The sequence below is a fragment of the Ralstonia sp. RRA genome (assembly GCF_037023145.1).
In the GTDB taxonomy this organism is placed as follows: domain Bacteria; phylum Pseudomonadota; class Gammaproteobacteria; order Burkholderiales; family Burkholderiaceae; genus Ralstonia.
Genome location: NZ_CP146091.1, coordinates 3,237,980 through 3,351,492, shown reverse-complemented (window position 1 = coordinate 3,351,492; position 113,513 = coordinate 3,237,980). Strand labels below are relative to the sequence as shown.

At 63.8% G+C, this 113,513-nt stretch carries 104 protein-coding genes, 1 tRNA gene and 1 pseudogene (1 of these 106 cut by a window edge); 44 read left to right on the top strand and 62 right to left on the bottom strand.

What is annotated here, in order from left to right; translation table 11 throughout:
* The first annotated feature begins 99 nt into the window (after positions 1–99).
* Positions 100–1,539 carry an exodeoxyribonuclease I gene (gene sbcB, locus V6657_RS16110; RefSeq protein WP_048933437.1) on the top strand — a complete coding sequence of 480 codons (1,440 nt, stop codon included), beginning with the start codon at positions 100–102 and terminating at the stop codon, positions 1,537–1,539.
* A gap of 69 nt (positions 1,540–1,608) precedes the next feature.
* Here sbcB and V6657_RS16105 read toward each other — a convergent pair whose 3' ends face one another.
* Entirely contained in the window at positions 1,609–5,169 is a 3,561-nt protein-coding gene (locus V6657_RS16105; RefSeq protein ID WP_048933436.1) for an indolepyruvate ferredoxin oxidoreductase family protein, read from the bottom strand.
* Between the two features lie 683 nt (positions 5,170–5,852).
* Here V6657_RS16105 and V6657_RS16100 point away from each other — a divergent pair.
* Together V6657_RS16100 and V6657_RS16095 are read left to right on the top strand one after the other, a co-directional pair.
* Entirely contained in the window at positions 5,853–6,719 is an 867-nt protein-coding gene (locus tag V6657_RS16100; RefSeq protein WP_048933435.1) for a hypothetical protein, read from the top strand.
* Positions 6,716–7,381: an N-acetyltransferase gene (locus V6657_RS16095; RefSeq protein ID WP_338754025.1), complete on the top strand. Its 666-nt coding sequence runs from the start codon at positions 6,716–6,718 to the stop codon at positions 7,379–7,381. The genes V6657_RS16100 and V6657_RS16095 overlap by 4 nt, the downstream gene beginning before the upstream one ends.
* Before the next feature lie 25 nt (positions 7,382–7,406).
* Here the strand turns inward: V6657_RS16095 and V6657_RS16090 are convergent, their stop codons facing one another.
* Positions 7,407–8,882: a PLP-dependent aminotransferase family protein gene (locus V6657_RS16090; RefSeq protein ID WP_048933434.1), complete on the bottom strand. Its 1,476-nt coding sequence runs from the start codon at positions 8,880–8,882 to the stop codon at positions 7,407–7,409.
* Positions 8,883–8,975: 93 nt separating this feature from the next.
* Between V6657_RS16090 and V6657_RS16085 the strand changes: the two genes are divergently transcribed.
* Both V6657_RS16085 and V6657_RS16080 read left to right on the top strand, forming a co-directional pair.
* A complete protein-coding gene (locus V6657_RS16085) occupies positions 8,976–9,656 on the top strand; it encodes a pyridoxamine 5'-phosphate oxidase family protein (protein WP_048933433.1) in 681 nt (226 codons plus the stop codon).
* Positions 9,653–10,564, top strand: coding sequence for a DMT family transporter (locus tag V6657_RS16080; RefSeq protein ID WP_048933432.1), 912 nt, complete (start codon positions 9,653–9,655; stop codon positions 10,562–10,564). The genes V6657_RS16085 and V6657_RS16080 overlap by 4 nt, the downstream gene beginning before the upstream one ends.
* Positions 10,565–11,165: 601 nt before the next feature.
* On the opposite strand, the gene gspF is transcribed toward V6657_RS16080, so the two are convergent.
* The 11 genes from gspF to gspG all read right to left on the bottom strand — a co-directional run bounded on the left by gspF (position 11,166) and on the right by gspG (position 22,679).
* Positions 11,166–12,377 (bottom strand): type II secretion system inner membrane protein GspF, encoded by a 1,212-nt coding sequence (gene gspF / locus V6657_RS16075; RefSeq protein ID WP_048933431.1) that lies wholly within the window; start codon positions 12,375–12,377, stop codon positions 11,166–11,168.
* Positions 12,378–12,410: 33 nt separating this feature from the next.
* The gene (gene gspE / locus V6657_RS16070) at positions 12,411–13,970 is read right to left on the bottom strand and encodes a type II secretion system ATPase GspE (RefSeq protein WP_048933430.1); all 1,560 of its coding nucleotides are present in this window, start codon (positions 13,968–13,970) and stop codon (positions 12,411–12,413) included.
* A 21-nt stretch (positions 13,971–13,991) separates the two neighbouring features.
* Entirely contained in the window at positions 13,992–16,406 is a 2,415-nt protein-coding gene (gene gspD, locus V6657_RS16065; protein WP_048933429.1) for a type II secretion system secretin GspD, read from the bottom strand.
* A gap of 37 nt (positions 16,407–16,443) precedes the next feature.
* The gene (locus V6657_RS16060) at positions 16,444–17,295 is read right to left on the bottom strand and encodes a type II secretion system protein N (protein ID WP_048933428.1); all 852 of its coding nucleotides are present in this window, start codon (positions 17,293–17,295) and stop codon (positions 16,444–16,446) included.
* Positions 17,296–17,305: 10 nt separating this feature from the next.
* Positions 17,306–17,869, bottom strand: coding sequence for a type II secretion system protein GspM (gspM, locus tag V6657_RS16055; RefSeq protein ID WP_048933427.1), 564 nt, complete (start codon positions 17,867–17,869; stop codon positions 17,306–17,308).
* 10 nt (positions 17,870–17,879) lie between these two features.
* Entirely contained in the window at positions 17,880–19,307 is a 1,428-nt protein-coding gene (gene gspL / locus V6657_RS16050; protein WP_048933426.1) for a type II secretion system protein GspL, read from the bottom strand.
* Between the two features lie 164 nt (positions 19,308–19,471).
* Positions 19,472–20,545: a type II secretion system minor pseudopilin GspK gene (gspK, locus tag V6657_RS16045; protein ID WP_048933425.1), complete on the bottom strand. Its 1,074-nt coding sequence runs from the start codon at positions 20,543–20,545 to the stop codon at positions 19,472–19,474.
* Position 20,546: 1 nt separating this feature from the next.
* Positions 20,547–21,275, bottom strand: a complete 729-nt coding sequence (locus tag V6657_RS16040; protein ID WP_048933424.1) for a prepilin-type N-terminal cleavage/methylation domain-containing protein — start codon at positions 21,273–21,275, stop codon at positions 20,547–20,549.
* On the bottom strand, positions 21,256–21,672 hold the full coding sequence (gspI, locus tag V6657_RS16035) for a type II secretion system minor pseudopilin GspI (protein WP_048933423.1): 417 nt from the start codon (positions 21,670–21,672) through the stop codon (positions 21,256–21,258). Before gspI ends, V6657_RS16040 begins: the two co-directional genes overlap by 20 nt.
* Entirely contained in the window at positions 21,669–22,169 is a 501-nt protein-coding gene (locus tag V6657_RS16030) for a GspH/FimT family pseudopilin (protein ID WP_048933422.1), read from the bottom strand. The genes gspI and V6657_RS16030 overlap by 4 nt, the downstream gene beginning before the upstream one ends.
* Before the next feature lie 30 nt (positions 22,170–22,199).
* A complete protein-coding gene (gspG, locus tag V6657_RS16025) occupies positions 22,200–22,679 on the bottom strand; it encodes a type II secretion system major pseudopilin GspG (RefSeq protein ID WP_021197278.1) in 480 nt (159 codons plus the stop codon).
* Between the two features lie 175 nt (positions 22,680–22,854).
* On the opposite strand from gspG, the gene V6657_RS16020 reads away from it, so the two are divergent.
* On the top strand, positions 22,855–23,547 hold the full coding sequence (locus V6657_RS16020) for a type II secretion system protein N (protein ID WP_048933421.1): 693 nt from the start codon (positions 22,855–22,857) through the stop codon (positions 23,545–23,547).
* A 148-nt stretch (positions 23,548–23,695) separates the two neighbouring features.
* Positions 23,696–24,283: an EF-hand domain-containing protein gene (locus V6657_RS16015; protein ID WP_048933420.1), complete on the top strand. Its 588-nt coding sequence runs from the start codon at positions 23,696–23,698 to the stop codon at positions 24,281–24,283.
* 216 nt (positions 24,284–24,499) lie between these two features.
* On the opposite strand, the gene hppD is transcribed toward V6657_RS16015, so the two are convergent.
* Positions 24,500–25,606 (bottom strand): 4-hydroxyphenylpyruvate dioxygenase, encoded by a 1,107-nt coding sequence (gene hppD / locus V6657_RS16010; RefSeq protein WP_021197281.1) that lies wholly within the window; start codon positions 25,604–25,606, stop codon positions 24,500–24,502.
* 171 nt (positions 25,607–25,777) lie between these two features.
* Between hppD and V6657_RS16005 the strand changes: the two genes are divergently transcribed.
* Entirely contained in the window at positions 25,778–26,266 is a 489-nt protein-coding gene (locus tag V6657_RS16005) for an Lrp/AsnC family transcriptional regulator (RefSeq protein WP_021197282.1), read from the top strand.
* A 114-nt stretch (positions 26,267–26,380) separates the two neighbouring features.
* Here V6657_RS16005 and V6657_RS16000 read toward each other — a convergent pair whose 3' ends face one another.
* A complete protein-coding gene (locus tag V6657_RS16000) occupies positions 26,381–27,982 on the bottom strand; it encodes a DUF262 domain-containing protein (RefSeq protein ID WP_048933419.1) in 1,602 nt (533 codons plus the stop codon).
* 506 nt (positions 27,983–28,488) lie between these two features.
* Here V6657_RS16000 and V6657_RS15995 point away from each other — a divergent pair.
* Positions 28,489–28,758: a hypothetical protein gene (locus V6657_RS15995; protein WP_048933418.1), complete on the top strand. Its 270-nt coding sequence runs from the start codon at positions 28,489–28,491 to the stop codon at positions 28,756–28,758.
* Between the two features lie 54 nt (positions 28,759–28,812).
* Here the strand turns inward: V6657_RS15995 and V6657_RS15990 are convergent, their stop codons facing one another.
* The 6 genes from V6657_RS15990 to V6657_RS15965 all read right to left on the bottom strand — a co-directional run bounded on the left by V6657_RS15990 (position 28,813) and on the right by V6657_RS15965 (position 31,968).
* Positions 28,813–29,253, bottom strand: coding sequence for a hypothetical protein (locus V6657_RS15990; protein WP_048933417.1), 441 nt, complete (start codon positions 29,251–29,253; stop codon positions 28,813–28,815).
* A 13-nt stretch (positions 29,254–29,266) separates the two neighbouring features.
* Entirely contained in the window at positions 29,267–29,656 is a 390-nt protein-coding gene (locus tag V6657_RS15985; RefSeq protein ID WP_048933475.1) for an SgcJ/EcaC family oxidoreductase, read from the bottom strand.
* 37 nt (positions 29,657–29,693) lie between these two features.
* A complete protein-coding gene (locus V6657_RS15980) occupies positions 29,694–30,131 on the bottom strand; it encodes a hypothetical protein (protein WP_048933416.1) in 438 nt (145 codons plus the stop codon).
* 22 nt (positions 30,132–30,153) lie between these two features.
* A complete protein-coding gene (locus tag V6657_RS15975) occupies positions 30,154–30,567 on the bottom strand; it encodes a hypothetical protein (RefSeq protein WP_048933415.1) in 414 nt (137 codons plus the stop codon).
* Positions 30,558–31,325, bottom strand: coding sequence for a LysM peptidoglycan-binding domain-containing protein (locus V6657_RS15970; RefSeq protein WP_048933414.1), 768 nt, complete (start codon positions 31,323–31,325; stop codon positions 30,558–30,560). Before V6657_RS15970 ends, V6657_RS15975 begins: the two co-directional genes overlap by 10 nt.
* A gap of 151 nt (positions 31,326–31,476) precedes the next feature.
* Entirely contained in the window at positions 31,477–31,968 is a 492-nt protein-coding gene (locus V6657_RS15965) for a cupin domain-containing protein (protein ID WP_048933413.1), read from the bottom strand.
* 329 nt (positions 31,969–32,297) lie between these two features.
* Between V6657_RS15965 and V6657_RS15960 the strand changes: the two genes are divergently transcribed.
* Positions 32,298–32,816, top strand: a complete 519-nt coding sequence (locus V6657_RS15960) for a hypothetical protein (protein ID WP_048933412.1) — start codon at positions 32,298–32,300, stop codon at positions 32,814–32,816.
* Here the strand turns inward: V6657_RS15960 and V6657_RS15955 are convergent.
* The gene (locus tag V6657_RS15955; RefSeq protein WP_160315284.1) at positions 32,783–33,985 is read right to left on the bottom strand and encodes an IS1595 family transposase; all 1,203 of its coding nucleotides are present in this window, start codon (positions 33,983–33,985) and stop codon (positions 32,783–32,785) included. The two genes, V6657_RS15960 and V6657_RS15955, sit on opposite strands and share 34 nt — an antisense overlap.
* 209 nt (positions 33,986–34,194) lie before the next feature.
* Here V6657_RS15955 and V6657_RS15950 point away from each other — a divergent pair, with 209 nt between their 5' ends.
* The 6 genes from V6657_RS15950 to V6657_RS15925 all read left to right on the top strand — a co-directional run bounded on the left by V6657_RS15950 (position 34,195) and on the right by V6657_RS15925 (position 37,325).
* The gene (locus tag V6657_RS15950) at positions 34,195–34,410 is read left to right on the top strand and encodes a DUF6471 domain-containing protein (RefSeq protein ID WP_048933410.1); all 216 of its coding nucleotides are present in this window, start codon (positions 34,195–34,197) and stop codon (positions 34,408–34,410) included.
* Positions 34,411–34,853: 443 nt separating this feature from the next.
* A complete protein-coding gene (locus tag V6657_RS15945) occupies positions 34,854–35,162 on the top strand; it encodes a hypothetical protein (protein WP_082170163.1) in 309 nt (102 codons plus the stop codon).
* Positions 35,163–35,165: 3 nt separating this feature from the next.
* Positions 35,166–35,687, top strand: coding sequence for a hypothetical protein (locus tag V6657_RS15940; protein WP_048933409.1), 522 nt, complete (start codon positions 35,166–35,168; stop codon positions 35,685–35,687).
* Between the two features lie 49 nt (positions 35,688–35,736).
* Positions 35,737–36,078, top strand: coding sequence for a hypothetical protein (locus V6657_RS15935; protein ID WP_048933408.1), 342 nt, complete (start codon positions 35,737–35,739; stop codon positions 36,076–36,078).
* A gap of 206 nt (positions 36,079–36,284) precedes the next feature.
* Positions 36,285–36,791 carry a DUF1629 domain-containing protein gene (locus V6657_RS15930; protein ID WP_048933407.1) on the top strand — a complete coding sequence of 169 codons (507 nt, stop codon included), beginning with the start codon at positions 36,285–36,287 and terminating at the stop codon, positions 36,789–36,791.
* 114 nt (positions 36,792–36,905) lie between these two features.
* A complete protein-coding gene (locus V6657_RS15925; RefSeq protein ID WP_048933406.1) occupies positions 36,906–37,325 on the top strand; it encodes a hypothetical protein in 420 nt (139 codons plus the stop codon).
* 433 nt (positions 37,326–37,758) lie between these two features.
* On the opposite strand, the gene V6657_RS15920 is transcribed toward V6657_RS15925, so the two are convergent.
* Together V6657_RS15920 and V6657_RS15915 are read right to left on the bottom strand one after the other, a co-directional pair.
* Positions 37,759–38,454: a GNAT family N-acetyltransferase gene (locus V6657_RS15920; protein WP_048933405.1), complete on the bottom strand. Its 696-nt coding sequence runs from the start codon at positions 38,452–38,454 to the stop codon at positions 37,759–37,761.
* A gap of 162 nt (positions 38,455–38,616) precedes the next feature.
* Positions 38,617–38,772 (bottom strand): hypothetical protein, encoded by a 156-nt coding sequence (locus tag V6657_RS15915; protein ID WP_160315283.1) that lies wholly within the window; start codon positions 38,770–38,772, stop codon positions 38,617–38,619.
* Between the two features lie 81 nt (positions 38,773–38,853).
* Between V6657_RS15915 and V6657_RS15910 the strand changes: the two genes are divergently transcribed.
* A complete protein-coding gene (locus V6657_RS15910; RefSeq protein ID WP_048933404.1) occupies positions 38,854–39,429 on the top strand; it encodes an NAD(P)H-dependent oxidoreductase in 576 nt (191 codons plus the stop codon).
* A 30-nt stretch (positions 39,430–39,459) separates the two neighbouring features.
* On the top strand, positions 39,460–41,400 hold the full coding sequence (gene kefC, locus V6657_RS15905; protein WP_048933403.1) for a glutathione-regulated potassium-efflux system protein KefC: 1,941 nt from the start codon (positions 39,460–39,462) through the stop codon (positions 41,398–41,400).
* A 175-nt stretch (positions 41,401–41,575) separates the two neighbouring features.
* Here the strand turns inward: kefC and V6657_RS15900 are convergent, their stop codons facing one another.
* Entirely contained in the window at positions 41,576–42,370 is a 795-nt protein-coding gene (locus V6657_RS15900) for a DUF1835 domain-containing protein (protein WP_048933402.1), read from the bottom strand.
* A gap of 200 nt (positions 42,371–42,570) precedes the next feature.
* Here V6657_RS15900 and V6657_RS15895 point away from each other — a divergent pair, with 200 nt between their 5' ends.
* The gene (locus tag V6657_RS15895) at positions 42,571–43,881 is read left to right on the top strand and encodes a M20/M25/M40 family metallo-hydrolase (protein WP_048933401.1); all 1,311 of its coding nucleotides are present in this window, start codon (positions 42,571–42,573) and stop codon (positions 43,879–43,881) included.
* A 204-nt stretch (positions 43,882–44,085) separates the two neighbouring features.
* Here V6657_RS15895 and V6657_RS15890 read toward each other — a convergent pair whose 3' ends face one another.
* Entirely contained in the window at positions 44,086–44,370 is a 285-nt protein-coding gene (locus V6657_RS15890) for a hypothetical protein (protein ID WP_048933474.1), read from the bottom strand.
* A 499-nt stretch (positions 44,371–44,869) separates the two neighbouring features.
* On the opposite strand from V6657_RS15890, the gene V6657_RS15885 reads away from it, so the two are divergent.
* Positions 44,870–46,000 carry a porin gene (locus tag V6657_RS15885; protein WP_048933400.1) on the top strand — a complete coding sequence of 377 codons (1,131 nt, stop codon included), beginning with the start codon at positions 44,870–44,872 and terminating at the stop codon, positions 45,998–46,000.
* Between the two features lie 139 nt (positions 46,001–46,139).
* Positions 46,140–47,138 carry a tripartite tricarboxylate transporter substrate binding protein gene (locus V6657_RS15880; protein ID WP_048933473.1) on the top strand — a complete coding sequence of 333 codons (999 nt, stop codon included), beginning with the start codon at positions 46,140–46,142 and terminating at the stop codon, positions 47,136–47,138.
* A 3-nt stretch (positions 47,139–47,141) separates the two neighbouring features.
* Here the strand turns inward: V6657_RS15880 and kdpE are convergent, their stop codons facing one another.
* From kdpE to hisC, 3 genes are all read right to left on the bottom strand, one after another.
* Positions 47,142–47,846, bottom strand: a complete 705-nt coding sequence (gene kdpE, locus V6657_RS15875) for a two-component system response regulator KdpE (protein ID WP_021197297.1) — start codon at positions 47,844–47,846, stop codon at positions 47,142–47,144.
* Positions 47,847–47,921: 75 nt separating this feature from the next.
* Positions 47,922–48,233: a high-potential iron-sulfur protein gene (locus V6657_RS15870; protein ID WP_021197298.1), complete on the bottom strand. Its 312-nt coding sequence runs from the start codon at positions 48,231–48,233 to the stop codon at positions 47,922–47,924.
* A 347-nt stretch (positions 48,234–48,580) separates the two neighbouring features.
* Positions 48,581–49,648: a histidinol-phosphate transaminase gene (gene hisC / locus V6657_RS15865; RefSeq protein WP_048933399.1), complete on the bottom strand. Its 1,068-nt coding sequence runs from the start codon at positions 49,646–49,648 to the stop codon at positions 48,581–48,583.
* Between the two features lie 445 nt (positions 49,649–50,093).
* Between hisC and V6657_RS15860 the strand changes: the two genes are divergently transcribed.
* The gene (locus V6657_RS15860) at positions 50,094–50,360 is read left to right on the top strand and encodes a helix-turn-helix domain-containing protein (RefSeq protein ID WP_082170162.1); all 267 of its coding nucleotides are present in this window, start codon (positions 50,094–50,096) and stop codon (positions 50,358–50,360) included.
* 490 nt (positions 50,361–50,850) lie between these two features.
* Positions 50,851–52,191, top strand: a complete 1,341-nt coding sequence (locus tag V6657_RS15855; RefSeq protein ID WP_048933398.1) for a hypothetical protein — start codon at positions 50,851–50,853, stop codon at positions 52,189–52,191.
* A 349-nt stretch (positions 52,192–52,540) separates the two neighbouring features.
* Here the strand turns inward: V6657_RS15855 and V6657_RS15850 are convergent, their stop codons facing one another.
* Positions 52,541–53,701, bottom strand: a complete 1,161-nt coding sequence (locus tag V6657_RS15850) for a hypothetical protein (RefSeq protein ID WP_137884895.1) — start codon at positions 53,699–53,701, stop codon at positions 52,541–52,543.
* Positions 53,702–53,755: 54 nt separating this feature from the next.
* A complete protein-coding gene (locus V6657_RS15845) occupies positions 53,756–54,325 on the bottom strand; it encodes a recombinase family protein (protein WP_048933396.1) in 570 nt (189 codons plus the stop codon).
* 1,278 nt (positions 54,326–55,603) lie between these two features.
* On the opposite strand from V6657_RS15845, the gene V6657_RS15840 reads away from it, so the two are divergent.
* The 4 genes from V6657_RS15840 (at position 55,604) to V6657_RS15825 (ending at position 59,767) form a co-directional block, all read left to right on the top strand.
* Entirely contained in the window at positions 55,604–55,867 is a 264-nt protein-coding gene (locus V6657_RS15840) for a helix-turn-helix domain-containing protein (RefSeq protein WP_248694806.1), read from the top strand.
* Positions 55,868–56,209: 342 nt separating this feature from the next.
* Positions 56,210–56,815 (top strand): hypothetical protein, encoded by a 606-nt coding sequence (locus tag V6657_RS15835; RefSeq protein WP_248694805.1) that lies wholly within the window; start codon positions 56,210–56,212, stop codon positions 56,813–56,815.
* A 203-nt stretch (positions 56,816–57,018) separates the two neighbouring features.
* Positions 57,019–58,548, top strand: coding sequence for an AAA family ATPase (locus tag V6657_RS15830; protein ID WP_082170161.1), 1,530 nt, complete (start codon positions 57,019–57,021; stop codon positions 58,546–58,548).
* 1 nt (position 58,549) lies between these two features.
* On the top strand, positions 58,550–59,767 hold the full coding sequence (locus V6657_RS15825) for a hypothetical protein (protein WP_048933393.1): 1,218 nt from the start codon (positions 58,550–58,552) through the stop codon (positions 59,765–59,767).
* Here the strand turns inward: V6657_RS15825 and V6657_RS15820 are convergent.
* The 6 genes from V6657_RS15820 to V6657_RS15795 all read right to left on the bottom strand — a co-directional run bounded on the left by V6657_RS15820 (position 59,682) and on the right by V6657_RS15795 (position 65,703).
* Positions 59,682–61,055: a site-specific DNA-methyltransferase gene (locus V6657_RS15820; protein WP_200900879.1), complete on the bottom strand. Its 1,374-nt coding sequence runs from the start codon at positions 61,053–61,055 to the stop codon at positions 59,682–59,684. The two genes, V6657_RS15825 and V6657_RS15820, sit on opposite strands and share 86 nt — an antisense overlap.
* Positions 61,056–61,494: 439 nt before the next feature.
* Positions 61,495–62,124: a hypothetical protein gene (locus V6657_RS15815; protein ID WP_171017996.1), complete on the bottom strand. Its 630-nt coding sequence runs from the start codon at positions 62,122–62,124 to the stop codon at positions 61,495–61,497.
* Positions 62,125–62,320: 196 nt separating this feature from the next.
* Positions 62,321–62,824, bottom strand: a complete 504-nt coding sequence (locus V6657_RS15810; RefSeq protein WP_082170160.1) for a hypothetical protein — start codon at positions 62,822–62,824, stop codon at positions 62,321–62,323.
* A 74-nt stretch (positions 62,825–62,898) separates the two neighbouring features.
* Complete coding sequence (locus V6657_RS15805) at positions 62,899–63,177, bottom strand: hypothetical protein (RefSeq protein WP_248694804.1); 279 nt, start codon at positions 63,175–63,177, stop codon at positions 62,899–62,901.
* Between the two features lie 1,292 nt (positions 63,178–64,469).
* Positions 64,470–65,495 (bottom strand): site-specific integrase, encoded by a 1,026-nt coding sequence (locus tag V6657_RS15800; protein WP_048933390.1) that lies wholly within the window; start codon positions 65,493–65,495, stop codon positions 64,470–64,472.
* Positions 65,496–65,627: 132 nt separating this feature from the next.
* A tRNA-Arg gene (locus tag V6657_RS15795) sits at positions 65,628–65,703 on the bottom strand.
* A 366-nt stretch (positions 65,704–66,069) separates the two neighbouring features.
* Here V6657_RS15795 and V6657_RS15790 point away from each other — a divergent pair.
* Together V6657_RS15790 and V6657_RS15785 are read left to right on the top strand one after the other, a co-directional pair.
* Positions 66,070–66,960 (top strand): c-type cytochrome, encoded by an 891-nt coding sequence (locus V6657_RS15790; protein WP_048933389.1) that lies wholly within the window; start codon positions 66,070–66,072, stop codon positions 66,958–66,960.
* Between the two features lie 172 nt (positions 66,961–67,132).
* Entirely contained in the window at positions 67,133–67,555 is a 423-nt protein-coding gene (locus V6657_RS15785; RefSeq protein ID WP_048933472.1) for a surface-adhesin E family protein, read from the top strand.
* Positions 67,556–67,566: 11 nt separating this feature from the next.
* Here V6657_RS15785 and V6657_RS15780 read toward each other — a convergent pair whose 3' ends face one another.
* Both V6657_RS15780 and V6657_RS15775 read right to left on the bottom strand, forming a co-directional pair.
* The gene (locus tag V6657_RS15780) at positions 67,567–68,640 is read right to left on the bottom strand and encodes a hypothetical protein (RefSeq protein ID WP_048933388.1); all 1,074 of its coding nucleotides are present in this window, start codon (positions 68,638–68,640) and stop codon (positions 67,567–67,569) included.
* Positions 68,637–69,731, bottom strand: coding sequence for a hypothetical protein (locus tag V6657_RS15775; protein ID WP_048933387.1), 1,095 nt, complete (start codon positions 69,729–69,731; stop codon positions 68,637–68,639). The genes V6657_RS15780 and V6657_RS15775 overlap by 4 nt, the downstream gene beginning before the upstream one ends.
* A 447-nt stretch (positions 69,732–70,178) precedes the next feature.
* Here V6657_RS15775 and V6657_RS15770 point away from each other — a divergent pair, with 447 nt between their 5' ends.
* Positions 70,179–71,000: a MerR family transcriptional regulator gene (locus V6657_RS15770; protein WP_021197304.1), complete on the top strand. Its 822-nt coding sequence runs from the start codon at positions 70,179–70,181 to the stop codon at positions 70,998–71,000.
* Positions 71,001–71,091: 91 nt separating this feature from the next.
* Here the strand turns inward: V6657_RS15770 and V6657_RS15765 are convergent, their stop codons facing one another.
* The 6 genes from V6657_RS15765 to V6657_RS15740 all read right to left on the bottom strand — a co-directional run bounded on the left by V6657_RS15765 (position 71,092) and on the right by V6657_RS15740 (position 80,763).
* On the bottom strand, positions 71,092–71,988 hold the full coding sequence (locus V6657_RS15765) for a metal-dependent hydrolase (RefSeq protein ID WP_048933386.1): 897 nt from the start codon (positions 71,986–71,988) through the stop codon (positions 71,092–71,094).
* Positions 71,985–73,013 carry an alpha/beta hydrolase gene (locus V6657_RS15760; RefSeq protein ID WP_048933385.1) on the bottom strand — a complete coding sequence of 343 codons (1,029 nt, stop codon included), beginning with the start codon at positions 73,011–73,013 and terminating at the stop codon, positions 71,985–71,987. Before V6657_RS15760 ends, V6657_RS15765 begins: the two co-directional genes overlap by 4 nt.
* 10 nt (positions 73,014–73,023) lie before the next feature.
* Entirely contained in the window at positions 73,024–73,914 is an 891-nt protein-coding gene (locus V6657_RS15755; protein WP_048933384.1) for an SDR family NAD(P)-dependent oxidoreductase, read from the bottom strand.
* A gap of 30 nt (positions 73,915–73,944) precedes the next feature.
* Positions 73,945–75,570, bottom strand: coding sequence for an NAD(P)/FAD-dependent oxidoreductase (locus tag V6657_RS15750; RefSeq protein WP_182570841.1), 1,626 nt, complete (start codon positions 75,568–75,570; stop codon positions 73,945–73,947).
* A gap of 153 nt (positions 75,571–75,723) precedes the next feature.
* A complete protein-coding gene (locus V6657_RS15745) occupies positions 75,724–80,079 on the bottom strand; it encodes a transporter substrate-binding domain-containing protein (protein WP_248694803.1) in 4,356 nt (1,451 codons plus the stop codon).
* 15 nt (positions 80,080–80,094) lie between these two features.
* Positions 80,095–80,763 carry a response regulator transcription factor gene (locus tag V6657_RS15740; protein WP_048933382.1) on the bottom strand — a complete coding sequence of 223 codons (669 nt, stop codon included), beginning with the start codon at positions 80,761–80,763 and terminating at the stop codon, positions 80,095–80,097.
* A 228-nt stretch (positions 80,764–80,991) separates the two neighbouring features.
* Here V6657_RS15740 and V6657_RS15735 point away from each other — a divergent pair, with 228 nt between their 5' ends.
* Positions 80,992–82,137 carry a cation diffusion facilitator family transporter gene (locus V6657_RS15735; protein ID WP_048933381.1) on the top strand — a complete coding sequence of 382 codons (1,146 nt, stop codon included), beginning with the start codon at positions 80,992–80,994 and terminating at the stop codon, positions 82,135–82,137.
* Here the strand turns inward: V6657_RS15735 and V6657_RS15730 are convergent.
* A complete protein-coding gene (locus tag V6657_RS15730) occupies positions 82,134–83,351 on the bottom strand; it encodes a hypothetical protein (RefSeq protein WP_048933470.1) in 1,218 nt (405 codons plus the stop codon). The genes V6657_RS15735 and V6657_RS15730 overlap by 4 nt on opposite strands.
* Before the next feature lie 289 nt (positions 83,352–83,640).
* On the opposite strand from V6657_RS15730, the gene V6657_RS15725 reads away from it, so the two are divergent.
* The 4 genes from V6657_RS15725 to V6657_RS15710 all read left to right on the top strand — a co-directional run bounded on the left by V6657_RS15725 (position 83,641) and on the right by V6657_RS15710 (position 85,333).
* Positions 83,641–83,862 (top strand): hypothetical protein, encoded by a 222-nt coding sequence (locus V6657_RS15725; protein ID WP_031330115.1) that lies wholly within the window; start codon positions 83,641–83,643, stop codon positions 83,860–83,862.
* A gap of 58 nt (positions 83,863–83,920) precedes the next feature.
* Positions 83,921–84,148, top strand: coding sequence for a hypothetical protein (locus V6657_RS15720; RefSeq protein ID WP_048933380.1), 228 nt, complete (start codon positions 83,921–83,923; stop codon positions 84,146–84,148).
* 337 nt (positions 84,149–84,485) lie between these two features.
* Positions 84,486–84,908 (top strand): hypothetical protein, encoded by a 423-nt coding sequence (locus tag V6657_RS15715; RefSeq protein ID WP_048933469.1) that lies wholly within the window; start codon positions 84,486–84,488, stop codon positions 84,906–84,908.
* 38 nt (positions 84,909–84,946) lie between these two features.
* On the top strand, positions 84,947–85,333 hold the full coding sequence (locus V6657_RS15710; protein ID WP_048933379.1) for a hypothetical protein: 387 nt from the start codon (positions 84,947–84,949) through the stop codon (positions 85,331–85,333).
* Between the two features lie 41 nt (positions 85,334–85,374).
* Here V6657_RS15710 and V6657_RS15705 read toward each other — a convergent pair whose 3' ends face one another.
* Complete coding sequence (locus tag V6657_RS15705; RefSeq protein WP_048933378.1) at positions 85,375–86,091, bottom strand: glutathione S-transferase; 717 nt, start codon at positions 86,089–86,091, stop codon at positions 85,375–85,377.
* 112 nt (positions 86,092–86,203) lie between these two features.
* On the opposite strand from V6657_RS15705, the gene V6657_RS15700 reads away from it, so the two are divergent.
* Both V6657_RS15700 and V6657_RS15695 read left to right on the top strand, forming a co-directional pair.
* On the top strand, positions 86,204–87,484 hold the full coding sequence (locus V6657_RS15700; protein ID WP_048933468.1) for an MFS transporter: 1,281 nt from the start codon (positions 86,204–86,206) through the stop codon (positions 87,482–87,484).
* Positions 87,485–87,571: 87 nt separating this feature from the next.
* Positions 87,572–89,842, top strand: a complete 2,271-nt coding sequence (locus V6657_RS15695; protein ID WP_048933377.1) for a mechanosensitive ion channel family protein — start codon at positions 87,572–87,574, stop codon at positions 89,840–89,842.
* Positions 89,843–90,121: 279 nt separating this feature from the next.
* On the opposite strand, the gene V6657_RS15690 is transcribed toward V6657_RS15695, so the two are convergent.
* Entirely contained in the window at positions 90,122–91,177 is a 1,056-nt protein-coding gene (locus tag V6657_RS15690; RefSeq protein WP_048933376.1) for a porin, read from the bottom strand.
* Positions 91,178–91,462: 285 nt separating this feature from the next.
* On the opposite strand from V6657_RS15690, the gene V6657_RS15685 reads away from it, so the two are divergent.
* Entirely contained in the window at positions 91,463–92,326 is an 864-nt protein-coding gene (locus V6657_RS15685) for a MurR/RpiR family transcriptional regulator (protein WP_048933375.1), read from the top strand.
* A gap of 12 nt (positions 92,327–92,338) precedes the next feature.
* On the opposite strand, the gene V6657_RS15680 is transcribed toward V6657_RS15685, so the two are convergent.
* Both V6657_RS15680 and V6657_RS15675 read right to left on the bottom strand, forming a co-directional pair.
* On the bottom strand, positions 92,339–93,142 hold the full coding sequence (locus V6657_RS15680) for a PepSY-associated TM helix domain-containing protein (protein ID WP_048933467.1): 804 nt from the start codon (positions 93,140–93,142) through the stop codon (positions 92,339–92,341).
* A gap of 90 nt (positions 93,143–93,232) precedes the next feature.
* The gene (locus V6657_RS15675) at positions 93,233–94,168 is read right to left on the bottom strand and encodes a helix-turn-helix transcriptional regulator (RefSeq protein ID WP_137884897.1); all 936 of its coding nucleotides are present in this window, start codon (positions 94,166–94,168) and stop codon (positions 93,233–93,235) included.
* Between the two features lie 105 nt (positions 94,169–94,273).
* Between V6657_RS15675 and V6657_RS15670 the strand changes: the two genes are divergently transcribed.
* Positions 94,274–95,212 (top strand): alpha/beta fold hydrolase, encoded by a 939-nt coding sequence (locus V6657_RS15670; RefSeq protein ID WP_048933373.1) that lies wholly within the window; start codon positions 94,274–94,276, stop codon positions 95,210–95,212.
* A 12-nt stretch (positions 95,213–95,224) separates the two neighbouring features.
* Here V6657_RS15670 and V6657_RS15665 read toward each other — a convergent pair whose 3' ends face one another.
* Entirely contained in the window at positions 95,225–96,034 is an 810-nt protein-coding gene (locus tag V6657_RS15665; RefSeq protein WP_048933372.1) for a MipA/OmpV family protein, read from the bottom strand.
* Positions 96,035–96,238: 204 nt separating this feature from the next.
* Here V6657_RS15665 and V6657_RS15660 point away from each other — a divergent pair, with 204 nt between their 5' ends.
* Together V6657_RS15660 and V6657_RS15655 are read left to right on the top strand one after the other, a co-directional pair.
* Positions 96,239–96,970 carry a response regulator gene (locus V6657_RS15660; protein ID WP_048933466.1) on the top strand — a complete coding sequence of 244 codons (732 nt, stop codon included), beginning with the start codon at positions 96,239–96,241 and terminating at the stop codon, positions 96,968–96,970.
* A 3-nt stretch (positions 96,971–96,973) separates the two neighbouring features.
* On the top strand, positions 96,974–98,272 hold the full coding sequence (locus V6657_RS15655) for an ATP-binding protein (RefSeq protein WP_048933371.1): 1,299 nt from the start codon (positions 96,974–96,976) through the stop codon (positions 98,270–98,272).
* 50 nt (positions 98,273–98,322) lie between these two features.
* Here V6657_RS15655 and V6657_RS15650 read toward each other — a convergent pair whose 3' ends face one another.
* Positions 98,323–99,123: a helix-turn-helix transcriptional regulator gene (locus V6657_RS15650; RefSeq protein WP_048933370.1), complete on the bottom strand. Its 801-nt coding sequence runs from the start codon at positions 99,121–99,123 to the stop codon at positions 98,323–98,325.
* A 200-nt stretch (positions 99,124–99,323) separates the two neighbouring features.
* On the opposite strand from V6657_RS15650, the gene V6657_RS15645 reads away from it, so the two are divergent.
* Positions 99,324–100,511: an ABC transporter substrate-binding protein gene (locus tag V6657_RS15645; RefSeq protein WP_048933369.1), complete on the top strand. Its 1,188-nt coding sequence runs from the start codon at positions 99,324–99,326 to the stop codon at positions 100,509–100,511.
* Between the two features lie 6 nt (positions 100,512–100,517).
* On the opposite strand, the gene V6657_RS15640 is transcribed toward V6657_RS15645, so the two are convergent.
* The 3 genes and pseudogenes from V6657_RS15640 to V6657_RS15630 form a co-directional block, all read right to left on the bottom strand.
* Positions 100,518–101,321, bottom strand: a complete 804-nt coding sequence (locus V6657_RS15640; RefSeq protein ID WP_048933368.1) for a GNAT family N-acetyltransferase — start codon at positions 101,319–101,321, stop codon at positions 100,518–100,520.
* 7 nt (positions 101,322–101,328) lie between these two features.
* Positions 101,329–102,630, bottom strand: coding sequence for an MFS transporter (locus V6657_RS15635; protein WP_048933367.1), 1,302 nt, complete (start codon positions 102,628–102,630; stop codon positions 101,329–101,331).
* 8 nt (positions 102,631–102,638) lie between these two features.
* A pseudogene (locus V6657_RS15630) lies at positions 102,639–103,893 on the bottom strand (AGE family epimerase/isomerase).
* Between the two features lie 214 nt (positions 103,894–104,107).
* Here V6657_RS15630 and V6657_RS15625 point away from each other — a divergent pair.
* Complete coding sequence (locus V6657_RS15625) at positions 104,108–105,733, top strand: glucan biosynthesis protein D (protein WP_048933365.1); 1,626 nt, start codon at positions 104,108–104,110, stop codon at positions 105,731–105,733.
* A 278-nt stretch (positions 105,734–106,011) separates the two neighbouring features.
* Here the strand turns inward: V6657_RS15625 and V6657_RS15620 are convergent, their stop codons facing one another.
* Positions 106,012–106,638: a DUF1415 family protein gene (locus V6657_RS15620; RefSeq protein WP_048933465.1), complete on the bottom strand. Its 627-nt coding sequence runs from the start codon at positions 106,636–106,638 to the stop codon at positions 106,012–106,014.
* Between the two features lie 196 nt (positions 106,639–106,834).
* Here V6657_RS15620 and V6657_RS15615 point away from each other — a divergent pair, with 196 nt between their 5' ends.
* Positions 106,835–107,200, top strand: a complete 366-nt coding sequence (locus V6657_RS15615; protein ID WP_048933364.1) for a hypothetical protein — start codon at positions 106,835–106,837, stop codon at positions 107,198–107,200.
* Between the two features lie 67 nt (positions 107,201–107,267).
* On the opposite strand, the gene glpK is transcribed toward V6657_RS15615, so the two are convergent.
* The 6 genes from glpK to V6657_RS15585 all read right to left on the bottom strand — a co-directional run.
* Entirely contained in the window at positions 107,268–108,767 is a 1,500-nt protein-coding gene (gene glpK / locus V6657_RS15610) for a glycerol kinase GlpK (protein ID WP_048933363.1), read from the bottom strand.
* 114 nt (positions 108,768–108,881) lie between these two features.
* Entirely contained in the window at positions 108,882–110,618 is a 1,737-nt protein-coding gene (locus V6657_RS15605) for an ABC transporter substrate-binding protein (RefSeq protein ID WP_048933362.1), read from the bottom strand.
* A 155-nt stretch (positions 110,619–110,773) separates the two neighbouring features.
* Positions 110,774–111,055: a DUF2160 domain-containing protein gene (locus V6657_RS15600; protein WP_048933361.1), complete on the bottom strand. Its 282-nt coding sequence runs from the start codon at positions 111,053–111,055 to the stop codon at positions 110,774–110,776.
* A 28-nt stretch (positions 111,056–111,083) separates the two neighbouring features.
* The gene (locus tag V6657_RS15595; RefSeq protein ID WP_048933360.1) at positions 111,084–111,920 is read right to left on the bottom strand and encodes a carbohydrate ABC transporter permease; all 837 of its coding nucleotides are present in this window, start codon (positions 111,918–111,920) and stop codon (positions 111,084–111,086) included.
* Positions 111,913–112,803, bottom strand: coding sequence for a sugar ABC transporter permease (locus tag V6657_RS15590; protein WP_021197336.1), 891 nt, complete (start codon positions 112,801–112,803; stop codon positions 111,913–111,915). Before V6657_RS15590 ends, V6657_RS15595 begins: the two co-directional genes overlap by 8 nt.
* Positions 112,800–113,513, bottom strand: partial view of an ABC transporter ATP-binding protein gene (locus tag V6657_RS15585; RefSeq protein WP_048933359.1) — the 3' portion only. 396 nt of this gene lie beyond the right edge of the window; 714 of the gene's 1,110 nt are visible here — the last part of the coding sequence; its start codon lies off the right edge, out of view; its stop codon occupies positions 112,800–112,802. Before V6657_RS15585 ends, V6657_RS15590 begins: the two co-directional genes overlap by 4 nt.

Genomic DNA, 113,513 nt, shown 5'->3' with positions numbered 1-113,513 from the left:
ACGCCCGCCCCGTGTGGGTTGATGTGAGTCAACCGCCGGGTAGGCCTGCAAGGCTGTTAGCATGCCGGCATCTTCAGCCTTTTCCTGCGAGCAACCCCCTTGCCCGTCACCCCAACCTTCCTCTGGCACGACTACGAAACCTTTGGCGCCGTGCCGCGCCGCGACCGCCCGGCGCAGTTCGCGGGCATCCGCACCGATGCCGAACTCAATGAGATCGGCGAGCCGGTCGAATTGTTCTGCCAGCCCTCCAACGACTGGCTGCCGGACCCGGTGTCCTGCCTGATCACCGGCATCACGCCGCAGCAGTGCGCCAAGCAGGGCATTCCGGAGTACCGCTTCGCCCAGGCCATCGAGCGCGAACTGGGTACGCCCGGCACCATCGGCGTCGGCTACAACACGATCCGCTTTGATGACGAGGTCACCCGCCACCTGTTCTGGCGCAACCTGATCGACCCCTATGCGCGCGAGTGGCAGAACGACTGCGGGCGGTGGGATTTGCTCGACGTGGTGCGCACCACCTGGGCGCTGCGCCCCGAAGGCATCCAGTGGCCGAAGCACGAAGACGGCAAGCCGAGCTTCAAGCTGGAGCACCTCTCGCAAGCCAACGGCCTGGTGCATGAATCCGCGCACGATGCGGTGTCCGACGTGCGCGCAACCATTGCGCTGGCGCGCCTGATCCGCAACGCACAGCCGCGCCTGTTCGATTTCTGCCTGGCGCTGCGCAAGAAGGACCGCGTGCTTGCGGAGATTGGTGACGCATCGCGCCCGCTGCTGCATATCTCCGGTATGTACAGCGTGGAACGCGGCTGCATGGCCGTGGTGTGGCCGCTCGGCTGGCACCCGACCAACAAGAACGAACTGATCGTGTGGGACTTGGCGTTTGACCCGTCCGAACTGTTCCACATGGATGTCGCCACGATCCGCGAGCGCATGTTCACGCGGACGGCGGATCTGGCCGAAGGCACCACGCGCCTGCCCATCAAGTCGATTCACATCAACAAGTCGCCCATCGTCATCAGCAACATGAAGACGCTGCAGCCCGCGCAGGCCGAACGCTGGGGCATCGACTTCGCAACGATCGAACGCCATGCCGCCATTGCCCAGGGCGCGCCGGACATGCGCGAAACCTGGCGCCAGGTCTACGCCCGCGAGCTGGAGCCGATTGAAGACGTCGACCAGAACCTCTACGGCGGCTTCGTCAGCAATGACGACCGCCGCACGCTCAACGAACTGCGTACGCTGTCCGGCGAACAGCTCGCGCAACTGCACCCGGACTTCGCCGATGCGCGTCTGCCCGAGCTGCTGTTCCACTACCGCGCACGCAACTTCCCCGACACGCTCTCCGAAGAGGAATACGAGCAGTGGGAGCACTTGCGTGCCGAGCGTTTGTTCGAGGGCAGCGGCGGCTATCTGACCTTCGAGGCCTTTGGCGAGCGGCTCCAGCAGTTGGGGGCCGAAGCCGCTGAAAGTGGCGATGCGCGTGCGCAGAACATCCTGCAAGACCTGTACGACTACGCACAGCAGATCGTGCCAGGCTGACGCGCTGAACACGCTCAAAGAAAAACGGAGGCCGAAGCCTCCGTTTTTTTATGGCGATGCCGAACCGGATCAAGCCGCGCGTTGCGCCGCCGCCGGATCACGCAACTGCGCCAGCAGCTTGTTCCAGCGGATGCGTGTGGCAGCCAGGTTGGCCTCCTTCACATGGCCGAAGCCGCGGATGTCTTCCGGCAGGCGCGCCAGCTCCACCGCCTGCGCCAGCTTCTGCGCGTTCAGACCCTTCACCAGTTCATCGACCAGCGCACGGTATTCGCCGATCAGCGCGCGCTCGGTGCGACGCTCTTCGGTCTTGCCGAACACATCGAACGCCGTGCCGCGCAGGCCCTTGAGCTTGGCCAGCACCTTGAAGATGCGCATCGTGTTCGGGCCGAAGCGCTGCTTCACCAGATGACCCTTCTCGTCGCGCTTGGCCGTCATGGGCGGCGCGAGCCAGAAGTTGAGCTGGTAGTCGCGGCCGGGCTCGCCTTCGAACTGGGCGCGCAGTTTGTCGAGGAAGGCCGGATCGGTGTACAGGCGGGCGACTTCGTATTCGTCCTTGTACGCCATCAGCTTCGACAGATTGCGCACCACGGCTTCGGTCAGTGCCAGCGTTTGGCCGGCACCAACCACCGCCGTTTCCGCAGCACGCACACGCTCGACCACCGAGCGGAACTCGGCAGCGTACGCAGCGTTCTGGTACGCGGTCAGCAGATCAACACGACGGGCGATCAGCGTGTCCAGCGAGGGCAGGGCGATGACATCCGCCTTGGCACGCGGCGCGCCATCGGCCAGCTTGAGCACGGCATCGCGATCTTGCGCGAGGTGGCGGCCCCATTCGAATGCGGTCTTGTTCTTCTCGACCGCCACGCCATTGAGTTCGATCGCGCGGATGAGCGCGTCGTACGTCAGCGGAATCCAGCCCTTCTGCCACGCAAAGCCCAGCACCAGCGGGTTGGTGAAGATCGCGTCGCCCAGCAGGCGCACGGCCAGCGTGTTGGCGTCTTCAAACGCGCAGGCATCGCCCACGGCTGCGCGGATGTCCGCCTCGGCCGAGCTGCCCGGGAAGCGCCAGTTCGGGTTCTTGATGAAGTCGGCGGTGGGGGAGGCCGTGCTGTTGATGATGGCGCGCGTCTGGCCGTGCTGCACCTTCGACAGCACTTCATCCGACGCCGAGACGATCGCATCGCAGCCGATCACTAGGTCTGCCTCGCCCATGGCGATGCGCGTGGCGTGGATGCTGTCCGGACGCTCGCCGATCTGCACATGCGAGAGCACCGCGCCGCCCTTCTGCGCCAGGCCCGCCATGTCCAGCACAGTCACACCCTTGCCTTCGATGTGCGCAGCCATGCCGAGCAGGCCGCCGATGGTCACCACGCCCGTGCCGCCCACGCCGGTCACCAGTACGCCGTAGGCGCGCTGGATGGCAGGGAGTTCAGGGTGCGGCAGCAGCGGCAGGCTGTCCATGCCGATGCCACGCGATTCCGGCTTGCGCACCTGCGCGCCTTCGGCCGTCACAAAGCTCGGGCAGAAGCCGTTCACGCACGAGAAATCCTTGTTGCACGACGACTGGTTGATCTTGCGCTTGGTACCCAGCTCCGTTTCCAGCGGCTCGACGGATAAGCAATTCGACTTGACCGAGCAATCGCCGCAGCCTTCGCACACGGCGTCGTTGATGAACGCGCGGCGTGCCGGGTCGACCATCGTGCCGCGCTTGCGGCGGCGGCGTTTTTCCGTCGCGCAGGTCTGGTCGTAGATCAGCACGCTGGTGCCTTGCACCTCGCGCAGCTCGCGCTGAATCGCATCCAGGCGATCGCGGTGATGCACGGTCACGCCTTCGGGCAGCTTGATCGCCGCGTTGTACTTCTCCGGCTCGTCCGTGACGATCACGATGCGCGACGTGCCTTCGGCATGCACCTGCGCGGCAATCTGCGGCACCGACAGCGGGCCATCCACCGGTTGGCCGCCGGTCATGGCCACCGCATCGTTGTAGAGGATCTTGTAGGTGATGTTCACCTTGGCCGCGATGGAGGCGCGAATCGCCAGCAGGCCCGAGTGGTAGTACGTGCCGTCGCCCAGGTTGGCGAACACGTGCTGGTCGCCCGAGAACGGCATCTGGCCGATCCACGCCACGCCTTCGCCGCCCATCTGGCTGAAGGTGTCGGTGCGGCGGTCCATCCACACGGTCATGTAGTGGCAGCCGATGCCGGCCAGCGCGCGCGAGCCTTCCGGCACGTTGGTCGACGTGTTGTGCGGGCAGCCCGAGCAGAACCACGGCTTGCGTTCCGCAGTGATGCGCGGCTTTGCGAGGGCCTTCTCTTTGGCGTCGATGATGGCGATGCGCGAGGCAATGCGTGCGCGCACGTCCGACGGCAGCTCGAACTTCTCCAGCCGCGTGGCGATGGCGCGGGCGATCAGCGCGGGCGACAACTCGTAGTGCGCCGGCAGCAGCCAGTTGGCCATCGGCACCGACCATTCGCCGCCGGCGTTGTCGCGCTCGTCGAACTTGCCGTACACGCGCGGGCGCACGTCGTCGCGGTAGTTGTACAGCTCTTCCTTGAGTTGGTATTCGAGGATCTGGCGCTTCTCTTCCACCACCAGGATCTCTTGCAGCCCTTCGGCAAACGCGCGCGCGCCGTGCGCTTCGAGTGGCCACACGCAACCGACCTTGTACAGGCGGATGCCGATGCGGCGGCAGGTTTCCTCATCCAGCCCGAGGTCGACCAGCGCCTGGCGCACGTCCAGGTACGCCTTGCCGGCGGTCATGATGCCGAAGCGCGCCTGCGGCGAATCCATCACCACGCGGTCGAGCTTGTTGGCACGCACGTAAGACAGACCGGCGTACCACTTGTAATCGAGCAGACGCGCTTCCTGCACCAGCGGCGGATCAGGCCAGCGGATGTTCAGGCCACCCTGCGGCATGATGAAATCTTCCGGCAGGATGATCTCGGCGCGGTGCGGGTCGACATCGACCGAAGCCGACGATTCCACCACGTCCGTCACGCACTTCATCGATACCCACAGGCCGGAGTAGCGGCTCATCGCCCAGCCGTGCAGGCCGTAGTCGAGGTACTCCTGCACGTTGGACGGATACAGCACCGGAATGCCGGCCGCCTTGAAGACGTGCTCCGACTGGTGCGCCAGCGTCGAGGATTTGCAGGCATGGTCGTCACCGGCCAGTACCAGCACCCCGCCATGCGCCGACGAGCCGGCCGAGTTGGCATGCTTGAACACGTCGATCGTGCGGTCCACACCCGGACCCTTGCCGTACCACATGCCGAACACGCCACTGAACTTGGCGTTCGGATACAGATTCACCTGCTGCGAGCCCCAGACCGCCGTGGCGGCCAGGTCTTCATTGAGCCCCGCCTGGAAGACGATGTTGTGCCCGGCCAAGTGCTTCTTGGCCTTCCACAAGGCCTGGTCCAGCGCGCCCAGCGGCGAGCCGCGGTAGCCGGAAATGAAGCCTGCCGTATTGAGCCCAGCGGCGCGGTCGCGCTCCTGCTGCAGCATCGGCAGACGCACCAGTGCCTGCGTGCCGCTGATGTAGATGCGACCACGCTCGAGCGTGTATTTGTCGTCCAGGGAAACGGTTTCGAGCGCGCGGCGTAGCGCGTCGTTCAGAGGGGCATTCATGCGTGCTCCGTGTGGGTGTGCCGGGATCACCAGCAGCAGGTCTCTTTTGGTGCCGCCTGCGCCGCTTCTTGTGGAAGCTGGCAGACAGCTGTGGATCGCGGCATCGTAGCACCGCGTGACATTCCCAACACCGTGCAACGCAGCAAGAATGGGGCGGGGTTTTCCCGAGGTTGCGGCGCTTTCGGCACAGATGTGGCGTATTGGCTGGACCGGCGGCGCGGATGTTGCACTGCATGCAAAGTGGCGCGACGAAGCCGCAGCGTGCGACGCGAATCGGCAAACTTCAGTCAAGAAGTAGAGCGTGCGTCACCTTGTCTCTGGACTTTCCCTACCACCGCCGCCATCCTGCGCAGTTACGTCCTGAAAACCCCATTCCAGACCATGTCCCGCACCCAACCCACTCGCGCTCAGCGCCGGCAAGCACTGCCGGTGGCCTGCACGCGCGTGCGTTGTGGGGCGGCGCATGACCTCCCGCCCGCGCACGCTGCCCTCCGGCACTTCCTGCTCGCCCGGCTTTCGTAAGCCGTGCGGGGCGCCGCCCATCTGGCGCCTTTGCCCCGTACGGCCACTTCCGCTTTCTCCCCGTCTTTAACGCTGGTTCGACACCACACCTGTCGGCACCGGTTCGTCCGCCATTTGCCGGCTGATCGTTGATCGCCGGGGTGCCGGGCGCAGGAACTGCCATGGAACTCACACAGAACTTCATCAAGGCCAAGCAGCCTTGTGCAGCGGGCTACCGCTGGTACATCCGCGACCGCCACAACGGCACCGATTACCAACACCTGCTCGACAGCCTCGTGCGCGAAGGTCGCATCACCGATGCCATCTGGTTGCTCGACAACTTTGGCCCGACCGATGCCGTGCTCGACGCCGACGACATCGAGGCCGATGCGCTCATCTTTGCCGGCACGATCATCGTGCGCGGCGGCATCCACGTCGACGGTGTGTTGCGCGCGGGGCAGGCCATCCGTGCGGGCGGTGGTGTGCGCGCGGGCGAGTCCATCACCACGGGCGGCGATCTCGAAGCCAAGGCTGGCCTCTACTGCGACGGCACTGTGCATGTGGGCGGTGACCTCCGTGTCGGCTGGAGCGTGACGGCTGCCGGTGCGCTGCACTGTGGCGGCGTGGTGCGTGTGCACCGTGACTTGCATTGCGATGCTGATATCGACGTCGCGGACGACCTGCTGATCGGCGAGGCGCTGGCCGTACGCGGCAACGTGCGTGTGGGCAAGGGCTTGCGCGCTGGCGGGGAGGTGAGCAGCGAGGGCGGCATCGTCAGCGCGAACGGCATTCTCGCGGGCGCCGACTTACGCGCGCATACACACCTGGAGGCCGGCTGGGGCATCAAGGCCTGGGGCGATATCGAAGCCGGCGGCGCCATCCGCGCGGGCGATGGCGTTGAGGCCGGTGGCGTGATCGTTGCCGGGCCAGGCTATGGCATCCACGCGGGCCTGAACGTACGCATGGACGACTGGCCTGCCAGTGCCTGCATTCGCGCGGCTCAGCAACCGTCGCGGCTTATCAGCGGCTATTGGGCGGAGGCTGCATGAGTACCGTGCTGACCCTGCCCATGCCGCCACCGGTCTTGCCGACGTTGGCATCCATGGTGCAATCGTTGTGTCGGCGGCTGGCGCCGCTCGGCCTGCGCACCGACGTCGACTTCAACAACGAAGACATCGAGCGCGAACTCGACGCGCTGTATGAACGCATGCAAACGCCCGGCACGCCGCTGCATGGCATGACGTTGGACGACGACACCTTGCCGGGCTTCCGCATTCACACGCGCGAGGCCGACGGCGAAACCTATGTCTATGTCGAAGACGTTGCGGCGCGGCGCCTGGCGGGCTACACGGTCTTCAATCGCTTGATTGAGCTGGACAAGCGCGCGGATCGCTATCTGCGTGCGCCGCATTCGAAGTACGCGCTGGCGTACCAGCGGCGCGGGTTGGCCTCGACCGTCTTCCGGCGCGCGCTTGACGGTGGGATGTGTCTGATGAGCGGCGCGCGTCAGTCCGTGGGGGTGCATGGGGTGTACCAGTCGCTCGCCAGACACTACCCATCGGGGTATGTGGAGGTGCGCGACAAGCGCATGCGCTACCTGGGTGACCAAGTGGACGATGTCGTGCTGGAGGCCCTGCACACGCGGCGCGTGCTGCTGGGCGCGGGCTGGAGCCTGGACAAACTCGCCGCTGCCACAAGGATGGTCGTCTGACTGCGTGCCCGATGCGCAACAGATCCTATGCGGCGACCGCCTCAATCACGCGCTGCATCTGCAAGACCAGCCCGTCCATCGCTTCGGCCGGTACATTGCCGTAGCCGAGCACCAGGCCGTTGTATTGCGCGGTCAGCGTGCCCGGCAGGCAGAAGCGCGACAGCGGCCGCAGCACCATGCCCTGTGCGCGGGCGGCAACGCTCACATCCACGTCGCGCACCGGCGCATCGAGCCGCGTCGACAGGTGCATGCCACCGGCGCCGCCCGAGACGGTCACCACACCGTGCAGGTGCCGCTCAAGCGCCGCCTGCAATGCATCGCGACGTTCGCCGTACAGGCGCCGCATGCGCCGCAGGTGTCGTGTGAAGTGCCCCGCCTCAATGAACTCAGCCAGCGCCAACTGATCGGCCACGCGCCCGCGCAGCATCAGCGCGCCGGCGGTCGGGCGCAGCACTTTGGCCAGTGCCGGCGGCACGACCATGTAGCCGAGACGCAGCGCCGGAAACAGCATCTTGCTGAAGGTGCCCAGGTAGACCACGGGTGCATCGGCGGTCAGGCCCTGTACGGCAGACAGCGGTGCACCGCTATGGCGGAACTCGCTGTCGTAGTCGTCTTCGATGATCCACGCGCCCACGGCACGTGCGTGCTGGATCAGCGCCAGCCGCCGCTCCAGGCTCATCACCGAGCCCAGCGGGTACTGGTGCGACGGCGTGATGTAGATCAGCTTGGGCGGCGTGTCGCGCCAGTCTTCCGGGCGCGGGGCGAGGCCATCGGCATCGATGCCGATCGGCACCAGCCGCAGGTCCGCCGCCTGCATGGAGGCACGCGCACCGTAGTAGCCGGGGTTCTCGATCCAGGCGATGTCGCCGGCATCGGCCAGCGCGCGGGCGCACAGGTCCAGGCTGTTCTGCGTGCCATCGGTGATGAACACCTGCGCCGCCTCGCAGCGCACGCCGCGCGAGACACGCAGATATTCCGCCACGGCCTGACGCAGCGCCACGTTGCCCTCCACCTGGCCGTAGCCCATCTGTGCCGGCCCGACGCGGCGCCATGCCCGCTCCATGCAACGCCGCCATTGCGCGAGCGGAAACTCATCCAGCGCGGGTGTGCCCGGCAGGAAGGGCAGCAGATCGCTCATCTCACCGCTCGGGCGCTCCAGCCCGGCAACGCGGCGCGACAACGCAGGTGGCGCTTCCGGTGCTTGTGTCGGGGCCTGCTGCAGGCCCACGCGTGCGACCACCGTGCCTTGTCGGCGGCTGAGCACAAAGCCCTCCGCTGCCAGCTGTTCGTATGCATACAGCACCGAGTTGCGTGCCATGCCCAGCTCTTCGGCCAATGAGCGCGATGAAGCCAACCGCGTGCCTTCCTCAATCTGCCCGCTCAGGATGGCCGTGCGCAGGCACGCGTACAGCCGATGCTGCTGCGATGGCCGTGCTCCGCCCTCGGCTTTGCCGCGTGCGGCGGTCCTTTCGTAGTTCGACAGCAAGACGCCGTAGTCCATCCTGGCTCCAAGGTTCTGCGTTTCTGTGGGTCTACGCATGGTGCCACGGTTTTTCTATCGTCGACGGATTGATGATCTTTCCGGAGCCCTGCCATGACGACGACCTCTGCCACCCCGCCCACCGATCGCACGCGCGTGAACCGTGTCGCCCGCCGCGGCCACTACGATGCCGCCACGCTGCATGCCATCCTCGACGAGGCCTATGTCTGCCACATCGCCTTTGCCGACGAGCACGGCGTGCACTGCATCCCTACCGCGTGCTGGCGCGAAGGCGATCACCTTTACGTGCATGGCTCCAACGGCAGCCGCATGCTCAAGCTGGCGGCCAGCGGTGCACAGGTGTGCGTGACGGTCACGCATATCGACGGGCTGGTGCTGGCGCGCTCGGCGTTCAACCACTCGATGAACTATCGATCCGCTGTTATCTACGGCGCGTTTGAGGTTGTGCCCGATGCGCAGAAGCCCGCCACACTCGACGCCTTTATGGAGACCCTGGCCCCCGGGCGCTCGAAAGAGGCGCGTCCTGGCAATGCCAAGGAATTGGCGGCCACCACCGTGCTGCGCATTCCGCTGGACGAAGCCGCGTGCAAGATCCGCACGGGCGGCCCGAAGGACGATGAAGAAGACCTCGCGTTGCCCGTGTGGGCCGGTGTGCTGCCCATGGCGTTGCTGCCGCTCGCGCCGGTGGCGGATGGCGCACCGGCCGGTACACCGGACTATGTGCGCGAGTGGAAAGTCACCGCCCGTGTTCCCGCCGAGGAAGTGACGCCATGACTACCGCTGCCGGCACCGCAACGGTCGGACGCTCGGCTCGCTCCGCCTGGTTGCTGCTCGGCGTGGTCGCGCTGGCCTGGGGGATCAACTGGCCGGTTGGCAAGGCCATGCTCGCCTATCTGCCGCCGATCTGGGTGGTGGCGTTGCGGTCTGCTGTCGGCACGTTTGCGCTGCTGGTCATCTGTCTGCTGCGTGGGCGGTTGGTGATCCCGAAGCGCGGCGATATCCCGGTCATCCTGAGTGTTGGCGTGCTGCATATGACGGCGTTTTCTGCGCTGGTCAGTCTTGGGCTGCAGTTCGTGCCGGCGGGGCGCTCGGTGGTGCTGGCGTACACCACGCCGCTGTGGGTGGTGCCGGGTGCATGGCTGCTGCTCGGTGAGCCGCTGACTAGTCGGCGCCTGTTCGGTGTCGGGCTGGGGCTGTTGGGGTTGCTGCTGATCTTCAATCCGCTGACGTTTGATTGGCATGCGGGACGTGCCGTGTTCGGTAATGGCTTGGTGATGCTGGCGGCGCTCTGCTGGGCGGTGAGCATTCTGTACGTCCGCTCGCACAAGTGGGTGACGCCGCCGTTTGAGTTGGTGTTCTGGCAGGCCTTGCTGGCGACTGTGCTGTTGGTGCCGCTGGCGCTTTTGCAGGATGGTGTGCCGTCGATTGATTGGCAGCCTTCGCTGATCGGGTTGCTGCTTTACGGCGGTGTGTTTGGGATTGCGCTGGCGTATTGGGCGGTGACTACGGTCAATCGGGAGTTGCCGGCTACGACGACGTCGCTGGGGTTGTTGGGGGTGCCGGTGTTTGGGATTGTTTGTTCTGCTACTGCGCTTGGGGAGGCGGTCAGTGGTGCGCTGTTGGGGGCGATGGGGTTGATTCTGGGGGGGATATTGGTGGGGGCTTTGGGGAAGCGGTCTTAGGTTTGGTTTTGTATTGGCCGTGGTGGTGCATCCCTGTTTCGTACCCTGCCGGGCACGACTCACTTTTCTTTGTCTTGCCAAAGAAAAGTAAGCAAAAGAAAGGCGCGCCCGAGATGGCGACCCCTTCCTTGAATTTTCGTAACCGGGCGGAGACGGGAAAAACTCGCTTCGCTCAAACAGTTTCCCGTCTTTTTTCCGCCCGCTTACGAAAATTCAAGGCGCCATCAAGGGCAGGAACGTCAAAGGCCAAACCGATGGGGAACGAAGGCGAGCGTCAGGACTTGGTTGGTGCGTGGTGCGGAACGCGAGGCTAGCAGTTGGCAGCGCGTAGTTGGGAACACAAGACGGAGTGGAGCACTGGCAATCGACGGTGTGCTTTACCCCTGCCCTAGATGGCGCCTTGAATTTCTGTTGCAGGGAGGAAAAAGGAAGGGAAACTGTCTGAGCGAAGCGAGTTTTTCCCTTCCCCTCCCTGCGACATAAATTCAAGGAGTCTTTCGCCATCTCGGGCGCGCCTTTCTTTGCTTACTTTCTTTGGCAAGACAAAGAAAGTGAGTCAGCCCCGGCAGGGGATGAAACAAGGCGCACCACGAGCAAAAATTCAATGCACCAGCTGATTGATCTCAATAATCGGCATCAACACAGCCAAGACGATCAGCAGCACCACCACACCCATCGTCAAAATCAGCGCAGGCTCCAGCAGCCCAGTCAGGAACAGAGTGCGTCGCTCCAGTTCCTGCGCTTCACCCTGCGCAGCCCGCTCCAACATCGCAGGCAAATTCCCCGTGGCCTCGCCGGAGCGAATCAAGTGCACCAGCACAGGCGGAAACTGATTCTGCGCCGCTAACGCCCGCGCCAGCGACGTCCCTTCCCGCACGCGAGTAGACGCGTCTTCTACGTTGGTCTTCAACGCCACGTTGTTCAACGTCTCACCGGCGGCCTGCAGCCCCCGCAGAATCGGCACACCCGCACTGGTCAAAATCGCCAACGTGCTGGCAAACCGCGCCGTGTTGTAGCCCCGCACGAGCTTGCCGAATAGCGGCGCTGTCAGCAGCCACTTGTGCCACGATAACCGCAGCGCCGGTTGCTTGAGCAGATTGCGAATCAGCAGGCCGAGCACCACCAGCACGATCGCCGCCAGCCACCCCCAGTTCCGCACGAAATCCGAGAGCCACAGCATGATGATCGTGAGCGTCGGCAGCTTCTGCTTGGTGTTGGCAAATACGCTCACCACCTGCGGCACCACGTACGACAGCAGGAAGATCACGATGGCAAACGCCACCACCGTGACGATGGCCGGATAGGTGAACGCCAGCTTGATCTTCGAGGTGAGCGCGTTGCGGCTCTCGATGTAGTCGGCCAGCCGCGTGAGCACGAGGCCCAGGTTGCCCGAGTGTTCGCCCGCCGAAACGAGTGCGCGGTAGATGTCCGGAAAATCCTTCGGATGCTGCGCCAGCGCCACCGACAGCGAGCTGCCGCCCACCACTTCCGCGCGGATGGCGGCAAGCAGTTCGCCAACGTAGGCGCGTTCAGCCTGATCGGCCAGCGCGGCCAGTGCCTCGTCCAGCGGCAGACCGGCTACCAGCAGACTAGCGAGCTGGCGCGTGACCAGCGCGTTCTCCTGCGCGGAGAGCCGTTTACCGAAGCTCGAACCACCGCGCTTGGTGGCCTGCGCGCCAAGCGCGTCGACCACCAGCGGCGTCAGCCCGCGTGCGCGCAGTACAGTGCGCGCCTGGCGTGCGCTGTCGGCTTCGATGACGCCCTTGTCGGTCTTGCCGGCGGCGTCGGCGGCTTCGTAGCGGAAGGCTGGCATGCGCTATTCGTTCAATCGCGTCTGGGTCGCGGCTCAGTCACGCGTCACGCGCAACACTTCTTCCAGCGACGTGGCGCCCGTGTCGATCAAGCGCTGCGCATCGGCGCGCATGGTCTGCAGGCCCTGGCCGATGGCGAAGGCCTTGATCTCGGATTCGGCGGCCTGGCGGTGGATCATGGTCTGGATCTCGGGCGTGACGGTCAGCAGTTCGTACACACCGGTCCGGCCCTGGTAGCCCGAGTTGCCGCAGCGCTCGCAACCAACGTGGTGCCATACCGACTTGTGCGTGGGAGCGGCAGGCGCCACACCGTCCGCAACCGGCGTTCCGGCCACGGCTTCCAATTCAGCGGGCGTGAGTTCCAGCACTTCTTCACGGCGGCACTGCACGCACAGGCGGCGTACCAGCCGCTGCGCCAGCACCCCCAGCAATGACGACGACAGCAGGAACGGTTCGATCCCCATGTCGATCAGCCGCGTCACGGCGGAAGCCGAATCGTTCGTGTGCAGCGTCGCCAGCACCAAGTGGCCCGTCAGCGAGGCCTGCACGGCAATCTGCGCAGTTTCCAGGTCGCGGATTTCCCCGATCATCACCACGTCCGGGTCCTGGCGCAGGATGGCGCGCAGGGCCTTGGCGAAGGTCATGTCGATCTTCGGGTTGACCTGTGTCTGGCCGATGCCGTCGAGGTCGTATTCGATCGGGTCTTCCACCGTCATGATGTTGGTGGACGCCGCGTCGAGCCGCGACAGCGCCGCATACAGCGTGGTCGTCTTGCCCGAACCGGTGGGGCCGGTGACGAGCACGATGCCGTGCGGCTGATTGATCAGGTGATCGAAGCGCGCCAGCGTGCCGGCGCCCATGCCCAGCTTGCCGAGATCCAGCCGGCCAGCTTCCTTGTCGAGCAGACGCAGCACCGCACGCTCGCCGTGGCCAGTGGGCAGGGTGCTCACGCGCACGTCCACCGGGCGACCGCCCACACGCAGCGTGATGCGGCCATCCTGCGGCAGGCGTTTCTCGGCGATGTCGAGCTGCGCCATGATCTTGATGCGCGAGATCAGCGCGCCGTGCAGCGCCTTCTTCGGGCGCACCACGTCGCGCAGCGTGCCGTCCACACGGAAGCGCACCACTGACGAATTCTCGAACGGCTCGATATGGATATCCGAGGCACCCTCGCGTGCGGCCTGCGTGAGCAACGCGTTGATCATGCGGATGATCGGCGCGTCGTCTTCAGATTCGAGCAGGTCTTCCACGGCGGGAATGTCCTGCATCAGGCGCGACAGATCGACTTCGCCTTCCACCTCGCCGACCACCTGGGCGGCGCTGCCGTCCTGGGCGTTGTAGGCCGTTTGCGTGGCGGTGGAGAGTGCAGCGGTATCGAGCGTGACCAGGTGCAGCGCGCCGAACACGCGGCCGAGCTCGGCCAGCGCGGTGCGCGAGGTTTCCGGGCAGACCCAGACTTCCAGCGTGTCGACGTCCTGCCGAGCGACGAGCAACTTGGCGTCACGCGCGAACGCGTACGGTACCAGGCGCACCGCCGATTGCGAAGGCGGCTCCAGCGTCTGGACGTCGGTGGTCAGGGCTTGCGTCGTTGCCATGATGTGTTGTCCTCGGCGCCTTTAGCCGCCGTTCCTCGGCGCGTTGCCGTCATAGCCGCCCGAGGTGGGCGCCGCGAAGTTCTGCAGACGCGGCTCACTGCGCGTGGTGCCTTGCGGCATCGGCAGCGGTGCGCCCGGCGGCACCTGCGTGCCCGTGGGGCCCTTCGGCACGATCGACACGTCGCCGTAGTTGTCGGCCGGGCGCATGGATTCGGGCGTGGGCAGCACCGGCGTGTCCTTGTCGGACGTGGTCGGCAGCATGTTGGGCGAGACAAAGCCCTGCTGCGTGTCACGCATGTAGTTATAGCGGTTGTCCGACAGCGCGCCGGTGGCTTCAGCCGTGCGCAGAATGATCGGGCGCAGGAACACCAGCAGGTTGGTTTTCACGCGTGTCTTGTTCTCGGAGCGAAACAGTGCGCCCAGGATGGGGATGTCGCCCAGGCCCGGCACCTTCTGTTCGCCGTCCTGGTAGTTGTCTTCCAGCAGGCCGCCCAGCACGACGACCTGGCCGTCGTTGGCCAGCACGTTGGTCTCGATGGAGCGCACGTTGGTGGTCGGGCCTTGTTGCAAGGCTTGCGTACCCGGCACCACGGACGACGATTCCTGGAAGATCTGCATTTTCACCAGCCCGCCGTCCGTGATCTGCGGCTTGACGCGCAGCGTGATACCCACGTCCTTGCGATCGAAGGTCTGGAACGGTTGCGATGCCGTACCCGATTGCTGCGTGTACGAACCGGTCGTGATTGGCACGTTCTGGCCGATCAGGATCTTGGCTTCTTCGTTATCCAGCGTGATCAGGTTGGGCGTGGACAGCACGTTGACCGAGCCATCCGAACCCAGCGCGCTGAGGATGGCGCCCAGGCCGCTGCCCCGGTTGAACACCCCCACGTTGCCGCCGTTGAGCTGTCCGACGTTCAGGCTACCCAGTGCCGCTTGCGCTGCCGTGCTGCCGATGCCACCAGAGCCGATGGCGGCAATCGTGCCGGCCAGATTGAGCAGGTTGCCCGAGCCGGTACCGAAGTTGGTGCCGCCCCCGATAAACGTGCTGGGTCCGCCTCCGCCCACCAGCCACTGGATACCCAGTTGCGACGCCTTGGTGGCTGTCACTTCCACGATCATCGATTCGATGTAGACCTGTGCGCGGCGCGCATCCAGATCGTCGATCACGGCGCGCAGGTTGCGGTAGACCGGCTCGCTGGCGGTGATGATGAGGGCGTTGGTGGCGGCATCTGCCTGGATGATGCCGCCGGTGGTCGGCATGTTGTTCTGCCCGAACGAGGCACGGAACGACGAATTGCCGCTGCCGCCACCGCTGGAGCCGGAACCGCTGCCGTAGTTGGTGTTCTGCGTGTTCTGGTTGAACTGCGAGCCCGAGGCACCGCCAGTCGGCTGCGAGGTCGCGCCCTGTGCGGCGCTCTGCCCACCCGGGCCCGTGGATGCGGAGGCCGACAGCGTGGAGTCGGCCGCCACGATGGCACGCAGCGTGGCAGCCAGCTGCACCGCGTTCGCATTCTTGAGCGGCACCACCCAGATGTTGCCCGGGCGTGCATTGGGCAAGTCCAGCTTGGCGATCAGCTGTTTGGCCTGTGCCAACCGCGCGGCGCTGGAGGCGCGCACCATCACGCTGTTCGAGCGCGGCTCGGCCACCACCGAGGTGCGCAGGCTCGGGTCCGACAACGATGCGCCGGCACCGGCCGCGGCACCGCCACCGCCCGATGGGTCGAGCAGCTTCTGCAGCGTGGCGGCCACGTCGATGGCCACGGCGTTCTTCAGCTGGATCAGTTCGGTCTCGCCCGCTGCAGGGGTGTCGATTGACGCGATGATGCGGCCGATGCGGCGCAGGTTGTCGGCGTAATCGGTAATGACCAGCGTGTTGTTGGCCGGGTACGCGGTGATGGTGTTGTTGGGCGCGATCATCGGCCGCAACACCGGCACCAGGTTGTTGGCCGATTCATGCTGCAGGCGGAACACCTGCGTGACGACCTGCTCGCCGCCGCGCGCACCTGCGGCACCCACCGAGGTGGGCGAGCCCTGCAGCTTGGCATCGGCTTCCGGCACCACCTTGGTAAAGCCGTTGCCCTCGACAATCGCATACCCCTGCATGCGCAGGATCGAGCCCAGCGATTCCAGCGCCTGCGAGCGCGTCACTGGTTTTTCGGTGACGAGGTTGACCGTGCCCTTCACGCGCGGGTCGACAATGAAGTTCTTGCCGGTGGCCTGGCCCACAGCCTTCACCACCGATTCGAGATCGGCGTTGACGAAATTGAGCGAGACCTCATCGCCCGTGCTGCCGGGGTTACCGTTTTGGGAAGCCGGCGCAGTGGCGGGCGGCGCTGCAAAGACGGGCATCGAGCCGGCCACCATCGTTGCGCAGCACGCCAGGACGATGGCGCGGACGGTGAGTCGGGAAGAGGCGTTGTGCATGGTCTCGTTCATGGTTGTCGGCACACTGGCTCGCGCGCCGGCTTAAGAATCAAAAGCGTAGTCGATAGTGCGACCCGTCGCGCGGGCCCAGCAGGCTCAACAAGCCAATCAATTGCGGTTCCGACTCCGGCGTGGCACTGGCCACACCGTCAAAATGTGCGCCCTGTCCGAGCGTTCCCTGGCCCTGCAGCGACAGCGGTCCGGCCAGCGTCGACAGGGCCAGTTGCATGGGCCCGCCGGCAGCGCCGCCGAATGACAGCACGGCCTGGTAGCTGCCCAGCGGCCGTACCCGGCTGAGGCTGGATGATACCTGCTCAACCGTGACAGTCAGGGCGCCCTGGACCGTGTCCGGCTGGCCCTTATCTCGTCCGGATGCACGGCCAAATTGGCCCGACAGCGGCGTCCATTTCGCGCGTAGCCGGCCGTCCAGCTTGAGCGTGTTGAACGGCGCGCCAATACCCTCCAGCAGCGACGCCGGCAGTGTCATTGCCCCGGCTTCGGCTTGCCAGCCACCCGGCGAGACCGACACCACCACCGGCTGCTCCAGCGCGCGGTCGTGCGCCACATGCGCCCGCAGCGTGCCGGTCAGCAGCGGCAGCATGTCGACCGACCACGACAGCCGCCCCGGCAGCACGGTCGCATCGGCGCCGCCGTTGCCGGCTGTGAGCGCCAGCGTGGCGCTGCCATGCCAGATACTGCCTTGTGGATCGGCCAGCAGCACACGCTGCCCGGTGGCCGACGCCACCCGTTCAGCGGCCCACGCCGCCGGATACTGCGAGACGACCGTCGCCCCCACAGCCAGCAGCGCAACACCGCACCACAGCAGGCGCCAGCCCAGGCCGGTGCGTTCAGACGCGTCGCGGCGGCGCAGGCGCAGCGGCGGTAGCGATTCGATAGCCATCGGCGCTGCGTCAGCGGCTCGCGGCGGCGGGGCCTTGCAGCGTTGCCGTCACGTTAACCAGGGCGGTGGCGCCCACGTATTTGATGTTCGCGTCGATCACCTTCATGCGCTGCGCCTGTCGCACTTCCTGCAGCCATTCAGCGACGGCGCCAAAGGGCACCTTGTCCAGTTGCACCTGCACGCTCTCACCCGACAGTGCCATCCGCGTGGCCTTCAGGCCATGGTTGGTGAGGCTGGTGTTGAGTGCCTGCTGCAGTTCTGCGCCATGCGGCACCGGCGCGGCGGCAATGGCCGACAGCCCGCGGGCTTCCTGGCCGAGCGTTTCCATTTCCGCCAACTGGCTGCGCATCTGCGGCAGGGCCTTTTCGATGCGGCGCTGGCCCTCGAAGGCCGGCTCCCACAGCAACAGATAGAGGATGACCAGCACGAGGATCGCGCCACCGCCGGCGAGGATGCGGCGCTCGCGCGGCTCGCGCTGCATCCAGAAGGTCGTCGCCGCGTCGCGCACCGAGTCCGGCACGCCAATGCGTGGCAGGCGGCGCGAAGCGGAGGAGGAAGGGGAGGAAGTCGCCATGGAGGAAGCGTTATTGGGCGATGGAAACCGTCCAGCGCGAGCCAGGCACGGTGGCCTCGGCGCCGCGCGGGGCCTCGGCGGTGTCCATGTTCAGGCCGACATTGCGGGCGGCGGTGCGCAGCGCGTTGGTGTCGGTGCCGTCCTTGAGCGTGACCGTCAGCGCGCGGCCATGGTAGTCCAGTGCGAGCAGCGCGTCGGGCGCGAGGCTCGTGGCGGCCTGGGCAAAGCGATCGGCCAGCGGCAGGAAATCTTCCGGTGCGGATTTACCGGCGGCCAGGCGCAGCTGCTCAACTTGGCGGCGCATCTGCGCGGGCGGATCGAGGATCACCGGCGTATTCGGGAAGGCCGTCTGCAGTTGCGTGCGCATGGCAGCATCGAGACGCTTCTGCTCGGCGCGCAGCGTGAGCCAGCGTGCGTTCATGCCGATGAGCTGCACAACCACGAGCAGCACGGCCAGCGCGATCGGCAGGCGCCACATGGACCAGTCCACGCCGGCCATGCCGCCGTTGGCGAAGTCGAACTGGCAGAGGTCGGCCTCGCCCGTGGCGAGTGCATTGCGCGCGCCCGATGCCCATGCTGCCCAGTCCAGCGTGGCGGCGGCCGGATCCGTAGACAGGCTGGGCGCCAACTCGCGCAGGGCAGGCGACACCATCAGCCGGGCCGGCGTGGGTGCAATGGCCAGCCAGTTGGCGACGTTGGCCGGCAGCAGACGCAGGCCGTAGCCCTCGGCGGGGCCGGTGCGGACGGTGATGTCGACGGCCGCAGGCGCATCCGGATCGGATGGCGGTGCCGCATCCAGTGCAATCGTGGCCGGAGCGACTACCGCTGCGGCAGCGTCTGCTGTTTCCGCGGCGACGGGCTCAACCGGGGCTTCGAGCGACGGCTCGGCGCGCTCGGCGTCGTTGGCGGCTTCCGTCGACGGCGCAACGGAAGCAGGTGTTTCAAACGGCAGGCAAAGCTGCGCAGGCAGCAAGTGACACGTGCGGTGCTTGTGCGCGCCAAAGTTGTCGAGGATGAAGCGGACCCACGCGCGGTCGGCAATCATCAGCGTGCGCGACTGTGGCTCACGCGGGGCACGCCAGCCACGGACAGGGGCCGCGGAGAGGCGCGGGCCGAGGGCGATGTGGCATTGCTGCGCGTCCTGCACCAGGCGGTCTTCCACCAGGTTGGGCAGGGCCAGGCGCAGTTTCGGCATTGCCAGCGGCGGCACGCTGGCGGGTACCAGCAAGACGTCGGCGGCCGGCAATAGCAGGATCAGGCGGTCGGCGGCGGGCAGCTCGTCGGTACGCGAGGTGCCTTCACGCAGGATGCGCTGGGCGCCCTGTGCGCCTTCCTCGCGCACCAGCGCAAACGGCACGGACGCGAGCGCACCCGCTTGCCAGCGTTCGGGCGATTGAATGGGCCGGTGCGGCAGGCGCACGTACAGGGAGGTCGTCAAACCGCTCCTCTATTGAGAGTGTTGATGCGAGCTACCGGAATCACCGGGAATGCCCCCGGACTGCGCAAGACCCGCGATGCTGAACGATGCGGATGACAATACGGCGAAGGCTAGGGTCTGTCTACTGACGGCGTGTCCGCAGTTGGAGGGGTGTTGCTGCGCCGTCATGACGGAATTCCGTCGATGCGGCGGACCCAGACGATACGGGTCGCGTTATTGTTGACCGGATCGCCACGTGAAACAAGCGCCACCTGGCCAAGCTGCGCGCGCTCGTGGCGGGCCATGCCGTAGACCAGGAAGTAGTGCGTCTGCACGTCGAGCAGGTTGCTGATATTGCTGGTGTCCGCACCGGGCGCCAAGCCGCGCAGCTGGTTGGTGACGTCGCCGATGTTGCGGAAGTAGGCACGGTCGCGCGCCTGCACCAGTGCCCGTGCGCGGTCCAGGCTCAGGCTGGGGATGACAGCAGCCAGCACTTCGGCGCTGGCCGTGTTGGCGTTGATCTGCGTGCGCGTGGGCAGCACGATCACGTAGGGGCGCAGCTTGCGCACGGTGTCTGCCGTATAGCCGGGGATGGACAGTAGGCTATCCACATCATCGAGTGGGCGTGGGCCGTTGCCAGGGCTACCGCCACCGCCGCTGTCATCACCGCCGCCAGATTGCCCACCGGTAGCGCCCTCGACCGACTGGAAGCCGCCCAGCATCTGCGCCAGGGTCGTTGCCGTGAGGTTGGCCAGGCTCGGGTCGAGGTTCAGCGACTGCAACAGCTGGCCGTAAGCCTTGATGCCGTCCTTGTCGCGGCCGGTGACGATGGTGCGCGTGCCCAGCGTCTGCATCGTCAGCAGGTTCATCAGGTTGAAGCGCGCCTGGGCATCGAAGATGCGGCCCGAGAGGTACGACTCTTCGCCGGCGGTATCCGTGCGCAGCGAGCTGCCGAGGAAGTCCGACAGCTTGGTCTCCTGAATGGGCACGGCCCAGATCTCGCCCAGGTGGTCGACGGCGCCGGTGCGGCGCAGGTCGTCGCGCAGGATCAGGCGGGCCCAGTCGATGCCCGCCCGCGCGATCCACGTGGCCTGCGCCTTCAGGCGCTGGTTTTCCACCGCGCGAATCTCCACCTGCTGGCGCCACAGCATGCCCGAGACGATCACCACGGCCAGCGTGACCACCAGCAGCGCGGTGACGATGGCCGCGCCGCGCTGGCGCGCACCACGGTGCAGGGGCCTGGACGAGCATCGCGCCATGTCAAAGCCCCGTCATGCAGATGCGCGTGAAGCGCTGCGGCGCGCCCTGCGGCGTCATGCGCACGAGCAGCGCCAGTTCCACCGCGCGCACCGACGCGGCCGGTACCACCACGCCGGCGTTGGCAGACGGCGCCGATGCGCTGGGTGTGGAGGCCGACGGCAGCCCCGTCAGCGTGGTCGTATTGCTGCCGCCCGGAAACAGCGCCGCCGACAGCGCGCCGGTGCTGTCCAGCCAGCCGCCTGGTTCGATCCAGGCACGGGCGCTGATGCTGTCGATATTGGCGGCGAGTTGGTAGCGTGCGGCATTGCCGCCGCCCTGGCGCAGGTTGTCGAGCGCGTTGCGCAGGTCGCCGCGGTTGGTGATGGGCTGGCTTTGCAGACGTTCGAGCCGGCTGTCGACGATGCGGTAGAGCACCACCTGCCACGCGGGCGGCTGGCCGTCGTCGCGGCGGTCGCGCACCAGCAGCACGCGGTTGGCATCCACCTCGATTGGCGAGCGCGACAGAGTGTTCGGATCGGCCAGTTGCGTGCAATCAGCATCGAACTGGGCGTAGGCGGTCTTGAGGGCCTCGATGCGCTCATCACGCTGGGCCAGTGCCTCGTGCGTGCGCGTCATGCTGTCGAGCCCGCGCCAGGCCAGCACGGCCAGAATCGCCAGCAGCGTGATGGCCACCAGCAGCTCAAGCAGGGTGAAGCCGCGTGCGCGGTGTTTAGAAGACATTGCGCGCATCGTTGGGCAACAGGGTGACCAGCCAGGCCAGACGCACGGACTTGGCGGCGTCGGCGTACACCGACACCTCCACGCGGCGGAACACCGGGTTGGGCGTGGTGGCGACGGTCTCTTCGCACCACAGTTCGGTATCGCCCTGCGGGCACGAGAAGCCGCGCGAGCCGGGGTCGGGGAAGGCACGCGCCAGACGCAGGTTGGCGAGATCGTTCTCGGCGCTCCAGGTGGCGATCATGCGCGTCTGCAAGGATTCGCTGGCCGAAGTCATGCTGCCCATGGCGCGCATGGTGGCGGTGAGCGCCACGGCCACGATGGTCAGCGCCACCAGTACTTCCAGCAGGGTGAAGCCACGCGTACGCGCGCGGCCGAGGGGGCGCGAGGGTTTCACGGCGGGCGTCATTGTGTTTCGGTCAGTACGCGTGGGCCGCCGTCGGAGACGATGTCCACGCGCGCGCCCTGAGAGGCCAGCGCCACGCGCCACGGCAGGCCGATCGCCTCGCGGCCGAACACCAGCCGCTGCGGTGCACCGGGCGCCGTCGCGGCACCGCTGACGATCTGTACGCTGTCCATGCCTTGGCGCCAGTGGCCCGGCGCCAGTACATCACGCGTGAGCAGACGCCAGCCGTTGGGCGTCGATTCATAGAAGCGCCAGCCCTGCGCATCGCCTTCCCACGCCACGGGGCGCGAGGTCAGTTGCGCTTCTTCCTGGCCAAGTTCGATCAGGCGGGCCATCTTCTGCGCGTCGTCGTTCAGTTGCGAGCGCGGGTTGGGCGTGGCATTCACGGCCACCACGCCCAGCACGATGCCGATGATCACCACCACCACCAGCAGCTCCAGCAGCGTGAAGCCGCGAGCGTGCCGCAGGGCCTGCCGGTAAGGCAGCGGATGGCCGGTCATGGCGTTGAGAGCCGTGCTCAGGCTGGAGGATCAGTTGTCCCAGTTGCCGATGTCGGCGTCGTTGCCCGTGCCGCCCGGCTGGCCGTCGGCGCCAAAGCTGAAGATGTCCACTTCACCGCGCACGCCCGGGTTCAGGTACTGGTACGGATGGCCCCACGGATCCTTCGGCAGGCGCTCCAGATAGCCGCCGGCCTTCCAGTTGTTGGGGATGGGCTCGGTGGTCGGCTTGGCGACCAGTGCGCCAATCCCTTGCTCGGTGGTCGGGTAGCGGCCGTTGTCCAGGCGGTAGAGCTTGAGCGCCTGCGAAATGGAAGCAATGTCCTGCTTGGCGGCAATGATGCGGGCCTCGTCGGGGCGGCTCATGATCTTCGGCACCACAAGCGCGGCAAGGATGCCGAGGATCACCACCACCACCATGATTTCGATCAGGGTGAAGCCACGCGCCGCACGACGGGCCAGGGTGGCGCCTGCACGTTGGCGGAAAGAGGAGCGGAGTTGGCCTTGCATCATGGCGAGAGAGTTGGCAATAAGAGTGGGAACACAGTATATCCGTGAGATATGACCATAGATTGTGCGGCGGGGTCGCGCCGCGCCTACGTTTAGAACGGGCCCTCCAAGCTGTTCATCGAACCGGCACGAAGGGCGGATAGAATCAGCAAACTCTCACGGTGCACCACCACGTTTCATGAACGCTCAACAGTCGTCCCGCCTGCTCAGTCTTGTACTGTTTGCTGCCCTGTGTGCGCTGTTGACGCACTGGGTTCTGACACTGTCGTCGCTGCGCGCTCTGTCGGTGCCGCGCGAGGCCCGCGTGGCGCAGACCGACGCGCTGGAGACCGGCGCCTCGGTCACGCTTTTCGGCGGCGGCCCGCAGACCGGCCCGCGCGACGTGCAGGTGGCCGGCGTGGTGGCTGATCTGACCGACGGCACCGGCGCCGCCATCGTCTCGGTGGATGGCGGCCCGCCGCAGGCCGTGCGTGCCGGCAAGTCGCTGTCGTCCAACCTCAAGCTGGTCGAAATCAAGGCGCGCTCCGTGGTGATCGAGCGTAACGGCGCACGCCAGGAGATTCCGCTGCCGGCCAGCGCCGTGGTGGCCGGGGTCTCGCCCGCGAACCGCAACGCACCGTCTCAACCGCTGCCGCCATCGGGCGCCGCCGCTCCGATGGCAACGCCCATCGCACCGCCGCCACCGGCCGTACCCAACAATCCGGCCAACACCGCCATGCCGGGCGCCATGCTCCCCATCGCCCCGGCACAGATGAACACGGGCGATGAGGCCCCCCCTAACCAGGGCGGCATCACCGGCCCGCGCCATCGCGCTGCCGCTGCAGCGCGCAAGGGCGACGCCGCCCCTCAACAACCCGGCGCAGACCAGTAAGCCCACCGCCCCCCGGAACAGCGCCCGGCGTGACCGGGCGCGCATATTACAGCGCGTGTCATCGGGGTAACAGCGTGTAAAACCCGGCAACGTGATGGCATTGTCGGGTTCTAATCCGCTACACAGTCCATGTGAAAAGGAGCTGACCATGACCAACAAACGTGCTGTCCACGCCTTCCTCGCAACTTCGGCCCTGTTCCTGGCCATGTCGGGCATGAACGCCCGCGCCCAGGACGCCAGCGCGCCCGCCGCGCAGGCACCCGCAGCCGCCCAGGCACCGAGCACCACCGCCCGCGCCGCCAAGCCGGCCCACCACGGCGGCTTCAAGGCCATCGATACCAACGGCGACGGCCAGATCTCGCGCGACGAGGCCAAGGGTCACGCCTGGCTGGAAAAGAACTTCGACCAGATCGACACCAACCACGACGGCCAACTCAGCAAGGAAGAGCTGGCTGCCTGGCGCAAGGCCCACAAGGGCGAAGCACGCGCCAAGATGGAAGAGCGCTTCGACGCCAAGTTCAAGGCCGCCGACAAGGACAACGACGGCAGCCTGACCATGGACGAAATGCAGGCCGGCATGCCGCGCCTGGCCAAGAACTTCGACCAGATCGACGCCAACCACGACGGCAAGGTCACGGAAGACGAGATCCGCGCGTACATGCAGGCCCGTCACGACGCCCGCAAGGCGCAGAAGGCCGCCTCGGCAACGACGCCAGCTACCACGCAAACGCAATAACGCATCGTTCGATGCAGCCAATGGCGGCGCCTTCGGGCGCCGTTTTTCATGGCTGCGCGAACGCACATCATCTCATCGACCCGCGACTGAATTGAGGCGGCTTCGCGACAACGCGGTGTCAGCAGCGCACGCGCTTTTGCCGCGTCGCGCGCAAGAAAAAACACCCCGGTGGCGAACCAGCGGGGTGTGGAGGAAGCAAACCTGACGTGAGGATGTTCAGGCTGGCTGATCGTCGGCCTTGAGCACGCCGCGGCGCATCTGGTCGAGTTCAATCGACTCGAACAGCGCCTTGAAGTTGCCCTCGCCAAAACCTTGGTTGCCCTTGCGCTGGATGAACTCGAAGAAGATCGGGCCGAGTTGGTTTTCCGAGAAGATCTGCAGCAGCAGGTCGCCCGGGGCACCGTCGATCAGGATCTTGCGCTTCTTCAGTTCCGCCACGTCTTCGCCATGGCCGGGGATGCGCTTGTCGACCAGTTCGTAGTACGTGTCGATGGTGTCGAGCAGCTTGATGCCGTTGCCGCGCAGCGCGTCCACCGTGGCGGACAGATTGGTCGAACCCAGCGCGATGTGCTGGATGCCTTCACCGTGGTACATGTCCAGGTACTCCTGGATCTGGCCGGCCTTCTCCGTCCCTTCCTCGTTGATGGGGATGCGGATGTTGCCGCACGGGCTCGTCATCGCCTTGCTCTTCACGCCCGTGACCTGGCCTTCGATGTCGAAGTAGCGCACTTCACGGAAGTTGAAGAAGCGTTCGTAAAACTCGGCCCATTCCTTCATACGGCCACGGTAGACGTTGTGCGTCAGGTGGTCGATGTAGGTCAGGCCGTGCCCGGTGGGGTTCGGGTTGGCGCCAGCAATGGGCACGAAATCGACGTCGTAGATGCTGATGTTGCCGATGTCGCCCGGCTTGGCTTCGTTCTTGCCGGTCCAGCGGTCCACCAGGTAGATCAGCGAATCGCCGATGCCCTTGATGGCCGGGATGTTCAGTTCCATCGGGCCGCTGTGGGTGTCGAAACCCCAGGCGCCCAGTTCCAGCGCGCGCTTGTAAGCGAAGGCCGCGTCTTGCACGCGGAACGCGATGGCGCAGATCGACGGGCCGTGCAGGCGCGCAAAGCGCTGCGCGAACGAATCCGGCTCGGCGTTGATGATGAAGTTGATGTCGCCCTGGCGATACAGCGTCACGTTCTTGTGGCGGTGCTTCGCAATGGCGGTAAAGCCCATGTTCTCGAACAGCTTGCCCATGGCAACCGGGTCCGGCGCGGCGTATTCGATGAACTCGAAACCGGCGGTACCCATCGGGTTTTCCCAAGGCGTGAATTGCATGGCGATGTCTCCTGCAGGGGGCGGCGCACTCACTGCAGTGAGGAGGGCGCTCAGGGCTTTGACGATCCTCGCAGTGTAGAAGTGTCAACCAAAGCAAAAATTGCGAAGTTGTGCCCGGCTTGCTAAATTTGCGCAAGAAAATTGCCGAATAAATTGGTGCGGAGCAACAAAATGAGCAAGGTAGAACTCGACAAGATTGACCGCAAGATCCTGGAGGTCCTCCAGAACAACGGCCGCCTCACCAATCTGGAAGTCGCCGAGCGGGTGAACCTGTCACCCAGCCCGTGTTTGCGACGCATCCGTCGCCTGGAGGAGAGCGGCGTGATCCGCCAGTACGCCGCGCTGCTCGACCCGGGCAAGATCGGGCTGGGTTTGTCGGCGTACATCAACGTGCGGCTGGAGAAGCAGGGCGGAGCGCCCAAGGGCAAGGCGCCGGGCGATATCTTTCGCGCCGCCGTCGCCACGTGGCCCGAGGTGGTCACGTGCTACGCCATGACCGGCGAGATGGACTACCTGCTCAAGGTGTTCGTGGAAGACATGGACCACTTTGCGCGGTTCATCCGCGACCAACTGCTCGCCCACCCGGCGGTGATTGATGTGAAGAGCAGTTTTGCGCTGGAGCGGATTAAGGATACGACGGCGTTGCCGGTGGTGGTTTGAGGAAAAATGATGCTATATGCCCCGTTCCTAGACTAAGGAAAGGGGCTTGTTGTTACGCAATCGCTCGATGACTGTGGGCGCTAACTGCTCGACGAGCCGTTCTTCCCTAGCGCGTCATATCTCGCCATTACATAGCTGCTGCGCATACTCCGTAAGTATCGCGGCGCGTGCCAAGATGAAGTCTTGATAAGTGGCACTCGTGTAGTCAAAAAGCGATGGCAGAGGGAGCAGGTTGGATTCGAACACCGCTTCCGCTTTGCCCCCGTGATCGGTGACTATTGTTGGTAGATAGATGTTTGGAGCATCGTCACTAATTTTTAGGTTTGCAGCCGCACTCAGCATGCAAATGTTGGCCGCAAGGTTGTCGTCCAGTCGCTCTTTCTCTCGCTTCAGAAATGCTCTCGGATAAACGTGGTGGTACTGCTTCTTATTGAAGGACGATAGTGCTTCACTTGTATCTATCGCTGCACCGTTGAGCAGATTCTTCGGCCCTTTAAGAGCGAGTCCGAGCAAGAATGCTCTTGAACGAGATGCATTGCTACGGAACGAAATGCCAGCCCATTCGTTGGCATTTGGAGGCTCACCAAAATCAGAGTCTTTCCCTTCGCCTTTGATGACATAGTCAATAACGCGCGGCAGATCATTGGAAACAAAAGTTTCGCCACCGACCTTGTATCGCTCCGAGAACGACGCACGCCAGAACCATTTCTTAAGACGGTGTGTCTCGTCTGGGTCCAGTGCTTTTGTCTTCGAGAATAAGTGGCAAATGATGATAGTAATGGCTTGATAGGAAAGAAAGTCCCAGCTGTGAACTCTAAATTGAGTGCTTAGCAGGTCAACAGTGCGAAGCAGCGATTCTTTCGTGTTCTTTGTGAGAGTAGCTAAGGTTTCACCATCCAGTTCTCGTAATCCGCGCAGTGATGTCTCTTTAATGCTGCCGAGTTGTACTGCGGACATGCATTTGAGGACCGTTGTTTTGTCGATGTCATCAAAACCTTTCGGTTCCAACGCTGCAGAAATTTCTTCTACATTATCGTCAAGATCAAAATTGTGAGACCAGGTTGCGGCGACCATAAGGTCGTAGGTGCTAAGCTTGGTGCCGGAGCTGTTGATGCGCTCAAAAATTGGACAGACTTCTTCTACTGCAAGGTCTTTGAGAACTACGTTCGGCAGCTTGTAGGTGGTTATTGCCTTAATTAGTTGGTCCAGCTTGGCTTGGAGTGCTTCTTTGTTGGGGTGTGCCTGCAAGGCAGTTCTGAAATCTAGTAGTGCGGTTGTGTCGTAAAGTTTGCGAAGCGGAAAAACAGCCAATCCAGGCTGGATGTTCTTCTGTGAGAAGAATTCTTCTTTTTCCAAATCGTATGATGCTGCAAATCCAGCGTCACTGGTGTCCGCACCAAAGCAAGAATAGATCACTGTGAGCCGCTGCTGACCGTCGAGAACATAGTCCGTTGGCGTCATGTCATCCGTTTCGGGAAGGATGAACTCCCCAAACGTTCGCTCAGTATCCAACTTTGAGCTAGTTCTCCAAATCAGCAAGCTGCCAATTGGGTAGCTGTTCGCAATGCTGTCGAGAAGCTTTAAGGCTTGCTCATCTTCCCAAACATAAGGGCGTTGGAATTTTGGAATCTTGATGCGCCCTTGCTTGATGTCCTCTATTAGCGAAGAGAAGAATACCGTGTCGGTGCTGAGTCGGTTTGATATGTTTGTCGCCATTATCTGGGTATTCTTGGTTTGAGATGTCAGATTTGGAGTCGCCTGTGTGCGGGTGAGGAATCGCCGCGCGTCGTCAATAATACGGAAGTAATGCGGGTGCGCAAGTCTTACGCCGAGGGGTGCTAAGGTGGGATCAAAACAAGTGACACTGTTAGAAAAAAGGTGGCACTAGGGCACGTTATAATTTCGGCGCCATCGCGCAAACGGTGGCACGGGTTTGGCGACCCGTCAGCTAGGACGGCGAACGCATCAAGCGCTCGCTGCGTTCGCGCACGTCGTGTCTCATACGGCGGGCCGGGCGGGGAGACCCTTGGGTCTGCCGGGTCCTAGCTCCGGTTCGCCAACCCCGCCGTCTGGCCCGCCACCCCCGTTTGGCGACGAGGAAGGCGGCCGGTTACTCAACCGTCGCTAGGAGACACCATGCTGTTTGTACCCAGCGGGCACCGCCCCGCGTCTTATCCATCCCCGCCTCGCACCCCTGCGCACACCGCTCACGGAGGTGCTCAATGACCCATCGCAAACGCCATTACCTGAGCGGCGCACTGGCCGCGCGGGAATTCCTCCGCCGCACGCAATCCGATTTGCGCGTGCATCGGCAATTTCGGCCGAACGCTTTGCGCTGGGAGTTCGCGTTCACGGTCGGGCTGCATCCGCACGAATTTCGTGCTGGATTCCTCGACGCGATCGGGGCGTATCTGCTGACCACGCTGGAGGGCGTGTTGGTCGATCCGTACCGGTGGGAAGTGTTGGATCTGCTTGAGCGGGAAGAGAACTAAAACAGTGGGAAGGCTTCCCCGAGACGGGCGGGGTTGCTGATAGAAGAGATGCAGTTACGTCGAGCCGAGTTCTGCTGAGCTATCGCGGAATATCAAAGGCGCATGCTCTGCGGGCTCCCAATTTTTCAGCGCAACGCCTAGGCGATTGATCGTCGCGGCTTCCACCGGGGTCGCGAAGCGCACGACTTCGAGGTGCAAGCGGTTGCCCGGCTTTTGGTACTCGATTTCGAGGGCGGTATTGCCTGCACCATCTGCAACGAAGGCGCGCACAGCCAACCAAAGATATGCATTCCCATCCTTGGCACCTTTCTCGAAAGCGACCTCTGCGCTAGCGCTGGCAGGAAACGACATCAGTTCCTCGCCCCATTTCTTAAGCTCGTCTGCGTAGTCGTAGAAATCGACGGCAACTGACTGGCGCTCACCTTCGATGAGCAGCCGAAGTTCGAGCATGCCGTCATCCGGATCACGCCAAAGTAACTGCAGGGAGAGATTCATCGGGTGTGTCCAGTTACGTGGCAGCCTCAGCCACCACCAAATTCGCGTCCCGCACCAACCGCCACTTCCCATCCGCCTCCTTGCGCAAGATGGTGAGCGTCTGCCCCGAGCGCCGCACCACCTTCCCATCCGGCATGGTGATGACGATGCGCAGCGCGTTGCGCAGGTAAGCGATATCGCCAAACACCTGCACTTCCTGAATATCGCTTGTGCCGTCGACCTGCACATCCTTCATGCCGTTGGACATGGCTGCGAAAGCTTCTTTGCCAAAGGGCGCCTGACCAGGCGTGAGGAACAGCACGTCATCGGTCATCAGGCTGAGCACAGTGGGCAGGTCGCCCGCTTTGCTGGCAGCGAGCCAAGTCTCCACTACGTTGCGGATGGCGCGTTCGTCGTCGGTCATGGCGGTGCGGGTGTCGGTGAAAAGGCGGCCTTTCACTCTACACCGTAGGCTCCACCGGCGGCGTTGCGCGGCGTTTCACAAACACCGCTGGCGACAACACCGGAATGTGCCGCGCGCGCAGCGTGACCAGCCAGTCGCCGACGGCACCTTCGCAGGTCAGGCGAAAGTGCTCCGCATCGATCCATTGCACATCGGCCAGCCAGAACGTGGCGTAGGGCGCGCCGATGGTGGCGGTGTCGATCACGCGTGACAGGTCGTGCGCGACGAGCGTGATGGAGACGGCTTCTTCAAACGGGCAGTCGTACTCGGTGATGAGCACGAAGCCGAGTTCGGTTTCGTACTGCCGCAGCAAGTCGTAGCCGGGAATGGCAAGCGTGGGGTGCGGCACGCCGTCGACGATCACGCGCGTGCGCGCGGGCCACTTCTCATACGGGCCGGTGTGTTTCTCCAGACTGAAGCGTTGGAGCGGCTGCATGGCGGCGGCGCGGTGCGTGCGCTTATTCCTTGCGCATGCCGCAGTTGGCGACCTGCCGGCCGGGCTCAACTGAGTCTTTCCAGCCGGGCTCGTCGCGCTTCTGGTACGCCTCCAGCGACGGGTAGCCGTTCACGTTCCAGAAGGTGTCGTTGTAGCGCGAGACCTCGATGACGGCGAGGCCGCAGCGTTTGTGGTGGTCTTCAATTTTGTACGCGGCGCGCGGCTTGTCACCGGCCAAGTCTTGGTCGAGCACCTTGTAGCGTGCCGGGCCACACTTGAAAAAGCTGGCGTTCCACTCGATGGTCTTGGGGCGCACGAACAGCGCACCAAAGCAGGCACGGCCATCGCCGCGGTAGGTGCCAGTCAGCGTGTCGGCGGCCATGGCCGACTGCGCTGCCAGCAGCGACAGGGCGATCAGCAAGCGGCTTACTTGCATGCGGCAGTCTTCCCGTTGTGGATGAGGGTGAGCGCGTAGTCGAGCTTGCGGGCGTACGACGGGTCTCCAACGTTGTAGAGCACGGCCACGTTCTGCGTGGTGGCGGGCCGCCAGCCGGTAATTACCTGCTGCATGGCGGCCTTGCGGTACTTGATCACCTGACCAGGCTTGAGCGCGCTGGCGCCCGGGTTGAGCGCGCGCAGCTCGGTCAGCGTCGAACCCTGTGCGCGGGCGATCTTGTCCAGGCTGTCGCCGGCCTTGACGGTCACGTCGTAGACCTTGGTGTCGGCATCCGGCACGCTCTGGATGCTGAACTTGGCCATGCGGGTGAGCAGGTAGCCGATGCCCGCGCGAATGTTCCACGCCGGCACGGTGGCAACGGAGGCTGCATTGAGCTTGGTGCGGATGGTGGGTGGCACGATCAGGTCGCTGCCTTCCTTGCCGCGCAGCAAGGTGTTCAGGCCCGGATCGCCCGGGTTGCCGATCTGGATCGGGTTGCTGCTCCACTTGGGTGAATCGGCGCCGGTTTCGACCCATAGCATCGCCTTGATGATCTGCCAGTCCAGCGGCTGGTAGCCGGCGGTACCCATCAGGAAGCGGTTGTATTCGATGACGGCGGATTGGATATCGCAGTCGTAGCCGTTCCATGGATCTGGATGCTGCGTCGCGCTGTTGACGTAGTCCTGCCAACGCTCGAAATCCGTCTTGGGTTTGGCCGCTGGCTTGGCCTGATGTTGGGTTTGAGCCTTGGTGACCATGCGCCCCTCCGTGGTTGCTTGGCGTGTGGAGGAGCATGGTAGCCAGCGTGCGTCGGCCACGTGTTAAGGGGCGTTTATCTAGCTTGCCGACCGCTGGTTGAGAGGAGTGGCTGCCCCGGTGGCCTCGCGGAGCAGCCATTGATGCGGCGTGTCATTGCTTAGGTGACGGATCATCCTGCGGGTTGACGTACTTGATGTCCAGCGGCCCCGTGCCATGGATCTGCACCACCGTTGCCGTCTTGGTGAAGGCGTAGTGGTGCACGCCGCCCGGCAGGTTGTGGAAGCCGCCCGCCTTGAGCGCGTGCGCGGCGCCCATGTCCATGGTGTCGCCGCCGCCCAGATAGAGCGTGCCCGAGATCACCGTGATGTTCTCGGTTTGCGTGTGCCAGTGCGGCGGCACCTTATAGCCGCCCGGTGCCTTCATGCGAATGACGTACGGGCCATCCTTGCCTGGGTCGCCGTAGAGCACGGCCAGCTTGAGGCCCTTGGGCATGCTCGGGGGGCCGTCAACCCACTTCATGCCGGCGGGATTCATCATCATCATTTCGCTGTCGGCGGTGTCCTGGGCGTGGGCGGGCAGGGCGCCCAGGCACAACAGCACGATCGCGCTCAACAGCGGCCAGTGCGCAAGTTGCTTGTTCATCTTCGTCTCCTTCTTGCCTCGGCATCGGCTCGCGGGCGACGAGGGATGGGCCGCCCCTGAAGGGCGAGTGGTGCCTCGCAATCATCGTAGGGGAGGCACCCGTGCGGCTGACAAGCGCGCAATCGCTCTAGGCGTCGGCCCTTGTGGCGCAGAACGCCATTATGACGGAGTTACCCCTTGAGCCCTGAGGCCGCGAGGTGGACGATAAGGAGCGCCCTACGGGGCGCTTTTTCTTTATGAAACAACAATAAATGGCTGCTTGTCGGCCGGCAGGTTGAGGCCTGCCAGCTAAATCCTCTGCGTTTACAAATTTTCAGAAGGAGAACAGCGTGGGGATTCAACTATTCAAGGGCGCCGCCCGCCAGCGAGCACGTCTGCTTGGCGAAATCCAGAAGCTAGAGCGACAACGCGGCGCAGTGGACCGGCAAATTTCTGAGCTGCAAAGACGCGTAGCTGCATTTGACGAAGTGCTGAAAGCGCAAGATGTCGACATCGAGCCTGATGACTATGCACCACCCGTCAAGCCCACGCCACGGCGCGCCTACTTCAAGCATGGCGAACTGCTCGGATTCTGTTTGGACGCGCTCCGCATCGCGCAATGCCCGCTAAGCACGGTCGACATCCTCGATAGCATCGTATGTCAAGGACAAATCGCGTGGCGAACACCCGAGGACCGCTATGAGGTCCGGCGGTCCATCAAGAATGCGCTCGGCGTCCAAGCCAAGAAGGGGCTGGTCGTCAAAGTTGGTCAGATTGGTCGCGCCAATGATGGCGTTGCGATTTGGGCACTACCGGAATATGCCCATCTACCTTTTCAGGCCGCCAGCGCCAGCGGTGAGGCCCCTTGAGCAAGGGCGCTCAGCGCCTTGGGGAAAGCTTGGTCAAGCTTGAGCAACTTGGTTAGCTGCCGCATGTCGGCCTCTGAGGTTGCGCCGACCGGGCGCAGCTCGATTTGACGCGGAGCGCTACCGGACCGCTCGTAGCGGCGCTGTTGGTATTTCTTCAGGTCTCGACAAGGCCCCACCGTTGCAAGCCGGCGCAAAGCGTCGTGCAGGCGCTGTCCAGGGGACTGCCGTCGCACGTTTTCCCGCCAGCTGCACTCGGCGAAGTACAGGTGTAGCCGGCGCTTGCTCATGCGGTGATAGGTGCCGATTTCCATCCGACGCCAGCGGGAAAACGCGCTCTCGATGTAGTTGGTATGCCACCCTTCTGGGCTTTTGTAGTGCGTGTCGTGATTGACGCGGCGCACCTCATAGTGGGCCCGTAGCGCGGTGGATGCGCTGGCACTGTCCGAGTAGATAACCGAACCCTTGGCGATGTACCGCTCCAGCGCTTCGCGAATGAGCTCGTAGTTTTCGGTCGGAAGGGGCATGCCGATGACGAGGTCGGAACCGGCACCCGCTGGATTGCGGCGCGCGATGCCAAGTACGCACTGTTTCTTGGGATTGCTCCTGCGCGACTCAGACGTCAGCGGGTACTCCTTGGCGGCCAGCTTGGTCGCGAGCTTTTCGTCGATACCTTCAGCCAGCAGCCGCTGAACCATTCGCTCTCGACGCTTAGTCTGTCGCGCAGCCTTGGCCTCGGGTGTGCGGTCGTTCGGCTTGCGCAGCCCCTTCAGCACCCAGACGACGTCGATATCGAATTCGCCTGTCATCGGTTTAGCCGGTGGCGTCGCCCAGAATGCCCAGCGAATTTTGTGCAGCAGCAAGTAGGCCGCACGGTAGCTGATGTTCAGCTTGTGGCTCATCTCAATGGCCGAGCGCCCCTTGGCATTGGTGACGAATAAGTAGAGGCCTTTGATGATGACCCAAAACGGCAGCTTCGTGCCGTCGAATACGCTGCCAGATTTCAGGGAGAAATCATGGCCGCAGTCACGACAACGCCATTGTTTGTGCCGCGTGCGGAGCATGTGGCTGCGGATGACACCGCACCGTGGACAGATTTGCTCATTGAGAGAGCCCCACCGATGCAGCATGAAAAGGGCATGGGCCAGCGGTTCGTTCTGGGTGATGAGCAAGCTAAACTCATCGTCCTGAAGCGAACGAGCGACTGGGGAAAGCAGAAAGTGCTGCGCCATGTCCTGTGCGAAAAACGGGTCCTGAGAGTGTCTAGGAACGCATTCCCCCGAAATTTGCTCGATTCATCGTTTACAATGCGAGTTCCTCAAAATTGAGGAATTTTTGGCCAGTACTGGCATTTCGACACCTCCGTTTCAAATCGAACTCAATGGATTGGCAACGCGAAGCACGGCGGTTATTGCGCGCGCAGATGGCCCTGAAAGACGTGCGTTACAAAGGCTTAGCCCGAGCCTTGGAGAGCGTCGGCGTCTTCGAGGAACCCAAGGCGTTGGCCAACAAAATCAATCGTGGCACGTTCAGCTTCGCGTTCTTTCTGCAATGCATGCGCGCGCTTGCTATCGACACAGTCAAGTTGACCGACTAAATGTCATTGAGCCACGAGCTTCAATTTTTAGAGAAATTTGGTTGGAAAGCTCGAACTTTCGATTACGTAATAGAAATCGCAATTTCGTAACGGAAACTTTTTGACATTTTTTCTGGATTGGCGCCGATAATCGCCTTTTCCGCATCGATTCGGCAACGAGCACCTTCTAGCTTCAAACGTCGATAATCGACCCAACCAGCGTCATATTGACACTTGGCGATACGAGTAAGGCGGTAGAATTGGGGCACCCGCGCCCATGCACAAAAACGACATCATCGCGGTCACAATATCAACGGCGATTCGGTTGCTAGCCTAGAGCACCTCGTAAGCTAGCAAGCCAATAAAGGTCGCTCACGATGCGGCGCCGCGAAGTGCTTCAAGATGCACACTCAGGTTGTCACTTGACAACCTTGAACACCTATACTAACCTTCTAACAACATCAATGGCTCGGTCACGACATTCGAACAAGGACATCGAAAAGGCTATCTGCCACGCCGAAGAGAGCGGCTGGAGGGTCAAAGAAAGCACGGGAAAGGGACACTCGTGGGGCTCCTTATACTGCCCTTACAACGATGCGGAGTGTCGATGCGGTGAGTTCTGTATTAGTAGCATATGGTGCACACCCAAAAACCCAGATAACCACGCTCGTCAATTGAGAAAAATTGTCGATAACTGCACGACGCACAGGAAACAGCAGGAAAAATTAGCCAAACTGGCTAAAAGTCCGAATGAGCCGTTGGATACGGAGTAACTTATGGAATACGAATTCACCCTCAAATTTAAGCTGGACCCTACAGACGCGAACCATGACGAAATTGTTGAGCGTCTGGGCGCGGCCGGCTGCACCGATGCGTTGGTGGGAACGGGTATAGCTGGCCATCTGGGCCTCGAGTTCGTTCGTGAATCCGTTTCGGCTGAAGAAGCAATCTTGAGCGCTATTGCTGATGTGAAGGTTGCCCTTCCTAGTGCAAAACTTGTCGAGGCTGGGCCTGACTTTGTCGGTCTAACCGATGCTGCAGACCTGGTTGGAGTCACGCGTCAAAATATGCGCAAGTTCATGGTGACGCATTCGACAGCTTTTCCCTCACCGGTTCACTCAGGTAGCACATCCATTTGGCACCTAGCCTTAGTCTTGAAGTTCTTGGGGGCGCGTGAGTACAAATTGGCCCAGCCCCTGGTCGATGTGGCGGAAGCCGCCATGCGGGTTAATTTGTCTAAAGAAGCTACCCTGATGACACATCCCCTAGCTGACGCTAGATATTCTCTCGCTCTATGACCGTTCCGACTAAGGGCTGCTCGGATAACTACCTGCCATACGTTCGGACATGACTAAGGAAGAGCTTCATGCGTTCTTGAGTAGCACCTTCGATTTGGTCGCCGACCCAATCGAGCGGGGCAGCGCCCTCACGTACTTCCTCGGCAAAGTGGTGTGGCACCCGTCAACGACCACGCGAATCCTTCATGTTCAGTACGATGCGAACGACCACGTTAGCCATATTAAGCTGTGCGTCTCGTCGGACAACAATAACAGTGTGTTCGTACAGTTGCCCGTGAGTTGGCCGAAACTTCAGAAAGCCGTGGCCAACGAGATTTGGCAGCATGTGCGGAATCGACCGCTGAATGCCAGCGTATCAGGCAGCACGCCGGCAGGTGCCACACGACTGTAGGCACCGTCGGCTCCCTGCCAAAAGCAGGCCGTTCACGCTTCGCCGGGCCGCGTCACCCCGGTGAGGTGTCGGCTCTACCGTCAGTTTGCGCTGCGCAGTGACCCGCCGATTTTCGACTCCGAGAGAACCGAGTTCTGCCGCACATGATTCAGATACTGCAAGTAGATACTAGCGGAGGGGTTCCTTGCCCAGAGGCAAGCAATCCGATGCGTTCAAAACTGCGTGGGCTGAAGACCATGGGTGGTGTCAGTTTAGCTGGGGAATTTCCAGAGCTTACGCTTGCGGTGCAAGATGGCTATGACGCCCCACCTGGGCTGGTTGATTATTTCAAAGTTGGCCTACTGCACGTGGTATCCGAAAGACTCAAGGCGGTTCTTTCGTCTCACAACGCCGAGCTAGAATATTTTCCAGCCGTGGTCATGTACAACGGGTCCGCCACGGAGGTCAAATATTTCGTCGCAAATCCACTGAAGCGAATCAAGGCGATTGATTTGGGAAAATCAGATATCGAGCTTGACGGCGAGCTGGGTGATGCGCTTTGGGTGAAAAAGCTGGTTCTCAATGAATCGTGCTTTTCTGGCATAAAGCTTGCCGTGATAGACGAAGTTCAGAGGATTGGATTGCAGCAGGAGATTGCTCTTGCGGTTGAATCGGCCGGATGCACCGGCTGTTCGTTCGTTAGCCCGGCCACTGTACGGTACGGGTACCGTTAGCTGCTGCCCGTGGAGCGGCGGCGAGGGGTGCTTGCTCGTGATGGCTCCGCGTTGCTGGGCTGAACCGAAGGACCGCTTCCGGCCAGGAACGGACGCACAGGCAATAGGTACAACATGAACAATTTCATCCTCTTGCGGAACCGACGTTTCGACGTTGCAGTCGCCAACTTGCGCTACAGCGGCGGCACATGGACTCTGGAAATTGAAGCGAAGCCCCAGGAGTTCGACGACGAGCTATGGACACCTCGGCTCTACCATCAAGGCTTCACAATGAACGCACGTACCGCCGAAGAACTGCAGGGCATGAGTACGTCATGGAAGCACAAAACCGACGCTTCGTATGCGCATCCGGAGCTTGGGTTGCTTTACGTCTTCGGCCATCACGACGTCTACGATGCAACGTTGAGTTTTGGATGTTTGCACGCAGGACTTATTGAAGTCAGCTGGATTGGGCTGTGTGATGTGTTTTGGGACGACGACTATATGACACGCGTGCCATTCCGCAGCGAGTGCCTCGCGTACTGTTCGGCTTGATTCCCTCATCTCTGCGCCGGCAGGGCCCACATGTCCGCTGTCGGCCGACAGCGGTCGTCGAAACCACAGACGTCGCGGACTAGAATCGCGCTCCAGCTACCCTGGTGAACTGCCTCGGCTTTCGGGAGGCCGATTAGTTTAAGTTGAGACCGTTTCAACAGTATGGCTGGCGAGTATTTGCCCAAATTTGGGCAAATATTGAGCAGATTTTCGGGGCAGGTCACCCCGCCAACAGCCAACTCTGTACGGAAGAGCCCTCCGCGCTTCACACGGCGATGAGGCCGCGCGTGACCGCATTCCCTGCTAAGGGTTCACAACGCTCCGCACGGATGGCTACATCCCGAGAAGAGTCAAGGGGTAACTCCGTCATAATGGCGGCGCAGAACGAAAAACGCCCGGTCAGAGCCGGGCGTTTGTTCATCTGCAGGTGCGATCAGACCGTGCGCTTTTGCGGCACCAGCGAGCGCCAGAAGCGCTGGCCGAAGCGGCGTGCATCGCGCAGGTTGCGCTTGAGCAGGTAGTCCAGATCGGCGACTTGTTCGTCGATGGCCTCGGTCAGCAGGCTCATCGTGTCGGCGGGCGGCAATTCCAGGTAGGCGTCGGCTTCACCGTACGCATACTGCACGCGCATGCCGGCCTTCTTGGCGATGTGCATCATGGCTGCATTGCGCGACAGGCAGTGCATGTACAGCGTACGCACCTTGGTGTTCTGGCCGTGCATGGCGGCGCGCTGGAACAGCGCACTGCCCACGCCCTTGCCGCGAGCGGATTCCGACACAGACACGCCAAACTCCGCCACACGCCCTTGCGGGTTGTCGCGCAGGTAGGCGAGGTGGCCAACGCCCACCAGCTCCAGGCGCTCGTTATAGACGCCGAAGACCTTGTCGTGGTCGAAGTCGATGCTGTCGACGTACGCTTCGATGACGTGATCGCCCACCACCTGGCCGAAACGCAGCAGGCGGTCTTCCTGGCCCAGTGCGAGCAGGTGTTTGAGCAGGCGCGACCGGTGGTGCGCAGCAAGCTCGCGCACCAGCACGGTGGAACGCGGCGCACCTTGCGCGGCTTCCGTCTTGTCGATGTCGTCCTGGGTGACGACGCCGATGGCCTTGCTCAGTTCGAGCGGGTTCACGACAACGTTTCCTATTCTGTGTGCGCCCTTGTTTGCGGGGCGACGGGGTGATGATGGGGAGACGCGGGTGGCGCCTCCGAGGCACGCAGTTGGGTGCAACTGGGTGTTGTGCAACGCACCATGCTATTGTAGGACAATCAGGGATTTCCCGTAAGACTCGCGTCAGGCTTTCGCCAGAATTTCCCGCCAAATCATTGATTTATGGCAGACGCGCGCGGCTTCCAGGCCTGTGGTGTACTCACAACGGTCATTGCTGTGCTGCACAAAAAGCGCCGCCGGAATCGCTTCGTTTGCGCAAATGCATCCGGTGGCTTCCATGAACTGCGGGGGCCCTGTAACGCCGCTCAACAATAGCCGTGCGAAGATGCGCGTTCAAGACGCCCCGTCTACTGACTTTCCATGACTCCATCGCGCATTCTTGTGATTTACGCGCATCCTGCGCCGCGCCGTTCGCGTGCCAACAAGCCGCTTGCGCGCGCACTGGCCAGCCTGCCGGGCGTGGCCATGCACGACCTCTACTGGCACTACCCCGATTTCGATATCGACGTGCGCATCGAGCAGGCAGCGGTGGAGGCGGCCGAGCTGGTCGTCTTTCAGTTTCCGGTGCAGTGGTACGCCACGCCGTCGCTGCTCAAGGAGTGGTTGGACGTGGTGCTGGAGATGGGCTGGGCCTACGGGCCGGGCGGCACCGCCTTGCGCGGCAAGCATCTGATGGTGCTGGCCACGACGGGCGGCCGTGCGCACGCTTATAGCCAGGCCGGCACCCACGGGTACACGTTCGACATGTTCCTGCTGCCGCTGCAGCGGACCGCCGCGCTGTGCGGCATGCAGTGGGAGCCGCCACACGTGCTGCACGACGCCGACGATGCGTCACCAGAGGTCATCGACGCCCATATCGCCGAGGTGCGCGCCGCGTTGCAGCCGTGGCTGCCGGACGACCCCGCGGATCCCGCTGATCTCGACCCCGCGGCCTGACGTTCCCGATTCACCGTTTCTTGCCAGCCCATGCAATCGCACGACCTGCTCGTCAACTTCGTCATCTACTTGGCTGCCGCCGTGGCAGCGGTGCCGCTGGCGCGTCGGCTGGGCCTGGGTTCGGTGCTTGGTTATCTGCTGGCCGGGGTGATCGTGGGGCCGTGGGGGCTGCGGCTCATCACGAATGTGCAGTCGATTCTGGATTTCTCTGAGTTCGGCGTCGTGCTGATGATGTTTGTGATCGGGCTGGAGCTGGAGCCAGCGCGGCTGTGGTCGCTCCGGCGCAGCATCTTCGGCTATGGCGGGCTGCAGTTGGCGGTGTGCGCGCTGATGGTCGGGCTGGCGGTCATGGCGGTCGGCCACCCGTGGCGCGCGGCGGTGGTGGCGGGGCTGGGGCTGGCGTTGTCGTCCACGGCCATTGCGCTGGCCACGCTGACTGAACGCAACCTGATGCGCACACCGGCGGGGTCGGCCAGCTTTGGCATTCTGCTGTTCCAGGACATTGCTGCCATCCCGATGATCGCCTTGCTGCCGTTGCTGGCGGTTGATTCAGCGGGGTCGGGCGAGGGCCACCATTGGATGGCGGCGGCCAAGGCGGTGGGCGTGGTGGCGGCGGTCATCTTTGGCGGGCGCACCCTGCTGCGGCCGGTGCTGCGCGCGATTGCCCGTACCAACATGCGCGAGATGTTCACCTCGTTCTCGCTGTTGCTGGTGGTGGGCATTGCGCTGCTGATGCACAGCGTGGGCCTGTCGATGGCGCTGGGCGCCTTCATTGCCGGCGTGCTGCTGGCTGATTCCGAATACCGCCACGCTCTGGAAACCGACATCGAGCCGTTCAAGGGTCTGTTGCTCGGGCTGTTCTTCCTGGCCGTGGGCATGTCGATCGACTTTGGCGTGCTGATGCGCCAGCCGCTGGCGGTGGTGGTGCTGGTGGTGGTCTTCCTGGTGGTGAAGATTGGCGCACTGCGCCTGCTGGCCACGCGCTTTGGCATCGCGCGCGGGCAGGCGTGGCTGTTTGCGTTCCTGCTCTCGCAGGGCGGTGAATTTGCTTTTGTGGTGTTCGGCCCCAGTGTGGCGGGCGAGGTGCTGGGCGCCGAGACCGCGGCCACGCTGAACTTGGTGGTGGCCCTGTCGATGGCGGCCACGCCGCTGCTGCTGCTGTTCCACGACAAGATCCTCGTGCCGCGGCTGACCAGCGGAAAGAAGCGCCTGCCGGAGGCCATCGAGCCGCAGGACAACCAGGTCATCATCGCCGGCTTTGGCCGCTTCGGGCAGATCGTCGGCCGCATGCTGTACAGCCAGGGCTACAGCGCCACGGTGCTCGACCACGATCCGGATCAGATCGACATGCTGCGTCGCTTCGGCTTCAAGGTCTTCTATGGTGACGCCACGCGCATGGACCTGCTGGAAACCGCTGGTGCCGCCCGCGCCCGCATGATGGTGGTCGCCATCGACGACATGGAGACCAGCCTGGAGGTGGTGGACCGCGTGCGTGAGCGATTCCCGCACCTGACGCTGTACGTGCGGGCGCGCAACGTGTCGCATGTGTACCAGTTGCGTGACCGTGGCGTGGAGGTGATCGAGCGGGAGATGTTTGAGGGCTCGTTGATGCTCGGCCGCCGCGTGCTGGAGGGTCTGGGCAAGGAGCCGTACGAGGCGCACCGCATTGCCCAGACGTTTCGCCGTCACACGCTCAATTCCATGGACCAGGTCTACCCGGTCTACCGCGACCAGAAGAAGCTCGTGTCGCTCGCCCAGCAGGGCCGCGATGAACTGGCCGAGATGTTCCAGCGCGACCGCACGCAGCGCAAACGCCTGCGTGAATCGGGCATGCCGTGGGGCGAGGGCAACGAACACGACGATGTGACCGAGTCCCAACCCGACGCCGACCCCGTCAACGAGACCGACGGCAGTGAACCCGCTACGCCTATCGATTGCCCGGCGCGTGCCGGCATTCGGCGCGAGGACTGACGCCCCCGCGCCGCAAGCATCAGCTGATCAGCTATAGACGTTGATGCTGCTGCCCACCGCCACCGAAGCGGTCGATTTGACGACCGAAGCACACTGCGAAGACGGGGTGAACAAAAAGGAGCGCTCTGAGGCGCTCCTTTTGCATGGGCTTATCAACGGCCCGATTGGCGTGAACTTAAACCGCCACGCTCACATTGCGGCGCAGCTCGCAGGTGGAGAGCGAGTCGGCCTCGCCGCGCAGCAGCAACTGGCCGTTGCCGACCAGTTCGCGGCAGCGCCAGAAGACGAACCAGTCACTGGCGAGCAGCCCATCGATGGCGCCCATGATGCTGCCGACCACGTCGCGTGCGCTGGCCCAGTCGGTCGGCACGTGCTCCAGGATCACTTCGTCGACCGTGGCGTACGACACCGGTACCAGCGTGTTGCCCTTCCAAAGCCGCACGTCGGCGTTTTCGCGCACGGTCTGCTGCCACTCGTACGCCAGGCGACCGATGCGCAGCACCGATACCGGCGCGATGGTCGAGAACCGCCGCGCCAGCCGCGCTCCCGAATACATGCCGATGGCCGTGAGCGGCCCCTGGCCATTGGGCGTTTCCAGTTCGCGGGCATCCATGCCGACTTCGTTGATCCGCTGCGGCGATTGATGCAGATGGAACGCCACCCGGCGCAGCATGAGCTGATCCGACGCACTCTGGCCGTGCCAGATCGCCACCTCGGTGGTGGCATCGCGCAGGTCTGCCAGTGACGCAAGTGCGTCGCGCATTTCAGTGGCGAAATCGATGCTGCTGGTGGGCGCCACGCGCTGCCAGAAGCCCGAGCGCGCCATGGCCACGCTGTCGACGTCGGCCAGCGGCCCGACGGCGAGGTCGTCGCGCAGCACTACGACGGAATCGGGGCGGCCTGCCTGTGCGAGCGCCTGCTTGAGCGTGGCGCCGGCAACATCGCCGTTGACGACATGGATGTATTGCATGGCGGCAATTGTAGCGACAGTGTCAGCGGTGCGCTGTCGTTTCAGGTGCGATTTTAGGCAGCACTGCCGATATTCCATTGCGTTGGGTCAGAAGCTCTATCCGAAGAGGGGAGAGGGCTCCAGGCAACCATCAGGCGAGCGTGCGAAAATCGCGGTCTGATTTTGTTGCAGACCATAACTACACAGGTGAGGAAACATCCATGAGAGCCAAGTCGATGGTGAGGGGAATGCGGCCAGTCATATTGGCAACGCTGGCGATGGCCGGTGCATTGGCTGCGGGTCAGGCCGCCGCCGTGCCGCCTGCCGAGATCTACAAGCGCGCCCAGCAGGAAAAGCCTGCGCTGATCGACACCATGAAGGCGCTGGTGTCGATTGAGTCGGGCAGCAAGGACATCGAAGGCCTGGACAAGATTGCCGGCGTGATTGCCGACCGCCTGCGCCTGCTGGGCGGCGACGTCAAGCTGATCGACCCGAGCGATCACGCCTACCGCATGGCCGACACACCCGAGAAGATCGGCAAGATGGTGCTTGCGCGCTTCAAGGGCGAAGGCACGCGCAACATCATGCTGATCGCGCACATGGATACGGTGTACCTCAAGGGCATGCTCGCGCAGCAGCCGTTCCGTATCGACGGCGACCGCGCTTATGGCCTGGGTATCGCCGACGACAAGAACGGCGTGGCCGTCATCCTGCACACCGTCGCGATCCTGCAGGCGGTTGGCTTCAAGAAGTACGGCACGCTCACTGTGCTCATCAACGGCGATGAAGAGATCAGCTCGCCGGGCGCGCGCGCCATGCAGGCCAAGCTGGGCGCCGAGCAGGATGCCGTGTTCTCGTGCGAGGGCACGCGTGTGACGTCCGACAAGCTGTCGCTGGCCACCAGCGGCATCGGCGCCATCCTGCTGGATGTGAAGGGCAAGGCCTCGCACGCAGGCGGTGCACCGGAGCAGGGCCGCAACGCGCTGTATGAACTGTCGCACCAGGTGCTGCAGATGCGCGATCTGTCCAAGCCCGAGACCGGGCTCAAGGTTAACTGGACGGTGTCGCAGGCCGGTACCAACCGTAACGTGATCCCGGCAGTCGCCAGCGCCCAGGCGGATGTGCGTCTGCTGCGCGCCGCGGATGCCGACAAGCTGGAAGAGACCGTCAACGAGCGCATCAAGAACAAGCTGATCCCCGATACGCAGGTGAGCGCCAAGTTCGAGCGCCGCCGCCCGCCGCTGGAAGCCACGCCGGCTTCGCGTGCGCTGGCCGAGCACGCCCAGAAGATCTACGGCGAGCTTGGCAAGACGCTGGAGATTGATGACAAGGCAGAGGGTGGCGGTACGGATGCGGCCTTTGCCGCCTCCAAGACCAAGGCCCCGGTGATCGAGCGCTTCGGCCTGGCCAGCTTTGGCGCGCACTCGAACGACGCAGAATACGTCGACCTGAATTCCATCGTGCCGCGTCTGTATCTACTCACGCGCATGGTGATGGATGTGTCGCGCGATCGTGTGGGCGTGACCAAGTAACGATCATCGCCATCCGAATCAGTATCAAGAGGGGACGGTTGCCGACTGGCACCGTCCCATTTTTGTTGGGCACCGGGCAACAATGAAAAAGCCCCGCTGGCGCAATACCAGCAGGGCCGCAGTGGGCCAAAGGCGGAAAACGGAGGGTGCCTGGAGACCGGCCCTTAACTGGAGAAAGCGCGCGGACGAGGCGCGCGTTCCGTATCAGTTCGGTACCGGATACCCATAGACCGTGCCGCCGCCGTCACGTGAGCGGCCTGCCGGATCGCTGCGTGAGCCTTCGGAGTACGGATCAAAGCGGCCGCTGCGCGCACCTTCTGTGTAGGTGTCGAAACGCCCGGTGCGGGCGCCGTCGCTATAGACATCAAAGCGTTCGGCACGGGCGGCCTGGCCGAACACCTCCACGCGGCTGGCCTGCGCCCAAGCGCTGCCCGCCGCCAGGGCACCTGCCGCCAACAGCGCGGCCATTCCAATCTGCTTGAGTCGCATGGCGAACTCCTTCTTCAACTGATTTTCGATGCTGTTTTAAGGCGTGGTCTTTTGACTGTCCTGCCACGGCCTGAAGGGTAGGTCAGGGGGATGGCGGTATCCACGGTGGTGCGACGAACGGTTTGTTGTGAGCGCCGAAATGATGGAAGTCAGCGTGAATGGCGCTGAAAAACGCGCCAATGGCGGGACGCCGGGGGCAAGGGCTCAACCTTTTTGCCTAATCAGGGAATGTTTGAAGCACGACAACCAGTCTTGGTGCACCACAGCAGGGCGCGACGAGCCGGCAAGCCTTGCAGGAGGCCGTTTTGGTGCGTCGCACTAAGAGCGATGCGCGCTTACCACACTTGGTGGCGCGATTCTGTGAATTGCTTTGCCGGGCATAAGGGCTTTTGTTAAATTTGCGCGGCACTTCCGACACGGAAGCAAAGGAAACGGAGGAGCCCAACCTCATGCACACGGGGTCGGGCGGTTTGAGACAACTCTTTTATTACGAGCCCACATGAAAAAGTCTGCCATTCTGGTTGCAGTCGGCGCCCTGTTCGCAGGTTCGGCTTATGCCCAATCGAGCGTGACGCTGTACGGTATTGTCGATACCAGCATTCACTACATCAACAACGCGAACCAAGCTGGCAACAGCGTGACGCAGATGGAAAGCGGTGCTGTGTCCAACAGCCGCTGGGGCCTGAAGGGCTCGGAAGACCTGGGTGGCGGCAACAAGGCACTGTTCGTGCTGGAAAGCGGCTTCAACTCGGCCACCGGCAAGATGAGCAGCGCCGGTACGCTGTTCAATCGTCAGTCGTTCGTGGGCCTGCAGAACAAGGACCTGGGTACCATTACGCTGGGTCGCCAGTACAACTTCGGCTTCACGACGGGCGGCAACTTCGACCCGCTGGGCGTGGGTAACTACGACGGCAACTCGTGGATGTACTACGGCCTGACCGGCCTGCGTGAATCCAACATGCTGAAGTACGAAGGCAAGTGGAACGGTCTGTCGGTTGGCTTGGGCTATGGCTTCGGTGAAGTGCCGGGCAGCAACTCGGCAAACCGTTATCTGGGCGGCACCGTGTCGTATGAATTCGGCCCGGCCTACATCGGCGCCTTCGCGCAGCAGCACCAAGACGTTGCTGGCAACAAGCAAACCGTGTGGGGTATCGGTGGTAACTACACCATCGCCGCAGCCAAACTGTTCGCAGGCTACATCGACAGCAGCGACGCCACGGGTTGCGTGAACAGCTCGTCGAACTGCGTTGGCGGCAGCGCCTTCGGCCTGAACATCTACGGCAACGCCACCACGGGCGCTGGCCTGACCCCGGGCGCCACGAAGCGTCGTGACCACGTCGGCATCCTGGGCGTGACGTACAACGTCACCCCGGCACTGGCTCTGACGGGCGCGTTCTACTACGACAGCATCAGCAGCGCCGCTCTGACCGCCGGCAACGACGGCAAGCGCTACACCGGCGTTCTGCTGGCCGAATACGCCCTGTCCAAGCGCACGCAAGTCTACGGCACGATCGACTACAACAAGGTCAAGGACGCAGCACTGCCGCAACTGTCGGGTGGCGGCAACGCTTCGGGCATCGGCAAGTCGAACCAGACCAGCGCCGGCGTGGGTATCCGCCACATCTTCTAATCGACGCAGTCACTCGATTGGGAACGGAAAGGCGCCTTCGGGCGCCTTTTCTTTTGCCTTGTTGTCTTGATATGGCTGGGCAAGACTGCCTGGGCATCCGCCTACAATGGCATTTTCTGATTGCCCCTCCGTGCGCGCCATGACTGCTGAACGCTCCGTCCGTCGTCGTCTGATTGCTTCTGCTGCGCTGGTATGTGCCGGTGTTGCGTTGCTCGCTGCGGTGCCTGTGCAGGCGCAGGACTATCCGGCCAAGCCGATCCGCATCATCGTCGCCTACCCAACCGGTGGGATTTCCGACAACGTGGCGCGTGCCCTGGGTGAGAAGCTCTCAGCGCAGCTTGGTCAGCCGGTTGTGGTGGAGAACCGCGCTGGTGCGGGCGGCAGCATCGGCATGGATGCGGTGGCCAAGGCAGCCCCCGATGGTTATACGCTGGGCTTTTCGTCGGTGAGCCCGCTGACGCTCAACCCGCATTTCGGCAAGCTGCCGTATGACCCGCAGAAGGACATCGCGCCGGTGGCCAACGTCATGTACGCGCCGATGATCCTGCTGGGCACGCCATCGTTCACGGGCAAGAGCTTTGCCGACATGCTGGGCCAGTCGCGCGCCAAGCCGGGTTCGATCCGTTGGTCGACGTCGGGCCTGGGTACGGTGGGGCATCTGGCGCTGGAACAGATCAAGACACAGGCGCGAGTCGATATCACGCTGATTCCGTACAAAGGCGGTGGCCAGCAACTGACGGACGCGCTGGGTGGGCAGGTGGAAGTGATGTCGACCAACGTCGGCCCGACGCTGATGCAGCATATCGCCAGCGGCAAACTGCGCCCCCTTGCGTTGGGCGCGCCGCACCGGCTCGATGCGCTGCCGAACGTGCCGACCTTTGCCGAGCTGGGTTATGCCAAGGCCAACATGGCGTCAACGTTCGGTGTGTTTGCGCCGGCCAAGACGCCCGTACCGGTCATCGCGCGGCTGAACGCGGAGATCAATAAGGCGCTGGCCGCGCCCGACCTGCGCGATCGACTCACGCAGGCTGCCGTGGTGCCGGCAGGCGGCACGCCCGAACAGTTTGCTGCCGCCATTCGCGCGGAATACGACAGCAACGGCCGCATCGTGCGCGCCGCGGGCATCAGGGAACAGTAAGGCTCAGGCCGTAAAGCGGTACCCGACGCCGACTTCGGTCAGCAGGTACTCGGGCCGTGCGGGATCGCGCTCAAGCTTGTGGCGCAGGTGGCCCATGTAGATGCGCAGGTAGTGGCTGCTATCGGAATGCGCGGGGCCCCAGACTTCACGCAGCAGTTCGCGATGGGTCATCACGGTGCCGCGCCGGCCGAGCAGCACTGCCAGCAGGCGATATTCGATGGGCGTGAGGTGCACGGCCTCGCCGTTACGGGTGACCAGGCGGCGCGCCAGGTCGACCTCTACCTCGCCGAAGCGGATGACGCTGCCGCCGTCTTCGCCGCGCTTGGCGTGTCGGCGCAGCAGTACGCGCAGGCGGGCGATCAGTTCGCCCACGCCAAAGGGTTTGGTGAGGTAGTCATCCGCGCCGGCATCGAGCGCCTCGATCTTGTCGCGCTCGTCTACGCGGGCCGAGAGCACCAGCACCGGCACCTCCGTCCAGGTGCGCAACTCGCGGATCAACTGCATACCGTCGCCATCGGGCAGGCCAAGGTCGAGGATCACGGCATCCGGCTGACGCGTGCCGGCCTCGATCAGGCCGCGTTCGACGCGGTCGGCTTCATGGACTTCGCAACCTTCTTCCTCCAGCGCAGCGCGGACGAAGCGGCGGATATGGGGTTCGTCGTCGATGACGAGGACGGTGGGCGTGAATGTGAACGGCATGGCACGCATTGTAGAGCGGCGCCGGCAAAACAAAAACGGACCCCGCAGGGTCCGTTGCGTTGGCAAGTGGCCAGCCTGTGTGGCTTAGGCCTTCTTCGCCCAGGCGCTGCACCAGCCCTTGTTGGCAACGTCCTTGCCGGCGAACAGCGGGCAGCCGCCTTGTGCTGCCGTGCCACCTTGGTAGAGGGCGCAGTTGCCGCAGTGTTGATCTGCGGCGTGCTTCGGGAACTTGGCCTTGTCGACCTTGGTGGTGTCAGCCTTGTAGCCGAGGGCGGCGGCTTGCGGGTCGGTCTCCGCCACCATCGGTGCTGCCAGTGCCAGATCCGACATCGACATGACGGCGCCTGCGGCGGCCACGATCGGGATGCTCTTCAGGAATTGACGACGATTGGACATGCTGATTCCTTTTGTGGGAGTGTGTTGTGTGGCGTCCCGTGCCGCGCTGGTGCTCACGCACCGGCTCGCCCTAGGGGACAGCGGACGGCGTCGGCGCGCCATTTTCCCGCTCGTGCATTCTGGCACAGCAAGCGGCGGGAGGCACCTGCGTCTGGTCAATGTTCCCCATACCTGCGTGCAGTAATCACTGACTTCGCTGGGCGGCAATGCGGTCAGCGAAAGTGTGCCGGTATGCCGTGTAGCTGGGGAATGACGCGGCAACGGGGGCTTGCCATCCCCCATCTGGCGGGCTGCCCCATCGAGGCGGCCGACGCTTGCCCGCCGGGGATGGCAATTTGTCGCAGGGGTCAGGCCAGCAGGTCGCGCAGCGCCTCAATGAATGCGTCGCATTCGCTATCGCTGCCGACGGTGATGCGCAGATGCTGGTCGATGCGCGGCAGTTTGAAATGACGCACGAAGATCTCCCGCGCCTTCAAGTGCGCCGCCAGCGTGGCGGCATCGTGTGCCGGATGCCGTGCGAAGACGAAGTTCGCGGCCGACGGCACGACTTCGAACTCCAGGGCGTGCAGGGCTTGCGTCAGCCGATCGCGGCTGGCGATCACGCGCGCGCAGGTGGCGCGGAAGTAGGCGTCGTCTTCGTAAGCCGCCTGGGCTGCGACCTGGGCGAGGCGGTCCAACGGGTACGAGTTGAAGCTGTCCTTCACGCGGTTGAGCGCTTCGATGAGCGCCGCGTGGCCAAACGCAAAGCCGACTCGCATGCCGGCGAGCGAGCGGGACTTGGACGTCGTATGCACGACCAGCAGATTCGGATAGCGGTCGACGAGCGAGATTGCCGACTGAGCGCCGAAATCCACATACGCCTCGTCGATCACCACCACAGACGACGGGTTGGCCGCGACGATCCGCTCGATCTCTGCCAGCGGCAACGCGTGGCCGGTCGGCGCGTTCGGGTTCGGGAACAGCACGCCGCCCGTGTCGCCCAGATAGTCGTCCGCGTCGATCGAAAAATCGTCGGCCAGCGGAATCACCTTGCACTGCACGCCGTACAGCCGCGCGTAGGTCGGGTAGAAGCTGTACGAGATGTCGGGAAAACGCAGCGGCTTGTCGTGCTTGAGCAGCGCGTGGAACACGTGCGCCAGCACTTCGTCCGAGCCGTTGCCTGCAAACACCTGCTCGGGCTGCAAGCCGTGATGGGCGGCAACCGTCTCGCGCAGCCGGCGCGACAACGGATCGGGATAGCGGCGCAAGCTGTTGCCCGTGTCGCCCAGTTCACGGGCGATGGCCTCAACCACGCGCGGCGACGGTGGGTAGGGATTCTCGTTGGTGTTCAGCTTGACCGGGTGCGCCAGCGCCGGTTGTTCACCCGGGACATACGGCACAAGTTGCTGAACCACGTCGCTCCAATAACGGCTCACTGCTCGACTCCTGACGGGTGATTTTCCCAGCATGCCTGACTTGCGATCGACGGAACTGGGGATTGCGAAAGCGCGCTGGGCGGGGCTTGATCCTGTCTTGGACCGTGTTTAGCGGCGACGCCATGGATTGCGGCAGAAACGCGACTCGGGCGCAGGATCGCCCCAACATTTTGCGCAATTCGGTGAGTGATTGGCGCGCCCGGCTGGGATCGAACCAGCAACCCCTGCCTTCGGAGGGCGTCGCAGAGGGGTATGGTTGCTGGTTCGACCCAGCAAAATCAAGGACTTACCTTACCCTGAGTTGCGGCATGTTACCGCGATTTACTGCAGCGAGTGCAGCAAAAGTGCAGCAAGGGTGTCCACAAAGTAGCTGCACGAAGATGTCGGTAACTCACGGCTATACTCATTGCAGTCATGTGACTGCTCGATGTAGCCACGTGACGCTGTGGAACACCTTCTCACTCCAAAGACTCTTGCCGCCGCACTCGGCCTGGCGGAGCAAACAATTTACAACCGCCACTCCAACGGTGGCGACTTGCCGCCCAGCATCAAACTTGGTCGAATGCTCCGGTTTCGTCCGGTTGATGTTGAAGCGTGGCTGGCAAAACAACTCAGTGCGACCGAAAAGCCGGTTGTTCGGGAGCAGACACAGATGCCGCGCCGCCGCGGGCGTCCAACCAAGGCTGAGCAGGTCGCTGCTCGCCGCACGTAGTGGCAAGCTGGTCAACCATCGCTGCAGATGGACGCAGCGTCAGCTTTTTCGCTGGCAGTGTCCTAATAGGACACGCTCCCGCGCTGGAGTGTCCGAGTCGGACACTTTATGTGTGAGCACCAGACTCGAACACGTGCTGGACTATCTCTCAGCAGGTCCGTGTCCATGATGGACACGGCGACCAGAACGCCTTCACTCACCGCGGCATCTCTCCGCACGTGTCCAATACCATCTCCCACTCCTGCAACCAGGACTCGGCGGCGAGCTCCTGACGAAGCGCACTAACGATGAGGCCAATGTCGGTTCTGCCTTCACCCGGCGGCATCGACCTTTCGAGTTGCCGTGCGCGCATGATGACAATTGGACCACTACAGCACGAGTCTGTACTGCAGCCCGGAAGGCCGAGCCTGAATCGGTTACGCTTCTACGGGACAGCCCATGATGGCTGAGGATACTCGATAGCGGGCAACTGACCCGACGGAGGTGCGGGGTGGCTGACAACAAGGTTCCTGACGAAAAATTCCTACAGAAGTGGTTCGAGAAAGCCGCCAAGCAGAACGAGATTTGCGCGAGCATCGAGAACATCGAGGAGCTTCGCGCCAAGGTTGCTGACCTATCTCGCGCCCGCAGGCATTCAACGGCCAGCATGTGCGCGGCGCTCACCCGAGCCTTGCATATCTGTGAGGTCCTGCAGGACGTTCGCCTCATTGGAGCCAACGAGAGTATTGCGCCGCCTGACTGCAGCTCCATGCGGCCAGATGTTGTCCTGGTCACGCCGGCTGCTCAGTATCTGCTCATTGAGCTCAAGACAAAGCCGGAGGCGGAACGTCAAGGCGTGCAGGAACTGCTGGCCTATAGCACCGCTATCAAACTGCAGGCGCATCACGTCAATGATTTCATCTACATCATCGTAGCGAACGACTGGGGAACGCTGCTTTCCTATGGGGTTCGCGCCATGATGATGGACGGCAAGCATGTGTTGCCGGTGCAGTGCTCTCAGACCGCCAGCGGGTTCAGCCTGCGCATCAACCTCGAGTTGTTCGAGTTCCAGTACGTCCGACCGTATCTACCAGGCTACGCCCTGTCACCCGCGACCTTGGCTGTTCAAAGGCGATTGCCCGGCCCCTATGACAGCGTGGTAGCGCATATTAAGCTCGACAAATACTTCTGGAGGCTCGCCTTGAGCGCCAGGGCAGAGTGCACCCGGCTGCAGCAATCTGGATTTCTCATGGCCTGGCGGCATCCCACTTCACCAGGTTCGTTCCACGCGCAAGAAATGGTCAATCTGACGCTGTTTACGGTGAATCAGCACTGGCGAGCGGGCGAAGACACGCCGGCAGAGCACCACCCAAGGGCGCAGGACCCCAACAAGATGAGGGGTTTGGATGGGCTGCACTTACGGCGCTACCACGACGTGTATGACGCGGAAATGGCACGGCATCCTGAACCGGAGGAGGATGATTTCTTTGCTGACGCAGCTCGACATGAGGCGGCTGCGCTGGAAGCGGAAGGCATCTTCCCCCAAAGTACTTTTTCCGCAGATGTGCTTTCCCGGTTCCGGTCACAAAGCTTGGAGCAAGCCCTCGAGAATAATCGCGACTGGTTCGGCGGGTTCGAGCTTGGAGCCCCGAACTTTAATTTGAACCATTTTTTCCTCAGCGTCCCGGCCTGGCCGGGGGCAATTTTGATGGATATTTGGCGGTTCTTTTCCTTTGGAGATGTGGCCGACTTCGCAGACTCCACGCAGGGATTGTCGAATCCAACCGACTTCTTCAGCTTGCAAGAGTATTTCGCGGAGTTCCATCGGTACAAGACGGGCGGCCAGGGATAACGACCGCGACACCGCAACAGGCTGCCAGTAGGCGGCCTCTTTCATTACGGGCACCGGCTGGCTTCAGGACCTTGCCGCTGCCGTGGGGCCAGCTCTGACGCCCTGCAACGGATGGTTCTTCGTGGTGGCCGCCCCGCGGCTCAATTTTGGTAAAACATTGCCATAGCTTGCGTGCTGGGTCCTGGGGGATATTGGCGCCGTCGGTATGAGCCGACTTCACCAACAGGAGAACAGCATGCGCAGCTTCAACGTCAATACGAACAATCCGAACTGGCCGAGCCGTACCGGCAATCCATCCGGCGGGGGCCGGGGCAACAATCCGCCGGCGAAGGGCAAGTAAAGCCTGACGCTACGGGCTGGTCGGCGTTGCTTTGGCCAACTCGGCCAGCGCAGCGCCATGTTCCCTGTGATACGCCAGCCAGAACGGATACCGGTCGGCCGCCCATGACTCGAAATCAGGGTGGCCGAAGGGGTAGGCGGGCCACGGCCACAAGGCTGTCGGCTCGCCGCGCTCGCGTGTCTTGCCGGCGATGTCCTGGCTGAGATAGCCCAGCAGGTTGATGAGCCTGGCCGCATTGAACTGCCGGTACAGGATGTCCCGCTCGTCCAGGAGCCCGTACGCCACCATGACCTTCGACAGCGTCTCGGCGTCCGGAAAGTTCTTCCCCGAACTCCACCGGTAAAGCGTCCCAATTTCCACCTCGGGCTCGCTATCGCCTTTGTCCAGTATCTCAGCGACTGAGGACACCTGCAGCCGGCGCTTCAGCTCGTCGAAAAGCAGACTGGTCGGGTTGCGGCCGCGGCGCGCACTCGAGGGCAGCAGGCAGGCGAATTGTGGCGCCGGTAGCTCCCTGTGCTCTGCGTCATCGAGGTCCCAGGCGGCCAGCCATCCCAGATGGGCATCCATGGCCATGGCGATGGTCAACGGAAGCAAGGCATTCAGGCTCGTTGCGCCGCGCAGCACCTCCAGCGCCTCCGGCCAGACCAATGCGTTCAGCAAGGGGTGGGTGGTGATGTACTCGACAGCGCCGGGCGTGTCGCCCGCCTCAAACAGCTGCTGGGCGTGTCGGCCCGCCCGTTCCATCAAGACCTGGTGACAATGGCGTCGCTGCCACGTGTCCGGCTCGATACCAAACCCCAGATACGCTGTTTCGATGAGCGTCAGCTGGTCGATTCGCGCGCTGGCTTGCTCGCACCCGTCCAGTGCCAGCTGCATGTCATCAAACAAGGAGGGCGCGTCCTCGTCAGAGGCCACCTTGGCAAGGACTTCCTTGAGCGCCTTCGCGACGAACTTGTCCTTTGGCGGGCCGTTCTCTGTCCGACGGTTCAGGCGCCTGTACTGGTTTCCCAGGCCGTGGTCCTCGAATGCCGCTTGCATCTGTATGCCAAACAGCTTGAGATACGCCCCCGGCAGAAAGCTGAAGAGCCCCACCATCGGGATGGGCGCGGGGTGGCCTTCAAAGGGGTAGCGAAAGTTGAGCTGCCCGTTAGTCATCGGTTTCTTGGTCACCCTGTACGTGCCTTGGCCGAGCATGTTCGCCCAAATCGGCGATGTTCCCCGGCGCTATTGGGTTGGAGGTCGGCTCGCGGCCTGCAGGCTGTACAGCGTAGACCGCGACACGTGGAAGTGCCGACTGATTTCGGCAACTGACATCTCCCGATTCCTCATCATCGCCAACGCGGCTCGCTGCTTGTTGGCGTCCAGCAGTTGCGGGCGACCGCCTTTGCTGCCACGGGCTCGCGCCGCCTCCAAGCCGGCTAAGGTTCGTTCCCTGATGAGTTCGCGTTCAAACTCGGCCAATGCAGCAAACAGATGAAAGACGAGTTTGCCGGCAGGTCCGCTTGTATCGATGGATTCCTTCAGAGACTTGAACATGATGCCGCGGCCTTCGAGGCCGCTGACGATACGAATGAGGTCCTGCACGTTTCGCCCGAGCCGGTCGAGCCGCCACACAACCAGGGTGTCGCCTTCGCGTAGTGCTTTCAGGCATTGGGTGAGCTCCGGCCTATCGGCTGTCTTACCACTTGCCTTGTCTTCATATGTGCTGGTGGCTCCGGCCTCCTTCAGAGCGTTCTGCTGAAGGTCGAGCGACTGCTCGTTGGTGCTGACCCGCGCGTATCCAATTACAGCCATGCTTACCCCTTTTCCAGATGTTGATTACTGGAGGAAATGTTGAACATCTGAATGGGTATAGCCCGGCGTGGCGGTAATGATTTCGCGCATGTTCAGGAAACCATCGTTTCCTGGACTGACTGAATGCGATGGGCCCAAGGTCAACAATGGCCGTCCTCAACCCTGCGCCTGCCAGCAAACTGGCCTGGTTTGCTCAACATCTACGGCGTTGGTTCCTTCGCGGGCCTCAACGTGTCCTATTAGGACACAATCAGGAGGCTGCAGACGAGGTTCGTTGGTCAAACGCGTTGTCAGGACCGTTGCCGTCGTGAACCTCAACTAGCCAATCCTGGATGTGCTGCTGCGCCGAACTATCACCGATGCCGCGCGCCGAATCGAGAAGGAGAAAGCTATATATCTCCCAGCGGCTACGGGTCTACGCCGTTACCAGACTCTATGGTGGGAACTTCGCCTCCGGTGCTGCCACCAATGCGAGGCAGCCCCCTATGCGAAACCGCCACCTTTGGAACCGCTGAAAATCGTGGCTTCGCGGGATGCATGGCCTGGAAAGCCTTGTGTGGCAAGGCTTTCGGGAAAGGTGGCAGTTTCGCATAGGGCGCGCCGCAAAGAGGCGGGTAACTTATGCCAAACCGCCATCTTTGGAACCGCTGAAAATCGTGGTTTTTGGCGATGCATGGCCCGGAAAGCCTTGTGTGGCGCGGCTTTTGGGAAAGATGGCGGTTTGGCATAAGTTGCGCGGAAAAAGGGAGGAGCCCCTTATGCCGAAATGCCACCATGGGAACCCCTCGGGAAATGGTAGCGTGAGACCGCAGCTGGTCCGGAGAGCTCTATGCCGCGCAGTTTCTGCGTGTGGTGGCGTTTAGGAATAGGGGCAGACTCCCCAACGGCAAGGTCACCACAATTGTTCGGCCTAAAGACATTGCATGGAGCAAGGTCACCGAAATTGTGCTCGGAACGTGGTCACGGTGGCCAAGGTCACAAAAATTGTCCTGTCGGGAGCCGTTCCCTGGCCGACAGACGCCCCAAAGCCGCTGCCTCGCGACTATTGCCGCATGGAATTGGGACAATTGCGGTGACCTTTCTCTTTGTGCTTAGCTGGCGGCACTGAAAGCGGACAAATCCGGTGACCTTTCGTCACCCCGTTTTTTTCCGTACGTTGCCTCTTTCGCGCGCCAATACACATTCTTGCTGCGTTTGGGTTGGCTACCAAGGTATATGGAGGTAACGCTTGCTTATACTGAATGCAGTCATGTGACTGCGCACTCAGTATCGTGACTCATGCAGCAGCTCTTCTCTCCAAAAGCACTCGCCGTCCACCTTGGGTTGGCAGAGCAAACTATCTACAACCGCCATTCTTCAGGCGGTGACCTTCCCAAGTCCATCAAGCTCGGCCATCTGCTTCGATTCCGTCCCGCAGACGTTGAATCCTGGCTGGATGCAAAGCGTCAGTCCAGCGCAGCGGGCACTGGCCAGCCCCCATATGGAAGCCCAGGGGGGCAACCCCCAGCGGGCAACCAGGTCGCGACCGAACGCTACCAGTAAGCCCAAACTCCTCGCACCCAAAGCAAAACGCCCCGGCTGGAACCGGGGCAGGGTGCGCCAATGGCGCGTCTTTACTCACTGTCAAACGAGTATAGGCGCGGAAGTAGCTCATCCCGCCGCTCAGCACGCGGAGGACAGAATTTTTCTGCAGTACCAGGACACAGCTAATCAGCTGACGCGGCACACATACGAAGTGTGCCCATGTTGCATCAAGCATCAACGGTCGTCGCACGACCGAGTATCACACCGGCATCGGTTGCCCGATTCGCTGAACTTGTCAGAAAGAACGAAACAAGTGCGACACCATCATCCCGGAAACGAAAAAATGCCGGACGAATGAAGATGAACAGCGTCACCAAAGAGCAGCTCCGGTACGCAAAGCTCGCGAATTTGCGCGCTGTCGCTGTAACGCTGACCTACCTTGACGCCAAAACGTTTTCAACAAAACACATCAGTGCCTTCCTCGGCGTGCTTCGCCAGGCACTCAAGCGCATGGGATACCGGCTTCCCTACGCGTGGGTATTGGAGCGCGCCAGCCATCTGCACTACCACCTGCTTTTGTGGTTGCCGCGCGGCTACACGCTTGACTTGGCGAAACTCCGCAAGTGGTGGCCGTGGGGCAGTACGTGGGTGGAGAGTTGCCGCAGCGTTAAGGCTTGGGGGCGCTACATGGCGAAGTTCGACTGCACTGCATTGCTGCCGAAAGGAGTCCGTCTGTATGGCTATGGCGGGCTCGATGAAGACGGAAAGCTAGCGGTTTCCCGTGCTGCTTTGCCGCGCTGGCTACTTGCCGTGCTGCCAGGTGGACACCGCGCCCGCCGCCATCCGGGTGGAGGTTGGGCTAACCTCACGACAGGCGAGGTGTACTGCTCACCGTATCTCTGGACACCGTGGGGTGCCGTTCTCAAGACCGCCGTTCGTCCACCAATTTGCCATCGACCCGCTTGAACACGTCCCCGCTCGTATCGCTGCACTTCCCCATTGATGGGTTCGCCGCTGAAATAGGGGGTAGCCTCGGCCGTTAATCAGCGTTCAAGACGATGCAGCCATGAGTACACATCCGACCGGGCTGAGGGGAGCCCGGCGAGGACAGTTACAATGAGGCGCAAATTACGAATAAGTCGAACGTCCTAGAACACGGGGAGATTTTGATGTCATCGGAACGATTTGTTTCTGCTGATGCAATCAAGCTGGCGCTTGTCTCATTAAGGGGTACAGCCGATGCAATGCTTAAGGTCTGGTTGACCATCAAGCAAATGGGGTTCACGCGAGAACAGCCCGTGCTCGTTGATACGTCCAATCCGACAGACGCCGTAAACAAATTGTTCGCATACGGTGCGTCGGACCCCGCCAAAGAGTATTTGGTGCCGTTTGCCACAACTCGCTCCGATTTGACTATGGGGCGTGATGCACCTCGAACCGGCATCCAGACCAATATCAAGAAATTTCACGATTCAACGGTTGGTTTTGACCCACGAGCCTTCTTGCGGATTGAACGAGACCCAAGCGGTCCCTGGAAGGTGTCGGCTCAACCAGGTTATCCACAAGGCTTAGGCCTTAACAAGGACGGATTCGCCAAGGCTGACACACAGCGTGTGGCACTACCTCTGCGTGCGTGGGCAACGTGGTATGGCCGGACAGAGCCCATACCATCCAACGAAGCCGACCCCACGGCATATCTTGTGAGGGTGATGCTTGCGGGGCTCAATATTGACGCAGAAGAGCGCGCCGTCATCTTCGTTGATGACCTGGATTTCCAGCCTGGGTTCGATAACAACGTCATCGATGCGGACCGGCTGCGTGCAATAGTCGAGGAAGCCGTATCCGGCAATACCGAGGCCAGGGAGGATAGAGTCTTCAAGCTCGACGAAAGAACCTATCAGAGACGCCTCGCTGCAATTCGTACACGCTCTGCCGGTCCGCGATGGATTTTCGAAGAGCCACGAGAACAATTGAAAACAGCGCTATCAATGTCAAAGGCTGTTCTACTCTATGGACCGCCGAGAACCGGTAAGACGAAAGCGGTAATGGACTTGTTCGGGGAGTTATCTCCTGTTGTAATTCAGATTCATGATGGTTGGGGGTATGAAAACCTCGTTGTCGGCCTGAAATCTGATGGGAATGGCGGTTTTGACTGGCAAGAAGGGCCGCTTACAGATGCTATTCGAGCCGAAGCAAAGGTGATTGTGCTCGAGGAAGCTAACCGAACTCAGCTATCACAAGCTTTGGGGGAGGTTTTCTCCTTACTCGAGAATGCATATCGAGGGGGCAAATTCGCGATAAAACTTCGCAGCAACAAATCGCTGTCGGTGTCGCCTGACACAATGTTCGTCTTCACAATGAACACGCTGGATAACTCCACTGAGGAGGTCGATGATGCGCTCCTTGGGCGCGTAGCGAGCGTGGAATTTCCGCCACGTGTCGAAGACCTACGAGAGATGCTGAGTCAGAAGCACCTGCCAGAAAAGAAAGTGGACGCTATCGTGGAATTTTTTGCAGGAGTCCAAGAAAAATATCCGTTGGGGCATGGCTATTTCGCGCGACTTAAACGAGAGGATGATGTCCGCACGTATTACCGCGCTTTCATAAGGCCGGTGCTTCAAAAGCATTTTCGACACAGAGCAACCGAGCTGATGGAGCTGGACTTGTTAGCGGACGAGCTATTGTCGCCTGAGGATTGATATGTTGTGGGATGTCCGCGAATGTGCAACCACTGAATTACCCGGGTTCGACCTCGCATGGCTGCCAAAGGGGCTGCCGGCACAAATCAGGCCCTTCTATAGGGGAGTTCGTGTCGGTCTAGAGGTGGATACCATCGTAGGGAGCATCCCACTCAAGAATGGAGATACTCTCCAAATTCGCCCTCGAGTGGGAAATGCCAACTTCATCCGGATGTTGGTTGAATCGGAGGCGACAAGCGCCGCATTAGGAGCTCAGGACGAGGAGCTTGTTGGATATTCTTTTTCCGAAGAGGCTTCTCTGGGAAGTCTTGTGGCGAGGCCATTCGTTCGAGCCCTGCTTGCGGTCGATTCTGGAAGTGTGCGATTTGCGTGGCATAGGCGGCGAGAAGTCGCGGAGGCGGCTGGCGGGGAACTCGAGGTGCTCGCGACGGCTATAAGAATTTCCCAGAAAAACGACAGACCATTTGTATTCTCTCGGAAAGCGCGAACCACTGATGTGCCGGAGAATATCGTGCTTGCAGCAGCCTCCCAAAGTGTCTTACGACGGCATTCGCGGTTGCTACGTAAAGAAGACCAGCAGTTTTTGTTCGACTTTTCTCATAGATTCACGTCCAGTGCTCTATCCGGAGAAACCATAGAGCACGTGCGAGCACGTCTTTCTACTGGTCAATACGATGGCGCTCGCGGTTACTATGCCGAGGCGCTACGCTTGGCGCTTATCTTATTGGGCGAATCTGGCTTCAAACAAGGGGCCGCGGAGGAAATCCGAGCGGAACCTGTGTTGTTTAATTCGGCCTCTATCTTCGAGGCGTACGTTCGCCAGCAGCTCAAGCACAGCTATCAAAGAAGGGGCCTAAGTGTTCGGAAAGGATTCTTTCCGCCTATGTCTCTTCTGAAAGAGGGAAGTTTGGTGCTAGACCCCGACATCGTTATTTCCAAAGATGAGAAGCTGCTTCTGGTTGGCGATGTCAAGTACAAGGTCGATGGGATGTCGGCGGCAGATTATTATCAAGCTCACGTGTATTCCCTTCGCGCCTCCCAAGCATTTTTTGTCTTCTTTTGTGCAGACGAGCATGCAACCCATACCCAATTTGCACGGCGGAAGTCATTCTTAGGCGTCGAGGTCTTCGAAATCAAGCTACCGCTCGCGCACCTTCAAGCTGCAACGATGGCACTGCGCAATCTTGAGCAATTGGTTCCAGAGTTTCGTCCTCTGTGAGCAATCCTGCAGCCGCAGCTTCTAGCCTACGCCGCGCGACGGACAAATAGGTCTCGCTTATATCGAATCCTAGAAATCTCCGCCCCAAGGCAAGTGCGGCCACGCCAGCAGTCCCCGCGCCGCAGAATGGGTCGAACACATAGTCGTCTGGCTCGGTTGAGATGGCTATGCATCGGCCGGGAAGGGCTACGGGAAACTGAGCGCCATGACCGTCGCGGCCAGCCGACGTGGGAAGTATCCAGCTATCCGAGAGCTTATTTGCTTCCACACCTGAATTGCGCCCTCCAAGCTTAGGGGGCGTCGTTCGGAAGGCCTCTTTCGAAAAAAATGGCGTTCGCTGGCGAGTAATATGCAAAACATACTCTACGTTGCGGCTAACCCTAGAGTCCTGGGGTTCCGGCAACGAGCTGACTTTAGCCCAGCTAATTACGCTTTTAACGTAGAGGCCCATTCGACTCGCACGCTGTGCAATAGAGAACGGTATCAGGCACTGTTCTCCATCTTTTAGGAACGAGTGCCCCGCGCTATAGCGCCGGCACTCGTAGTCCTTCCAGCTACGTGTCTCTTTCCCTTGCATTGCACGCAGTGCTTCTGCGGCATTCTCGCGGACTTGTGTTCGGGTATTGAACGTATCCATGACGTTCCACCAAATGGAGCCGTCATCAGTGAGAACTTTGGATAGCGCGAAAATCATTTCAGCTGAGTGCCGAATAAAGCCCTCAGGTGTTTGCTCCATCCCATAGGCGCAATATTCCCCGTCGGCCCATTGAACGCGCTGCATATCCTCATATAGGCGCATGGCCCAATAAGGCGTAGACGTCACGACGCACCGAATGCTCGCAGGTCTAATTGAGTTCACAAGGTGTAATGCATTACCCTGGCACAGACGATACTGCGCACCGCTGTCAGTGTGCTCCACTTCATGCGTGGTGACCGGCGAAAGACTCACGAGTCTTTCTAGGTAGGCCGGAATCTTACTCCGGGGAATGAAGGTCTCGCTGAACGCATCCTGGTCTAGGAGGGCGACGATGTCCGCCTTGGACAACTGCCGCTTCCTCCCGACAACCTTCTTAATGAAGCTTTCGGACATTCCAACCACTGGTGCAACAACCTCCAGCGGATAGCGTCCCGTGCTATCCAGTTTGGCTGGACGGTCCAACGATGCGACCGGCGTCTCAGGCTTAATATCGCGGTACGGCTTATCAGCTGGCAACGCAGCTAACGGCAGTGAACGCATACCGGGCTTGGAGGCCGTCTTCTGTGTTCCGGCTTTCTTTTTGCTCGACATGTTTTTCAGTGATTCATTTATAGGCGCCCGGGGAAGGACTAGCCCCGCTGCCGGGAGCGAACTTGTCCTGCTGCGCTAAAACCGTTATCCAACGGAAGCACTTCTTGTCTTGGAAACTGCTGCACGTCGAGGTATTCCCGTATCAGGCGGGCGATGAGCGTGCTCTTCTTAAACCCGTGCTCGTCACAGTACGCGTCCAAACGCGCGAATTCGCTTGAAGACAGCAAAACAGTAACCTTGGGCATGAGCTTTATTTTTGCGCAAAAGTGCGCACTTGTGCGTCAATGTGGGGATGCTACGGGAGAGGTGCCGACGAAGCAAGACGTTGGGGAGGTCCGCAGGGTCTTTGCCGGTGCCTGCGGAGTAAATGGGGCGTCGCAGCCCCGAGCTGCGCAGCAAAAGTGTGAGGCGGGCAACACCATCCATCGTCAGTGGCAGGCTAAACAAGCGAGAGCCGTTCCCCATGACTGACCTTCTGAAGGTAGAAGAGCTGCGGGAACGGGCCGGCGTAGCCACGTCGGCTTGCCTCCTGAAATAGGGTCCACGATTGCGCCCGGACCCCATGGAAACCAGGCTGACGCGCAATGCGCTCAAGCGTCTCGGCCAAAGCAGCGTAGTGTCGCTGGCTGGCTTGGTGAGCCAACAGGGCATGCAGGTCGGCCATCTCCAGTTTTGGTCGGCGCCAGGTCCACGCCGTCCGTTCGTGTACGGAGTGGCGGACCAACTCATAGCCCAGCCAGTTCAGGCGAGGTGTCGCCTCGGCCGCGCGCAAGGATTCTTGCTCCAAGCCATTACCTTCTGTGGCCAGGAGCAGCCATTCCACCTGTGCGGCCTCGAGCGGCCAGTACAGGACCAAAGCGGCATTCGCCAGCCCCTTACCCTTGCGCGTGAGGCGCTGCGCGGGCGAGCAACCGATACCGTACAGCGCGTGAAACTTGCGGGCCAGCGCCTCAGCCTTGTTGGCGCTTACGGTTCCGCAGGTGTATCGATGGTATCCCTTTGGCACGCAATCAAGGATGCGGGCCAGGGCGGCTGTCTTGCTACGTGCAATCGGCGTGGTGGCAGGCATTGAGGCTCCGGAGAAAGGTGATACCCGGTATAGCCAGAAGCCGCGCCGATGCAGTGTGATTGGGGTTGGCGGGGAGGAGACGTAATGATGTTCCGTGCGAAGCACGGACAAGCAGGAAGCGAGACTGCAGAGTGCCTCAATACGACGGGCTGAAACCGGCCGTCACGCTGCACGCCTGGAGGTATCTGAGGCGACATCACCGGGGGATTCTCTTCGAATCGCGGCGCGCACGGACGCCTTCTGTCATCACGCGAACGATTGACGGGTTCGCTTGTGCGAGATGTTGGTGTTCGGCGTGGAAGCCGTAGAGTCGATGCAGTGCGACGGCGACTGCGCATGACCGCGAGTATCCTCCCTCGCAATGGATAACCACGGACGCAATTTCACTAGGCAGTGCATCCACGAAAGACCGAATGGCATGACTGTGCTCCGGTGTGAAAGCATGGCTGAGCTTTCCTCGTGCTCGCTCGGACAAATCTGGGTTAAAGAAATCGACGTCAGCAAAGCTCAGCCGCAGCACATGAACGAAGCCCTTGATGTCGGCAGGCGGGCGTTCTGGTGCGGTGATAGAGATGACAGCAATCGAGGGCAGTTGCGGTAGCTTTTCTGCATCCGCTCGCGATAGCGCGAACACTTGTCGTGTGCCATCGGTCGGCGGCCGATAGAGCTTGCCGAGAACATCCGTCAATCGCTGTGGCATTTCATCTGGTTGAGAGAGGGTGGCCAAGTGAGATGGCAGGACGAGGTACGCTGAGTGCGGGTGCCACTCTGTGCTCAGTTGGTTTTGGCAAGCCTCGCGCGACACAACTCCAGCTCCTTGCTGAGTGCGTCGATTTCACGTTGCATGTCAGCAGCTCGCCGCAGCAAGCGTCCGACCTCATGCCAATAGGCGTATCCCAAGTCTCCGTCGTTCGACGCAAGTTCGTGGATTTTCCGTAGGGCGACAGCAAGGTCAATCGAGTGTTCAGAGGCCATCTGCGGCGCGCTCCAGAATAAAGATGCAATGCTTTCGATGGAGGCATTGCGCGAGACTCGTCCATCGAGCGAGCTCATCCTCGGGACTAACGTGATGGCTCATCCGGCGGGCCGTAAGGACCCGGTCACCAATCACGCTACCAACGGCCGAGAGACCACGTCAACGCCGACGCTGGAAAAGTTGGCAACTCGAGAATTCCCCGTTATACGAGGGCGTTGCGTGCGCGCAAATGTGGGCATTGGCTCGCGCTATACCCCAGTAGGTCAGTCAGTTCGTAAGGGCAGGCACCTCGGTGAAGACCGAGATGACTCGCACGCGCGGCAGCCTGCTCAGTGAGCCTTCAGACGCAACGTTGAGGGTTCAGCGAGCAGGCCGCCAAACTGTAAACACACACGCCCGAAAGGGCGTGCCGGGACGCCATCCCGGCAGGTTTCAGGTCGCCAACCTGGAACCGAGCAAACGCTGTAGCCGCATGCCTCTAATAGGGCTGGTGCGGCTGCGAAGGGCGCTGGAGGGTGCAACTCCCTCCTTCGACCCAATCCAAGTCGGTTTCGTGCCGGCAGGGCGTTGGGCGACACGGAAACGGCGTCAGGCAGGCAATGGCCTGATGACCTGTTACCTGGTGAAAGCCGGTGCAAGACCGGCTCGGGGGACGTACCGCAAGGGCGTAACCCGTACCGCACACGTAGGCTGATGAGCGTGCAGTGATGCACGAGGGCTGCAAGGAGAAATCTGGCGCAGCCGGCACCTCGGGAAACCGTGGGCCTCTGGATAGCTCAAGCGTGTAACGGCGCCCCTCGAAGGGTGCTGTGCGGAGCAACGCAGGGCCATAGGCATGAAGCCGTGGTTCGTAGTCGATGAAGCATGAACTGAGTACCCAAGCAGCTCTGGAACATCGTGCTGGGGAAACCTATGGGGAGCCGGAAGGCTAGGGGATTGTGGAGACAGTGGCGCTACGTTGCGCAGTAGCTGGTAACTAACGTGGGAACCTCTCTCCGTACCATGTCGGGTGGCACCGCATGGGTTGATGGCAGAGAGGGGGAGACTGACTGAGTAGGGATTGACTCATTGGGCGATACGACCGAAGCCCATGGGGAGCCACGAGAGTGGCGGCACGGCTGGCACCGTGTTCCGAAAGGTTGGAGCGTTTGCGAAAGTGTGTGATTGGGCTTGGCGGCCCGTTGCAGTGAAGTGCCGTCCTTCCCGCTTGGCGGCGGGAGGGACGACCTCTGACCTTGGTCGGTCGGATAGCGAGAAGAGGCAAATCTCGTAGGCACTTCTAACTCAAGACCGGGCATCGAGCTCGATGCCCGGTCTTCTTTCTGGTCCTTATGCCCGGCCGCCACCTCGGCTGCGGCAGAGGCGGCCGTCAATTCACTGCAGCGCTGGTCGGGGCCGGATGGGGCGCCACTTTCCGGACGGCAGTTACCAGTTCCTGGTCCGTCGGGTTGTAATACCGCATTGCCATCTGCAGTGTTTTCCAACCCATGACTTTGGCCAGGGTGGACGCAGGCATGTGCGGCGCGAGCCGCGATGCAGCTTCGTGCCGCAAGTCATGAAAACGCAGCCCGACAATGCACGCCCGTTCGCAGGCCCGACGAAATGCTGCGCTGAGTCCTCTCGAATCGTAGAACGACGTCAACCGCCCGCCATGAATTGACCGGGGAAGCGCCCGAATCGCTGCCTCTGCCCGCTCGGACAGCGGCACCGACCGCGCATGCCCGTTCTTTGTGAGGTTCAGGCGGATGGTGTGATTCGCGAGGTCGATTTGTTCCCAGCGAAGCTTCACAATTTCACCTGCACGCATCCCCGTCTCGATGGCAAGGACGATGCAGAAAGACAGCGTCGCAGCCCGGCTGTTATGAGCCGCCTCCAGCAATCGCGATTCTTCATCGTCGCGTAAGCGACGCTCCCGGTGGTCCTTTTCTCGTGGTTTGGCAATGCCCGCAAGGGGGTTGCCGACCGGCAGCGACCACTCGCTGCTGGCGTGGGTGAACACGTGCGAGATGATGACCAGCTCTCGTTTGACGGTGGCCGGGCAGCAAGTCTTCAAGCGCTCATTTCGGTAGTTTGCGAAATCCATGCTGCGCAAACTGGCCAGAGTTCGAGCCGCGAGCGGATGCTTTTTCAGGGCCCGGATGCGAACCATCTCCGTCTCTCGGCCCCGCTTGGCGGACGTGACTTCCACCGCGTAGCGGTCGAGCAACTCGCCAAATGTCGTGGCCTCAAGTTCCGACCGGTCGACGAACGAGCCGCGGTTCATCTCGTTTTCGACAGAGGTCGCCCATTTCTCGGCGGCCTTTTTTGTCTCGAAAGTCTTGGTTTGGGTAGGGTAGCCCTTGCGGCGAACTTGGGCTTGGTACTGAAGGGGGCCGCGATTGAGGATGGTAGCCAATTCCTGTTCCTGTTGATGATAGGTAACAGGGTATAGCCCGGCAGACCGTTGATGTTTGCAGCAGGAGTGCAGCAACAAATCTGTAAGCACCGCAAAGCGAGGCTTGAGCTTGAGGTAAGTCCTTGATTTTGTTGGCGCGCCCGGCTGGGATCGAACCAGCAACCCCTGCCTTCGGAGGGCAGTACTCTATCCATTGAGCTACGGGCGCAACTCGGCACAGAACGCGCCGAAAGAGAAGCCCCGCAGGATAACGTATTTGCGTTCGGGCGTCCATCGCACCCAGGTCGCAGTGCCCGGTGCAATACCGTTTTCAGCGGTTTTTGACGCAGGTCGAAAAGCGCTGCCTAGGGCTCTCCCGCGTGTCAAACGGCTTGGCATTGCGGATATAATCGCCCGTCATTTGCCAGAAAAACAAGCGGGGACAGGTCTGTTCGGGCCAATGGGGCACGTCCCAAGGTCTTCCTGCCCTCATTGCGACCCCCACGGGGCCTCACGCACTGCCGGCGATGCTTGCGACTCGTGCCGGTGGCGCTCTGAGGCTTCAAGAGCGGTTCCACCATCCTGAGAGTTGAGCATGAGCGACGCGCAGCACGACGAACACGAGCCCCTGATCAAGACCCCCAAGCAGTTGATCATCGCGGTGATCGCCGCCTTTGCCGTTCCCATCCTCATCATCATCCTGCTGGCCAACTACGTTGGCATGGGCGTCAAGGAAGGCGCCGGCAGCTCGGGCATGTCCGAAGAGGCCGTCAACGACCGGATCAAGCCCGTCGCGCAGCTCGACCTGAAAGACCCGAACGCGCCGCGCGTCTTCAAGACCGGCGAGCAGCTCTACAAGGAAGTCTGCGCGACCTGCCATGCCGCTGGCGTGGCCGGTGCACCCAAGTTTGGGGATGCAGCCAGCTGGGGCCCGCGCCTGTCGCAAGGCCTGGACGGCCTGACCAAGGTTGCGCTGGCCGGCAAGGGCGGGATGCCCGCGCGCGGCGGCACGTCGCCTGACGACGTGAGCGACTACGAAATCGAACGCGCCATCGTCTACATGGCCAACTCCGGCGGCGGCAAGCTGCAGGAGCCGGCTGCACCGGCAGGTGGCGCCGCTGCAACGGCGGCGGCTTCGGCACCGGAAGCCGCGGCGCCGGCAGCAACACCCGCAGCCGCAGCAGCACCGGCACCGGCTGCTGCGCCGGCCGCTCCGGCTGCCGCCGCTGCACCGCAGGCTTCGACGGGCGACGTCGGCAAGAAGGTCTACGACTCGACCTGCCAGATGTGCCACGCAGCAGGTGTGGCCGGCGCGCCCAAGTTTGGCGACAAGGCTGCCTGGGCGCCGCGCATTGCCGAAGGCAAGGCCAAGATGTACGACATCGCGCTGCACGGCAAGGGTGCGATGCCGCCCAAGGGCACCTACGCCGGCTCCGACGACGATGTGAGGGCCGCCGTCGACTACATGGCCGCCGCAGCCAAGTAAGTCGTCACTCCCGTTTCACGAAGAAGCCCGCCCCGTGCGGGCTTTTTTGTTGCCTGCCAAAGCAGGCGCCCCGTGGCATGCCGATTGCTCACCTATGCTTAATGTGTGGAGCCCGGTGCCGCCGGGTGGCATCGCTCCGCATGCGCCCAGGTTGACGCAAACGGAGGTTGCCATGCGAAGGGATCGAAGGGTATTGGCCGATTGCTATTGGGCGGCGTTCGCCCTGTTGCTCTGCAGCGCGACTGCCATGGCGGCCGACAACTGGGTCAAGCTGACCCCGCTGGCTGACAACGCCGGCACGCTCTACCTCGACAAAGATTCCATCGAGCGCAACAGCGACGGCACCGTGCGTGCCACCTCGCGCGATGCCTATGACACGCCGCGCAAACTCGCCGATGGCGAGGCGTACCAATACGATTCACGCACGTCGGTGTACGACTGCAAGAACGAGCGCATCCTGCCGGTCAGCGCGCTGATCCAGGACAGCCAACACGGCACCATCCTCTCCAAGAACATCGACAACCCCCGCTGGGAGTCCGTTGCACCGAGCACCGAAGGCGAAGCCGTGCTGCGCGCGGTCTGCCTGCTGAAGTAGGGCGCGCTGCGTTACTGCACGGCCGCTGCCGGCGCCAAGTCGACGCGCAGCGTACCGTCCGCATCCATGCGGGTGGTGCCGCGCGCAGCGGCCTCGCGGTAGTGGTACAGGTCAAAGCGCAGCGGTCCGCGTACGGACGTGTCGGTGACGAGCACGCGGCTGTTGGTCACCAGCACGTTGTACATCTTCAGGTCACCCGACTGGATCCAGATGCGGCTACCGGCATCAGTTGGGGCGGGCGCACACATGGACGGCGCCGGGCCGAAGCCGAGCACCAGGCCATCGGGTGTCACACGTGCGGTCTGCATCTGGCCGAGCAGGCGCGGCGGTGGGAACACCGTAGTCTGGTCCAGCACCATCGCGTTGCCATCCAGCTTGGCGCCACCACGATCAAGCGGTGCCAACTGCGACAGCTCCAGCCCCATCCCCTTGAGCATCGCCAGTGTCTGGACGCCCATGACACGCGCTTCACTCGGTGTGTAGACGAGGTAGCGCGACTCCTTGAGTGACAGGGTGCCGCGCATGCCAAACGGCATCCACACGCCCGGAAAGTGGTTGCGCAGCTTGAGCCCGCCCGACACGTCGAGCACGCCGTCGCCCGGTGTGAGCGACAGCGCGTTGAGCGAGCGCGGCGCGTAGTCCAGCAGGTACGTGTTGAACAGCGCATCAAGCGACGCCTTGGGCACCGTCACCTCGCCGCCGAGGATGCGGATGTCGAACTGGCTCGGGTCGTCCATGTCGACGGGCTGGCCGGGCGTGTGCGGCACGAGCTGCGCGGTGAGTTGATGCACGTGAAAGCCGATGTCACCGGTGATGCGGAAATCGACATCGCGCATTTGCACCACAGGCGGCGCGGAGCGGGAGTCGCGCACGGCAATGACGCCGTTGGCATTGGCCGCGCCGGAGGTCGGCTGGCAACGCTGGGCCCATTGCTGGCGGACCGTGCTGAGTTCCTTGCGCTGGGCGCTGGCCATGGGTGGCTCGGCCGCGCGCGCGAGCGTACTGGCCAGCAGACCGGCGAACCCCAGCGCCAGCAACGCCAGGCGCAACGTAAGGACGGCGAGAGCGATGGCGGGGGCGATCATGGCGCGGTCCTCTTGGCGAGTTGCATGGCGGGTTTGGCGGACCCGGCCGCTGGTTTGCCTGCGCGGGCCACGGCGAGCGTGTCGAACGACGGCATCAGCACGCGAATGCTGCCATCCGGCGAGAAGCGCAGCGAACCGGCAACGAGCTGATCCCGATAGCGGTACAGGTTGAACACGAAGGGCTTGGCCGGATCGGCAACGACGATGTCGATGCGCGCGTTCATCGGCATCGAGCGCAGGAAGCGGATATCGCCACCGCGAAAGAGGATGTACGGGCGCTGTGCATCTGCCGCGTTGGCCAGCGGCGGCATCTGCGGGTTGCCATCGCCGATCTGCATGACGAGCCCGTCGCGCGTGACGCGAATGGCGGAGACCTTCAGATCCAGCGCGGGCGGCGGAAACAGCTTGGGCACCCGCATGACGATCTCGCTGCCGGTGAGCTGCACGGCCGGCGTGGAGACCGGCAGGAGATCGGCCAGTTCGATATGCGCGGCACCCATCAGCGCGCCGGCGTCCTGGCCTTGCACCTTGACCACGCTGGGGCGGAACACGATGGTTTGCGCGTCGCGCAGCACCAGCGGGCCGCGCAGCTCGATCGGCACCCAGGCGCCGCGGCGGCGCATTTCAGCGCGCATGTCGAGCGTGCCGTCATCCAGCGTGAAGCTGAAGCGCCGCAGGGGAGGATCGTTGCCCGGCCCACGCGCGAAGACCACGGTGTTGAACAGCGCGGCCATGCTGTCGGCGCTCACGCGCACCGTGCCGCTCACAGGCTGCAGCGTGTACGACGACACATCGTCGAGCCAGACCGGGTCGCCCGGCTGGCGCGGCACCATGCGCAGCGCGAGTTGGTCGACCAGGAAGCCGACACCGCCGTCGAAGCGGAAATCCACGTGGTGCAGGTAGGAGATGGCATCTGGCTGGCCAGAGTCGCGCAGCGTGGTCGGGCGGACTTCGCGTGTGGCGAGATTGCCCGACTGGAACGGCGCACGTGCCTGCTGGCGGGCATCTTCCAGTTGCTTGGCCTTGGCGGCTTCGATGCCGCCGTGGCCGTCACCGGCGCTTGCACAGCTTTGCAGTAGCACCGCACACATGACGCCCGCTGCCCGGAGTGTCCAACCCAGAGCCTGCTTACGTTTCCAAAGCGTTCGTGTTGACGCCCACCTGTGCGTCGAGCTGGTTTGGCCGTACCCTGCCCTATGCGGCGCCTTGAATTTTTGTGAGCGGGCGGAAAAAGGAAGGAGGCTGTTTGAGCGCAGCGAGTTTGCGTCCTTCCCCGCCCGATCACGGAAATTCAAGGAGTCTGTCGCCGCATCGGGCGCGCCTTTCTTTGCTTCCTTTCTTTGGCAAGACAAAGAAAGGGAGTCGGCCCCGGCAGGGGACGAAACGGGGGATGCACCAGCAACGCCAATCCATTGCAAAGCGCGTACACAACGCAAGTTCAAGTCCCACATCGACGTGTCTCCTCGCCGAGAGAAATACACCGGAAGGTCCGGCAACCCGGCGCGGTCATGTTGCCGCGCTCGTGTAGAATTTTTTGCATGCCTGCCCGCAAACCAACCGGCGATGCCGGTCCGCCCGCCACTCCGCCCGTCCGCGAATTCACCATTGATGAACTCGCGCGCGCGGCCGAGACCACTGTCCGCAATGTCCGGTCGTACCAGGACCGCGGGCTGATCGATCCGCCCGAGCGGCGCGGGCGCGTGGGCATCTACACGCAGGCGCACCTCGGGCGGCTCAAGCTCATCAACCACCTGCTGGCGCGCGGCTACACGCTCGCCAACATCCAGGAGCTGCTCAAGGCCATCGTCGAGGGCCACGACCTGCGCTCCATCCTCGGGCTCGAATCCGCCATCAGCAGCCCGTGGTCGGATGAGCAGCCCAAGCATTTCTCGCTGCTGGCGCTGGCCAAGCTGTTCGGCCGTTCCATGTCGCGCCAGGCGCTGGCCCGTGCCATCTCGCTTGGCATGCTGCAGCCCGATGGCCTGGGCTATCTGGCCCGCAGCCCCAAGGCATTGCTGGCCGGCGCGCAAATGGCGAAAGCCGGTTTCCCGTTGGTTGAGGTGCTCGATATTCTCGAGCGGGCCCGTCCGCACACGCAGGCCGTGGCCGACGATCTCGTCTCCATGGTCGTGCGTGAGCTTGACCGGTACGGCGAAGGCCAGTTGCCGCCGGTCGAGGACGTGCCGCGCCTGGTCGACGTGATCTGGCGCATCCGCCCGCTGGCGCTGGTGGCCGTGGAGGCCGAGCTGATGCGTGCGCTCGAGATCGCCGCCAACAAGTACCTGGGCGACCGCGTGGCGCAGGTCATCGAGCACCTGCACGAGCCGCCGGGCCAGCCGCCCGCGTCGGACAAGGGTTAGTGTCTCCGGCGCGCCCATGCGTGGGGCGCGCTTTCTCTATTTCTAGTTTGATCCCGATGCGACTGGTACTGCAGGCGTTTTGAATGCCTGCTCAGGACCCGGCTGCACTTGCTGCTGACAGCTTGCGGCGGATCGACGGCGACGGCGCTTCGCCATTGGCGGCGGCATACGCTTCAATCTCCGAGATCAGCTTGGGCAGGCGCTCAAGTGCTGCGCGGTTGTCTTCATCCCACGGGTGAAACGACGGCCGGAAGTAATCGAAGAACTCCGGAATGATCTTGCGCAGCGGCGCCGGGTGAATCCACAGGAAGTGGAACGCGCGGCCCAAACCAAAGAACTTGTTCTTGCAGGTGCGATCCGCAAAGATCAGCCGCAGGTGCACGTAGAACACCATTAGCCAGAACGAGACCGTGGTCAGCAACATGACCGAAGTGCGCATGATGTAGCGACGCAGCCCCGGCTTGATCGCGAGGTTCCACACGTCGTAGCTCACGGCCTTGTGCTCGGTTTCTTCCATGGCGTGCCACAGCCAGACCTGGCGGTAGCCGGGCTGGGAGTTGCGGCCCAGACCGTCTTCATGGCTTAGCACCTGGTTGGCCAGCATGGCGGTGTAGTGCTCCAGCGCCACCGTCACGGCCAGTTGATGCGACTTGGGCGTGTACTTGCGCAGCACGTTCAGAAACTTGCCGACAAAGCGGTCGATGCGATTGGCGGGCAGGCCAGCGCGGTCGAGCAGGTCGTTGTACAGCACGTGTTCGCGCGTGTGCATGGCTTCCTGGCCGATGAAGCCGGCCACGGCCTGCTTGAGCTCGGGGTCGGTCACCAGATGGCGGTAGTTGCGCACGCTGTCCATGAAGAAGCGCTCGCCTGCGGGGAAGAAGATCGACAGCGCGTTCAGGAAGTGGGTGACGTGGTGGCCTCGCTCGTGCCAGTTGCTGATGCGATCAGCCGGCAGGTGAGGATGCACGTCGCGGCGGACTGGCATCATGGGCGGTTCTCCTGGTATGTGGTTTCTGCGAGGCGGCTGGAAACGCGGCCTTGGTCGAGGAATGCGCAGAGGTCGGTCCCCACGCGCACGGGGTCTTCCTCCATCGGGATATGGCCGAGCGCCGGATACAGGCGCAGTGTGGCGCCGGGAATGCGGCGGGCAAATTCACCGGCATGCGCGGGCGGGATCCACCGGTCGCGCTGGCCCCACAAGATGAGTGTTGGCACGCGGATGGCGGCCAGCCCGCTCGTATCAACATCGTCGAACCGGAACTTCGGCACCATCAGGCCGATGGCCTGGCGGGCACCGTCGGCGTAGAAGAAATCGGCGTAGCGGCGCAGCGTGGGTTCCGACACACGCGACGGGTCGCCATACACATCGCGCGTGGCGGCGCGGATGATGCCTTCGGGCAGCATCCACGGCGAGGTCAGTCGCACGCTCAGGTGGTTGAACAGGTCGATGTAGATCGGCAGCTTCATCGGGAAGCCCGCCGAGTCGATCAGCACGAGTTTTTCGACACGGCCCGGATGCCGCACGGCAAAGTCCCACGACACCATGCCGCCGAGCGAGTTGCCGATCAGTGTGAGCTTGGACAACCCCAGCGAATCGACAAACGCGTCGATGAAGTCGCGGTACAGCGGCAGCTCCATCGCACGCGGGCGGCCTTGTGCATCGCGCAGCGGCCCGGTGATGCCGAACGGCGGCAGGTCCAGCCGGATTACGCGATAACGGCGCGTGAGTTGCGGCAGCACACCGTCCCACGTGTGAAGCGAGGCCCCGAAGCCGTGGATCAGCAGCAGCGTGCCCTCGGCGTTGGCGGCGCCTTCATCGGTGTAATGCACGCGCGTGCCCATCAGCGGCAGGTAGCGCGATTGCGGCTTGGCGTAACGGGCGATCAGCACGTCGCGCCCGATGCTGCGCAGGCCGATGCGGCCGGGGCGCAGCATCGCGCGTGCAACGTTGCGCAGGTTCGCGCGCGGGGGGCTGGCGAATGGTTCGAGTTCAGCGGTGGTGGCCGTGTTCATCGGTGGCCTCTTACTTGGCGCGTGCAGTGGCCGGTGCGGTGTCTTCGCGCAGACTCTTCTTGCGCGAGTGGCGGGCTTGGCGCACCACCAACGCCTGGTAGGCGGCGGGCAGGACGCGGGCCATGACATCAGCGGCATGGGCGTCGGGGCCGATTAGCACGCGGCGCTTGTTCTTGCGCACGCCATCGAGGATCACCTGTGCGGCCTTCTCCGGCGACGTGATGAAGAACTTCTCGAACTCTTCCTTGCCCTGCTGTTCGTCGCGCACCAGGAAGCCATTCATGCTCGGCGATATGCGGCTCGACTTGGCGATGTTGGTCTTGATGCCGCCTGGGTGTACGCACGTGGCCGACACGCCGCAGTTCATCATGTCCAGTTCTTGGCGTAACGCCTCGGTGTAGCCGCGCACGGCGTATTTGCTGGCGTTATAGGCGCCCATGCCTGGCTGCGCGAAGATCCCGAAGATGCTCGACGTGTTGACGATGTGCCCATCGCCCGTCGCCTTGATCAGCGGCAGGAACGCCTTGGTACCGTGCACGACGCCCCAGAAGTTGATGTTCATGATCCACGCCAGCTCGTCGTCGTCCATGCCTTCGATCGTGCTGGACAGCGCCACGCCTGCGTTGTTGAAGATCAGGTTGACCTTGCCGTGAACAGCGTTCGCTTCTTCGGCCCAGCGGTAGACGGCAGCACGATCCGCCACGTCGACAGCGTGCGTGGTCACGCGGATGCGATCGCCTTCATGCGCGCGCACCAAGTGCAGCGTCTGCGCGAGCGCGGCTTCATTGCGATCGGCCAGCGCGAGGTGGCAGCCATCACGTGCGAGCTGCAGTGCCAGCGTGCGGCCCATGCCCGATGCAGCGCCGGTGATGGCGGCAACCTTGTTGTTGAATGACTTCATGACGTGGTCTCCTGGTGGCCGGCGCGTGGTTCAGGCGCGATCGAGCGCTTCTTCGTTGGGGGTGCTTTCTGCGGCGGCCGGCACGGTGCGGGCAGGCACGCGCAGCGGCACGCTCTTGGGCACGGGCATCGGGCGTGTGCGGTAATCGGCAAGCCGGAAATGCGCGGTGGCGCGACGGAACTGCCACGTGAATCCCGGCCACAGCGTGGTGTTCTTGCCGGTCTTCGGATCGAGGTACCAGCTCACGCAGCCGCCGGCCGACCAGATCGCATTCGACAGCCGCTTCTGGATGCCGTCGTTGAAGCGACGCTGCACGTCGAGGCGCACGTCGATCGTTGCGACGTTGTGTGCGCGCATCGACTTGAGCGCATCGACGATGTACGCCACCTGCGACTCGATCATGAACACCATCGACGAGTGGCCGAGCCCCGTGTTCGGGCCCACCACCATGAAGAAATTCGGGAAGCCCGACACCGTGGTGCCTAGGTAGGCTTCGGCGCCGCGCTTGTCCCACGCATCGACAATGTCCACACCCTGGCTGCCGAGCAGCACGCCGCGCGGGAACGGGTCCGTGGCATGAAAGCCCGTGCCGAAGATCAGGCAGTCAACCTCGCGGCGTGTGCCGTCGGTGGTGACGATGGCGTTGGGTTCCACACGCGCGATGCCGGTGGTGATGACGTCGACGTTCTCGCGCGTGAGCGCCGGGTAGTAGTCGTTCGAGATCAGGATGCGCTTGCAGCCGATGGTGTAGTCGGGCGTGACCTTCTCGCGCAGCACCGGGTCGGCAATGCGGCGCTTGATGTGGCTGCGCGCCATGCGCTCGACCGCCTTCATCAGCTTCGGGTGAATCACAAAGCCCAGCACACGCGATTCGAGCATCCAGTAGATGCTGGTGCGCATCAGCTTTTGCGTGAAGGGCAGGTGGCGGAACAGCCAGTGCTCGGCACGCGAGACCTTGCGGTCGGGCTTGGGCAGGATCCACGGCGGGGTGCGTTGGTATAGATCGACGCGGCCGGCCTTGGGCGCGATCTGCGGGACGAACTGGATGGCCGACGCACCCGTGCCGATCACCGCCACGCGTTTGCCGCGCAGGTCGTAATCGTGCTCCCACAACTGCGAGTGGAAGGCCTTGCCCTGGAAGGTTTCGATGCCGGGAATGTTTGGCCACGACGGGCGGCTCAGGCCACCCATGCCCGAGATGAGCACGCGGGCGCGGTAGCGGCGGCCGTCGACCATGTCCAGATCCCACGCGCCGGCCGCTTCATTGAAGGCCGCGCGCGTCAGCTCATGGTGGAAGCGCACGTGCGGGCGCACGCCAAACTGGTCGGTGCAGCGCTCCAGATACGCGCGAATTTCCGGCTGCGGTGAATACATGCGCGACCAGTCCGGATTGGGCGCGAACGAAAACGAGTACAGGTGCGATTGCACATCGCACGCGCAGCCCGGGTAGTGGTTGTCACGCCACGTGCCCCCCACCGACCCGGCCTTCTCGAAGACCAGGAAATTGTCGATGCCATGCTGCCTGAGCTGGATCGCCATGCCCAGCCCGGCAAAGCCGGTGCCGATAATGGCAACGTCGACCAGCGCGGGGGCGTCGCTGCCGCGCGCGGCCGAAGCAGAAGAATCGGCGCGAGGAAAATCGGACCGTGCGTTCACGTGGTGTCTCCGCGGGCACCACATGACATCATGGGCACCTCTTAATGTGACATTGATCGATGTCATCGTAGGAGGCGCCCCCGGTCGAGTCAATCGGCCGATTGGAAAGGAACGTCTAGAAGTGGTTCATCAGGCGCTTGAAACGGATTTCCCTTATGAATCCGTCACTTGCGTGCGGTGCACAACGCCTTGGCTGGCAGTTTCGAGCGTTGCCATCAACCGCTGAAGGTGCGCGAGCAATCGCATCACGCGCTCGCCTGCCGCGCACAAGTCAGCGTCGGCGGCGCTCTGCATGGCATGGCGGAAGGCCTGCATTTCGGCGTCGACGGAAGGGCTGCGCAGCAAAGCCAGGGCGCCTCCCGTGCGGTGTGCCCATTGGCGCAGGGCGGTGCGGTTGGCGGTTTTCAGCAATGGGCGCAACTGCTGCGCATCGTCATCCAGCGACGACAGGAAGATCTCGACCAACCCGTCCGTGGCCGGCCCGGTGCCCAGCGAGCGCTGCAAATCGTCGAGCGACACGGCAAAGGCGTCGCCGTCTGCGGCAGCGCCCGCGTCTGGCGCGTCCTCGGGGCCTGGCGCGGCTGGCCAGAGTGCTGATAGCGCTTCCTGCAAGGTGGCCAGTGTGGTCGGTTTGAGCAGGCTGCCATCCATGCCAACGACGCGGCAGCGTGCATGTTCTTCGGCCAGCGTGGTGGCGGTGATGGCGATGATGGGCAGGCGCGAGCCATCCGCGCGTTCCTGTTCCGCCTTGCGGATGTGCGCAGCCAAGTCGAATCCGTCCATGCGCGGCATGTGGCAGTCGGTCACCAGCGCATCGAAATGGCCTTCGCGCAGGCGTTCGAGTGCGGCGATGCCGTCTTCAGCCAGCGTGACGCGGTATCCCAGCAGCCGCAGTTGCTTGGCGATCAGCTCGCGGTTGATCGGGTGGTCTTCTGCCACCAGGATGTGTGCGCCCAGCGCTTGGTTGGACATCGCAAGCGGTGCGGCGGGCGCGGGCATGCTGGCCGGCTTGATCACCTCCGGTTGGGGCAGGGCACGCTCGCAGGCGTGCAGGAACGCGAGCCAGCTCAACGGATTAACGCTCAGGACGGCACCGCGCTTGGCGTAGCGCACCTCACGTGTCACGCGGATCGCCTCCGGCTGCGTCTGCTGCGATGTGGTGAAGACAATGTCCGCACGGGCATCCGACGTGACGTGCAGTCCAGCAGCCTCGGCAAATTGCGCGAGGCAGCGTTGATCGATGGCCGCGTCCACGTCGATGGCGACGCTGCGGCCTGCCAGTTGCGGCAGCGCATAGTGGGCCGCCACGACCGGCACCGGCAACCGCAGCGTGATGGTCGTGCCGCGCCCGGGGGCGCTGCTCATGTCGAGCGTGCCGCCCATCAGTCCGGCAAGCTGGCGCGAGATCGCCAGGCCAAGGCCGGTGCCGCCGTAGTTGCGCGTGGTCGAGCGCTCGGCCTGTACGAACGGTGCGAATAGCGTGGCCTGCACCTCGGGCGTGATGCCGATGCCCGTGTCGGTGACGTGGATGGCGATCTGCGCGGCGCCGTCGTCCATAGGGGTGCATTCCGCCTTGAGGCTGATGCTGCCCCGATCCGTGAACTTGATGGCGTTGGAGAGCAGGTTGAACAGCACCTGCCGCACGCGCACGCTGTCGACCGACACCGTGGCCGGCACGTTGGCCGCCACGTCCACGTGCACCGCCAGCGATTTCTCATGCGCGCGGCTGGCCAGCAAGCCGACCGTGCCGTCGAAGAGCTCTCGCAGATCGGTGTCCACGGGCAGGATGTCCAGGCGCCCGGCCTCGATCTTGGCGTAGTCGAGGATGTCGTCCAGGATGTGCAGCAGCGCGCGACCGGAATCCTGCACCAGCGACACCATCTGCTTCTGTTCGCCCTCCAGCTTGGTCTGCTGCAACAGCTCGACCAGCCCCAGCACGCCGTTCATGGGCGTGCGGATCTCGTGGCTCATCATCGCCAGGAAGCGATCCTTGGCCAGCAACGCCGATTCGGCCGCGTTCTTGGCGGCTTGCAGTGCATCGGCCTGTTCCCGCTCGACGGTGACATCGCTCATGTAGCCATTCCAGACGGTGCGGCCGTCCGCTTCCTGGCGCGGGTTCGAGCGCGCGTGCAGCCAACGGATCGAGCCGTCGTCGCAGACATGGCGGAACTGCTGATCGAACGGCGTCAACTGTTGCGCAGAAATGCGTACCGCTTCCAGCATGCGTTCCCGGTCGTCTTCGTGGATCAGAAGCTCGGGCGTGGACAGGTCCTCCAGCACGTTGTCCGTGCGCACACCCAGGGTTTCGTACGCTTTGCCGGCCACATAGGTGCCGCGGCCCTGGGACGCCCCAGATTGCAGTTCGAATTGATAGACCAGGGCCGGCAGCGATTCCGTCACCTCGCGCAGGCGCCGTTCCAAGCGCTCGGCGCGCGCCTGAGCCTCGCGAATCTCGCTGATGTCGACCACCGAGGTGATGATGCCGCCAGGTTGGCCTTCGCGCAGATGGAAGGGCTCGACCCAGTACAGCACGTTGCGCGATTGCCCGTCGGGCGTGGTGATGATGATCTCTTCACGTGTGCTTTCGTCCGTCTCCAGGGCACGCCGGTTGATGTCGGACAGGTGGGCCATATTCTTGGCCGAATACATGCCGAGTTCGCTCGGCGTGCGCCCCAGTACCGCTTCGCGCGGGTAGCCGAACATGCTGCAGAAGGCGGCATTGACGGCCACGTAGTGATGCTGAGCGTCCTTGGCCGCCAGCGGAAAGGGCACGGATTCCATCAGCGCCCGCTGGAAGTTCAACTGGCGGGCGAGTGTTTCCTCGGCCAATCGACGTTGCCGGTTCTCACGGCGCAATTGCCATTGCTTGATGACCAGCGCCACCACGGCGATCAGCACGAGCGTCGCCGCCGGTCCGAACTTGGACAACACAGCGGAGGCCGATGGACCCAGCTGATAGCTGACGGACAGCCACTTGTTGCGAATGCTGACCTGCTCCCCCTCGGGCATGGCAAACAGCGCGCGGTTGAAGAGTGGTACGAGTGCCGCATAGTGCGCCGACACACCCACGCCGATGCTCTCCGTCAGGTTGGCCGAGCCGGTGACCTTCAGCTCGCCTGGAAAGTGGTGGCGGATCAGCGCGTCCACCACCGGCAGGTTGGCGATGGTGAAGTCGGCCTGACCTGTGGCGACCTGCGATAGCGCATCGGCAGGTGAGGATGCGGTGACGACGCGGATTCTCGGTATGTTCTGGCGCAGCGCCTCGGCCAGCGTATCGCTGCGCGGCAGGGCGACCGTCTTTCCTGCCAGCTCGGGCAACGCGGCCACCGTCAGCGCGTCGCCGCGCCCGACGATGACCATGGGGGTCGCATCAATGGCCTGGCTGAGGATAAAGCCGGGTGGGCGGCTATCCTGGTCGGACAGGCCGAGCAGAATATCGACCTCACCAGCACGCGCCTTGGCGAGCGCGTCGGACCAATCCTGCACGGGTACACGCTCGAAGCGCAGGCCAAGCGTACGCGACAGAAAGTTCAGGTACTCGGGCAGGATGCCCAGCAACTCGCCGCGCGCATCGTTGAAGCTGTAGGGCATGTAGTCGGGGTCGGCGGCATAGCGCAGCGGTGGCAGCGATGCCAGCATGGCGCGTTCTTTGGCCGACTGCGGCAGGGTCGTCGTTGAAACGCCGCCTTGCGTGATCCAGCGCGCGCGCAGGTCACTCATGGCCGCGTCGGGCAGTTGCGCGAGGTGGCGGTCGAGGTAGCGGACGAGCACAGCACGCTCGCGAGGTGCTGCAAAGTGCAGCGCATCGACTTGCTGATTGACGAGTTGCACGATCGACAACGGCCGGTAGCGCGGTTGCAGCATCAGCTCGCGCGTTGGGTAGGTGATGCCGACGTAAGCGTCCGCCGCGCCACGCAGCACGGCATCGAGTGCGTCGGTGGCGGTGGGCGTGGTCTGCACGCGGATTTTCGGGTACTGACGCGGCAGTTCTTCCACCAGGGGCGACCCCTGTTCGACCGCGATCCGCGCATCTGTGAAGAAGGGATTCTGTGCAACCCGCGCGTTGTCGTTGCGGGCAACCACGGCGGTCGCGCGCTCCAGATAGGGGGCGGAATATTCCAGGCAGCGGTCGTACTGCGAGCGTGGCACCACGCTCATGATGATGTCGACCTCGCCTCGGCACGCGGCGTTGAGCAGCTCGTCGCGGCGGCTGAACACGCGTGGCACGATCCGCACACGGTCCTGCGGCAGCAGTTGCCTCAGCAGGTCACCCGAGAAGCCGGTGAGCTTGTCGCCCGCCACGCCCTCAAGCGGCATCATCGACTCACCGACGACACCCACGGTGAGCTTGGACGGCATCTGATGAAAGAGCTGGACAGCCTGGGCCGCATCCTCCGCATGGGCTTCGCCCGCGCTGCTCAGCCAGGCAAGTGCAGCCGCACAGGCCAGCAGGCCTGCACCGATGCCCATGCGCAGCCGCGCCAGGGGCGACAAGGGAGAGAACCTCACGCGCCAGCTCATGGCTTAACCCTCGGCGGTGCCAAGCAAGCCGTGGCGCACGGCAAAGTCGAACAGCGCGGCTTCGGTGGTCAGCGCGAGCTTGCGCATGCCCGCCTGCTTCTGCGCGCTGATGGTCTTGACGCTGCGGTTCAGCCGCACAGCAATCTCGCTGACCGTCATGCCGGTCACATACATGCGCAGCACTTCCAGCTCGCGCTTGCCGAGCAGGTTGATCGGGTCGTTCTCGGCCGGTTCCGGTGCGACAGTGCGCCGGATGAGCTGGGCGTCGAGTTGCGGCGAGAGATAGATGCGGTCACTCAGTGCGGCGCGCACGCCTTCGAGAATGTGGCGCGGCTCGTCAGCCTTGCTGACGATGACCTTGATGCCGGCGCGCAGGATGTTGCTCATCAGAGCGCGTGTCTCCAGCATGGTCAGCACCATGATGCGCAGGTCCGGATGCCGGCGCGCGAGGAATTCGAGCAGGACGATGCCGTCGCCATAGCGGCTGCCGGGCATGGCGTAATCGGTGATGGCGATGTCGCAGCGCACGCGACCGAGCACCGCGAGCAGCTCGTCGGCGCTGCTGGCTTCTCCCGCCACCTCGAAGCCGTCGACTCGCGAAACGAGGTGCCGCACCGCGGCCACCACGCCAGGATGGTCATCTGCAATCACGAGTTGGATGGGGGGCTGCATGTCAACAAGTCTCCAGGGCGCGTAACGTGCGGCAACCTGTTTGCCGCATTGCTGAGAATCGCTGAAGCAGCTACGAGGGAAAATCGGAAAAGTCTTATTAATGCGCTGCTATCTGCGCGCTTCTGGTGCAAATTCGTTAAGACATGCCACAACCATGGTCGCGCATCTGATTCGAAGGCGTGCCGTCGTACGTGGCACAATGCACGCGCTACAAATCTGTCAATTGCCATGACGCCCAACCTGCCCACCACTCCATCGGCTGCCACGCGCCAGCAGAGCGCCGAACGTTCCACACTCGTGAGCGCGGGGGTCAATTGCCTGCTCTCGGCGGGACAGATCGCGGCGGGGCTGTGGTCGCATTCACAGGGGCTGGTAGCGGACGGTCTGCACACGCTGTCGGACCTGATTGCCGACGGCATCGTCTTCGTCGCCAACCGCAACAGTCACAAGGGGCCGGACGAAGACCACCAATACGGTCACGCGCGCTACGAAAACGCGGCGTCGCTCGGGTTGGGCCTGCTCTTGCTGGCAGCCGGCGGGGGCATGATCTGGGCGGCTGTGGACAGCCTGCGCTCGTCGCAGGGGCCGGCGCCGGTGCACGGCTTGGCGCTGGTGGTGGCGCTGATTGCGCTGGCGGCCAAGGAAGGGCTGTTCCGCTACATGCTGGCCGTGGCCAAACGCATTGGCTCGCGCATGCTGATTGCCAATGCGTGGCATGCGCGCTCCGATGCGGTGTCGTCCCTGGTGGCGGCGGTAGGCGTGGCAGGCAACCTGATGGGCTACCACTGGCTGGACCCGCTGGCCGCCTGCGTGGTGGGGCTGATGATCGGCCGCGTCGGCCTGCGCTTCGCATGGGAGGCGCTCAACGATCTGATGGACCGCGCGCTGCCGCCCTCAGAGGTGCAGGACATCCGCGCAAGCCTGGCCGCTACGCCTGGCGTGATCAACGTGCATGACCTTCGCACGCGCGTGACAGGCGACCAGGCGCTGGTGGATGCCCACATTGAAGTCGACCCGCGCGTGTCGGTGAGTGAAGGTCACGCCATTGCCGTGCGTGCCCGCGCCAGCGTGCTGGCCGCGCACACCGCCATGGCTGTCCTCGACGTGCAGATCCACGTCGACCCGCGCGAGCACATTGCGACCGATCCGCTGCCGCTACCTGACCGCGATGCGTTGCACGCCGCGCTGGCGCAACTGCTGCCCGCCGGTACGCCGCTCGACGCCCAGCACTGCGTACTCCACTACGTCGATGGCGCGGTCGAGATGGACCTGATCCTGCCGCCCGCACTGGCTGCGGAGCACGCCCGCATTGCCGCGGCACTGCAAGCCCGCTGGGATGGCCTCGTCCGCCTGCGCGTGCTGAGCGCTGACTAACGGCACTGATCGGTCGCGTTGGCTGGCTGCGCCTTGGTTGGGTCGAAACGCAACTGCGCCAGCCCTCTCTCTGTGAGCGACAGCCAATCGAGCGAACCCGAGGTGCGCAGCAACCCGACACTGCCCACCGGGCGCCATTGCACCGGTTTGCCATCCGCATTCATCAGCGTGCCGGATAGCGCGAGCGAATCCGGTCCCACCTCGAACTGAAGCAGGCGGCCATCGGCTGCCGGTGTGTAGGCAGTGCGATCCGAGACGGCAATGCCCGCTTCGCGCACCGTCGCCGGCATGCAGGAGATGGACGCGCGCACCTTGCCCTCGCTGTCGATCAAATCGGCAAAGCCGTTGCCCTTGGCCACGCCAACCAGCAGAAAGCGCTCCACTGCCGGCAGCCACGTCACGCTGTAGGTGTAGTACTGCAGATGCTTGTGCAGCAGCTGTTCACCGGTCACGCGTCCGCTCACGGGGTCCAGGATGGCGATCTTCAGATTGGCTTCGGACTGCCCGGGCACGAACTGCTGCCAGGCGAGCAGTGCCCGCGTAGTGCCGCCCGCAATCATGGGCCACCATTCGCGGCGTTCGTCGGCGACGTTGATGTCGTGCAGGCGCCGGCCGCGTCCGTCGTACACCTTCACGTAGACGCCGTTGCCGCTGCCGAGGTTGTCGACGCCGCCGCCATTGACCCAGCCGTCGGAATAGAACACCACGAAGCGGTCACCCACGGCCGTGATGTGGCCCGAGTGCCCACCCGATTCCACCTGCTGCGGGTACGGCTTGATCGGGCGCAGCGCGGTGTTGTAGATGCCGTAGCGCTGCGTGACGTTTTCCGGCGAGTTCCAGCCGTCTTCAAACGACACCATGACCTGTCCGGTGCGGTTGCGCGCCACCGTCACCGGCTCCTGTGCCTCGGGTTTCTGGATGAAGATGCGCGGTGCGTCCAGCACGCCCGTATCGGCATGCCACTGGGCCACGTACACGTCGTGCGGCCAACTGCCATTGCGATCGGCGCCGCGCGGCGGCAGGCCCGATGCGCTGAAGAACACATTGAAGGTGTTGGCGGCGGTTGCCGGCACGGCGCCGATGCCATGCATGTACTGGCGTGGGTCGGGTGCGCCGGCCTGGGCAAGGGTGGGCACGGTTAATGTACAGGCCAGGCAGGCGAAGCCCAGCAGCGCGCGCTGCAGGCGGGGCGGGAAGGACGTCGGTCGGGGCATGCGGTGCTCCATAGGCGGCGCTCCATCGGGGGCAGGGTGCAAGGGGATATAGCAAATGCGGAACCCATTGGGCCCCGCCCGCTTGGTGAAGTTGCTGCGCGAATGGGGGAGCCCGTTCGGAGGAGGGTGTGCCAACAGGCCCTACCCCTCGCCATGGCAATCAAGTTTCAGCCCCACCTGCCGTTCTCATGGGCAAGAGCGGAACCGATTCCGCCAACCCCTTCCCAGCACGGTCAGAGTGGGCTTAAGCCTGCCGCCCTCCGCGCTACAACCGACCAACGAGAACAACATGACCCAGCAAGTCAGCAGTGAGTCGAGCCGCCGATGGCGCAGTGAAGTGACGGAAGCGTTGTCTACCGTGCGGCAGGAGTTTGGTGTGTCGCCCGAGAGTTTGCCGCGTGAGGCATTGATCGCCGCCTTGACGGATGCCATCTGGGCGCAGCGCGCTGCCTATGCACGCATGCGTGAGACGCTGGTCGTGCAAACCGAGTTGGCAGACGAATCGATGTGACCCGTGTGAGCCCGCACGTCTTGCGGGCGAGCACTGGCGTTTTCTAGGTGGTGATGTGATGCGGTACTGCGGTTCGCTGGATCTGGAGCATCTGCTGCGCCAGCCGTTTGCCCAACTCGGCCGGCTGGTGCGCGACACCGAAACCGGGCAGCCCCTGCCCCCGGTCGAGGTGGCCGCACGCGCGGTACTGCTGCGTGCCGCCGGCTACGAAGTCATGCCGATGTGCGCACATCACGATCATCGCGGCTTCTGTCTGGGTCACGCAGACCAGATCATCGGCGTGTAAGCGCCATTCCTACGACGCTCGCGCCACCTTCGCGCAGCCTTGCGCACACGCTGTTGCGATGGCGCATCACGGCGTTCGAAAACATCCCCGTCGCGTGGAGTGCTCTGCACCCGCAAAGCGTTGACTGGCGCACCTTTGCAGGCGATCCGTTGCCAAAATGCAAACGGTAAAAATGACTTACATTCCCGTTCTTTTTCAGCCCATGGTTCTGGTGCATCCTGAACCAAGATAGGTCGCACGGACGGCAGAGTGTGCGATGTCTCGCGCAACGTCAGACCGGAAGTTGGAAAGCAATCGGATCGGCGGCGCGTGCAGGCCAGGGGTCAGGGGAATGAACATGAAGACGCAATATCTCAGCAAACAAGAAATCTACGACGGCGCGGTGCGCCACCTGTTCGGCCAGGGCGGTGCAGCCATCCTGCCGCGCGGCGGTGCGGCATACCGTGGCCAGGGCGGCCGTTGCTGCCCCATCGGCAACCTGATCGGCGTGAGCGACTACACCACGTCGATGGAGAGCGTGCCGGTGCGCTACATCCTCAAGGCCGCCAACGAGATTCCGCGCTACATGGACGCGGGTGTCATTGCGCTGCGCCGTGCGCTCAAGAAAGCCCGTATCGATGTCGATGATCGCGATACGGTGGAGTTGCTCTCCAAGTTGCAGAACGCGCACGACGTGTTCGGCACGTGGGAGTGGAAGGAGCGCCTGCATTCAATCGCCCACCAGTTTGGACTCAGCGGCGCGGTCGTTGATACGTTCTGACCGACCGGTCACAGAGCACCAAGCAGAAGGTGACGCCCATGCAAGGGAAGGGGACGTTCCTCGCCATCGAGGACATTTTTGAGCGCGTGCGCACGCACCTGCTCACCCAGCAATGCCGCTCCGAAGACGCCGATGGCGAGCCGCGCTACCGTGGCCTGCAAGACCGCCGCTGCGGCGTCGGCATCCTCATCGACGATGCGTTCTACTGCCATGCGATCGAACGTCTGGGCGTGAGCCTGCTGCGCGTGCCCGGCGACGATCCGCTTGCACGTGCGTTACGCAACTCAGGCATCAATGTGGACGACAGCCGCGTGGTGGACCTGCTGATCGATCTGCAGGACATGCACGATCTGCAGGCGATCGAACACTGGCCAAGCGCACTTGAAGACTTGCGCTGCCGGTTGCCCGCGGCTCCGTCTGCCTGAACTGCCCAGCCTTGATCGAAACCCGGCCTGCGCCGGGTTTGTCATTTCAGCGCATCGAGTTCCGGGTAGTGGCGGAAGATACCCATCGTGTTGAAGGGAATGCGCCGTGGCGATTGCAGATACGTCGCGATGTTCGGCTGTGCGGCCACGCGGTCATGCAGCGCCACGAGATGCGGCAGCGTGCGTTCATAGCGCTGCATGTGACGCGGAAACGCATAGCGCAGCCCCGCCACGATCTGGAACAGCGACAAGTCCACATAGGTGAGCGCATCACGCACGGCCCAGGTCGGGCCGGCGGGGTTGCGATCGAGCACGCGCTCGAAGTAGTGCAGGAACTTGGGCGCGCGGTTGGTCAGGAAGTCCTGTGCGCGGCGCAGCGCTTCGGTCTGCTGGTCTTCGTAGTACTCGCACGAGGCAATCGGGTGGTGTGTGTCGTGAATCTCCACCACAAAGTCGGCAATCGTCAGTTGCAGGCCGTGCGTCCACAGACCGCCGGCCTCGTCCTGCGGCGCCAGGCCGTAGTGCTGGCCAAGGTACAGCAGGATGTTGGCCGTCTGCGCGATCACCAGTTCGCCAGCCACCAGAAAGGGCGGCGCGAACGGCGGTGTGATGATGCCGGCATCGTCGAGGAAGGTTTCGATGGCGGCCTCGTCTTCGCGGCCGAGGTCGGTGTAGGGCACCGCCGCCTGCTCGAGCGCGAGGCGCACGAATTCACCGCGGCCCTGGATCTCGGGCCAGTAATAGAGCGTGGTTTCCATGGTCGGGCTGAGTCGGGGCGGAAGCTGCGCTGCGTGCCGCATCGCAGCAGAAAAGGTGGCTGCAAACGATAATAGGCGGTCGCCTTCGCGCTTGTTGCCCGATTCTTTCGCCGTGAACGCCCCGTCATCCCTCAGCGCGCCTGCCGCCGCACCAACCCCCGCGCCCGCCATCGAACCGGCGGACCCTTCCCGTTGGTTGGTCCGGGGCCATCCTGGTTATCTGCGCGCCAATCTCGCGCTGTTTGCGGCGGGCTTCTCCACCTTCTCGCTGCTGTATTGCGTGCAGCCGCTGATGCCGTTGCTGGCGCATGATTTTGGCCTCACACCTGCGCAGACCAGCCTGGTGCTGTCGGTGTCGACCTTGCTGCTGGCGTTTGCGATCCTGTTTGCGGGGCTGCTGTCGGAGTCGATCCATCGCAAGACGCTGATGGGCGGGTCGCTGGTGCTGTCTTCCGGGCTCACCTTGTTGGCGGCGGTGCTGCCCGGCTGGCACGATCTGCTGGTCACGCGCGCGTTGCTGGGCATCGTGCTGGGCGGTGTGCCGGCCGTGGCAATGGCGTATCTGGCCGAAGAGGTGCACCCGCAAGGCCTGGGCATGGCGATGGGCCTGTACGTGGGCGGCACGGCCTTCGGCGGTATGGCCGGGCGCGTGTTGACCGGCGTGGTGGCGGACCACACCGGCTGGCGCATCGCCATGGGCGTGACCGGCGCGCTGTGCCTGCTGGCTGCGCTGGTCTTCGTCTGGCTGCTGCCGCCGTCGCGCCGCTTTGTGCCGCGCAAGGGCGTGGCGCTTGGCGACTTGCTCGACACGCTCGCCGCACATCTGCGCGAGCCCGGCCTGCGTGCGCTGTTTGCGATGGGCTTCCTACTGATGGGCGGCTTCGTCACGATCTACAACTACGCGAGCTTTCATCTGCTCGATGCGCCATATTCCCTCAGTCAGACGGCGCTTGGCGGCATCTTCATGGTGTACCTGCTGGGCATCGTGGCGTCTGCGTGGTTCGGGCGCATGGCCGATCGGCATGGTCGCGGCCGCATGCTGCTGGCGGGCACGGTGTTGATGTCGGCCGGTGTGCTGCTGACGCTGGCGGCGCCGCTGGTGCTGGTGATTGGCGGCATTGCGCTGCTGACCTTCGGCTTCTTCGGTGCGCACGCGGTGGCCAGCGGCTGGGTGGGGCGCCGCGCGCAGCGGGCCAAGGGGCAGGCTGCGGCGCTGTATCTGCTGGCGTACTACTTTGGGTCCAGCTTGATCGGCACGGCGGGCGGCAAGCTGTATGCGCCGTGGGGTTGGCCCGGTGTGGTGGCGCTGGTGACGGCGCTGATGCTCTGCGCGCTGGGCACCGCCACCTGGCTGTGGCGGCGTGCGCCCCTGCCGCCCGGCGCCAAGCGTTAAGCTGGCGCGCGCCGCGCCAACGGGTGAGGCGCGAGGGAATTCGGGTATGGTGCAGTGTTCTGTGTCTGCACGATCGCTTTCCTCATCATGTGCACCCAATTCCTGTTGTTGATGCGGCGGCTGCCGCTGCTCGGGCTGTTTCTCCTGATGCTGGGGGCTGCGCCAAATGTGGTGCATGCCGCGCCGGTGTCGTTCTCCAAGCTGACCAAGCTATCCGCTGCTGAGAGCAGCGCCTCCGCGCCGGCGGCCACCCCTGCGCAGACGCGCGAATCGCTCGATGCCGTCATCACGCTGCTCGACAACGATCAGCAGCGCGCTGCGCTCGTGGGTGAACTCAAGCAGTTGCGCGATGGCGTGACCGCGCAGCAGAAGATGCAGGCCGAGCAGGCGCCGGGGCTGCTGGGCGCCGTAGCGTCGCTTATCGAAAACGGCTCGGTTGAGGCCGACGTGGAAGCCGGCGCGCCGCGCTACTGGCTGCGCCGTATCGAGGCCGCCAGCGGCAACGCCAGCCTGCTCGTTGCGCCCGAGAAGCGCATGCACATCGTGACCGACTTTGTGGGGACCGTCGCCGTTTGGGCGGCCATTGCCGGCGGGCTGCTTGGCCTGGGCTGGCTGCTGCGTCGCATGTTCGGCATCCAGGCTGGGCTTGGCGCCCACCCGACCACGCGCGCGTTGTTTGTCGATGCACTCCGCAAGATCGGCCCGTGGGCGGTGTCGTTTGCCGTACTGATGCGATGGGAGCACGAGGCCACGCCGGGCTTTGTGCTGGCGGTGGTGCTGGCGTACGCCATCGTGTGGGGCGCGATCATCACGGCGGGTGTGGCGATGTTGTTCTCGCTGTTTGCCGGCAGTGCGCACCGGCGTGTGGCCGTGGAGTACCTGCTCAAGCACGGCATGTGGCCGATCTTCCTGACGGCCAGCCTGGGCGCCTGCGGTGATGCCCTGCTGGACCCGCGCGTGGCGCTGATGCTGGGCGGTGCGCTCAGCCTGCTGCTGTCGACCATCTGCAATGCGGTGTCGTCGATCATGCTGGCAGTGGGCGCGCTCTGGGTACGGCGCCCGATCGGCCAGTTGATCACCAACCGGCCGCTGGAACAGCGTCAGGGCGAGCACGCCGGCAACGAGCTCCGCCGGTTGATTGCCGCGCTGTGGCCGGTGCCGGTGGTGGTGCTGGCGGGCGTGACGGTGGCGGCCACGCTCACCATGCCCGACAACGTGGATGCCATCTCGCGCCGCGCGGTGATGACCTCGCTGCTGCTGGTGGCAGCGTTCTTCCTGACGGCGGTGGTGCGCCCGCGCGCGAGCTGGCGCTCGCACTTGAGGCTCACGCGCACGTCGCCGTATGTGGAGCGGCTCAAGCATTTCTTTGCGGCGCTGGTGCAGCTCGGCATCTGGATCGTCTTTGTCGAACTGGTGCTGCGTGTGTGGGGCCACACGTTGGTGGAGGTGACGCACAGCTCGGTCAACGGGCGGCGCATTGCTGATGCGATGGCGGGGCTGATCAGCACGGTGTTCGCCACGTGGCTTGCGTGGATCCTGCTCGATACGGCGATCCTGCGAGCGCTGTCGCCGGCCACGTCGCGCGCGCAGCCCAGCACGCGTGCGCGCACCATCCTGCCGCTGCTGCGCAACGGCCTGAAAGTCACGCTGATCGTGACGGCCGCCATTGGCGTGCTGGCCAACCTGGGCGTGAACGTGACGCCACTGGTGGCGGGTGCCGGGGTGATCGGCCTGGCGGTGGGCTTTGGTGCGCAGTCGCTGGCGCAGGACCTGATTACCGGCATCTTCATCCTGATGGAAGACACCATCAGCGTGGGCGATGTGGTGGATGTGGGCGTGGCTACCGGCACCGTCATCAGCCTGACCATCCGCACCGTGCGGCTGCGCGATGGCACGGGGGCGATCCATTCGATTCCGTTCAGCCAGATCAAGACTGTGCGCAACCTCTCGCGTGACTATTCGTTTGCCGATTTTGAGGTGCGCGTGGCGATGGATGCCGACCCGCAGAAGGCCATCGACCTCGTGCGCACGGCGGCCGACCAGATTGCCGGTGAGCCGCGTTTTGCCTACACGCTGCTGGGTGGGGCCGAGGTGTTTGGGCTGGACCGTTTTGATAGCAGCAATGGCGGCGCGATGATCGTCAAGGGGCGCTTCAAGACGCTGCCGCAGAAGCAGGCCGAGGTGCTGCGTGCTTTCAACGTTGTGCTCAAGGATGCGTTTGATGGGGCGAAGATGCCGCTGGCGACGCCGGCTACGGTGTTGCGGACGTCGCCGGCGTTTGAGCAGTGGATGACGCAGGTGGGTGGGGAGAAGGTGGCGCCGGCTTCCAATGAACCCCCTGCGGGTGCGCCGGCCTAAAGGCGTTGGTGGTTTGCTGCTGTTTCGTCCCCTGCCGGGGCCGACTCACTTTCTTTGTCTTGCCAAAGAAAGTAAGCAAAGAAAGGCGCGCCCGAGATGGCGACTTCCCCTTGAATTTATGTCGCAGAGAGGGGAAGGGGAAAACTCGCTGCGCTCAGACAGTTCCCCTTCCTTTTTCCTCTCAACAGAAATTCAAGGCGCCATCTAGGGCAGGGTACGGCCACACCGTCTGGGCGCGGGTGTTGGCGCTGGGTTGGTTTGCGTGGCCGTTGCCTGGTTTTAGAACCCGTGGCGCATGCCGACCATCACGCCGGTTTGCGATGCCTTTGGCAGCGCTGCGGCCAGGACGGTGCCGGCATCTTTCTGGTGGGTGTAGTCCATGCCGACGTACAGCCACGTGCGCTTGCTGACCACGTAATTCATGAGCGCGTAGGCCGTGTAGCGCAGGCCATCGGGGTTGCGTTGGCGCGTGGCCATGCCGCCCACCACCAGGTTGTATTGGCCGCTGAAGTCGTACTTCACGCCGCCCAGGATCAGGTCGTTCTTGGTGGGCGTGCCATCGCGGTAGTTGATGTAGCCGAGCATGAGCTTGGCGGAGCCGACTTGCACGCTGCCGCCCGTCGTCCACGTGCGGGTGGCGACCGAAAGCAGGTCCTTTTGCTGTTCCCATGCGCCGCCCACGGTGACCGGGCCGCTGGCGTAGTTAAGCGACAGCGCGCTGTAGTTGCCCGCAGAGAATGCGCCCGCCTGTTCGCCCATGCCGACCATCACGCCGGGGCGCAGGCCATTGAAATCGCCCACGTACTTGACCGCGTTGTCGATGCGTACGCCGGTGGCGGTGACGTGCCACGCGGTCGCGCCCAGGTTGCCGATGGAGAGCGCGTCGTACTGGCCGGCCGTGTTGAAGACCAAGTTTTCCTGACGCCCGAACGTGAGCGCGCCGAAGCCGCCTTCCAGGCCAACATAAGCCTGACGCCCGAACAGGCGCGATGTGGCCGGTGTGACTGGCTTGTAGCCGCCCAGGCCCATGTCGTTGGTGGAGCCCACGCCCGTGTCCGGTGCGAAGCCGCTGACCAGATGGAACACGGCCTTCAGACCGTTGCCCAGGTCTTCCGAGCCGCGAATGCCGAAGCGGCTGCCGCTGTAGTAGCCGCCGACTTCTTCTGCCTTGCCGTGGCCGGCGGCGTCGTTGTTGGTGCTGTAGCGCAGGCCGGTTTCCATCACGCCGTATAGCGTGACATTCGATTGCGCGTGCGCGGCGCTGCAGGCAAGCAGGCCCGCCAGTGCCGTCAGTCTGATCGCGGACAGCGGAATGGAACGGATCGAAGTGGTCATGTGGCTCCCCTATTGTCGTAACGACTGTTGTGTTGGCCGGAATGGGTTTCCGGATTGGCTCGGGGGCCGACTCTCAGGCAAGTCTTGCCTGTAAGGGTTGAAGTTACGCGCGCACCGGCAAAGCGCCGCGCACGCCGCGCCGGTTGGGGCGTTGCCCGGTCTTTGTGCGGCGCGCGTAAACCGCGGACTTACAGATTCTTGGGGGTTTTCCCTCGGGCAAGCGGTGCGGCACGGGGCTGCCGCTACACTGGCGACGCTCTTGTCCGACTGTGACTGTTCGCCGCCATGCCTTCGCTCTCCGTGCCCGTACTCAATGCCTTGCGTGACCAGTTGCCCGCGCTCTCGCCGGCGCAGCAGGGGGTGGCGCGGCTGATCCTGGAGGCGCCGGAGCTGTCGCTCGAACAATCGGTGGAGACGCTGGCCGTGCGCGCCGGTGTGTCGATGCCGACCATCGTGCGGATGTGCCAGGCGCTCGGCTTCGAGGGCCTGCGCGAGTTCAAGGCCACGCTGGCTGCCGAGCTGGCGCACGCGCAACCGACGCTGCCGGGCCACGTTGGCCGGGCCGATCCGCCGGCGCTGGTGGCAAGCAAGGTCATCGACGGGGCCACGCGCGCGCTGGCACGGCTGCGCGACACGCTCTCCGCCACCCACGTCGACGCCGCTGCAGAGCGCATCGCCCGTGCGCGCCGCGTGGATTGCTATGCCGCCGGTGCAGCCTCGTCGTTCATGGCCAACGACATGCAGTCAAGGTTGATGCGGCTGGGGCTGGCGTCCAACGCCTACTTTGATGCGCACCTGCAGTTGGTGTCGGCCGCCACGCTGGGGGCATCGGACGTGGTGGTGGCGTTCTCGCACGTGGGGCGCATGCCGTATCTGCTGGAGTCGATTGCCTATGCGGCGGAGCAGGGCGCCTGCGTGATCGCCATCACCCAAGCGGGCACGCCGCTGGCCGAGCGCGCACAGATCGCGCTGACGGTGGATGTGCCGGAAGATGCGGTGATGCGGGTGGGCACCGAGGCGTACCTGGTGCATCTGACGGTCATCGAGATCCTGATGACCTGTGTGGCGCAGCGCCGCGATGAGATGGTGCGCGCGCGCATGCGGGCGATCCAGCGGTTGCTCACAGAACGGAGCGTGGATCGCCCGTAAGGCGGGCAAGCGTTACAGCCGGGCGATCACCAGCCCAAGCGTCAGCAGGCTCCCCAGCCCAAAGATCGTCCAGCCGACCGTGCGCCGCTTGGTGGTCAGCACCCACAGCCACAGGCCCGAGATCGACAGAAAGATCAGGCAGCCGGCCAGCGTATCCACCAGCAGAATCCACGGCACCGTCATGCCGATGCCCTTGTGCAGATTGTTGAGCGTGGCGAGGACGCCGTTGTCGGTCTGGCGGATCGATACCGAGCGGTTGCCGGCCCAGTACTCGGCCTGAACCTGCGTGGTGGCATTGCCGAAGCTGAAGGTCCACTGCTCGGGCTGCATCAGCGGCTTGGCGGTGTCGCGTGGGGCGTCGCCTTCGGTCTTGGCGGTGCTGTCCCCCGAACCTTCCTTATCTTCCCTGCGGCCTTCCCCCTTGGCCGGACGCTCAGCCCAGGCCACGGGCTTGGCCTTCTCCACGCGGACGCGATTGGCAGGTTCCGGCGTGTTCAGCGCCTGCTGCAGCCACGCCCCCATGGCTTCAGGTGTGGCGGGCACCGGGTCGGGCAGGGCGATCTGCGTGTTGGTGCGCTGTTGCGCCACGGGCAGCTTCAGCACGGCACGGTGGTTCAACCAGATGCCGGAGATGCCGAAGATCAGCCCCATCACCGCACCCCACAGCCCGAACCAGCCGTGCGTCTTGCGCAGCCAACGCACCAGGGTGGCGCGGCGGTTGGCGGGGTGTTCGGCCTTGGCCTTGGCCGGCCGGGCGTTTGCCGCCGGCTTGACGCCGGGTTCGGCCGAAAGAGGGGGATGCGACAGGTCGGTCATGATGCACATGGCGACACTGCGGCCGCCGGTGGGGGACAAATCGACCGGCCAATATAAATGAGAATGATTCTCGTTGCAACGCGTGTGCGCTTACAACGTAATTCGCTCCAGCGCCCGGCGTGATGCCTCATCCGCCGGATAGAAACACTCGATGCGCATTTCCTGCAGCCCCGCATCGCGCGGTGTGCCCAGCGTGGTGAGCGTGGTGAACAAAGAGAGCGTCACACCGTCGCGCTGCAGGGCCACGGGCAGGAAGGGCAGCGGATCGCCGGCGCTGGCGGCGGCGGGCGATGGCGGCGTTTCCGCCGCATCGAACAGCGCGGGCTGCAGCGCGCGAATGTCATTCAGCAGGCGCTGCGTGGCGGGGTCGATGGCGTGCAGGGCCAGTTCCTGCCGCACACGCCGGGCGAGGTAACGGCCCACTTCTTCGCGGTTCACGATCGCCGGCCACAGCCCGGTCGGGTCGAACACCAGCTTCATCAGGTTGACGGCGCCAGGTGTCCCCTCGGAGCGGTCGTCGCCGATGGCCCAGCGCATCAGGCGCCGGTGCGCGGCGTTGGCGTCGAGCAGATGCCAGAAGCGGTCGAGCACGATGGCCGGGTAGGGCGCCTGCTTGTCGAGGATCAGCTTCACCGCGTGGCGCACCGCCTGCATCATCGGCGAGGTCTCGTCTGGCGGCGTCGTCAGCCCTTGCTCCGGATACGCGGGCGCAAAGCCGGCGGCCAACAGCATCTGGTTGCGATGGCGCAGCGGCACGTTCAGCTCTTCGGCCAGTTGCAGGATCATGTTGCGGCTCGGTGCAGCGCGCGCCGATTCCAGAAAACTCACATGCCGCTGCGACACCCCGGCTGCCAGCGCCAGGGCCAGCTGGCTGTAGCCGCGTCGGGTGCGCCAGAAGCGCAGCAGTTGCGGGAAGCGGGTCAGCGCGACTTCGGGCGGCTCGGCGCCGGCTTGGGCGGCGTCGGCGTCATCCAGCACGGCGGTGCTGTCGGCGGAAGAGGTCTGGGCGGGTTTCATGGCACCTATTGAAGCAGAGTCGGGTAGGTGCGGCGATTACCTGTCGCGTAATTGTGACCGTCACCCCTGCCGCCCATACTGCCAGCATCCCCGACACCCCGAGCGGAGTGCCCCATGCAGCGCGAACCGATCGACTACCCCGCCGATGCGCTTCCCACCCGCGAAGACCACGTGCGCACCGCCGACGGCTGGACGCTGCCCGTGACCGTCACGAGCCCGGGCCTGGGCGCACACGGCACGGTGGTGATCTGCTCAGCGCTGGGCGTGCCGCGCCAGTTCTACGGCGCGTTTGCCCGCGGGCTCTGCCTGGCCGGCTGGCGTGTGGTGACGTTCGACTATCGTGGCATTGGGGACGCATTGGCCACCGGCCCGGGCATCCCGCGCTTTGCAGACTGGGGCCGGCGCGACATCGACGCCGTGCTCAAGTGGGTACATGACACGCTCGTCCCCGAGGGCTGCGGGGGGCGCAGGCTGGTGGTGCTCGGCCATAGCGCGGGCGGACAACTGGCTGGGCTGGCGCCGCACATCGTGCATGCCGATGCGCTGGTGCACGTGGCGGTGTCGCTGGCAAACGCACGGCTGTGGCCCTGGCGCGGGCTGCTCAGCCGGCCGCAGCTGGCGTGGTTGCTGAACGTGCGGATTCCGCTGGCGGTGGCGCGTGTACAAGGTGGTCGGGGTGGCATGTTGCCGCTGTCTGACGTCGGGATGGGGCCGATGGCGATTCCGGCCACCATCCTGGGCGATTGGGCGCGCTTTGCCCGGCAGCGCGGTTACCTGTTCGCGCCGGGCACGGGCCTGGATACCTCTCGCTACCCGAGGCTCGCGGTGCCGCTGCTCGCCTGGGGGTTTGATGACGACCCGATGGCGCCTGCCCGCGCCATCAATGCGCTGGTTGCGCAGTTTCCCGCCGCCAGCGTGACGCGCCGGCAGGTGGGCGGCGCCGCGCTGCCAGCCAAGGGTGTCGGCCACATGGGCTTTTTTCGCGCATCGTCCGGTGCGCCATGGTGGCGTGAAACCGTGGCGTGGCTGGACGCGTTGCGCACCCGCGCCTGAGGTCCGGCGAACTTAGAACGTGTAGACGACGCCCGTGCCGCCAAAGTAGCTCTGCTTGTTCTGCACGATCGGGCTCTTGGCGGCGTTGCCCAGCAGGCGCGTGGTGCCGACCGCCGTCTGCATGGCCCAGTGGCGCGAGAAGGCGTGCGTCCAGGCCACCGTTACCGATGCGGCCTGCAGACCGCTGCCCGCGTCGTACTGCGCAAAGCCGCTGTTGATCGATTGCTGCGGCGTCACCCCGAAGTACGTCTGCATGTACTTGCGCGAGCCGAAATGCAGGCTCGGGCTCACGCTGATCTTGTTGGTGCCCCAGCTCGCCAGCGGCGTTGCCATGTCGATGTGCCCGGACCAGCCGCGCTCGCGGTTGGTGAGCGGCACTTCCAGCGAGGCGGTGGCCGAGGTCTCGCCGATGATCTTGCCGCCCACCGTGAACACGCCCAGCAGCGAGCCCTTCACCGTGCCCATGCCCTTCAGGTGGTCCGAGCCGGGGCGGCCGAAGCGGTTGGTATCGGAGCGGCCCGGGTCATACGACAGCGCGGCTGAAGCGAACATGCCGTTCAGGAAGCGGATGGCATAGCCCGCACCGCCCTGGGTCGGGTCGATGAACCAGCCGTTGCCGAAATCCGCCCGGAAGCCCGGGCCGGCCGTCACGGTGTACTGCTTGCCGCCCTGATAGCGCGGTGCCACGCCCGCGTTGAGCGACAGCGAATACGACGCATCGTCGGCATACACGGCCGACGGCGCCAGCCAGATGCCGGAGAGCACGGCCAGATAGGGAACGGAGAAGCGCGGGGAGAGACGCGGGGGGAGACGATTGAGCACGTTGGACCTCTTGTTGGATCTCTTGAGAGAGAGTCCGAAGTCTGGCGAGAGGCCGCGCGCACGTCTGTCTGGAAATTGCCGGGAAGTTGTGCGCAATTGTGCGCGAGTGTTTGCAAGTTTGCCCCCCCACTCCACTCGCAAGCCGGCCGCCGTACACTGCGCCCCATCAAAAAGAAAAACGGGGGCGAACGGACCATGACGGCGATGACCGACAAACCGCTCAAGACCAAGGTGCTGCTGATTGAAGACGACGACCGTCTCGCGCAGCTCATCAGCGAATACCTGGGCAATTACGAATTTGCGGTGGAGGTGGTGCGCCGGGGCGACATCGCCGTGGCGGCTGTGCGTGAACATGAGCCGGCGCTGGTGATTCTTGACCTGATGCTGCCGCACCTGGACGGTATGGAAGTGTGCCGGCGCATTCGCGGGTTCTCACGCGTGCCGGTGTTGATCCTGACGGCGCGCGTGGATACCTACGACCAGGTGGCGGGTCTGGAGATCGGCGCGGACGACTACGTGCTCAAGCCCATCGAGCCGCGCCTGCTGGTGGCACGGGCCCGTGCGCTGCTGCGCCGCGCCTTGCCGACCATGTCGAATTCGGAACCGGCCGCGCCCCACGACGACACGCTCGTCTTTGGTGAGCTCGCCATCTCGCCGCCCAATCGCACCGTCACCTGGCGCGGCCAGCCGGTCGACCTGAAGACGGCCGAGTTCAACCTGCTGCTGATCCTGGCGCGCGCCGCGGGCACCGTGCTCAGCCGCGACGACATCCTCAAGCAACTGCGCGGTATCGAGTTCGACGGGCTGGACCGCACTGTGGATTCGGGCATCTCGCGCCTGCGCCGCCGCTTTGGCGATGCCTCGCCCGAGCCGCACAAGATCAAGACGATCTGGGGGCGCGGCTATCTGTTCAGCCCCTCGGCCTGGGAGGATTGAGGCGTGCTCAAGTCCCTACTGAAGCTCTACGCCATGGTGGTGCTGGCGGCCGCACTGGCGCTGATTGGCGTCAACAAGTCGTTCGTCTGGCTGTTTCACGACACCCTCACGCACGGTGAGCGCGAATTGCGCAAGGGCTACGCCTTTACGCTGCAGGACTACCTGGACCGTGCCGGCCCGGCAGGCCGCGACGCCGCGCTCGCGCGGCTGAACGAGCACGCGTGGGAGCGATTCGATTTTGTCGATCCGGACACCGTGCCGGAGTTGTCTGCCCAGCAGCGGCGCGATCTTGCCGAGCACAAGCTGATCCTGATGACCAACGGCCGCGACTACTACCTGCCATTGCGCGACGGCACGGTGCTGCACGCCTACGCTGCGGACATGGAGTATCTCGGTATTCAGCTGATCGCCTATTCGCTCATTGCCATTGCCGCGTTGTTGCCGCTGCTGGCCTGGGTCTGGCTGCACTGGCGCGATCTGCGTGCGCTGGAAGAGGCGGCGCGCGGTTTTGGCGCAGGCAAGCTGTCGACGCGTGCACATCTGCACAAGCGCTCCAACGTGTTCGGCCTGGCGCGCCAGTTCAACGACATGGCCGAGCGGATCCAGGGCTCGATCCAGCACCAGCGCGAGATGATGAACGGCATCTCGCATGAGCTGAAGACGCCGATTGCGCGGCTGGAATTCGGCATCGCGCTGTTGCAGTCCCCCGTGCCAGAGGCGCAGCGGACCCTGCGCCTGGACGCCCTGCGCCGTGACGTGCGCGAGCTGGACGAGCTGGTGAGCGAACTGCTGGCCCTGAGCCGTCTGGAGCAGGGCGCCACGCACCTCGTGCTGATGCGCGTGGCGGTGGGCGAGTGGCTCGACAGCGTGGTCGCCAGCGTCGCCAACGACGTGGCCGACCGCCAGCTCACGCTGGCCGTACATATGGAGGCGGCTCCCGCGCACCACGTGTGCGATCCGCGCCTGGTGGCGCGCGCACTGCTCAACCTGATCCGCAACGCCGCGCGCTATGCGCGCAACACCATCACCGTTCGGCTGGAGGCCGGCCACGCCGGTGCGCTGCGCCTGACCGTGGAAGACGACGGCCCGGGCATCCCGGCGCCGGACCGTGCGCGCGTGTTCGAACCGTTCCTGCGCCTGGATGCCAGCCGCGATCGCCATACCGGCGGCTTCGGCCTGGGCCTGGCGATCGTCCGCCGCATTGCGCTGGTGCACGGCGGTGAGATCCGCCTTGATGCTGCTGAGGGCGGCGGCGCGCGCTTTGCGATGCTGCTGCCGGCGATGAGCGAGCCGCCGATCTAGGGCCTGTCATCCAATCAAACGCGCGAGGACGTTTGATTGGATGGCAGGCCCTAGGCGTCGCCCTCAGAGCCGGGCCGGTGCAGGAACGCGCTGGGGCTCTGCCCAAACGCCCGACGGAACATCGCCGAGAACGCACTCTGGCTGTTGTAGCCCAGCGCCTGCGCCACACGTGCGAGCGGCACCCCCTTCGACATCATCGGGATGGCGCTGGCGAGCACCGCCTGCTGGCGCCACTGCGAAAAGCTCACACCCAGTTCCTCACGAAAGCGCCGCGCCAGCGTGCGCTCGCTGGCGCCCACGTCGCGGGCCAGGGCATCGAAGGTCAGCGGCGTGCCGGGGTCGGCCATCACACGCTCACACAGCGCGCGCAGGCGCTTGTCGGTGGGCATGGGCAAATCCAGCGGCAGCGGGGCACTGTGGCGGACTTCATCGAGGATGAGGGCGCCCAGCGCCTGCTCGCGCGCGGGCGGCAGCGGGTGGTGCACGTCCATCGCCGCGATCAGCTCGCGCAGCAACGGCGACACCTCCATCACGCGGCATTGCGCCAGCGTGCCCGTCGCCAGGGACGGGTCGGCATACAGGGTGCGCAGGAACGCCGCCTCGACCACCCATACCTCATGCTCGATGCCGGGCGGAATCCAGATGGCGCGCGAGGGCGGCACCACCCAGGCCGTGTCGCCGGCCTGCACGCGCAGCACGCTGTTGTGGCTGTACGCCACCTGTGCCCACGGATGGGTGTGGCGCGGGAAGCGCGTGTTGGCGTCCATCTGCCGCGTGTACAGGCGCACCGGATGCGCCGGCGAGGGCGGGGTACGGCCTTCGATATCGGTGGGCAGGAGGCGCTGCGGCATGGGAGGTGGGGCGCGTTTGCGACAGAAGCGGTCGAGTGAGTCTAAAACGACCCCGGCGGGACTTGTCGAAGCCCCTGCGCAATGGCAGGCTATCGCCCGCGCGAGTTATGTTTCGCGCAACCAGAACGACAAAGTGGGCTGCCTAGGTGGCCTCGACAATAACGCCGTTGCCCACGAGGTGGCGGTGAAGGGTGCTAGCAATGCAAACGGGAAATCACACGCGCAGCCGGGGGGCGCGCGGAAGGACCTGGCGCGGCCGGCCGTGGGCTGCCGTGCTTGCGGTCTCGCTCACGGTGTCTGCGGCGCTTGCTGCATCGGCTGCCCGTGCCGACATCAGCATCATCCAATCGCTGCCGTTATCCGGCACGCAGGCCTCCACGGGGCGCGCACTCAATGCCGGCGCCCGGCTGTATTTCGACTGGCTCAACCTCAGCGGCGGCATCAACGGCGAAAACATCCGCCTGGTCGCCCGTGACGACGAGCAGAAGGTCGAGCAGACCCTGCGCAACGTGCGCGACATGGCCAAGATCGACAACCCCGTGGCCGCGCTCACCATTGTCGGCACCGCCAATGTGGAAGCGCTGATGCGCAGCGGCGTGCTGGCCGAGGCGAACCTGCCGCTGGTGGGCCCGGCCACCGGTGCTACCACCATGACCGGCGATCCGCTGGTGTTTCCCATCAAGGCGAGCTACCAGCAGGAGATGGACAAGATGGTCGGCGCGCTGGTCACCATCGGCATCACGCGCATTGGTGTGCTGTACCAGGACGATGCACTGGGCAAGGAAGCGCTGGGAGGCATCGAGCGCACGCTCAAGCCGTACAAGCTGGCGATTGCGGCCACCGCCTCGTACCAACGCAACACGGCGATGGTGGGCCCGGCGGTGGACAAGCTGCTGGGTGCCGATGTGCAGGCGATCTTCCTGGGGGCCACGGCCGAGCCGGCCGCCCAGTTCGTCAAGCAGTACCGGGCACGCGGGGGCGGTGCGCAGCTTCTCGGGCTGTCGTCCATCGACCCCGGCATCCTGCTCAAGACGGCCGGCATCGAGGCGGTGCGCGGCTACTCGCTGGCGCTGGTGATGCCCAACCCCGGCAAGAGCGTGAACCCCGTCATCCGTGAGTTCAACCGCGCCCGCACGGCAGTGGGCGCCAAGGATGTCGACCTGTCATTCCGCGCGGTGGAGGGCTTTGTGGCCGCCAAGGTGCTGGCCGAGGCCCTGCGCCGCGCCGGCCCCAAGCCCACGCGCGACCAGGTGCGCCGCGAGCTGGCCAACCTGCGCAACTTTGATGTGGGCGGTGGGTTTGTGGTGGATTTCTCCGATCGCACGCGACCGGGCTCGCACTATGTGGAACTGGGCGTGGTCGGGCCGAACGGGCTGGTGATTCAGTAAGCGGCGTTAAGCCGGCTGCGTTGGGCCGACGCGATAGTGATACGCGTAGGCCTCAACAAAGCTCAGCGAGCGGTACAGGCTGAGCGCTGGCACGTTCTCGGCGCTGACCTGCAGATAGGCGGTGACCGGCGTACCAACCGTGCCCTGGGTACGCGCCCAGCCGAGCATCGCGTCCGTCACGGCACGCCCCAGCCCGCGGCCGCGCGCGGCGCTCGCCACGCGCACATCGAACAGGCCGACATACGCGCCGTCTGCCACGGCCAAACCGATTCCCAGCGTGGTGCCATCCGCTTCGCGCAGCGTGATCGCCGCGTGCGGGCGGTCGAGCGCGTCGAGCATGGTGCGGCGCGTGGCATGTCCGCGCGCATTGAGGCCGTCGAACTGCGCGAAGGCGTCGTGCCAGGGTTCGGGGATCGCCGTGTCGATGCTGACGGTGATGCCGTCAGGCAGCACTGCCGGCCCCGCGGGCGCCAACTGCGCGGTCATGACGAGGCTGCGGTCGGTGATGCGGTAGCCGCGCGCTTCGAGCAGCGCATCGGCCTCGGGCGAGGCCAGCGGTGTAACGCGCACGATAGCCGGGAAGCCAGCGCGGCGGTAGAAGGCTTCGATGCGGTTCAGTCGATCCGCATCGAGCAGCGCACCCGGTGCGCGCGGGTTGGCGGAGTTGGCCCGTTTGGCCAGGCCCCCCGCCATGCGCAGCACCCAGGGGCCGTCTTCGATACTGTGTTCGGGCGGCAGCGCGGCAAAGCCGGCGTGCTCAATCGCGACAATGTCGCTCAGGCCACCATGCATGCCGCCCGGGTTCTGCATCGCTCGGTCAGGCAGCGGGGGCCGTGCCTGCGCCGTGCACATGCTTGCCGGCCGGCTTGACGATGGCCAGCGTGGCCACCAGACCGCACAGCGCGGCAAACGACACCCAAACGCCCGGCATCGCCTTGTTGCCCGTCTCGTGGATCAGCCAAGTGGCAATAGCCGGGGTAAAGCCGCCGAAGATGGCCGTGGCCAGGCTATACGCCAGCGAGAAGCCGGTGGTGCGCACTTCCGGCGGCATGATCTCGGTGAGCGTGACGACCATCGCGCCGTTGTAGCTGCCGTACAGGAACGACATCCACAGCAGCACGGTCAGCATGCGGGCGAACGACGGGGCGCTCACCAGCCACTGCATGGCTGGGTAGGCCGTCAGCAGCATCAGCACGGTGAAGAGAATCAGCAGCGGGCGGCGGCCGACGCGGTCAGACACCGCACCCATCACCGGCAGCCAGAAGAAGTTCGATGCACCCACGCACAGCGTGACGATCAGGCTATCGAAATCCGACAGGTGCAGCACGCTCTTGCCGAAGGTCGGCGTGTAGGCGGTGATCAGGTAGAACGACACCGTGGTCATCACCACCATCAGCGTGCCGGCGCCCACCAGGCGCCAGTTCTGGCCCATCGAGCGGAACACGGCGGCCAGGTCCGGGCGGTGCTTGCGCTTCTGGAACTCTTCCGTCTCTTGCAGCGAGCGGCGGATGATGAACAGGAACGGCACGATCAGGCAGCCGACGAGGAACGGCACGCGCCAGCCCCACGCGCTCATCTCAGACGGCGGCAGCAGCGACGACATCAGCACGCCCAGCAGCGCGGCAAACATCACCGCCACTTGCTGGCTGGCCGATTGCCAGCTCACGAAGAAGCCCTTCTTGCCCGGGGTGGAAATCTCGGCCAGGTAGACCGACACCCCGCCCAGTTCCACGCCGGCCGAGAAGCCCTGCAGCAACCGGCCGATCAGCACCAGCAGCGGCGCCGCCAGCCCGATGGTGGCGTAGCCCGGCACCAGCGCGATCAGCAAGGTGCCGCAGGCCATCAGCGCGAGCGTGACGATCAGGCCCACGCGGCGGCCGTGACGGTCGATGTAGGCACCCAGGAAGATCGCGCCCAGCGGCCGCATCAGGAAGCCGGCGCCAAACGTCACCAGCGACAGCATCAGCGAGAGGAACTCGTTACCGGCTGGGAAGAAGGTGTCGGCAATGGCCTTGGCGTAATAGCCGTAGACCATGAAGTCGTACATCTCCAGGAAGTTACCGCTGACCACCCGGAAGATGGCGCGGGCCTTGGATTCGTTGGGGTTGTGGTTATGCATGGTGTGTCTCACTCAACAGCTTGGGGTATTGCATGAAGATGAGGCGGACAGCGTTGCGCGGGCTGCCTCATAGAACGTGGTGATGTGGTACGGGGTGCTCGACGGCATGTCGGTGCGCAGGCGCTGGCCGGTGGCGTCGATGACTTCATGCCAGCCGTGGGCATGCAGAAAGCGCGCCGACCAGGCCGGCAGCAGGCGCGCAACCATGGAGCCCTGCGTTTCGGTGCACAGCGCGAGTGCCCGGCCGTATTCGGTCTGGGCCCAGATGCGCTGGGTGGTGTCGCGCGGCGTGCCGTCCAGGTTCAGCGACAGGCAGACGCCTTGCGTCTCGGCATCCACGCCCAGGCGGCACGCGGCGTCCACCGCCCGGCCGAGGGTCTCGGCCAGTTGCCGGCCGGCGTCCGAGCGGGTGAACACATCGGCATGTGCGCGCACGAGGTAGAACCACTCGAACTGGTGACCGGGCTCGATGCGGTTGTCCGCATTCGGCTCGTCGATGGGTAGCTCAGTGATGCTGCCGGTGCGCGGCTCGATGAAGCGCGCCAGGATGCCCTCGGCCAGCGTACGCACGCCGGCTTCGGCCCAGGCGGGCGGTTCGTCCAGCGCGGCGGCGGCCAGGTAGGCCTCGGTCAGGTGCATCACCGGGTTCTGCGCGACACCCGATAGGGTCTCGGTAAAGGTGGCGTCCATGGCGGCCACCGGCAGCGGTGTGGTGCCCGATTCGCCAGCGGCGCGCACAAAGCGCTGCGCGATCACGTCATGTGCGTCGTGCATGAGCGCGGCGGCGCGCGGGTCATCGCTAACGGCCAGCCAGTGTGCGGCGGCAAACAGCACGAAGGCGTGCGTATACAGGTCTTTGCTGCTGTCTTGCGGCGCCAGGGCGCTGTCGATCGAGAACACCCAGCCGCCGTGGAGCGTGTCGCGAAAGCGCGTATCCAGCGCATGACACAGTGCGGCGGCGCGCTCGGCGCAGAGATCGCGGTGTTTGGCGGACAGCCGTGTCGCACGGGCAAACGTATACAGCTGGCGTGCGCACGCCATGGCCCGGTAGCGAGCCGTGGAGGCGGGCACCAGCGCGTCGTTTTCAACGACGAGCGCCTCATAGCAGAGACCCGCCTGTGCGTTCCAGCCCGGCCCGAGCCACATGGGCAGCAGGATGTCGTCGTAATAGCGGTCAAACGCCTCCAGGGCCGTGGCCGCGACAGTCGCAGGGGACGGTTCGGCAACGCCGGCAAGCGGTAGCGTGGAAGACAGTGGAAGCATGTGCGCCGTGAGAATCGTGGCGGAGTGGGCCGGAATCTTGGGCCCCAGGCCCGGTAGGGCGTAGATTGTGCGCCAATTGAAGGATAGGCGCCACGCGCGGTGCGTGGAATCCCAATTGCGGAGCAGGGTTGTGGGTCCAATGAAAGCTTTCTGTCGGATGCTGCCTGGGCGAGGGATGTGCCACACTGCATGGACTCTGGCTCCGCCCTGATCCATGCATCGTCGCGACCTGCTCAAGCAGTTGGCCGCCGGGCTGCTCGCCCTGGCGCCCGGTGTCCCCCGTTGCGCCACGCCCGGCGCCACCCCCCGCGCCACGCCCGGCGCGCCGGAACCCTTTGACGAAACCCGCCTGCTGGCGCGCGCCCGGGCCCTGGCGGATCGGCCATATCGGCGACGCAGCACGCAGTTGCCGCCACCGCTGGCAGCGCTCGACTGGGACGGCTATCAATCCATCGGCTCCCGCGCCGATCACGCCTTGTGGGCCGGGCAGCACCTGCCGTTCGAGGCGCGCTTCTTCCACCTGGGGCTGTTCTTCAAATCGCCGGTGCGCATGCACGAAGTCGTGGACGGGCAGGCGCGCCTGATCGCCTACGACCCGGCCATGTTCGACTACGGCCGCAGCGGGCTGGACCACCAGTCGCTGCCGGCCGATCTCGGCTTTGCGGGCTTCCGGCTGACCACCAGGGCCGATCCGACGCGCGATGTGGCTGCCTTCCTGGGCGCGAGCTACTTCCGCGCGGTGGGTGGGCAGTGGCAATACGGCATGTCGGCGCGCGGGCTGGCGATCGACACCGGCCTGCCGCGCGCCGAGGAGTTTCCGGATTTCACCGAAATCTGGTTGGTGCGCCCGTCGACGGATGCCGAGGTGTTGCGCGTTTACGCTTTGCTCGATTCGCCCAGCGTGGCGGGTGTCTACCGCTTTGACATCCGCCCGGGCGACACGCTTGTGATGGACGTCCGCACCACGCTCTATGTGCGCAAGCCGATCGAGCGGCTGGGCATCGCGCCGCTCACCAGCATGTTCCTCTATGGCGAAAACGACCGCGCCGACCGTGCTGGCGACAGACGCAGCGCTGCCCGCCGCTGGCGTGCGTCGGACTGGCGCCCGGAAATTCACGATTCCGATGGGCTCGCCATCTGGCGGGGCTCGGGCGAGTGGATCTGGCGGCCGCTTGCCAACCCGCCCGCACTGCGCAGTCAGCGCTTTGCCGACGACGGCCCGCGCGGCTTCGGCTTGCTGCAGCGCGACCGCAATCCCGATCACTATCAGGACGACGGCGTGTTCTACGAGAAGCGCCCGAGCGTGTGGGTCGAGCCCACGCACGATTGGGGGGAGGGGGCGGTCGAGCTGGTTGAGCTGTCGGCCAATGACGAGACCTTCGACAACATCGTGGCGTTCTGGCGGCCGGCGGTGGCGCCGCGCGCTGGGCAGGAACTGGCGTTCGGTTATCGGCTGACGTGGGGCGCGCAGCCAGCGGCGGCTTCACCGCTGGCACGTGTTGTCGCCACGCGCACGGGGATTGGCGGTGTTGTCGGGCAACCCCGCAAATATCTCTCCTGGCGGTTTGTGGTGGATTTTGCGGGTGGGGAGTTGTCGCGCTTGGGGCGTAGCACCGCTGGGTCGACGGTGGAACCCGTCATTCGGGCTTCGCGAGGGCGGGTGGAGATTGCTTCGGCGCGGCCGCTGGCCAGTATTGATGGCGTGCGGGCGATGTTTGATGTGGTGCCGGATGCGAGTAATGCGCCGATTGAGTTGTCGCTGACGTTGCAGTCTGGGGAAAGGTTGCTTTCGGAGACTTGGGTGTATCAGTGGACGCCGCCGGGGGATCGGGCGGTTTGATCTTTGTGTTTGCTGGTGGTGCATCCTGCGTTTCGTCCCCTGCCGGGGCCGACTCACTTTCTCTGTCTTGCCAGAGAAAGTAAGCAAAGAGAGGCGCGCCCGAGATGGCGACTTCCCCTTGGATTTTTGTCGCGGGGAGGGGAAGGAGCCAAACTCGCTGCGCTCAGACAAGGCTCCTTCCTTTTTCCTCCCCGCAACAAAAATCCAAGGCGCCATCTAGGGCAGGGTACGGCCACACCGTCGGAATGCGTGAGCTGGCACCAGCGCGAGCGTCGAGGTCAATCGCCAGATGGCTTCTCGCTGAACTTCTCCGCCATCGCTGCCCAACCTTCTGGGCCTAGCTTCTCCATCGTCGCGATGTTCCGCTCATAGATGTCCGCTGCATCTGGTACGGCCGCGGCGGCACGGGCGATGCTGTCTTCGCGCAGCAGGTGCAGGATCGGGGCGGGGGCGCGGTTGGTAGCGTTGGCAATGTCGTCTGGGTCCGCATCGGCAAAGACGAAATCGGGGTGGAAGCTGGCGAGTTGCAGTTCGCCTTCGTAGCCGGCTTTGGCGAGCAATGCCTCGGCGCGGTCGGTGAGGGTGTGGAAGTCGAAGAAATCCGCTAGCGCGGGGACGATCAGCAGGGTGGTGTCGATCTGTGCGGCGGGCGTGGTGTGCAGCAGGTCGGCTTCGGCGCGCAGGTGGTCGAGCACGTCGCCGTCCATGGTGGCGCGGCTGACGACGTAGCGGACCTGGCGTTTGACGTGCACGGCCTTGGCGAAGGGGCATAGGTTCAGGCCGATGACGGCGTCTTCGAGCCAGCGCTGCACGCGAGCGACGTGGTCGGCGGCGGCGTCTTCGGGCAGGGGCAGGGCGTCTGCGGGCGGGTCGAGCAGGGTGAAATCGGGGGTGGAATCAGGCACGGCGCAGCATCCGGGGAGAACCAGCGCGCAGTGTAGTGCATGGCCCGGGAGCGGTTCTTGCGCCACCAAGGGTGTTGTCTCTTGCAACGCTCCGGCACGTGATCTTTGATGCGCGCCGAGACCGTTTTTGTGGTGCGTTGCGCGCCGCTTGAGTGGTCAGACATTCCCGTGACTGTGTAAAAGAAGGAGCCCAACCATGATTGAACTGCGCCTGAAAACCGCCCTCGCCGTGGCCGCCACGCTGGCTGCGTCGGCTGCTTTCGCACAGATGACGCCGGCGCCGCAGACTTCGCCGGAGACGACCGGCACTGTGCAGGCCGCACCGCAAGGTGGACCGGCCACTTCGTCGTCCGACCCGCTGGTGCAGAAGCGCATCGAGGACAAGGCGGCCAGCGATGAATACAAGGCCCGCAAGTCCGACGCCAAGGCTGCCTACAAGGAAGAAAAGAAGGCCGCGAAGGCCAACCGCAAGGCTGAACGGAAGGAGGCCCGTGCCGAGCGTAAGGAAGCCATGAAGGAACAAGGCGGCCCTGCGCAGACGCCGAACAGCGAAGGCAAGTAAGCAGCTGACGGCATCATGAAAAAGGCGACCCTCGGGTCGCCTTTCTCGTGGTGCCAATGGGTTTGGCTTAGTGCCCGCGCGAAGCTGTCGGCAGGCGTACCTGTGCGACGGCCATTTCCCATTGTGCGATTCGGCTGAGCGCTTCGTCCCGGCTGATGACCGGGTGGAATGTGCGGGAGGCGCGCCATTGCTGGGCGACCTCGTCCTCGCCTTTGTAGAAGCCGGTGGCGATGCCGGCCAGGTACGCCGCACCCAGCGCCGTGGTCTCGATGATCTCGGGGCGCACGACTGGGATGCCCAACAGATCGGCCTGGAACTGCAGCAGCAGGTTGTTGGCCGAGGCACCGCCGTCCACGCGCAGCTCCGAGATGGTGGAAACGGCGTCGCGCGTCATGGCTTGCAGCAGCGCGGTGCTCTGGAAGGCGATCGACTCCAGCGCGGCCCGTGCGATGTGGCCGATGGTCGTGCCGCGCGACAGGCCGACGATGGCGCCTTGTGCGGTCGGGTCCCAGTACGGTGCGCCCAGGCCGGTGAAGGAGGGCACGAACACCACGCCGCCGGAATCCGGTACCGACGCAGCGAGGCCTTCCACATCGGCTGACCGCTGGATGGCGCGCAGGCCGTCGCGCAGCCACTGCACTACCGCACCGCCGACGAACACGCTGCCTTCCAAGGCGTAGCTGCGCTTCGTACTGCTCTGGCAAGCCGCCGTGCTGATCAGGCCGTTGTGCGATTGCACCGCCTTGTCGCCCGTGTTGAGCAGCATGAAGCAGCCGGTGCCGTACGTGTTCTTGGCCATGCCGGGCTTGAAGCAGGCCTGACCGAACAGGGCCGATTGCTGGTCGCCTGCAATGCCGCCGATGGTGAGCGAGGCGCCGAGCCAGTCGGCATCGGTCTGCCCGAATTGATACGCAGAGGGATGCACCTCGGGCAGCAGGCTCGGGTGGATGTCGAGCGCACGCATCAGGTCGGCATCCCATTCGCCGGTGTGGATGTTCCACAGCATCGTGCGCGAGGCGTTGGACACATCCGTCACATGCAGGCGGCCGCGCGTGAGTTGCCACACGATCCAGCTGTCGACGGTGCCGAAGGCGAGTTCGCCACGCGCGGCGCGCTCACGGGCGCCATCGACGTGGTCAAGAATCCAGCGCAGCTTGGTGGCGGAGAAATACGGGTCGATGACCAGGCCGGTGCGCTTGCGCACTTCGTCTTCCAGGCCTTCGGCGCGCAGGCGCTCGCAGATGCTCTCGGTGCGGCGGTCCTGCCACACGATCGCGTTGAAGATGGGCTTGCCGGTGGCACGTTCCCACACGACGGTGGTCTCGCGCTGGTTGGTGATGCCCAGCGCGGCCATGTCGGCGGCCGTCAGCTTGGCTTGTTCGAGTGCAGCGCGGCAGGTGGCGAGCTGGCTGTTCCAGATGTCGAACGGGTCGTGCTCTACCCAGCCGGGCTGCGGGAATTGCTGCGGAAACTCCTGCTGGGCACTGGCGACGATCTGGCCGGCACGGTTGAAGACGATGGCACGTGAGCTGGACGTGCCCTGGTCGAGCGCGAGGAGGTATTCCATAAGACAGATTCAGTAAGCCGCCGGGGCAGCGTGAGCCGGCCCGGCGGTGGGTGAAACGGAAGCAGGCATGGTAGCCCGCCGGTCGAGGGTGAGTCGATCCGGCGGAGACCTAAATTAACGAACCTTGCCTTCCTTCCAGGCGGCCAGCAGCTTGTCGTAGGCCACCGTCTCGCCCTTCGGACGCTCGTTGTCGAGCTTCTTCCACGGGGCGTGCTCAGCCGACAGCCACTTGGACGGATCGCTTTCCGGGTTCAGCTTGGGCGCGCAGTTCTTCATGCCGGCGCGCTGCAGGCGGCCCATCACCTGGTCCATTTCCTTGGCCAGGTTGTCCATCGCACCTTGCGGGGTCTTCTCGCCGGTCACGGCCGTGGCAACGTTCTTCCACCAGAGCTGGGCCAGCTTCGGATAGTCGGGCACGTTGTTGCCGGTCGGCGTCCAGGCCACGCGGGCCGGGCTGCGGTAGAACTCGATCAGGCCACCGTACTTGGCTGCGTTCTTGGTGAAGTAGTCGCTGTGGATGTCCGAATCACGAATGAACGTGAGGCCGGTGATCGACTTCTTGAGCGACACGGTCTTCGACGTGACGAACTGGGCGTACAGCCACGCGGCCGAGCGGCGCTCGAACGGGGTGGACTTGAAGAACGTCCACGAGCCGACGTCCTGGTAGCCGTTCTGCATGCCGTCCTTCCAGTACGGGCCGTGCGGCGACGGCGCCATGCGCCACTTGGGCGAGCCGTCGGCGTTCACGACCGGGCCCGGCTTGGTCATCGGCGCGGTGAAGGCGCTGTACCAGAACACTTGCTGGGCGATGTGGCCTTGTGCGGGCACCGGGCCGGCCTCGTTGAAGGTCATGCCGGTCGCCTCGGGCGGGGCGTACTTCTTCATCCAGTCGATGTACTTGGTGAGCGCGTACACGGCGGCCGGGCTGTTGGTGGCACCGCCACGCGAGACCGATGCGCCCACCGGTGCGCAGTTTTCCGCACGGATGCCCCATTCGTCGACCGGCAGGCCGTTCGGGATGCCCTTGTCGGCGGAGCCGGCCATCGACAGCCACGCATCGGTAAAGCGCCAGCCCAGCGACGGGTCCTTCTTGCCGTAGTCCATGTGGCCGTAGACCTTCTTGCCGTCGAGCTCCTTCACGTCGTTGGTGAAGAAGTTGGCGATGTCTTCATAGGCCGTCCAGTTGACGGGCACGCCCAGGTCGTAGCCGTATTTGGCCTTGAACTTCTCTTGCAGGTCTTTGCGGGCGAACCAGTCGGCGCGGAACCAGTACAGGTTGGCGAACTGCTGGTCGGGCAGCTGATACAGCTTGCCGTCCGATGCCGTGGTGAAGCTTGTGCCGATGAAGTCCTTCAGGTCCAGGCCCGGGTTGGTGAACTCCTTGCCTTCGCCGGTCATGTAGTCCGACAGCGGCATGATCACACCGTAGCGGTAGTGCGTGCCGATCAGGTCGGAGTCGGAGATCCAGCCGTCGTAGATGCTCTTGCCGGATTGCATCGAGGTCTGCAGTTTTTCGACGACATCGCCTTCCTGCATGATGTCGTGCTTGACCTTGATGCCGGTGATCTCTTCGAAGGCCTTGGCCAGCGTCTTCGATTCATAGGCATGCACGTCGAGCGTTTCCGACACGACGTGGATCTCGGTCACGCCCTTGGCCTTGAGCTTGGCCGCGGCGTCGATGAACCACTTCATTTCCGCCATCTGCTTGTCTTGCGACAGCGTGCTGGGCTGGAATTCGCTGCTGACCCACTTCTTGGCTTCGGTCTCGCCGGCGTGTGCTGCGCCGACTGCCAGGGCGCTTGCCAGTGCAATGGCACTGATCTGAAGCGTCATGCGCCAGGATGTTTTCATCGGTATCTCCATTCTGTTTGTTGTTCTCCCCGCAGCGAAAACATCCGGCATTCCGACGCGGGGAGCGTGGTGGAATGCCCTTGCCCGACCATCAATTCGGGCGTGGAAGCGTCAACCCGTACTGACGCCCCCGGACCTACGAAACCGATTGCGCGTCAACCGCGCCACATGATCAGAACCAACACCACCATCGAGGCGATGAAGCCGCCCCAGGCACCGGTCTCTTCCGACGTCAAACCGACCCACGCCAGGTTGATGTAGGCGGCGGTCAGCAGCCCGATGAAGAGGCGGTCACCGCGTGTGGTCGCAATCGGCAGGAAGCCCTTGCGCTCCACCGTCGGGCGGCTCACCTCCCACACCGTCATGCTGGCCAGCATCAACGCGATGCAGGCAAAGAAAGTCGCCACTTCGGGCGTCCAGGCCATCCAGCTGAACATGGCTGTGTCTCCTGTTCTTTTCGTTCTTTTAGACGCGGCCCATCGCGAAGCCCTTCGCGATGTAGTTCCGCACAAACCAGATCACCAGCGCGCCGGGAATGATCGTCAGCACGCCGGCCGCCGCCAGCACGCCCCAGTCCATGCCCGAGGCGGATACCGTGCGCGTCATCACCGCGGTAATCGGCTTGGCATCGACCGAGGTGAGCGTGCGCGCGAGCAGCAGCTCCACCCAGCTGAACATGAAGCAGAAGAACGCCGTCACGCCCACGCCGGCCTTGATCAGCGGCAGGAAGATCTTCAGGAAGAACGCGGGGAAGCTGTAGCCGTCGATGTAGGCCGTCTCATCAATCTCGCGCGGAATGCCCGACATGAAGCCTTCCAGAATCCAGACGGCCAGCGGCACGTTGAACAGCATGTGTGCCAGCGCCACGCCCAGGTGGGTGTCCATCAGGCCGACCGTCGAATACAGCTGGAAGAACGGCAGCAGGAACACCGCGGGCGGTGTCATCCGGTTGGTCAGCAGCCAGAAGAACATGTGCTTGTCGCCCAGGAAGCGGTAGCGCGAGAAGGCGTAGGCCGCCGGCAGCGCCACCACGGTCGAGAGCACCGTGTTCATCGTCACGTAGATGATGGAGTTGATGTAACCCCAGTACCACGACGGATCAGTGAAGATGATCTTGTAGTTGTCGAAGGTGACGAGCTTCGGCCAGATCGAGAAGCCGGCCAGCGTCTCCTCGTTGGTCTTGAGCGACATGCTCAGCATCCAGTACAGCGGCAGCACGGCAAACGCCACGTACACGACGAGCGTGATGGCGCGCGCGATCTTGCGCTGGTGCTCGTTGTTCTTGCTTGTCGGATTACGCATGGTCGTCTCCCACGGCCGTGCTGGCACTGCCCATGCGCTGCATCCAGTTGTAGAGGACGAAGCAGAACAGCAGGATGATGAGGAAGTACACGATCGAGAACGCTGCCGCCGGGCCCAGGTCGAACTGGCCGACTGCCTTCTGCGTCAGGTACTGCGACAGGAAGGTCGTGGCATTGCCGGGGCCGCCGCCGGTCAGCACGAACGGCTCGGTGTAGATCATGAAGCTGTCCATGAAGCGCAGCAGCACGCCGATCATCAGCACGCCGCGCATTTTCGGCAACTGGATGTAGCGGAACACGGCCAGGCGGCTGGCGCCGTCAATCTCGGCAGCCTGGTAGAACGCATCCGGAATCGAGCGCAGGCCGGCATACGCCAGCAGCGCCACCAGTGGCGTCCAGTGCCATACGTCCATGATCAGCACGGTGATCCACGCGTCGAACGAGTGCGACGTGTAGTTGTAGTCGATGCCCATCTGGTTGAGCCAGTAACCGGCCAGGCCGATGTCCGAGCGCCCGAAGATCTGCCAGATCGTGCCGACCACGTTCCATGGAATCAGCAGCGGCATCGCCAGCACCACCAGCGCCGCCGAAGCCTTCCAGCCCTTGGACGGCATCGCCAACGCCAGGCCGATGCCCAGCGGAATCTCCACCGCCAGCACGCACAGCGAGAAGATCAGCTGACGGGTGAGGGCGTCCTGCAGATCGCCATCACGCAGGATCTGGCGGAACCAGTCCACGCCCACGAACACGTGCTGCTCGGGGCTGATGATGTCCTGCACCGAGTAGTTCACCACCGTCATCAGCGGCAGGATGGCGGAGAACGCCACACACAGAAACACCGGCAGGATCAGGAACCACGCCTTGTTGTTGAGCGGCTTGTTCATCGGCCGATCCTCTCGTCGTCGGAGTAATACAGCGTCTGCGGCGCATCCAGGCGCAGCCACACGCGCGCATCGGTCACGCTCACTTCGTTGGGTAGCTTCGCCTTGATCGGCAGGCCGACCGTGCCGTCGCCATTGCCGCCAAGACTGGCCGTCAACAGTTGGTGCGTACCCAGTTGCTGCACCTGGTGCACGTCAGCCGCCACCGTGCCGACTTCTCCCGGCGCCGCCAACTGGACGAACTCCGGCCGGATACCGAGCTTGAGCGAACCGTTTGCGTTCTTGAGCGTGTAAAGCGTGTCGCGGCCCACGGACAGGCGCTGGTCGCCCAGCGCGATCACGTCGCCATCCACCGTCACCGGGTAGAGGTTCATGCCCGGGCTGCCGATGAAGTAGCCGACGAAGGTGTGGTCCGGCCGCTCGAACAGCGCTTCCGGCCCACCTTGCTGCACCACCTTGCCTTCGGTCATGACGACGACCTCGTCGGCAAAGGTCAGCGCTTCCACCTGATCGTGCGTCACGTAGATCAGCGTGAGCTTCAGTTGCTGGTGAATCTTCTTGAGCTGGCGGCGCAGTTGCCACTTCAGGTGCGGATCGATGACGGTGAGCGGCTCATCGAACAGGATGGCCGCCACGTCCTTGCGCACCAGGCCACGGCCCAGCGAGATCTTCTGCTTGGCGTCCGCCGCCAGGCCCGAGGCGCGGCGCTTGAG

What these genes read in the sequence shown, in the direction of transcription:
- V6657_RS15890 (WP_048933474.1), bottom strand. Translation starts at nt 44,370, where the DNA reads ATGCGACTCAAGCAGATTGGAATGGCCGCGCTGTTGGCGGCAGGTGCC.
- V6657_RS15810 (WP_082170160.1), bottom strand. Translation starts at nt 62,824, where the DNA reads ATGCCACAGCGATTGACGGATGTTCTCGGCAAGCTCTATCGGCCGCCG.
- V6657_RS15720 (WP_048933380.1), top strand. Translation starts at nt 83,921, where the DNA reads ATGCGGTACTGCGGTTCGCTGGATCTGGAGCATCTGCTGCGCCAGCCG.
- V6657_RS15980 (WP_048933416.1), bottom strand. Translation starts at nt 30,131, where the DNA reads ATGCAGCCGCTCCAACGCTTCAGTCTGGAGAAACACACCGGCCCGTAT.
- V6657_RS15660 (WP_048933466.1), top strand. Translation starts at nt 96,239, where the DNA reads ATGACCGACAAACCGCTCAAGACCAAGGTGCTGCTGATTGAAGACGAC.
- V6657_RS15765 (WP_048933386.1), bottom strand. Translation starts at nt 71,988, where the DNA reads ATGATGCCAGTCCGCCGCGACGTGCATCCTCACCTGCCGGCTGATCGC.
- V6657_RS16080 (WP_048933432.1), top strand. Translation starts at nt 9,653, where the DNA reads ATGACTACCGCTGCCGGCACCGCAACGGTCGGACGCTCGGCTCGCTCC.
- V6657_RS15835 (WP_248694805.1), top strand. Translation starts at nt 56,210, where the DNA reads ATGAACAGCGTCACCAAAGAGCAGCTCCGGTACGCAAAGCTCGCGAAT.
- V6657_RS15790 (WP_048933389.1), top strand. Translation starts at nt 66,070, where the DNA reads ATGAGCGACGCGCAGCACGACGAACACGAGCCCCTGATCAAGACCCCC.
- V6657_RS15965 (WP_048933413.1), bottom strand. Translation starts at nt 31,968, where the DNA reads ATGAACAAGCAACTTGCGCACTGGCCGCTGTTGAGCGCGATCGTGCTG.
- V6657_RS15925 (WP_048933406.1), top strand. Translation starts at nt 36,906, where the DNA reads ATGAACAATTTCATCCTCTTGCGGAACCGACGTTTCGACGTTGCAGTC.
- hppD (WP_021197281.1), bottom strand. Translation starts at nt 25,606, where the DNA reads ATGCAATTCACGCCTTGGGAAAACCCGATGGGTACCGCCGGTTTCGAG.
- V6657_RS15735 (WP_048933381.1), top strand. Translation starts at nt 80,992, where the DNA reads ATGACGCCCAACCTGCCCACCACTCCATCGGCTGCCACGCGCCAGCAG.
- V6657_RS16060 (WP_048933428.1), bottom strand. Translation starts at nt 17,295, where the DNA reads ATGGCTATCGAATCGCTACCGCCGCTGCGCCTGCGCCGCCGCGACGCG.
- V6657_RS16000 (WP_048933419.1), bottom strand. Translation starts at nt 27,982, where the DNA reads ATGGCGACAAACATATCAAACCGACTCAGCACCGACACGGTATTCTTC.
- V6657_RS15640 (WP_048933368.1), bottom strand. Translation starts at nt 101,321, where the DNA reads ATGCAGAACCCGGGCGGCATGCATGGTGGCCTGAGCGACATTGTCGCG.
- V6657_RS16005 (WP_021197282.1), top strand. Translation starts at nt 25,778, where the DNA reads ATGAGCAAGGTAGAACTCGACAAGATTGACCGCAAGATCCTGGAGGTC.
- V6657_RS15830 (WP_082170161.1), top strand. Translation starts at nt 57,019, where the DNA reads ATGTCATCGGAACGATTTGTTTCTGCTGATGCAATCAAGCTGGCGCTT.
- V6657_RS15885 (WP_048933400.1), top strand. Translation starts at nt 44,870, where the DNA reads ATGAAAAAGTCTGCCATTCTGGTTGCAGTCGGCGCCCTGTTCGCAGGT.
- V6657_RS15760 (WP_048933385.1), bottom strand. Translation starts at nt 73,013, where the DNA reads ATGAACACGGCCACCACCGCTGAACTCGAACCATTCGCCAGCCCCCCG.
- gspK (WP_048933425.1), bottom strand. Translation starts at nt 20,545, where the DNA reads ATGGCGCGATGCTCGTCCAGGCCCCTGCACCGTGGTGCGCGCCAGCGC.
- V6657_RS15690 (WP_048933376.1), bottom strand. Translation starts at nt 91,177, where the DNA reads ATGACCACTTCGATCCGTTCCATTCCGCTGTCCGCGATCAGACTGACG.
- V6657_RS15915 (WP_160315283.1), bottom strand. Translation starts at nt 38,772, where the DNA reads ATGGAAGCCACCGGATGCATTTGCGCAAACGAAGCGATTCCGGCGGCG.
- V6657_RS15645 (WP_048933369.1), top strand. Translation starts at nt 99,324, where the DNA reads ATGCAAACGGGAAATCACACGCGCAGCCGGGGGGCGCGCGGAAGGACC.
- V6657_RS16040 (WP_048933424.1), bottom strand. Translation starts at nt 21,275, where the DNA reads ATGCGCGCAATGTCTTCTAAACACCGCGCACGCGGCTTCACCCTGCTT.
- V6657_RS15900 (WP_048933402.1), bottom strand. Translation starts at nt 42,370, where the DNA reads ATGCAATACATCCATGTCGTCAACGGCGATGTTGCCGGCGCCACGCTC.
- V6657_RS15815 (WP_171017996.1), bottom strand. Translation starts at nt 62,124, where the DNA reads ATGCCTGCCACCACGCCGATTGCACGTAGCAAGACAGCCGCCCTGGCC.
- V6657_RS15635 (WP_048933367.1), bottom strand. Translation starts at nt 102,630, where the DNA reads ATGCATAACCACAACCCCAACGAATCCAAGGCCCGCGCCATCTTCCGG.
- V6657_RS15945 (WP_082170163.1), top strand. Translation starts at nt 34,854, where the DNA reads ATGGCTCGGTCACGACATTCGAACAAGGACATCGAAAAGGCTATCTGC.
- V6657_RS15590 (WP_021197336.1), bottom strand. Translation starts at nt 112,803, where the DNA reads ATGAACAAGCCGCTCAACAACAAGGCGTGGTTCCTGATCCTGCCGGTG.
- V6657_RS15910 (WP_048933404.1), top strand. Translation starts at nt 38,854, where the DNA reads ATGACTCCATCGCGCATTCTTGTGATTTACGCGCATCCTGCGCCGCGC.
- gspF (WP_048933431.1), bottom strand. Translation starts at nt 12,377, where the DNA reads ATGCCAGCCTTCCGCTACGAAGCCGCCGACGCCGCCGGCAAGACCGAC.
- V6657_RS15680 (WP_048933467.1), bottom strand. Translation starts at nt 93,142, where the DNA reads ATGACCGACCTGTCGCATCCCCCTCTTTCGGCCGAACCCGGCGTCAAG.
- V6657_RS15990 (WP_048933417.1), bottom strand. Translation starts at nt 29,253, where the DNA reads ATGAATCTCTCCCTGCAGTTACTTTGGCGTGATCCGGATGACGGCATG.
- V6657_RS15705 (WP_048933378.1), bottom strand. Translation starts at nt 86,091, where the DNA reads ATGGAAACCACGCTCTATTACTGGCCCGAGATCCAGGGCCGCGGTGAA.
- gspM (WP_048933427.1), bottom strand. Translation starts at nt 17,869, where the DNA reads ATGGCGACTTCCTCCCCTTCCTCCTCCGCTTCGCGCCGCCTGCCACGC.
- V6657_RS15770 (WP_021197304.1), top strand. Translation starts at nt 70,179, where the DNA reads ATGCCTGCCCGCAAACCAACCGGCGATGCCGGTCCGCCCGCCACTCCG.
- V6657_RS15975 (WP_048933415.1), bottom strand. Translation starts at nt 30,567, where the DNA reads ATGCAAGTAAGCCGCTTGCTGATCGCCCTGTCGCTGCTGGCAGCGCAG.
- V6657_RS15650 (WP_048933370.1), bottom strand. Translation starts at nt 99,123, where the DNA reads ATGCCGCAGCGCCTCCTGCCCACCGATATCGAAGGCCGTACCCCGCCC.
- V6657_RS16090 (WP_048933434.1), bottom strand. Translation starts at nt 8,882, where the DNA reads ATGGACTACGGCGTCTTGCTGTCGAACTACGAAAGGACCGCCGCACGC.
- V6657_RS15880 (WP_048933473.1), top strand. Translation starts at nt 46,140, where the DNA reads ATGACTGCTGAACGCTCCGTCCGTCGTCGTCTGATTGCTTCTGCTGCG.
- V6657_RS15930 (WP_048933407.1), top strand. Translation starts at nt 36,285, where the DNA reads ATGCGTTCAAAACTGCGTGGGCTGAAGACCATGGGTGGTGTCAGTTTA.
- V6657_RS15605 (WP_048933362.1), bottom strand. Translation starts at nt 110,618, where the DNA reads ATGAAAACATCCTGGCGCATGACGCTTCAGATCAGTGCCATTGCACTG.
- V6657_RS15950 (WP_048933410.1), top strand. Translation starts at nt 34,195, where the DNA reads ATGGATTGGCAACGCGAAGCACGGCGGTTATTGCGCGCGCAGATGGCC.
- V6657_RS15740 (WP_048933382.1), bottom strand. Translation starts at nt 80,763, where the DNA reads ATGCAGCCCCCCATCCAACTCGTGATTGCAGATGACCATCCTGGCGTG.
- V6657_RS15695 (WP_048933377.1), top strand. Translation starts at nt 87,572, where the DNA reads ATGTGCACCCAATTCCTGTTGTTGATGCGGCGGCTGCCGCTGCTCGGG.
- V6657_RS15730 (WP_048933470.1), bottom strand. Translation starts at nt 83,351, where the DNA reads ATGCCCCGACCGACGTCCTTCCCGCCCCGCCTGCAGCGCGCGCTGCTG.
- gspI (WP_048933423.1), bottom strand. Translation starts at nt 21,672, where the DNA reads ATGACGCCCGCCGTGAAACCCTCGCGCCCCCTCGGCCGCGCGCGTACG.
- gspE (WP_048933430.1), bottom strand. Translation starts at nt 13,970, where the DNA reads ATGGCAACGACGCAAGCCCTGACCACCGACGTCCAGACGCTGGAGCCG.
- V6657_RS15935 (WP_048933408.1), top strand. Translation starts at nt 35,737, where the DNA reads ATGACTAAGGAAGAGCTTCATGCGTTCTTGAGTAGCACCTTCGATTTG.
- V6657_RS15670 (WP_048933373.1), top strand. Translation starts at nt 94,274, where the DNA reads ATGCAGCGCGAACCGATCGACTACCCCGCCGATGCGCTTCCCACCCGC.
- glpK (WP_048933363.1), bottom strand. Translation starts at nt 108,767, where the DNA reads ATGGAATACCTCCTCGCGCTCGACCAGGGCACGTCCAGCTCACGTGCC.
- V6657_RS16100 (WP_048933435.1), top strand. Translation starts at nt 5,853, where the DNA reads ATGGAACTCACACAGAACTTCATCAAGGCCAAGCAGCCTTGTGCAGCG.
- V6657_RS15600 (WP_048933361.1), bottom strand. Translation starts at nt 111,055, where the DNA reads ATGTTCAGCTGGATGGCCTGGACGCCCGAAGTGGCGACTTTCTTTGCC.
- gspG (WP_021197278.1), bottom strand. Translation starts at nt 22,679, where the DNA reads ATGATGCAAGGCCAACTCCGCTCCTCTTTCCGCCAACGTGCAGGCGCC.
- V6657_RS15805 (WP_248694804.1), bottom strand. Translation starts at nt 63,177, where the DNA reads ATGAGCTCGCTCGATGGACGAGTCTCGCGCAATGCCTCCATCGAAAGC.
- V6657_RS16030 (WP_048933422.1), bottom strand. Translation starts at nt 22,169, where the DNA reads ATGACCGGCCATCCGCTGCCTTACCGGCAGGCCCTGCGGCACGCTCGC.
- V6657_RS16105 (WP_048933436.1), bottom strand. Translation starts at nt 5,169, where the DNA reads ATGAATGCCCCTCTGAACGACGCGCTACGCCGCGCGCTCGAAACCGTT.
- V6657_RS15940 (WP_048933409.1), top strand. Translation starts at nt 35,166, where the DNA reads ATGGAATACGAATTCACCCTCAAATTTAAGCTGGACCCTACAGACGCG.
- V6657_RS15615 (WP_048933364.1), top strand. Translation starts at nt 106,835, where the DNA reads ATGATTGAACTGCGCCTGAAAACCGCCCTCGCCGTGGCCGCCACGCTG.
- V6657_RS15725 (WP_031330115.1), top strand. Translation starts at nt 83,641, where the DNA reads ATGACCCAGCAAGTCAGCAGTGAGTCGAGCCGCCGATGGCGCAGTGAA.
- V6657_RS15840 (WP_248694806.1), top strand. Translation starts at nt 55,604, where the DNA reads ATGCAGCAGCTCTTCTCTCCAAAAGCACTCGCCGTCCACCTTGGGTTG.
- V6657_RS15775 (WP_048933387.1), bottom strand. Translation starts at nt 69,731, where the DNA reads ATGTGTGCGGTGCTACTGCAAAGCTGTGCAAGCGCCGGTGACGGCCAC.
- V6657_RS15870 (WP_021197298.1), bottom strand. Translation starts at nt 48,233, where the DNA reads ATGTCCAATCGTCGTCAATTCCTGAAGAGCATCCCGATCGTGGCCGCC.
- V6657_RS15820 (WP_200900879.1), bottom strand. Translation starts at nt 61,055, where the DNA reads ATGTCGAGCAAAAAGAAAGCCGGAACACAGAAGACGGCCTCCAAGCCC.
- kdpE (WP_021197297.1), bottom strand. Translation starts at nt 47,846, where the DNA reads ATGCGTGCCATGCCGTTCACATTCACGCCCACCGTCCTCGTCATCGAC.
- V6657_RS15715 (WP_048933469.1), top strand. Translation starts at nt 84,486, where the DNA reads ATGAAGACGCAATATCTCAGCAAACAAGAAATCTACGACGGCGCGGTG.
- V6657_RS15845 (WP_048933396.1), bottom strand. Translation starts at nt 54,325, where the DNA reads ATGGCTGTAATTGGATACGCGCGGGTCAGCACCAACGAGCAGTCGCTC.
- V6657_RS15625 (WP_048933365.1), top strand. Translation starts at nt 104,108, where the DNA reads ATGCATCGTCGCGACCTGCTCAAGCAGTTGGCCGCCGGGCTGCTCGCC.
- V6657_RS15710 (WP_048933379.1), top strand. Translation starts at nt 84,947, where the DNA reads ATGCAAGGGAAGGGGACGTTCCTCGCCATCGAGGACATTTTTGAGCGC.
- V6657_RS15755 (WP_048933384.1), bottom strand. Translation starts at nt 73,914, where the DNA reads ATGAAGTCATTCAACAACAAGGTTGCCGCCATCACCGGCGCTGCATCG.
- V6657_RS16095 (WP_338754025.1), top strand. Translation starts at nt 6,716, where the DNA reads ATGAGTACCGTGCTGACCCTGCCCATGCCGCCACCGGTCTTGCCGACG.
- V6657_RS15995 (WP_048933418.1), top strand. Translation starts at nt 28,489, where the DNA reads ATGACCCATCGCAAACGCCATTACCTGAGCGGCGCACTGGCCGCGCGG.
- V6657_RS15785 (WP_048933472.1), top strand. Translation starts at nt 67,133, where the DNA reads ATGCGAAGGGATCGAAGGGTATTGGCCGATTGCTATTGGGCGGCGTTC.
- V6657_RS15985 (WP_048933475.1), bottom strand. Translation starts at nt 29,656, where the DNA reads ATGACCGACGACGAACGCGCCATCCGCAACGTAGTGGAGACTTGGCTC.
- V6657_RS16085 (WP_048933433.1), top strand. Translation starts at nt 8,976, where the DNA reads ATGACGACGACCTCTGCCACCCCGCCCACCGATCGCACGCGCGTGAAC.
- V6657_RS15825 (WP_048933393.1), top strand. Translation starts at nt 58,550, where the DNA reads ATGTTGTGGGATGTCCGCGAATGTGCAACCACTGAATTACCCGGGTTC.
- kefC (WP_048933403.1), top strand. Translation starts at nt 39,460, where the DNA reads ATGCAATCGCACGACCTGCTCGTCAACTTCGTCATCTACTTGGCTGCC.
- V6657_RS15780 (WP_048933388.1), bottom strand. Translation starts at nt 68,640, where the DNA reads ATGATCGCCCCCGCCATCGCTCTCGCCGTCCTTACGTTGCGCCTGGCG.
- V6657_RS16020 (WP_048933421.1), top strand. Translation starts at nt 22,855, where the DNA reads ATGAACGCTCAACAGTCGTCCCGCCTGCTCAGTCTTGTACTGTTTGCT.
- V6657_RS16015 (WP_048933420.1), top strand. Translation starts at nt 23,696, where the DNA reads ATGACCAACAAACGTGCTGTCCACGCCTTCCTCGCAACTTCGGCCCTG.
- V6657_RS15895 (WP_048933401.1), top strand. Translation starts at nt 42,571, where the DNA reads ATGAGAGCCAAGTCGATGGTGAGGGGAATGCGGCCAGTCATATTGGCA.
- gspD (WP_048933429.1), bottom strand. Translation starts at nt 16,406, where the DNA reads ATGAACGAGACCATGCACAACGCCTCTTCCCGACTCACCGTCCGCGCC.
- V6657_RS15970 (WP_048933414.1), bottom strand. Translation starts at nt 31,325, where the DNA reads ATGGTCACCAAGGCTCAAACCCAACATCAGGCCAAGCCAGCGGCCAAA.
- V6657_RS15595 (WP_048933360.1), bottom strand. Translation starts at nt 111,920, where the DNA reads ATGCGTAATCCGACAAGCAAGAACAACGAGCACCAGCGCAAGATCGCG.
- V6657_RS15685 (WP_048933375.1), top strand. Translation starts at nt 91,463, where the DNA reads ATGCCTTCGCTCTCCGTGCCCGTACTCAATGCCTTGCGTGACCAGTTG.